69 protein-coding genes, 1 tRNA gene, 3 pseudogenes and 1 riboswitch are annotated in these 82,320 nt (G+C 71.5%); of the genes and pseudogenes, 42 read left to right on the forward strand and 31 right to left on the reverse strand.

The genetic code is table 11. The features are described 5' to 3' along the window. Positions 1-135: 135 nt before the first annotated feature. Positions 136-558 carry a DUF350 domain-containing protein gene (locus ABD374_RS04015; protein WP_344490701.1) on the reverse strand — a complete coding sequence of 141 codons (423 nt, stop codon included), beginning with the start codon at positions 556-558 and terminating at the stop codon, positions 136-138. A 135-nt stretch (positions 559-693) separates the two neighbouring features. On the opposite strand from ABD374_RS04015, the gene ABD374_RS04020 reads away from it, so the two are divergent. Genes ABD374_RS04020 through ABD374_RS04030 form a run of 3 tightly spaced genes read left to right on the forward strand, consistent with a single transcriptional unit; the run spans position 694 to position 1,396 of the window. Next, complete coding sequence (locus tag ABD374_RS04020) at positions 694-1,089, forward strand: hypothetical protein (protein ID WP_344490704.1); 396 nt, start codon at positions 694-696, stop codon at positions 1,087-1,089. After that, positions 1,086-1,247 (forward strand): hypothetical protein, encoded by a 162-nt coding sequence (locus tag ABD374_RS04025; protein WP_344490707.1) that lies wholly within the window; start codon positions 1,086-1,088, stop codon positions 1,245-1,247. The genes ABD374_RS04020 and ABD374_RS04025 overlap by 4 nt, the downstream gene beginning before the upstream one ends. Next, complete coding sequence (locus ABD374_RS04030; protein ID WP_344490710.1) at positions 1,244-1,396, forward strand: hypothetical protein; 153 nt, start codon at positions 1,244-1,246, stop codon at positions 1,394-1,396. The genes ABD374_RS04025 and ABD374_RS04030 overlap by 4 nt, the downstream gene beginning before the upstream one ends. A 68-nt stretch (positions 1,397-1,464) precedes the next feature. Here ABD374_RS04030 and ABD374_RS04035 read toward each other — a convergent pair whose 3' ends face one another. Then, positions 1,465-3,000 (reverse strand): RNA polymerase sigma factor, encoded by a 1,536-nt coding sequence (locus tag ABD374_RS04035; protein WP_344490713.1) that lies wholly within the window; start codon positions 2,998-3,000, stop codon positions 1,465-1,467. A 176-nt stretch (positions 3,001-3,176) separates the two neighbouring features. On the opposite strand from ABD374_RS04035, the gene ABD374_RS04040 reads away from it, so the two are divergent. Beyond that, a complete protein-coding gene (locus ABD374_RS04040; RefSeq protein WP_344490717.1) occupies positions 3,177-3,962 on the forward strand; it encodes a cobalt-precorrin-6A reductase in 786 nt (261 codons plus the stop codon). On the opposite strand, the gene cobF is transcribed toward ABD374_RS04040, so the two are convergent. Beyond that, positions 3,931-4,695 (reverse strand): precorrin-6A synthase (deacetylating), encoded by a 765-nt coding sequence (gene cobF, locus ABD374_RS04045; protein ID WP_344490720.1) that lies wholly within the window; start codon positions 4,693-4,695, stop codon positions 3,931-3,933. The two genes, ABD374_RS04040 and cobF, sit on opposite strands and share 32 nt — an antisense overlap. Next, positions 4,692-5,219: a DUF309 domain-containing protein gene (locus ABD374_RS04050; protein ID WP_344490723.1), complete on the reverse strand. Its 528-nt coding sequence runs from the start codon at positions 5,217-5,219 to the stop codon at positions 4,692-4,694. Before ABD374_RS04050 ends, cobF begins: the two co-directional genes overlap by 4 nt. A gap of 194 nt (positions 5,220-5,413) precedes the next feature. Here ABD374_RS04050 and ABD374_RS04055 point away from each other — a divergent pair. Then, positions 5,414-5,487, forward strand: a tRNA-Pro gene (locus tag ABD374_RS04055). 372 nt (positions 5,488-5,859) lie between these two features. Further along, positions 5,860-6,648, forward strand: coding sequence for a 4'-phosphopantetheinyl transferase family protein (locus ABD374_RS04060; RefSeq protein WP_344490726.1), 789 nt, complete (start codon positions 5,860-5,862; stop codon positions 6,646-6,648). A gap of 577 nt (positions 6,649-7,225) precedes the next feature. Here the strand turns inward: ABD374_RS04060 and ABD374_RS04065 are convergent. From ABD374_RS04065 to ABD374_RS04095, 7 genes are all read right to left on the reverse strand, one after another. After that, positions 7,226-9,730 carry a SpoIIE family protein phosphatase gene (locus ABD374_RS04065; RefSeq protein ID WP_344490729.1) on the reverse strand — a complete coding sequence of 835 codons (2,505 nt, stop codon included), beginning with the start codon at positions 9,728-9,730 and terminating at the stop codon, positions 7,226-7,228. Then, the gene (locus tag ABD374_RS04070) at positions 9,727-12,288 is read right to left on the reverse strand and encodes a SpoIIE family protein phosphatase (RefSeq protein WP_344490732.1); all 2,562 of its coding nucleotides are present in this window, start codon (positions 12,286-12,288) and stop codon (positions 9,727-9,729) included. Before ABD374_RS04070 ends, ABD374_RS04065 begins: the two co-directional genes overlap by 4 nt. Positions 12,289-12,319: 31 nt before the next feature. Beyond that, on the reverse strand, positions 12,320-15,283 hold the full coding sequence (locus ABD374_RS04075) for a helix-turn-helix transcriptional regulator (RefSeq protein ID WP_344490735.1): 2,964 nt from the start codon (positions 15,281-15,283) through the stop codon (positions 12,320-12,322). Positions 15,284-15,461: 178 nt separating this feature from the next. After that, positions 15,462-17,267, reverse strand: coding sequence for a S8 family peptidase (locus ABD374_RS04080; protein ID WP_344490738.1), 1,806 nt, complete (start codon positions 17,265-17,267; stop codon positions 15,462-15,464). Positions 17,268-17,635: 368 nt separating this feature from the next. After that, complete coding sequence (locus tag ABD374_RS04085) at positions 17,636-18,091, reverse strand: DUF1304 family protein (protein ID WP_344490741.1); 456 nt, start codon at positions 18,089-18,091, stop codon at positions 17,636-17,638. Between the two features lie 42 nt (positions 18,092-18,133). Then, the gene (locus ABD374_RS04090; RefSeq protein WP_344490744.1) at positions 18,134-18,793 is read right to left on the reverse strand and encodes a DUF5701 family protein; all 660 of its coding nucleotides are present in this window, start codon (positions 18,791-18,793) and stop codon (positions 18,134-18,136) included. A 59-nt stretch (positions 18,794-18,852) separates the two neighbouring features. Next, on the reverse strand, positions 18,853-19,263 hold the full coding sequence (locus tag ABD374_RS04095; protein ID WP_344490747.1) for an alpha/beta hydrolase fold domain-containing protein: 411 nt from the start codon (positions 19,261-19,263) through the stop codon (positions 18,853-18,855). Between the two features lie 157 nt (positions 19,264-19,420). On the opposite strand from ABD374_RS04095, the gene ABD374_RS04100 reads away from it, so the two are divergent. The 5 genes from ABD374_RS04100 to ABD374_RS04120 all read left to right on the forward strand — a co-directional run bounded on the left by ABD374_RS04100 (position 19,421) and on the right by ABD374_RS04120 (position 24,465). Then, positions 19,421-20,080 (forward strand): TetR/AcrR family transcriptional regulator, encoded by a 660-nt coding sequence (locus ABD374_RS04100; protein ID WP_344490749.1) that lies wholly within the window; start codon positions 19,421-19,423, stop codon positions 20,078-20,080. A 102-nt stretch (positions 20,081-20,182) separates the two neighbouring features. Continuing rightward, complete coding sequence (locus ABD374_RS04105; RefSeq protein WP_344490752.1) at positions 20,183-20,965, forward strand: sulfite exporter TauE/SafE family protein; 783 nt, start codon at positions 20,183-20,185, stop codon at positions 20,963-20,965. A gap of 122 nt (positions 20,966-21,087) precedes the next feature. After that, complete coding sequence (locus ABD374_RS04110; protein WP_344490755.1) at positions 21,088-21,615, forward strand: DoxX family membrane protein; 528 nt, start codon at positions 21,088-21,090, stop codon at positions 21,613-21,615. Positions 21,616-21,672: 57 nt separating this feature from the next. Then, positions 21,673-22,278 carry a sigma-70 family RNA polymerase sigma factor family protein gene (locus tag ABD374_RS04115; protein ID WP_344490758.1) on the forward strand — a complete coding sequence of 202 codons (606 nt, stop codon included), beginning with the start codon at positions 21,673-21,675 and terminating at the stop codon, positions 22,276-22,278. A gap of 231 nt (positions 22,279-22,509) precedes the next feature. Further along, positions 22,510-24,465 (forward strand): rhamnogalacturonan lyase, encoded by a 1,956-nt coding sequence (locus tag ABD374_RS04120; protein WP_344490761.1) that lies wholly within the window; start codon positions 22,510-22,512, stop codon positions 24,463-24,465. A 95-nt stretch (positions 24,466-24,560) separates the two neighbouring features. Here the strand turns inward: ABD374_RS04120 and ABD374_RS04125 are convergent, their stop codons facing one another. After that, positions 24,561-24,809, reverse strand: a complete 249-nt coding sequence (locus ABD374_RS04125; RefSeq protein ID WP_344490764.1) for a hypothetical protein — start codon at positions 24,807-24,809, stop codon at positions 24,561-24,563. Between the two features lie 42 nt (positions 24,810-24,851). Continuing rightward, positions 24,852-25,649: a pectate lyase gene (locus ABD374_RS04130; RefSeq protein WP_344490767.1), complete on the reverse strand. Its 798-nt coding sequence runs from the start codon at positions 25,647-25,649 to the stop codon at positions 24,852-24,854. Positions 25,650-26,038: 389 nt separating this feature from the next. Here ABD374_RS04130 and ABD374_RS04135 point away from each other — a divergent pair, with 389 nt between their 5' ends. Both ABD374_RS04135 and ABD374_RS04140 read left to right on the forward strand, forming a co-directional pair. Continuing rightward, positions 26,039-27,043, forward strand: coding sequence for an arabinan endo-1,5-alpha-L-arabinosidase (locus ABD374_RS04135; protein ID WP_344490770.1), 1,005 nt, complete (start codon positions 26,039-26,041; stop codon positions 27,041-27,043). Between the two features lie 110 nt (positions 27,044-27,153). Further along, positions 27,154-28,137 (forward strand): pectate lyase family protein, encoded by a 984-nt coding sequence (locus ABD374_RS04140; RefSeq protein ID WP_344490774.1) that lies wholly within the window; start codon positions 27,154-27,156, stop codon positions 28,135-28,137. An 86-nt stretch (positions 28,138-28,223) separates the two neighbouring features. On the opposite strand, the gene ABD374_RS04145 is transcribed toward ABD374_RS04140, so the two are convergent. The 3 genes from ABD374_RS04145 to ABD374_RS04155 all read right to left on the reverse strand — a co-directional run bounded on the left by ABD374_RS04145 (position 28,224) and on the right by ABD374_RS04155 (position 31,038). Continuing rightward, positions 28,224-28,622, reverse strand: coding sequence for a hypothetical protein (locus tag ABD374_RS04145; RefSeq protein WP_344490777.1), 399 nt, complete (start codon positions 28,620-28,622; stop codon positions 28,224-28,226). A 599-nt stretch (positions 28,623-29,221) separates the two neighbouring features. After that, entirely contained in the window at positions 29,222-29,974 is a 753-nt protein-coding gene (locus ABD374_RS04150) for a transglycosylase SLT domain-containing protein (protein WP_344490780.1), read from the reverse strand. A 2-nt stretch (positions 29,975-29,976) separates the two neighbouring features. Beyond that, a riboswitch (cyclic di-AMP (ydaO/yuaA leader) is annotated at positions 29,977-30,137 on the reverse strand. Positions 30,138-30,483: 346 nt separating this feature from the next. Further along, positions 30,484-31,038, reverse strand: a complete 555-nt coding sequence (locus ABD374_RS04155; RefSeq protein ID WP_344490782.1) for a hypothetical protein — start codon at positions 31,036-31,038, stop codon at positions 30,484-30,486. Positions 31,039-31,681: 643 nt separating this feature from the next. Here ABD374_RS04155 and ABD374_RS04160 point away from each other — a divergent pair. After that, a complete protein-coding gene (locus ABD374_RS04160; protein WP_344490785.1) occupies positions 31,682-32,347 on the forward strand; it encodes an aspartate/glutamate racemase family protein in 666 nt (221 codons plus the stop codon). A 336-nt stretch (positions 32,348-32,683) separates the two neighbouring features. Here ABD374_RS04160 and ABD374_RS04165 read toward each other — a convergent pair. Next, positions 32,684-33,022, reverse strand: a pseudogene (locus ABD374_RS04165) (hypothetical protein); the annotation flags it as partial. Between the two features lie 824 nt (positions 33,023-33,846). Between ABD374_RS04165 and ABD374_RS04170 the strand changes: the two are divergent. Both ABD374_RS04170 and ABD374_RS04175 read left to right on the forward strand, forming a co-directional pair. Next, complete coding sequence (locus ABD374_RS04170) at positions 33,847-34,560, forward strand: cyclodityrosine synthase (RefSeq protein WP_344490788.1); 714 nt, start codon at positions 33,847-33,849, stop codon at positions 34,558-34,560. After that, the gene (locus tag ABD374_RS04175) at positions 34,550-35,746 is read left to right on the forward strand and encodes a cytochrome P450 (RefSeq protein WP_344490791.1); all 1,197 of its coding nucleotides are present in this window, start codon (positions 34,550-34,552) and stop codon (positions 35,744-35,746) included. The genes ABD374_RS04170 and ABD374_RS04175 overlap by 11 nt, the downstream gene beginning before the upstream one ends. 311 nt (positions 35,747-36,057) lie before the next feature. On the opposite strand, the gene ABD374_RS04180 is transcribed toward ABD374_RS04175, so the two are convergent. After that, the gene (locus ABD374_RS04180) at positions 36,058-36,195 is read right to left on the reverse strand and encodes a hypothetical protein (RefSeq protein ID WP_344490794.1); all 138 of its coding nucleotides are present in this window, start codon (positions 36,193-36,195) and stop codon (positions 36,058-36,060) included. A 192-nt stretch (positions 36,196-36,387) separates the two neighbouring features. On the opposite strand from ABD374_RS04180, the gene ABD374_RS04185 reads away from it, so the two are divergent. From ABD374_RS04185 to ABD374_RS04225, 9 genes are all read left to right on the forward strand, one after another. Further along, complete coding sequence (locus tag ABD374_RS04185; protein ID WP_344490797.1) at positions 36,388-37,398, forward strand: LacI family DNA-binding transcriptional regulator; 1,011 nt, start codon at positions 36,388-36,390, stop codon at positions 37,396-37,398. 770 nt (positions 37,399-38,168) lie between these two features. After that, on the forward strand, positions 38,169-41,543 hold the full coding sequence (locus ABD374_RS04190) for a CARDB domain-containing protein (RefSeq protein ID WP_344490800.1): 3,375 nt from the start codon (positions 38,169-38,171) through the stop codon (positions 41,541-41,543). A gap of 148 nt (positions 41,544-41,691) precedes the next feature. Beyond that, positions 41,692-45,978, forward strand: coding sequence for a discoidin domain-containing protein (locus ABD374_RS04195; protein ID WP_344490803.1), 4,287 nt, complete (start codon positions 41,692-41,694; stop codon positions 45,976-45,978). An 851-nt stretch (positions 45,979-46,829) separates the two neighbouring features. Beyond that, positions 46,830-47,012 (forward strand): hypothetical protein, encoded by a 183-nt coding sequence (locus tag ABD374_RS04200; RefSeq protein ID WP_344490805.1) that lies wholly within the window; start codon positions 46,830-46,832, stop codon positions 47,010-47,012. Positions 47,013-47,357: 345 nt separating this feature from the next. Next, positions 47,358-48,593 (forward strand): extracellular solute-binding protein, encoded by a 1,236-nt coding sequence (locus ABD374_RS04205; RefSeq protein ID WP_344490808.1) that lies wholly within the window; start codon positions 47,358-47,360, stop codon positions 48,591-48,593. Between the two features lie 85 nt (positions 48,594-48,678). Continuing rightward, positions 48,679-49,614 (forward strand): carbohydrate ABC transporter permease, encoded by a 936-nt coding sequence (locus ABD374_RS04210; RefSeq protein ID WP_425577126.1) that lies wholly within the window; start codon positions 48,679-48,681, stop codon positions 49,612-49,614. A gap of 4 nt (positions 49,615-49,618) precedes the next feature. Then, complete coding sequence (locus ABD374_RS04215) at positions 49,619-50,617, forward strand: carbohydrate ABC transporter permease (RefSeq protein WP_344490811.1); 999 nt, start codon at positions 49,619-49,621, stop codon at positions 50,615-50,617. A gap of 94 nt (positions 50,618-50,711) precedes the next feature. Then, the gene (locus tag ABD374_RS04220) at positions 50,712-52,316 is read left to right on the forward strand and encodes a glycoside hydrolase family 13 protein (protein ID WP_344490814.1); all 1,605 of its coding nucleotides are present in this window, start codon (positions 50,712-50,714) and stop codon (positions 52,314-52,316) included. Positions 52,317-52,641: 325 nt separating this feature from the next. Next, complete coding sequence (locus tag ABD374_RS04225) at positions 52,642-53,832, forward strand: transglycosylase family protein (RefSeq protein WP_344490817.1); 1,191 nt, start codon at positions 52,642-52,644, stop codon at positions 53,830-53,832. Here the strand turns inward: ABD374_RS04225 and ABD374_RS04230 are convergent. Next, positions 53,802-54,779 (reverse strand): DMT family transporter, encoded by a 978-nt coding sequence (locus ABD374_RS04230; protein WP_344490820.1) that lies wholly within the window; start codon positions 54,777-54,779, stop codon positions 53,802-53,804. The genes ABD374_RS04225 and ABD374_RS04230 overlap by 31 nt on opposite strands. Positions 54,780-54,944: 165 nt before the next feature. On the opposite strand from ABD374_RS04230, the gene ABD374_RS04235 reads away from it, so the two are divergent. The 5 genes from ABD374_RS04235 (at position 54,945) to ABD374_RS04255 (ending at position 60,364) form a co-directional block, all read left to right on the forward strand. Then, positions 54,945-55,667 carry a (2Fe-2S)-binding protein gene (locus ABD374_RS04235; protein WP_344490823.1) on the forward strand — a complete coding sequence of 241 codons (723 nt, stop codon included), beginning with the start codon at positions 54,945-54,947 and terminating at the stop codon, positions 55,665-55,667. 33 nt (positions 55,668-55,700) lie between these two features. After that, positions 55,701-56,888 (forward strand): glycogen synthase, encoded by a 1,188-nt coding sequence (gene glgA / locus ABD374_RS04240; RefSeq protein WP_344490826.1) that lies wholly within the window; start codon positions 55,701-55,703, stop codon positions 56,886-56,888. Positions 56,889-56,908: 20 nt separating this feature from the next. After that, complete coding sequence (glgC, locus tag ABD374_RS04245) at positions 56,909-58,126, forward strand: glucose-1-phosphate adenylyltransferase (protein ID WP_344490829.1); 1,218 nt, start codon at positions 56,909-56,911, stop codon at positions 58,124-58,126. Positions 58,127-58,308: 182 nt separating this feature from the next. Then, complete coding sequence (locus ABD374_RS04250) at positions 58,309-59,805, forward strand: SDR family NAD(P)-dependent oxidoreductase (RefSeq protein WP_344490832.1); 1,497 nt, start codon at positions 58,309-58,311, stop codon at positions 59,803-59,805. 373 nt (positions 59,806-60,178) lie between these two features. After that, the gene (locus tag ABD374_RS04255; protein WP_344490835.1) at positions 60,179-60,364 is read left to right on the forward strand and encodes a hypothetical protein; all 186 of its coding nucleotides are present in this window, start codon (positions 60,179-60,181) and stop codon (positions 60,362-60,364) included. 68 nt (positions 60,365-60,432) lie between these two features. Here ABD374_RS04255 and ABD374_RS04260 read toward each other — a convergent pair whose 3' ends face one another. Genes ABD374_RS04260 through ABD374_RS04280 form a run of 5 tightly spaced genes read right to left on the reverse strand, consistent with a single transcriptional unit; the run spans position 60,433 to position 64,286 of the window. Continuing rightward, complete coding sequence (locus ABD374_RS04260) at positions 60,433-60,960, reverse strand: AAA family ATPase (protein ID WP_344490838.1); 528 nt, start codon at positions 60,958-60,960, stop codon at positions 60,433-60,435. Positions 60,961-60,979: 19 nt separating this feature from the next. Then, positions 60,980-61,456 (reverse strand): hypothetical protein, encoded by a 477-nt coding sequence (locus ABD374_RS04265; RefSeq protein ID WP_344490841.1) that lies wholly within the window; start codon positions 61,454-61,456, stop codon positions 60,980-60,982. 45 nt (positions 61,457-61,501) lie between these two features. Then, positions 61,502-62,923, reverse strand: a complete 1,422-nt coding sequence (locus ABD374_RS04270) for a lipase maturation factor family protein (RefSeq protein WP_344490844.1) — start codon at positions 62,921-62,923, stop codon at positions 61,502-61,504. Positions 62,924-62,931: 8 nt separating this feature from the next. Beyond that, positions 62,932-63,453, reverse strand: a complete 522-nt coding sequence (locus ABD374_RS04275) for a DUF1990 domain-containing protein (protein ID WP_344490847.1) — start codon at positions 63,451-63,453, stop codon at positions 62,932-62,934. Next, positions 63,450-64,286, reverse strand: a complete 837-nt coding sequence (locus tag ABD374_RS04280; RefSeq protein WP_344490899.1) for a YndJ family protein — start codon at positions 64,284-64,286, stop codon at positions 63,450-63,452. The genes ABD374_RS04275 and ABD374_RS04280 overlap by 4 nt, the downstream gene beginning before the upstream one ends. Positions 64,287-64,625: 339 nt before the next feature. On the opposite strand from ABD374_RS04280, the gene ABD374_RS04285 reads away from it, so the two are divergent. The 6 genes from ABD374_RS04285 to ABD374_RS04310 all read left to right on the forward strand — a co-directional run bounded on the left by ABD374_RS04285 (position 64,626) and on the right by ABD374_RS04310 (position 71,604). Then, entirely contained in the window at positions 64,626-66,575 is a 1,950-nt protein-coding gene (locus tag ABD374_RS04285; RefSeq protein WP_344490902.1) for a SpoIIE family protein phosphatase, read from the forward strand. A gap of 394 nt (positions 66,576-66,969) precedes the next feature. Then, the gene (locus ABD374_RS04290) at positions 66,970-67,746 is read left to right on the forward strand and encodes a LytR/AlgR family response regulator transcription factor (protein WP_344490850.1); all 777 of its coding nucleotides are present in this window, start codon (positions 66,970-66,972) and stop codon (positions 67,744-67,746) included. A 127-nt stretch (positions 67,747-67,873) separates the two neighbouring features. Continuing rightward, on the forward strand, positions 67,874-68,158 hold the full coding sequence (locus ABD374_RS04295) for a hypothetical protein (protein WP_344490852.1): 285 nt from the start codon (positions 67,874-67,876) through the stop codon (positions 68,156-68,158). Between the two features lie 126 nt (positions 68,159-68,284). Continuing rightward, entirely contained in the window at positions 68,285-68,626 is a 342-nt protein-coding gene (locus tag ABD374_RS04300) for a hypothetical protein (protein ID WP_344490854.1), read from the forward strand. Continuing rightward, a complete protein-coding gene (locus ABD374_RS04305; protein WP_344490857.1) occupies positions 68,627-70,366 on the forward strand; it encodes a sodium/solute symporter in 1,740 nt (579 codons plus the stop codon). After that, positions 70,363-71,604 (forward strand): sensor histidine kinase, encoded by a 1,242-nt coding sequence (locus tag ABD374_RS04310; RefSeq protein WP_344490860.1) that lies wholly within the window; start codon positions 70,363-70,365, stop codon positions 71,602-71,604. Before ABD374_RS04305 ends, ABD374_RS04310 begins: the two co-directional genes overlap by 4 nt. On the opposite strand, the gene ABD374_RS04315 is transcribed toward ABD374_RS04310, so the two are convergent. Together ABD374_RS04315 and ABD374_RS04320 are read right to left on the reverse strand one after the other, a co-directional pair. Continuing rightward, the gene (locus tag ABD374_RS04315) at positions 71,580-72,047 is read right to left on the reverse strand and encodes a hypothetical protein (RefSeq protein WP_344490904.1); all 468 of its coding nucleotides are present in this window, start codon (positions 72,045-72,047) and stop codon (positions 71,580-71,582) included. The two genes, ABD374_RS04310 and ABD374_RS04315, sit on opposite strands and share 25 nt — an antisense overlap. A gap of 238 nt (positions 72,048-72,285) precedes the next feature. Further along, positions 72,286-72,819: a sigma-70 family RNA polymerase sigma factor gene (locus ABD374_RS04320; protein ID WP_344490863.1), complete on the reverse strand. Its 534-nt coding sequence runs from the start codon at positions 72,817-72,819 to the stop codon at positions 72,286-72,288. Positions 72,820-73,091: 272 nt separating this feature from the next. On the opposite strand from ABD374_RS04320, the gene ABD374_RS04325 reads away from it, so the two are divergent. Further along, positions 73,092-74,270: a CapA family protein gene (locus ABD374_RS04325; RefSeq protein ID WP_344490866.1), complete on the forward strand. Its 1,179-nt coding sequence runs from the start codon at positions 73,092-73,094 to the stop codon at positions 74,268-74,270. Between the two features lie 48 nt (positions 74,271-74,318). Here the strand turns inward: ABD374_RS04325 and ABD374_RS04330 are convergent. Further along, positions 74,319-75,755, reverse strand: a pseudogene (locus ABD374_RS04330) (amino acid permease). A gap of 223 nt (positions 75,756-75,978) precedes the next feature. Between ABD374_RS04330 and ABD374_RS04335 the strand changes: the two are divergent. The 3 genes from ABD374_RS04335 to ABD374_RS04345 all read left to right on the forward strand — a co-directional run bounded on the left by ABD374_RS04335 (position 75,979) and on the right by ABD374_RS04345 (position 78,431). Beyond that, positions 75,979-76,926, forward strand: coding sequence for a hypothetical protein (locus ABD374_RS04335; protein WP_344490870.1), 948 nt, complete (start codon positions 75,979-75,981; stop codon positions 76,924-76,926). 64 nt (positions 76,927-76,990) lie between these two features. Continuing rightward, positions 76,991-77,377, forward strand: coding sequence for a peptidase inhibitor family I36 protein (locus tag ABD374_RS04340; RefSeq protein WP_344490873.1), 387 nt, complete (start codon positions 76,991-76,993; stop codon positions 77,375-77,377). Between the two features lie 202 nt (positions 77,378-77,579). Further along, positions 77,580-78,431, forward strand: a complete 852-nt coding sequence (locus tag ABD374_RS04345) for a polysaccharide deacetylase family protein (RefSeq protein WP_425577127.1) — start codon at positions 77,580-77,582, stop codon at positions 78,429-78,431. An 83-nt stretch (positions 78,432-78,514) separates the two neighbouring features. On the opposite strand, the gene ABD374_RS04350 is transcribed toward ABD374_RS04345, so the two are convergent. After that, on the reverse strand, positions 78,515-79,177 hold the full coding sequence (locus ABD374_RS04350; RefSeq protein WP_344490880.1) for a class F sortase: 663 nt from the start codon (positions 79,175-79,177) through the stop codon (positions 78,515-78,517). A gap of 320 nt (positions 79,178-79,497) precedes the next feature. On the opposite strand from ABD374_RS04350, the gene ABD374_RS04355 reads away from it, so the two are divergent. Further along, the gene (locus tag ABD374_RS04355; RefSeq protein WP_344490883.1) at positions 79,498-79,983 is read left to right on the forward strand and encodes a hypothetical protein; all 486 of its coding nucleotides are present in this window, start codon (positions 79,498-79,500) and stop codon (positions 79,981-79,983) included. 127 nt (positions 79,984-80,110) lie between these two features. Here ABD374_RS04355 and ABD374_RS04360 read toward each other — a convergent pair whose 3' ends face one another. After that, positions 80,111-80,677, reverse strand: a complete 567-nt coding sequence (locus ABD374_RS04360) for a hypothetical protein (RefSeq protein ID WP_344490887.1) — start codon at positions 80,675-80,677, stop codon at positions 80,111-80,113. A 178-nt stretch (positions 80,678-80,855) separates the two neighbouring features. Here ABD374_RS04360 and ABD374_RS04365 point away from each other — a divergent pair, with 178 nt between their 5' ends. Next, complete coding sequence (locus ABD374_RS04365) at positions 80,856-81,338, forward strand: hypothetical protein (protein WP_344490890.1); 483 nt, start codon at positions 80,856-80,858, stop codon at positions 81,336-81,338. Here ABD374_RS04365 and ABD374_RS04370 read toward each other — a convergent pair. Continuing rightward, entirely contained in the window at positions 81,300-82,064 is a 765-nt protein-coding gene (locus ABD374_RS04370; RefSeq protein WP_344490893.1) for a bestrophin-like domain, read from the reverse strand. The genes ABD374_RS04365 and ABD374_RS04370 overlap by 39 nt on opposite strands. 15 nt (positions 82,065-82,079) lie before the next feature. Further along, positions 82,080-82,320, reverse strand: a pseudogene (locus ABD374_RS04375) (hypothetical protein); the annotation flags it as partial.

Genomic DNA, 82,320 nt, shown 5'->3' on the forward strand with positions numbered 1-82,320 from the left:
CCCCGCGGTGGCGGGGGCGGCCTTCGGCACGTGGGTGGAAGTGGAAGAGAAGGAGGAGCAAGGAGGAGCGGGGAGGGGGAAGGGAGGGGAGAGGCGGGACGAGGTGGGCGGGGCGGGAAAGCCCCGCCCCGCGGGTCAGGCGATGGACGCCGAAATGATCGCCGCCACCGCGATGTTGCACGACGCCGTCACCCACACCGCCGGGTGCGGCTCGTCCTGGACCAGCGTTTCGCCCAGTTTGCCCGGCGTGACCAGGTCGACGACCAGGAACGCCACCGCCATCATCACGAGCCCCAGCACCCCGAACGCGGCCGTCGACACGAGCCCCTTGCCGAAGTCGTTGTACGTCGTCCAGATCGAGGTGAACACGACCCCGCCGATACCCAGCAGCGCCGAGCTGAGCAGAAGCGCCGCGTTGCGGTTGCGCTCCTCCCAGATCTGCCGGCCGAGCTTGCCCGGCGTCAGGGCGTCCACCAGGAATATGCCGAGGGTCAGCAGCACCACACCCAGGGCACCGTAGGCGGCGGAACGGCCAAGTCCGTTGACGATGTCTTCCATTGGTCTCAGTCTCCGCAGATGAGGTCGGTCGTGGTCGAGGAGAGGCAAAACCTATCGCACGGGACTGCCGGGGCGACCGGACAGGTTGCGGGGCGGCGCAGCGGCGTCCCGTACGAGCGATTACGATCCGAACTCATGAGCGCTGCTGACCAGGAACAGGCCCAGGAACAGGCCCAGGAACAGGCCCAGGAACAGGCCCAGGAACAGGCCCAGGAACAGGCCCAGGAACAGGCCCAGGAACAGGCCGTGGACGGCCCCTCGCCCCTACGGGCCGGCGGCCTCGCGCCACGTCAGGCCAGGCGGATGCGCGTCGCCGCGGCCTCGGTCCTGATGGTCGCGGTGGCGGCGGTGCTGGTGGCCCGGCTGGCGAGCCGGTCGTCGGTCCTGGTCGTCGGGGTGTACGGGCTGGCGCTGATCCTGTGCGGGGGCGTGATCGAACTCAGCCGACGCGGGCGTACGCGGCTGGGCACCTGGCTGCTGGTGGCGGGCCTGGCGGCGGCGGTCGCGGCGGACGCTTTTCTGATTCCGTGACCGACCAGCTCGGCGGGCCGGACTCCGACCCGATGAACCAGGCCGCCGTCGGCAAGCTCACCGTGTTCACCATGTCGGACTTCTCCTGGAGCGACCGCCGTTACGACCGGACGCGCCCGGGCCGGCCGTTCGCACGGTCACCCGCGCACCGGGCGTGATCCGCGACGGCGTACCCGACAACGTTTTCCCCGCGCCGCCCTCGCGTCGGCTGGACGCCACCGAGCTGTGGGGACGGGCGGGGGAGTACGGCCTCGACACCCTGGCGGCGGTCGAACGGCGAACGCGGCTCGGCGCCACGGGCGAGTGATCCGCCCGAGGCGCCGAAGCCGGTGTACCGGTGTCCGGTGTCCAGGCCCCCCCAGGGCCCGGGACCTCTCAGTCGAGGTAGTCGCGCAGGACCTGCGAGCGCGACGGGTGGCGCAGCTTCGACATCGTCTTCGACTCGATCTGGCGGATGCGCTCACGCGTCACGCCGTAGACCTTGCCGATCTCGTCCAGGGTCTTGGGCTGACCGTCGGCCAGACCGAAGCGCATGGACACGACGCCCGCCTCGCGCTCCGAGAGGGTGTCCAGGACCGAGTGCAGCTGCTCCTGCAGGAAGGTGAAGGAGACCGCGTCGGCCGGTACGACCGCCTCGGAGTCCTCGATGAGGTCACCGAACTCGCTGTCGCCCTCCTCACCCAGCGGGGTGTGCAGCGAGATGGGCTCGCGGCCGTACTTCTGGACCTCGATGACCTTCTCGGGGGTCATGTCGAGTTCCTTGGCCAGCTCCTCCGGGGTGGGCTCGCGGCCCAAGTCCTGGAGCATCTGGCGCTGCACGCGCGCGAGCTTGTTGATGACCTCGACCATGTGCACCGGGATACGGATGGTGCGGGCCTGGTCGGCCATCGCGCGGGTGATCGCCTGCCGGATCCACCAGGTGGCGTACGTCGAGAACTTGAAGCCCTTGGTGTAGTCGAACTTCTCCACCGCGCGGATCAGGCCGACGTTGCCCTCCTGGATGAGGTCCAGGAAGAGCATGCCGCGGCCGGTGTAGCGCTTGGCCAGCGAGACCACGAGGCGGAGGTTGGCCTCCAGCAGGTGGTTCTTGGCGCGGCGGCCGTCCTCGACGAGGATCTCCAGCTCACGGCGGAAGACCGGGTCCTGCTCGTCCTCCTCCTCCAGCTTGTGCTCGGAGAAGAGACCCGCCTCGATGCGCTTGGCGAGCTCCACCTCCTGCTCGGCGTTGAGCAGCGGCACCTTGCCGATCAGCTTCAGGTAGTCCTTGACCGGGTCGGCGGTGGCGCCGGCGACCATGACCTGCTGCGCGGGCGCGTCGTCCTCGTCCTCGTCGGACAGGACGTAACCGTCACCCTGCTGGGGCTGCTTCGTGGGCTTCTCGTCCGCGTCGTCGGCGACACCCGCGTCCTCGGCCCAGGCGTCGGCCTGCGGCTCGTCGGGGGAGGCCGCGGCCTTCTTCGCCGCGGTCTTCTTCGCGGTCATCTTCTTGGCGGCACGCTTCGCCGGGGCCGCGGAGGCCTCTTCGTCGGCGGAGCCCATTACCGATATTGACGCGGGAGCCGCCGGGGAGGCCGCCGAAGCGGTCTTCTTGACGGTCTTCTTGACGGCGGCCCTCTTGACCGGACGCTTCTCCTCGTCCCTCGCGACGGCCTTGCGCGCACGCTTGGCGGGCGCCTTGGCCGGAGCCTTGGGCGCCGTCACCATCAGCGTCACGCCCTCTTCGTCGAGGACCTGGTTGAGGCTGCGCAGCACCCGCTTCAGCTGGTCCGCGGGGATGCTGTCCGCCTCGAAGGCGTGGCGTACGTCGTCGCCGTTGATGTGACCCTGCTCCTTGCCGCGCTCGATGAGCGCGACCAGGGAAGGGGATTCCGCAATCTCCTGTGGGAACGGGCGGGACGGACTGACCGACACGAGGAGCCTCTCGTAGCAAAAATGATGACGAGGCGAGGTCGCATGACGTAATGGGCAGCGCGACGACACCTGTGGGTTCATCGCACGCTCGCGCCATTTCGTTACGCCTTGAATGGAGTGACCTGAACCACTTTCCTGAAACACCCCCGTCGGGACTGCTCCGGTAGCGTGATGCCATGATCACCGGCACCGGCCATGTACTGATACTCGGCGGTACGACGGAAGCCGGGCAGCTCGCGCGGACACTGGCTCCGTGCCCCCTCCTGCGGGTGACGACCTCGCTTGCAGGACGGGTGACACAACCAAGGATGCCTGATGGTGAGATTCGCGTCGGGGGCTTCGGCGGTCCGGGGCCGATGGCGGCCTGGCTGAGCGAGCACCGGGTCGCCGCAGTGATCGACGCCACGCACCCCTTCGCCGCCGCGATCAGCGCGAACGCGGCGGCTGCGGCGACCGCCGCAGGCGTCCCGCTGGTCGCGCTGCGCCGTCCGGGCTGGCAGCCGGGGCCCGGTGACCGGTGGCACCCGGCCGACAGCTTGGAGGACGCGGCGGCGCGGCTGCCGGCGCTCGGCCGCCGGGTGTTCCTCACCACCGGCAGGCTCGGCCTGGCCGCCTTCGCGGGCCTGGACGCGCTCCACTTCCTCGTACGCTCCGTGGAGCCTCCGGAGCCGCCGCTGCCGCGCCACACGCGGCTCCTGCTCGACCGCGGCCCGTACACCGTCGAGGGCGAGCGGGAGCTGCTCCGGACGTACGCCGCCGACGTCCTCGTCACCAAGGACAGCGGCGGGCCCGCCACCGCCGCCAAGCTCACCGCGGCCCGCGAGCTGGGCCTGCCGGTGGTCGTCGTGCGCCGCCCGCTCCCGCCGCCGGGGGTGCGCACCGTCCCCGACGTGGCCGGGGCGGTGGCGGAGCTGGAGCGGCTGGGGTGCCTCAGTCGCGGCGCAGCAGATAGGTGTCCATGATCCAGCCCTTGCGGGCGCGGGCCTCGGCGCGCAGCGCGAGGATTTGGTCCGAGACCTCCGAGAGCCGGCCGGAGACGAGGATCTCGTCCGCGGTCCCGACGTAGGCGCCCCAGTAGATGTACGGGTCGTCCTCGGCGTAGCGCTGGAACACCTGGTGCGCGTCGAGCATCACCACCACGTCGTCCGCGCCCTCGGGCCAGCCCTCCGCGAGCCGTCGGCCCGTCGTGATCTGGACCGGCTTCGCGACCCGGTTCAGCCCGGTGCGGTGGCGGGCGACCAGCGCTGACACGCTGCTGACGCCGGGCACGACCTCATGGTCGAAGGTCACCGTCCCGCGCTCCAGGATCTCCTCCAGGATGCCGAGCGTGCTGTCGTACAGCGCCGGATCGCCCCACACCAGGAACGCGCCGGTCTGCTCGTCCGCCAGTTCCTCGGTGATCATCCGCTCGAAGATGTCGGCCCGGCGGCCGCGCCAGTCGCCGACCGCGGGGGAGTAGTCGGCGCCGCCGGCCCTGCGGTCACGCTCCGGGTCGCGCCCCTCGACCAGCCGGTACTTCCGGCCCGCCGCGATGTGCGCGTCGAGGATGTCGTGCCGCAGCCGGATCAGGTCCGACTTCTCCTCGCCCTTGTCGAGGAGGAAGAAGACATCCACCGCGTTGAGCGCTTTGACGGCCTGGATCGTCAGATGGTCCGGGTCGCCCGCGCCGATTCCTATGACATAGATCTTTCTCACCGCACGGAGTCTGCCGCATCGGGTCCGTCCGGTCGCCCGCGCAGGCGCGGAGCGGTCTCGGCGGCCGGCACGGGTTCCGCTTCCCGCTCGACACGGCCCGCCAGCGCCTCGGCCCAGGCGGTGAGCTCTCGGATGCCGAGCCCGTGGGGGCGTCCGTCGCCGTACGCGGCGATCCCGGCGGCCCCGCGCCGCAGCAGCGTCGCTCCGCCGTTGCTGTTGCCCCGGGCGGCGTGGGTGAGACCGACGGCGAGCTGGGCGAGGCCGCGCCACAGCGCGCGCTCCGCTTCGGGACCCGACTTCCAGGCGTCCTCGAAGACCTCGTGGGCGTGGAACGGCATTCCGGCGTCGAGCAGCCGCTGCGCCTCGCGCACCGTCTCGTCCCCGGTGCGCACCACTCCCTCGGGTTGTCTGGCCACGCCCGGCGCCCCGTACGGCAGCGGCCGCCCGAGTCCGTCGCGCGGCCGCGCGTTGCGCGCCCGTCCCTCGGGGTCGCGGTCCCTCCTGCTCTGCTCCGTGTCGTCCATCCACCCATTGTCACCCGCTCCGGTTCCGGAGCACCGTGTGCGGACGGGCCCGGGGCCGCCGCGAACTCGAACGCGCTGGAGAGGCGTTGGAGACCCGGGCCGCCACGGCGGGCAGCGGATTCGGGACCGCTCACGGAGTGAGGTATTGTTCTGTTGCGCGCTCAGCCAGGGGAAACCCCAGGTCAGACGGGCAACGGGACGTGGCGCAGCTTGGTAGCGCACTTGACTGGGGGTCAAGGGGTCGCAGGTTCAAATCCTGTCGTCCCGACTCGAAAGAGTCGCAGGTCAGGGTCGGTTTCAGAGGAATCTGGAACCGGCCCTCGATCGTTTTCGGGAACCCGTTGGGGGCCAACTCGCTCGACCGCGTCAGTGGGCGACCACGACCGGGTTCGACAGGGAGCGCGGGGCGTCGTACGCGGAGCCTCGCTCGGCGCCGTACTGCTTGACATCCGGTGAGCGGCTTCGCGCAAGACGCCTGATTGCCGCCATCGGCCCGGGCACGGAACGGAGTGGCAGGGGTATACCAACGGCGCGGCCCCGGCCGCCCTCGCGATTCCGACGACCAGCCACGTGGAGGGGGCGAGACTCCGGAGCCGACCGGCAGGGTCGGCCGAACGAGCCACAGACATAGACTCGGTGAATGATCGAGCAGTCCACCACCGCGCAGCCGGCGGCAGAGTTGGTTCTCGGCGAGCGCCCTGAGGTGCGGCGAGCGCCGACACTCCTCGATGCGCACGGCCGCACGTATCACGGCATGTTGTCGCTGTGGATCGTGGACGCGCCGAGTCAGGGGGACAGCGCTGCCCGTCTCGCTCCCGACGTCCTCGACGGAGCGGAGCAGCACCGTGCAGCTGCCTTCCGCCGGAGTGCCGACCGGCGGTGTTACACCGTCGCGCACGTGGCACTGCGGGTGCTGCTCGGCGCTCACCTGGGGGCCGACGCCGGGGCGGTACGGCTGGTCCGGGAGCCCTGCCCCTCCTGCGGAGACTTGCACGGCCGTCCTGCGGTGCAGGGTGGAGGGGTGCACTTCTCGCTTTCGCACAGTGACGACGTCGTGTTGATCGGGATCGCCGAGGCCCCAGTGGGTGTGGATGTGCAGCGGATTCCGCCGGCAGGTGTCGTCGCGGAGACCTCGGCCTCCTTGCACCCGACGGAAACGGCGGAGCTGGCCGCCGAGCCGGACGGCACCAAGCCCCTGGCCTTCGCCCGGGCCTGGACGCGCAAGGAGGCGTACCTCAAGGGGATCGGTACCGGCCTCTCGCGGGATCCCGCTCTCGACTACGTGGGCACCGGGGAGGGGGCCGGCCCCGGCCCGCGGGGGTGGGTTCTCGGTGATGTGGCTGCGCCGGAGGGCTACGCCGGGGCGTTCGCTGTCCGGGCGGACGGGGGCGGCCGTCGCCCTTGTCCCCTGCCGCGCGCCTCCGGGTGACTGACGGCCGCGCCGGATGTCGAGGGCGTCATCCGCGGCCGAGGGCGAATCCGCTGGTGGACTCTGTCCAGGCGCAGGACGGTCCCGGACACGGTGCGGCGCGGCCGGCCCGGGACGCCTGGGACACCCGCCGCCTTGGCCGCCTGCGGGACCTCGCCGAACAGGCCGCGGCGGGCCGGGGGAGTTCCGTATCCCCGAGGGGCGGCAGCGGACCGGGCCCGGACCCCGTCACCGGCGCGCTGCGGCTCAAGAAGTGCGAGGACCGCGCCGCTCGTCCCAGCGTGTGGGCCGGCAGGAGCACCGCCTGCAGGGGCGACAGCGGGAAGATGCCCCCGGGCGAGGCTCCGACTGCCCGCCGGTACCTGCCACTTCCTCTGCAAGCGGGCCGACGGCGGGGACGGCACGTACGGCGGAAACCACACCTCCGGGCCCAGGCCAGGATCCACCCCGGCCGCACCTGCACGGACTGCACGTATGTCTTCTGTCGTGCGGGGGCCCGGCGGCCTGCCTCAACTGCCTGAACTCCCCAGGCTGTTCGACCTGCCCGAGCTGCGGCCCCGGGCGTGAGGCCCGTCCGTCACCCCTCGGTGGCTCCCTCGTCCCGTACGAGCGCCTGCTCGGCCCAGATCGTCTTGCCGGTGGACGTGTAGCGCGTTCCCCACTGCTGGGTCATCTGCGCGACGAGGAAGAGGCCCCGGCCCCCTTCGTCGTCGCTGCCGGAATGGCGCAGGTGGGGTGAGGTGTGCCCGGTGTCGGAGACCTCGCAGATCAGGTGCCGGTCGCGGATGAGCCGCAGCTGGATCGGGCCGGCGGCGGCGTGGCGGATGGCGTTGGTGACGAGTTCGCTCACCACCAGTTCGGTGGTGAAGACCAGCTCGTCCAGCCCCCATTCCCGGACCTGCCGGGCAGCCAGGGCGCGGGCGACGCCGACCGCCTCCGGATCGGCGGTCAGGTCCCACACGGCCACCTGGTGCCCGCCCAGCTTGTGCGTACGTACGAGGAGCAGCGCGGCGTCGTCGTCCACGGGGCCGGGCAGCAGCTTCGCGACCGTCCGGTCGCACAGCTCGTCCAGGGGGCGGTGGTGTTCGGTGAGGACGCTGCTGAGTCCGTCGAGCTGGTCGTCGAGGTCCCGGTCGCGGTCCCGGACGAGGCCGTCGGTGAACAGGGCGACGAGAGTGCCTTCCGGCAGTTCCAGCTCCGCGGTCTCGAAGGGCAGGCCCCCCAGGCCGAGCGGCGGGCCCGCCGGCAGTTCGGGGAAGGTGACGGAGCCGGTCGCGGGGTCGACCAGCGCGGGGGGCGGGTGACCGGCCCGCGCCATTCTGCACAGGCCGGTCACCGGGTCGTACACGGCGTACAGGCACGTCACGCCCAGCGCCTCGTCGTAGGGCGCCTCCTGGCCTTCGGCGGGGAGGGCCGCTCCCTCGTTGGCCGCCTGCGTGACCAGATCGTCCAGGCGGGCGAGGAGCTCGTCGGGCGCGAAGTCCAGCCGGGCGAGCGCGCGTACGCTCGTGCGCAGCCGGCCCATGGTGGCGGACGCGCGCAGACCGTGACCGACCACATCACCCACGACCAGACCCACCCGCGTGCCCGACAGGGCGATGACGTCGAACCAGTCGCCGCCGACACCGGCCTTGCTGTCCGCCGGCAGGTAGCGGTACGCCAGCTCGACGGCGGTCAGCCGGGGGAGGCCCCGGGGGAGCAGGCTGTGCTGGAGCATGAGGGCCGCGGTGTGCTCACGGGTGTAGCGGCGGGCGTTGTCGATGGACACGGCCGTCCGTGCGACCAGTTCGTCCGCCACCGCCAGCTCACCGGCGTCGAACGGGTCGCGGCGGTGGTCCCAGGCGAACGTGACCACGCCCAGCGTGGCGCCTTCGGCGCGCAGGGGCACCGCCAGCCGCGCGCGCGGCTGCCCGGCCGTGTCCTCCGCTCCCGTACGGTCCGGGTCCGGGTGTTCCTGCACCGAGCGGCCCGAGGCCAGGCTGCGTGCCTGGGGCGAATCCGGTGGGTAGTCGATCCGCAGGCGCCCCGCGGGCCGGTCCTCCGCCGGGGCCGCCGCCCCGCCTCCCGCCCCGCCCCCCGTCCCTCCCCACACCCGGACCACATGGCCGGCGGACGCGGTCCCGGGGGCGGGCTGCTCGCCTTCCAGTACGGCCTCCAGGAGGTCGACGGTGACCTGGTCGGCGAACCGCGGGACGGTGACCGCGCAGAGTTCCTGGGCGGTGCGGGCCATGTCCAGGGTCGTGCCCACGTGTCCGCCGGCCCGCACCAGCAGATCCAGCCGCTGCTGCGCCAGGTGGCGGTCGGTGACGTCGAACGTCTCCTCGCACACCCCCAGCGAGACTCCCGCGTCGTCGCGCAGCCAGTAGTAGGAACACGACCAGATGTGGTCGCGCTCCGGGTCCGAGGGCGGGCGGCCGCTGTACTGGAGCTCGATGACGGGCTCGCCGGTGGCGAGCACCTGCCGCATCGTCTCCTCCAGGGTCGGCGGATACCGCTCGGACAGGACCTTGCCGTCGGCCACCATCTCGTCCGGGCCCAGGCCGGCGTACTGCGTGGTTCCCATTTCCTGGAGGAGAGCGGCGTTCGTCCACACCACCCGCAGGTCCGTGTCGTAGATGGCCAGACCCACGGGGGACTGCGTGGCGAGTCCCCGGAGCATCGCCTGGAGGACCTCCCACTGCTCCGTCTCCTCGGCGTCGGCCACCGCCAGGAGCCGGGCGGGGCCCGTGCCCGCCGGGGACAGCGTGAGCATGGCCGTGACCACGCGGACGACACCGCCGTCGCGGTGACGCATGTGGAGGACCCGGCGGTGGAAGTGCTCCTTGTCCGCCAGGTGCGCGGCCGCCCGTGCTCCGTCCTTCCCGTCCTTCCCCTCCGTCCCGTCCGCGCCGCCTGCCCCGTCCACCACGAAGGTGGCGACCGGGCGCCCGAGCACCTCGTGCGGCGGATATCCCAGCAGCTTCTGCGCCGCGGGGCTCCAGCCGACGACCGTGCCGTCGGCGTCCAGCACGGCCGTGGCCGCTCTGGAGACGTCGAGGGGGCCGCGGAAGTCGGCGTCCCCGGCTGCGTTTACCGCGCTCATGGCACCTGCCTTGTCGGTTCCGCCCGGCGGGCGGCGAGCAGAAGCGCAATGTCGTCGGGCCGGTCGACGGTCTGTCTGGCCTCGCGGATCAGACGGTCCGCCGTCTCGGTGAGGGGAGACGAGCCGATCTCGGCCAGAGTGCCGCGCAGCCGCTCGATGCCCAGGTCGATGTCGATGCCCGGCTGCTCCACCAGCCCGTCGGTGAACAGGGCCAGGACGGCGCCCGGCGCGAGCCGCAGTTCGGTGACGGGGTACGTCGCCTCGTCGTCGACGCCGAGCACGACGCCGCCGTCCAGGTCCAGGACTTCCGTCGAACCGTCGGGGTGGCGCAGCAGCGGCTGCGGGTGCCCGGCCCGCACGGCCTGCGCGGAGCCGGTCGCCGGGTCCAGGACGATGTAGCAGCAGGTGGCGAACTGGCCGGGATCGATGTCGATGAGCAGCCGGTTGGTGTCGCGCATGACCTCCTGCGGGTCCTGCCCGGCGAGCGCGAAGGCGCGTACGGCGCTGCGCAGCTGGCCCATGGTGGCGGCCGCGGCGACGCCGTGGCCCTGTACGTCGCCCACCACCAGGGCCAGCCCCCGTCCGGTGTCGACGACGTCGTACCAGTCGCCTCCCACGTCCATGCCCTGGGTGCCGGGCAGGTACCGCGCGACGGTGTCGACGTTCTCGACCACGGGCAGCCGGTGCGGCAGCAGTGCGTTCTGCAGGCCGCGGGCGAGGGCCGCTTCGGTGTCGTAGCGCTGGGCCCTCTGGAGCGCCTGCGCGATGAGTCCGGCCAGGGCGGTGAGGACCGTGCGCTCCTCGGGGCTGAAGCCGCGCGGCTGGTCGAAGCCGAGGATGCAGGAGCCGACGGGCCGTCCGGAGGCGATGAGCGGCAGGAAGGCCCTGGCGCCGACATCGGCGTCGAGGGGGATGCCGGGGTAGGCGGCGGCCAGGTGCTCCATGGACTCGAAGAAGATGGGGCGGCCCGAGGACAGCGTGTCCACGCCGGGCAGCCGGGCGTTGAGGCCGACCCCGTCGAAGCGGTCGAGGAAGCCCTTCGGGAAGCCGGTCTCCCAGGCCAGATAGAGATGGCCTTCCGTCAGCAGGTAGATCGCCAGCTGACGGCCGCCGAAGGCGGGCAGCAGTTCGTCCGTGACCACGGCGGACACCTGGCGTGCCGTGACGGCCTCCGTCAGCGCGATGGCCAGGGCGACCGGGCGGTACAGCGCCGACGCGCGGTCGGCCGGAGAGCCGAGTCCGGCGCCCGGTCTGGCGACCGACCCCGGCGTGTACGCGGGCTGCTGTGCCGGGGCCAGTGTGGCGGTCAGGCCGTCGTGGCCCGGGTGGAGGGAGACCGACAGCCACTCGTCCGGTCCGGTCGTGCGCCGGGCCAGGAAGTGGACGGCGTCGTCGGACATCAGCGCGGCCCGGAAGTACTCTTCGTGCGCGGGGTGCCCGAGCCACGGCAGGACCTCCCACAGGACGTTGCCGACCAGCTCGGACCGGGTGTGACCGAGCAGGACCTCCGCGCTGTGGTTCAAATAGGTGAGCCGCCCGAGCCGGTCGAGCGACAGGACGGCGTCCGGGAGCCGGTCGGTGGTCTCCGCGGCGACCGGTCCGGTGCCGAAGTCCAGCAGGAAGCCGGTCAGGTGGCCCGCCGTGCCGTCTCCGGGCGGGTGGGCGCGGGCGGAGAGTTCGAGCAGGTGTCCCCGCCCGTCCGGCCCGCGCAGCCGCATCCTGCGCGCTGCCGGACCGCCCGGGGCCGCCGTCTGCCGGGCCACCGTCCACAGTCCGTACGCGTCCTCCGGCGCCAGCCCCGTGACCAGCGCGTCGATGGTGCCGGGGAAGTCCGCGGGGGTGGTGCCGAGGATGGCGCACAGCTCCGCGTCGGCGGTCACGGCGCCGTCGGCGAGATCCCAGTCGAAGTATCCGATCCGCACGGGCGGTGTGGTGACCGAGGGCAGCTGGACGCATACCGGCTCGCCGTCCCACTCGACGGGCTCCCCGTTCGCGCGCAGCCCGTCGAGTGCGGCGGCGAGCCGGTCCGCGGCGTGTTCCACCCGGTGGCGGTCGGTGTGGTCGACCGGGACCCCGGGCGTGGCCGCGCGCAGTACCACCAGCACCCCGAACTTCTCACGGTCGGTGGCGACGGGCACGTACATCGAGCCGAACGGGAACGGCAGGCCCGCCATGAGCTGCGGGAACAGCCGCATGGCCTCCTCGGCGTCGGCGAGGTGGACGGCCCGGCCCGAGCGGTGGGCCTCCGCCACCGGGAACGGGCGGTTCGCATGCATGTTCCACCAGGGGCGGAACAGCGGCCCCGGCAGCCCGGAGAGCACGGCCAGCCGCAGCAGCCCCGGCGTCCGGGAACGCAAATAGACGCCGCCGGCGTATCCGCCGGCAGACTCGATCGCGCTTACTGCGGCTTGGGCGAGCACCAGGGCCAGTTCGTCCGGAACTCGGCCGTTGCTGTTCGGTCTCCCGGTCGTCGCCCCGCTCTCACCCGGCGGGGCGTGCCCGGCCGCGCCGTACCAGGTCACACAGTCAGGATGCTCCCCGGCTGCGGTGGCGCGCATCTTCGCGGACCGCGCGCCGCGCGTGGCGCGGTCAGTCCGCGGCCGGGTTCTCCGTGCCGGCCGCCGTCGGCCGGTGGCCCGGCCGGGCGGTCAGGGCGGCCGCCAGCTGGGCGCGCGAGCGGACGTCCAGTTTCTGGTAAATGCGGGTCAGACGGGCCTCGACCGTCTTCACGCTCAGGTACAGCTTCGCCGCCGCCTCCTGGTTGCTGGCCCCCTGGCCGACCATCAGCGCGAGCCGCAGCTCCGCGTCCGTGAGGGACGACAGGGTGGTGTTTCCGCCGGCCGGTGCCGGTTCGGCCGTACGGGAAGACGTCTCCCTGGTCAGCCCGAGCCACGGCAGGGCCCCGGCCCGTTCGAAGACCGCGGCCGCGGCCTGCAGCGCGCCCTGGGCGGCCGACCGTCTGCGGCGGCGGCGCTCCACGCGGGCGAGCGCGATCAGCGCCCGGCCGTGCTCCAGCGGCAGACCCGCCGCGGCGAACCGCCCGGCGGTGTGCGACAGCAGCTCCGCGGCCTCGTCCGGTTTCCCGCTCGCCGCCAGGTACAGGGCGTACGCCCGGTCGCAGCCGAGCAGCACCGTCGTACGGCCGAGACGCTCCGCGACCGGGCGCACGCCGGCGAGCAGGGCCGCGGCCTCCTCGGGGGCGTCGTTCGCCAGCAGCGCCTCGGCCAGTTCCTCGTGCCAGCGCAGCATGGAGGGGTCGACGGTCGACTGGGCGCGTTCGCCGGCCCCGACCCGGCGCAGGGTTTCCAGGGCCGTCGCCACGTCCCCGTCGATCAGCTGGACCCGGCCCAGTGCGTACAGGCTGCGGGAGAGGAAGACGTGGTCGCCCTCCTCCTCGGAGGCCCGGACACTGCGCCGGGCGTAGCTCGTGGCCCGCGCGAAGCTGCCGCCGGCGGTCTCCGCGAGGGCCAGTGCGTACCAGGCCGGGCCGGGGGAGAGACCGGCCTCCAGCGTGAGGGCGAGCGAGCGGCCGGCGTGCGCGAGCGCCGCCGCGCACTGCCCCTGCCGGGCCTCGGTCTCCGCGAGCGTGCGCAGCAGCTCGATGGCGTCCTCCACCGGGCCGCGGCGCTCGACCAGTGGCAGCAGGGCGCCGAGCTGGTCACGGGCGTCGGCGAGCCGGTCGTCGAACATCGCGTGGCGGATCGTCAGTATCTGTGCGGCGTTGCGGACACCGAGCGGACGCTCGAAGACTTCCAGGGCCCGCGCCTCGGCCAGCACCCGCTCCGCGTCCGGCGAGCCGAGGACGCGGTCCATGCGGGCCTGCACGGTCAGCGCTTTCGCGGCGGTCCTGCGGTCGCCCACCGAGCCGGCGAGCGCGGCGGACTCGACGGCGGCGGCTCGCGAACGTACGGGGTCGCCGTCGGCCAGGACGTACTTCACCGCCAGCCGGAGCTGGACGGCCGCCCGCAGCGCCGTGTCGCCCTCGGAGTCCTCCATGGCGTGGACGTAGATCTCGTCGAGGTCGCTCAGACCCTGGCCCGCCGTGTCCAGCACCGCGAGCCGCGCGCGGACGCGGTCGGCCGGTGCGGCGTCCCGGGCCAGCAGATCGGTGGCCGCGCGCATGGCCAGGTCGGCGCGGGCGGCGCGGGCCCCCTCCTCGGCGGCGTCCACCAGCCGGGCGATCCGCTGCGAGGCGTGCCGCACGGGCGTGGACTCGGCGGCGAGCAGGGCCAGCTCGGCGGCCAGGGCGCTGTTCCCCCGGCGCCGCGCGACGTCGGCGGACGCCGCGACCTCCGCGGCCAGCTCCGCGTCGGGGACGTCCGTGGCCAGCGCCCGGTGGCGTACCGCCTCGACGGGATCGTCCACGACCCGCGCGAGCGCCGTGTGACCGGCGCTGCGCTCGGTCCAGCAGGCGTCGTGCACGAGCGTCGACGGCAGCACGCCGGCCGTGAAGCCGACCGTCCCGTCCTCGTCGAGGGAGACCAGATGCGCCCGCTCGGCGGCGGCGAGGTCGGCCTCGGCGGTGGGGCGGCCCGCTCGGCGGATCAGCGACGCCGTCGGACGCAGCGCCAGCGCGGCCAGCAGGAGTGTGGAGCGTACGGAGGGCGGGGCGGCGCCCAGGAGCTGGCGGGCGAGATCGCGGGCGCGCCCGGACAGGGACAGCGCCTCGGCGTGGTGCACGGGGGTCCGCGCGTCGGCGAGGGACCGGCCGACGGCGAGCGCGAGACGCGGGTTGCCGCCGCTGGCCCGGTGGATGCGGCCGGCCATCCGGGACGGCAGCCGGTGGTGGATGAGGAGTTCGGCGATCTGGTCGGCCTGCAACGGCGGTACGGCCAGGACGTCGGCCTCGGACGGTACCCACAGGGGCTCCGGGCCGGCCCCGCCCGGCCCCGGCGGGCCGCCGCGGAGGGTGTCCGGGGCGTACGCCGTGGGGGCCTCCACGCTGATCACCCGCAGCGCGGGCGGGGCCAGGTGGAGGGCGAAACGCAGGAGGTCGGCGCTGGTGTCGTCGATGCGCTGGACGCCGTCGACGACCAGCAGGACGGGGCCGCGCGCGGCGGTGAGGGTCCGCAGGACCTGGGCGAGGGCGAGCCGCAGGGCGATGGGGTCCCAGCCGTCGGCCGGGATGGGGGCCTCGCGGCACAGCATGGCGACGGCGGTCCGCTGCGGGCCGGGCAGCCCGTCGAGGACGTCGTACGTCCCGGGCCCGCCGGGCCGGCCGGCCCGGTCCAGGTCGTGGGGCCTGTCGGTCCCGCCCGGACCGCTGTGGGCGGCCCCGGGACCGGGCCAGGACGCGCACGCCGACACGGACGCCACGAGGGCGGCGGCGGCCGCGCCCGGTATGTTCCGGTCGGCGGGGAGCGTGGCGAGCCAGAGCACGGTCTCGCCCCGGGACTCGGCGCGCGCGGCGACGGCCAGGGCGAGCTCCGTCTTGCCGACCCCGGCAGGGCCGGTGAGCAGGGCGCGTCCGCGGGTGTGCAGGACCCGTTCGAGCCGCGCGAGGAGTTCGGTCCGCCCGACCGGCGCGGGCCGGTGCACCGCCGACGTCGTCACGTACCCACCACCGCCTTCCGGTGCGCGCGGGCCCTCTGCCCGTGCGAGCAGAGAATACGGAGTCGGCCGCCACCGTCCAGGGCCGGTGTCCGGCATGCGGACGAAGCTGACGAGGGGCGTGCCCGCGATGCACTGCGGACACGCCCCTGAACAGCATTGATGCTGTACACCTACCGTCTCAGAAGGTGAGACTCCAGCTGTCGATGTAGCCGGTGTCACCCGACGCCACGTCGCGGACCTGGAGCTTCCAGGTCCCGTTGGCGACCTCGCTCGACGCGTCGACCGTGTACGTCGCGAGGACGTTGTCGGCGCTGTCGGAGGACGACGAGGTCTTCAGGTTGCGCACGGTGCCGTCCGGAGCGACCAGGTCGACGACCAGGTCGCCGCGCCAGGTGTGCTTGATGTCCACGTCGACCTTGAGGGCGGCGGGAGCGTTGCCGGTGCGGCCGGTCACGGCGATCGGGGAGGTGACCGTCGCGTTGTCGTTGACGGTGACGTTCGCCGCGTTGGTGAAGACCGCTGCGCCGGGCGCGGTGCCGGTGACGGCGTTCACGGTCTTCGCCGCGTCGGCGATGCCGGTGCCGCAGCCGCCGGTGCAGGTGCCGGGCAGCGGACGGGCGTTGCTCTTGATCGCGGACTCGATGTCGGCCGGGGTGAGCGTGCTCTTGGCGGACTTCAGCAGCGCGGCGAGCCCGGCGATGTGCGGGGCGGCCATCGAGGTGCCCTGGTAGGGCTTGTAGTTCTCGGTGGACTGGGTGGTGGTGCCGGAGTTCAGCGTGGAGAGGATGCCGTTCTCGGGGGTGGTGACGGTGCCGGGCGTGTCGGTGGCGCGACGGGTCTCGCCGCCGGGCGCCGAGACGTCGATGACGGTGCCGTAGTTCGAGTAGTACGAGCGGTTGCCCTCACGGCTGGTCGACGCCACGTTGATGACGCCGGAGCAGTTGGCGGGGGTGAAGCCGGAGGCGTTGGCGTTGCTGTTGCCGGCCGCGACGACCACGGTGGTGCCGCGCGACACGGCGCCGTTGATGGCGGTCTGGTAGACGCTGGGGCAGGTGGAACTGGCGCCGCCGAGGCTCAGGTTGACGACCTTGGCCGGGGTCGGGTTGGCCGGGGCGCCCGGGACCGTACCGCCGGACGCCCAGGTGATGGCGTCGGCGATGTCGGAGGAGGAGCCGCCGCACTTGCCGAGCACGCGCACGGGCTGGATCTTCGCGCCGTACGCGATGCCCGCGACGCCCTTGGTGTTGTGGGTGGTGGCGCCGATGGTGCCGGCCACGTGCGTGCCGTGCCAGGAGGAGCTGCTCGCCCTGGAACCGGTGCCGCACTCGCCGTCGGTGGCGTTCCAGTCGCCCTCGTCCCTGGCGTCGCCGTCGCGGCCGTTGCCGTCGCGGGCGTCCGTGGACGAGGAGATGAAGTCGTAGCCGGAGACGACGTTGCCGGCCAGGTCCGAGTGGGCGGCGTAACCGGTGTCGATGACGGCGACGGTGACGCCGCTGCCGGTGGTCTTGTCCCAGGCGCCGGGTACGTTCATGCCGCCGGTGGCCTCGAACAGGTCCCACTGCTTGGCGTAGTCGGTGTCGTTCGGGGCGGCCGCCATCGCGTAGGCGCGGATGTCGGGCTCCACGGACGCGACGGAGGGATCGGCGCGGAAGGCGTCCATGACCTCGGTGAGGTCCTTCTTGGAGGTCTCGCCACCCAGGTCGACCAGGGCGGCCCCGCCGGCGAGGCGGCGTTCGAACGACAGGCTCTCGCCGGTCTCCTTGCCCTTCGCGGCCGCGTCGCTCTTGGCCGCGGCGTTGGAACCGGCCTCGGCGGCCTTGGACTTGTACGTGACGACGACCTTCTCGACCGGCGCGGTCGGCAGCGTGGTCATGGGCTGCGAAGCCGGAGCCGGGGCGGGCTTCGGTGAGGGGGCCGCCGGGGCGGCGGCGAGCGCCACGGAGGAGGTGGCAACGACACCGGCGATCGTGGCACTCGCGGCCACGACGGATATGAGTCTCCGCCTGGAACCGTTCAAGGTCTTCCCTCTTTCAACTGACGACGTGCATACGGAGCGCGGGCGGGCGGCGCGAGAACCGTGGTGCGGCGTGGGGGCCGCGGTCCGCAGTTCCTGGGCCGGGTCAGCCCGTGCGCCGCCGCCGGCGCTACGGCCCCTGGGTCAAAGGCCGTGACCGGCGCAGCCCACCCTTTACATGCACCTGACATCCAGGAGTCGGAAGTCGGGGGCGGGATTCGCCGGTGCGGCAGACAGTAGGGAACGGCGAGATGAACCCGATACGGGGAAAACCCTTGTCACCCCCGTGAGGGGGCCGGGGGTCCTGACCGGGCGGCACGCCGCTGGTGCGCCGGGCGTCAGAGAAGGCCGGCCGCCGGGGCGACGGCGGGAGGCGGGGCCTGCCCGAGCGAACCGCGCCACAGCTCGGGACCGGAGGCGAAGAGCATGATCCCGCCGACGATCAGGAAAGCGCGGATGCGGATGGCCGACGAGCGGCCGGCGGTCTCGTGTCCCAGGTGCAGGGCGACGATTCCGGCGATGGGGCCGAGCGCGAGAAACGGGTTGTGGAAGCCGACGCCGAACCGCCACGCACGGACCCCGGGCGCGTCAGCGGTGCTTCCGGTGCAAAGGGCCCGGACCCGCGGGCGCCCGTGGAGGAAGCTCTCCGTCGGCCACCCGGCGATGTGGACCGCCGCGGCGAGCAGGGCGAAGACCCGGCTGGCGCCATCCGTGCCGGCCGTGCCCCACCGCGGGCCTCCGGCCCGGGAACCGGCACTCTGCCGTTCACCCTTCGGCCGGGGTCCGGCCGGCACCCGGGTCCGCCTGCGGGGTCCGGGCCGGGCGCCCGGGTCCGTCTACGCGGTGCGGCGGGCGCCCGCGGAGGCCATGCCGAGCCAGGTGTGCGGGTTGCCTTCCCAGCACCAGCCGAGTTTCGGGGCCTTCTGGCTGATCCAGAGGGCCGGGACCCGGCGGTCGCCGGCGCGTGAGCCGCCGAGGGAGAAGCACTTGTTCTTGACCAGTACCTGCGGGAAGTGGGTGATGAGCGCGATCCCTTCCTCGATGGTGAGAAGGGTGCGCCCCCTCCCGGCGATCGCCTCCATGGCGTCGTGGGGCACGGCGCCGCAGAACTCCTCCCCGCGTTCGACGTCGAGCAGCAGGTAGGCGTCCTGACCGGCGAGTCCGGTCTCCTCGGTGGCGACGAAGCGTTCGAGGGCGCCGGGTTCGTAGGTACGGTCGACGAAACCGGGGAGGCGTCCGCCGTGCAGGGTGGTGCGCGGCATCGTCTCCCCGATCGGTGCCAGGTTCCGGGTGACGACCAGTACGAACGGCACCCGGCCGGTCCCGGGCTCGCACCGGGTGTTCCCGGACGCCACGGCGACGGCCCGCAGCGGCTCGACCGCGGCGCCGAACCGCTCCGGGGCGAGGCCGGCCGTCGCCGGGTATCCCAGCTCGGTCAAGGTGCGGACCTGCCGGTCGAATTCGGCGCCCGCTTCGAAGGCCGTCGGCTGAGCCATGGGTGCTCCTCTTGTGGTCTCCGGTTCCGGGCGTGCTTCGGTCGCCTCGGGGGCGTGTGTCATGACAGCTCCTTGACGAGGGCGGCCTTCGGAGTGGGGATTCCCCGCTCCAGCACGCTGCGCCGGGCGGCCAGGGCGTCGTCGGGCACCGCCGGGCAGGGGTGGGCGGGCGCCGGCCGGCAGTCCACCCGCAGCGCCGGCCGCCCGGTCGCTTTCGACAGCCGCCCGGTCGCTTTCGACAGTCGGCGGGCCGTCGCGCGTTCGGCCCCGGGCCCGGTGGGGGCGAACCCGCCGCCGTACACGTGGACGACCGCGCCGTCCCCGGCGCCCGGTGCGCGGACCCGGTCCACGGACACTTCCGCACCGGACACCTCGGCGTCGGCCGGGAGCGGGGCGGCCGCCGTCGCGCCGGTGCGGTCGCGGACCGCCCGGGCCTGACCGGGCGCCGCGGGAACAGCGGTGATGTGCAAGAACACTCCTCCGTCGGACGTGGTTTTCGGGGGCGGACGGTGGGGCCGGCCTCGCGTGATGGATATTCCCTTCGGGGGAAAGTTGCTACGAGGGTAAATTTAGCCTGAGAGTGTTCAGGGTGTCAACAGAAAAATACAGTCGGTGTAAGATTTTTCCATGAGTGCCAGGGTGACCACGACGAAGCCGACCGGTCCGACGGGGCTGCGGGAGACCAAGAAACGTGAGACGCGACAGCTCATCTCGGACCGGGCGACCGGGCTCTTCATCGAGCAGGGCTTCGAGCGCACCACCATCGCCGAGATCGCCGACGCCGCCCGCGTGGCCAAGAAGACGGTGACCAACTACTTCCCGCACAAGGAGGATCTGGCGCTGGACCACCAGGACGAGTTCGTCGCCGGCCTGGCCCACGCCGTCGCCGCCCGGGAATCCGGCGAATCCGCCCTCGCCGCCCTGCGCCGCGCCTTCCTGTCCGCTGTCGCCGCGCAGGATCCCGTCGCCGGCTTCGCCGGCCCGGAGTTCACCCGCATGGTCACCGAGAGCCCCACCCTCTCGACGTGCCTGCGCGGTCTGCACGACCAGCGCGAGGACGCCCTGGCCGAGGCCCTCGCCGGGGCCACCGGCGCCACCGGCGACGACATCACCCCGCGCACGGCCGCGGCCCTGCTCGGCGGAGTGCACCGCGTCCTCTTCCGCCGCATCCAGGACCTCACCCTCGCCGGCCGTACCAACCCCGAGATCGCCGCGGTCCTCGCGGAGGAGGCCACCCGCGCGTTCGGCCTGCTCGAACCGGCCCTCGCCGACTACGCCCGCGCGTAGCCGGAGTCCGCCGTAGGCGCACGCCGACCGGGTTCCCCAGGAGGAGGTGCCCGGGGCCGGGAGGGGGCCCGCACCCGCCTGGTTGTAGCGTCAGGTCCTGGCATGGACACCATCACGCTCTGGCAATTCGCGGTACTGGCCGCCGCTTCGGCCCTGGTGGGCTTCTCGAAGACCGCCGTCAGCGGCGCCAACACGATCAGCCTCGCGGTCTTCGCCGCCGTGCTGCCGGCCCGTGAGTCGACCGGGGTACTGCTGCCCATCCTGATCGCCGGGGACCTGATCGCGGTCCTCGTCTACCGGCGGCACGCCCACTGGCCGACCCTGCTGCGGTTGTTCCCGGCGGTCGCGGCCGGCGTGGTGGCCGGTGCGGTGTTCATGCTGTGGGCCGACGACGACGCCGTACGCACGTCGATCGGCGCGATCCTGCTGCTGATGGCGGGGGTGACGCTGTGGCGCCGCCGCATGCCCTCGGAGCCGGAACCGGAGCCGGAGCCGGAAGCAGAGCCGGACCCGGGCCCGGCATCGGGCGGTGGCCGGATCAAGGCCCGCTCGTACGGCGTGCTCGGCGGGTTCACCACGATGGTCGCCAACGCGGGCGGCCCCGTCATGTCGCTCTACCTGCTCTCCGCCGGCTTCCGGAAGCTCGGCTTCCTGGGGACGTCGGCGTGGTTCTTCCTGATCGTCAACACCTCGAAGGTGCCGTTCAGCGTCGGCCTCGGCCTGATCGATCCGCGGTCCCTGCTGCTGGACGCGGCCCTGGTGCTCTTCGTCCTCCCGGGCGCCCACCTCGGCCGCAGGTGCGTGGACCGGATCAACCAGCGGCTCTTCGAACAGCTGGTGATCGGAGCGACCGTACTGGGCGGCCTCCAGCTGCTGCTGCGCTGACAGGCCGACGGCCGACGATCGACCGCTGTCGGCCCCCGACGGCGGTTCCGAGGTGCGTACGGAGTGTTTCCTGACGAAGGTGGACCAGTAGACGCGTCCCCTGGCGAACGGGAGTGACCCCCATGGCATCCATCAACCGGCGCGACCTGGGCCTGCTCGTACTGCGTACGGGCACCGGCGCGGTACTGGCGGCGCACGGCACGCAGAAGCTGCTGGGCTGGTTCGGCGGCGGAGGGCTGGAGGCGACCGCGACGGCCATGGAGCACATGGGCTTCAAACCCGGCAGGCAGAGCGCCGTCGCGGCCGGGCTCGGGGAGGCGGGCGGCGGGCTGCTGCTGGCCCTCGGGCTCGCCACACCCGCGGCGGGCGCGGCGGCCGCCGGAGCCATGGCCGGTGCCGTCGCCGTACACGCGCCCGCCGGGTTCTTCGCCCAGGGGGGCGGTTATGAATACCCCGCGTTCCTCGGCTTCACCGCGGCCGCCGTCGGTATCGCCGGAGCGGGCCGTTACTCGGTGGACCACGCCACGGGGCACCGGTTCGACCAGCCGTGGACCGTGGCGCTGGCCTTCGCCGGCAGCGCGCTCGCGGCGGCCGTCGTCCTCGGCAGGCGCGTCAAGGAGCAGGCGGAGGCCGACCGGACCGAGGGGTAGACGCGCAACCGGCCCGCCCTTGGCCGTGAGGGCGGGAGCGGCCCCGAGCAGGAAGCGATGCCGGCGGAGTCGGCCGGGCCGGCTCCGCCGGTGGTGCTGGACGCGCCGACGCCGGCCGAGCGCGTCGCCTTCGTGCCGCCCGGCACGTTCGCCGTGCCCTTCGACGGGACCGGCCCGATGATCGAGCGTCCACCCGCCGCGGCCGGACAGCTCGCGGGCCGCGCCCGCCGCCGGGTCAAGGCAAGTGCTGGGGCGCCCGGCGCCGAACCGGCCTTCCCTCGGCCCCGGTCGGAGGAGGGCCCCGTGCGCCGGGTCACCGTCGCCTTCCCGGCCGCCACCCGCGGCGGGGGCTTCGACGCGCTGGTCGCACTGCTCCACCCCGGTGTGGTGCTCCGAGCCGACAAGGCGGCCGGTCCCACCCCCGCGCCCCTCGTCGGCCACGGCGCCCCCACCGTGGCCAAGGACGCGACGGCCGCCACGGAACGGGCCCGGTCCGCCGGACCGGCGCTGGCCGGCGGAGCGGTCGGACGCGTGACGGCCTTCCGCGGACGGTTGTTCCCGGTGCCCGGCTTCACGATCACGGGCGACAGGACCACCGGGACCGACGTGATCGCGGTCCCGGACCGTCTCCGCCGGCTCGACCTCGCCGCCCCCGACGACTGACCCGACTTCCGCGTCGGGCTCGCGGCCCGGCCGGCTCGGGGCGGTAAGGAGTACACGTACACGGAGTACGGAAAGTTCTGCGCCGGGTCTTGACGGGCAGTCACGGAGCGGAGACTTTGGGAGCGCTCCCACACGGATATCGGCGCGCGTCCCGCACGGCCTGTTCTTGAATCGTTTTAAAGCCGGTCGGCGTCACCACCGGGGCCGCTCCGAGGAAGAAGGGACCCCCCAATGGCACCGTACGTCTCACGAAGAATCCCCAGGGCCCGGAGGCTGTTGTGCGCCGGTGCGGCGCTGGCGCTCCTGTCCGGCGCCGGCGCGGCGACCCACGCGTCCGCGCACCCCGCGCACCCCGCGCACCCCTCGAACACCGCGACCTCCCGGGCAGTCGGCGCGCAGGCACTCCCCGAGCCCGCCGCACCACGAGCGGCGCAGCCCACGGCGGCCGCCGTCGCACGGCAGGTGGAGGACCTGGACCGTGGCCTGGTCGGCGTCCGCTCGGGCACAGGGAACTTCGTCAGCTGGCGCTGGCTCGCCACCGACCCCGACACCGTGGCGTTCAACCTCTACCGGGGCTCGGTCAGGGTCAACGCCTCTCCGATCACCGGCTCGACGAACCACTACGACTCCGGAGCCGCCGCGGGCAGCACGTACACGGTGCGCGCCGTCGTCGGGGGAGTGGAGCAGACGCCGTCCGCCCCGGCGCTGGCCTTCGGCAGCGGTTACCGCGATGTGCCGCTCCAGGTCCCGCCGGCCGGTGACGGCTTCACGTACAGCGCCAACGACGTCAGTGTCGGCGACCTCGACGGCGACGGGCGCTACGAGTTCGTGGTGAAGTGGGATCCGTCCAACGCCAAGGACAACTCCCAGTCCGGGTACACCGGGAACGTCCTGATGGACGCCTACCGGCTCGACGGCACCCGGCTCTGGCGCATCGACCTGGGACGCAACATCAGGGCGGGCGCCCACTACACCCAGTTCCAGGTGTACGACTACGACGGGGACGGGTCCGCCGAGATCGCCATGAAGACGGCCGACGGCACCCGCGACGGCCGGGGCACGGTCATCGGCAACGCCGGTGCCGACCACCGCAACTCCGGGGGCTACGTCCTCACCGGCCCCGAGTTCCTCACGGTGTTCAGCGGCCGGACGGGCGTGGCGCTCTCCACCGTCGGCTACGACCCGCCGCGCGGGACCGTCTCCTCGTGGGGCGACTCGTACGGCAACCGTGTGGACCGTTTCCTCGCCGCCACCGCCTACCTCGACGGACAGCGGCCGAGCATCGTCATGGCGCGCGGCTACTACACGCGCAGTGTCATCGCGGCCTGGGACTTCCGCGACGGCAGGCTGACCAGGCGCTGGACCTTCGACTCCAACGCGTCCGGCAACAGCGCGTACGCCGGTCAGGGGAACCACAACCTCTCCGTCGCGGACGTGGACGCCGACGGCCGGGACGAGATCGTCTACGGCTCCATGGCCGTCGACGACACGGGCCGCGGACTGTGGAACACCCGCAACGGCCACGGGGACGCCCTGCACGTCGGCGACCTCAACCCCTCCCGGAGCGGCCTGGAGGTGTTCAAGATCGACGAGGACAGCACCAAACCGAGCTCCTGGATGGCCGACGCGCGCACCGGCCAGATCCTGTGGTCGACCCCGGCGGGCGGGGACAACGGCCGGGGAGTGTCCGCCGACATCTGGGCGGGCAGCGCGGGCGCCGAGTCCTGGTCCTCGACCGGAGGCGACGGCGTACGCGACCCGGCCGGGCGGATCGTGGGCCGCAAGCCGTCCTCGACGAACTTCCTGGCCTGGTGGGACGCCGATCCCGTACGGGAACTGCTCGACGGCACCCGCGTCGACAAGTACGGCACCGGCGGGGAGACGCGTCTGCTGACCGGCAGCGGGGTGGCCTCCAACAACGGCACCAAGGCGACCCCCGCCCTCAGCGGTGACCTCTTCGGGGACTGGCGCGAGGAGGTCGTCTGGCGCACCACCGACAGCAGCGCGCTGCGCGTGTACACCACGACCGCTCTCACCACCACGCGCATCACCACGCTGATGCACGACGTCCAGTACCGCGAGGCCGTCGCCTGGCAGAACACGGCGTACAACCAGCCGCCCCACCCGAGTTTCTTCATCGGTGACGGGATGCCGACTCCGCCGAGGCCGGCGGTGTACGCCCGCTGACCGGCCGCACACAGCCACGCACCGAGGCCGGCACCGCCCGTGGGGGCGGAGCCGGCCCGGTGTCCGTGCTGTCTTGGCTGTCTTGGGCGGATGCGCTATCCGACGGTGTCGCCGCTCCGGTGGCTGTCCCGGGGGCGCCGTCGGCCGCTGCCGGAGCCCTGGCCCCGGAGGCTGTCGCCGGCGCGGTGTTCGCCCGGGGGCGTGACGGCACCGCTGCCGCAGCTGCCGGTGGCGCTCGCCGGGGCGGCGGCCAGGACGGCCGCGGTGAGCGGCGCGGTCACGGTGGCCGCGGCGACGGCGCCGTGGCGCTTAGGTTCTCTCTCGCGGAGAGGGGGTTCTGCCATGGGGGGTTCCTCTGCTCGGAGAGTTCGAGGCGGGAGCGCCGGTCACTTGTAGGTGATGTCGGAGGCGCTGTACAGGCAGTGCGTGGAGTCCGGGCCGCTGCCGAGCTTGGTGGGCTCTCCGCTGGTGACACCCTTGTAGCGTTCGCAGGGGACGATGCTGCGGCTGCTGTCGCCGACGATGGTGACGGCCGAGAGCCGGGCGGTGTCACCGTAGTTGGAGTTGATGCCGGCGAGGGACTTGCCGGGAGCGGTGACGGTGACGTTCTGGATCACCACGTGGCGCTTGTGCTGCGTGCTGCAGTTGCCGCACGAACGGTAGAGCTTCCCGAAGTCGTTGACCTGGAAGTTCTTGATGACCATCGTGCCGGGGCCGTTGTGCTGGAAGACCTTGTCGGACGCCTTGCGGGCGCCGCCGCCGTCGATGGTCATGGTCTGGGACGCGGAGGTGCCCTTGAAGGTGGCGGCGTCCTCGCCGACGTCCTCCCACCAGACGTTCTGGAGCGTGCAGGTGCCCCTGCAGTGGATGCCGTCGGCGGCCGGAGCACCGAGGACGACGTTCTTGAGCGTGGCGCCGTCGGCCAGCTCGAAGAGCGGTCCCTGGTCCTCGTCCTGACCGCCGGAACCGAGGTCTCCGCTGCCGTAGTGACGGACCATCTTGCCGTCCACCACCCCACTCACCTTGATCGTGGTGGAGACGGCCTTCTGCCCGGTCGGCGTGGGCCAGGCGGCCGCTGCGGCGGGACCGCTGCCGATCAGCACGGCCGGCAGGGCGAGAGCCAGGGCCGACAGGAGAACGCGGGATGTCGGCATGGCTCGCCGGGTTCCGTCGCGTGGTGCCATGGTGCTCCTCCTTGATGAGTCACGTGATGAGACCGGCCCACCTGTTCATGTTCATGAACTCGGTCGGTTGCCGAGAAACTAGAGATTGGATGGGTGCATGTCAATCGATTGGGCGCGCTGTTTCCGGTGAGGGGACGTCACTTCATCCCCTTGGCCCTTCGGTTCTGTCGAGCCGGTGGGCTGGGCGAGTGTGGTGGGAGAAGGGTGGAAACGCACCCGACTGGGGGTGAGGTCGCGGGAGACCTTGTTCTTACTCATGAATATTGACTGAACTCGTGAACAGGGAGAGGGGTGCAAAGGTATTGCCCCGGAGGTGGCGGGCGTGCCACTCTCGGCCCGGAATCGCGTCCGAAGTCGCGATCATTGTTCGATATTTCGAACAGTGTGTCATGTGTGTCACCGAGCCGAAGGAGAAGCGCGTGAGCCGCACTCTGCGCAGAACCTCGTTCCTCGCCCTGCCCGCCGCCGTCATGCTGGCCCTGACGCCGTCGAGCGCCTCCGCCTACCCCGGTCCCGGAAGGGTCACGGGGGACGTGGTGGTCCACGACCCGACCATGCTCCGCACGTCGGACGGCCGGTACCTGCTCTACTCCACGCACGGCTATCTGGAGTCCCGCACCTCCACCGACCGCACCGCCTTCAGCCGCAACGGCAACGCCCTTTCCTCGCCGCCGAGTTGGTGGTCACGCTACTCGTCCGCGAACGACCCGTGGGCGCCCGACATCTCGTACCACGGCGGCCGCTACCTGATGTACTACTCCGTTTCGAGCTTCGGCTCCAACACCTCCGCCATCGGCCTCGCCACCTCCTCGACCGGTCTGCCGGGCAGCTGGAGCGATCGGGGCATCGTCCACTCCTCCACCTCCGGCAGCGACTACAACGCCATCGACCCGGACCTGTTCGTCGACGGCGACGGCAAGTGGTGGCTGGCCTTCGGCTCCCACTGGAGCGGGATCAAGATGATCCGCCTCGATCCCGGGACCGGCAAGCAGTACGCGGGGGACACCACCCGGCACTCGCTCGCCTCGCGGCCCAGCGGGGCGAGGGCGGTGGAAGGTCCGACCGTGGTCAAGCGGAACGGTTACTACTACCTCTTCGCCTCGTACGACACCTGCTGCAGCGGCACCGCCTCCACGTACAAGATCAAGGTCGGCCGGGCCACCAGTCCCACCGGGCCGTACTACGACCGCAACGGCGTCGCGATGAACAACGACGGCGGCACCGTGGTCATGGCGTCCCAGGGCTCGGTGATCGGCCCCGGTGGGCAGGACATCATGCCCGACACCGACGGCGACCTGCTCGTCTACCACTACTACGACGGCAATGACGCCGGCACGCCCAAGCTCGGCCTCAACCTGCTGAGCTGGAACGGCGGCTGGCCCACCGCGTACTGACGGCAGAACGACGGCACCACCACGCACGGACACCGGGATCGGGCCGCGTGGTCCTCCGCGAGCCCGGCTCACCTCACCCGCTCATCCCCCACCCAGGGAAGGCCCCCCTCATGAGCGATTTCCGTACCCCCGCCACCCCGCGGCGTCTCGCCGCACTCGCCGCCGGCTGCGCGGCGGCCGTCGCCCTCACCACCCTGGCCCCCGGCTCGGCGGGCGCCGCCGAAGCCGCGCCCATCGGCTTCGGCGCCGGCACCACGGGCGGCGGCAACGCCCCCGCCACCACCGTCTCCACACTCGCCGCCTTCAAGGCCGCCGTCGCGAGCGACTCGGCCAAGGTCGTGAAGGTGTCCGGCCTGATCCCGCTGTCCGGACAGGTCGACATCGGCTCCCACACCACCGTCCTGGGCGTCGGTTCGTCCTCCGGCTTCACCGGCGGCGGGCTGCGGATCAAGGAGAAGACGAACGTCGTCGTCCGCAACCTGAACATCAGCAAGCCCGTCGCCCCCGCCGACGGCATCACCGTCCAGAAGTCCACGAAGGTGTGGATCGACCACAACGCCTTCTCCGCCGACCGCAACCAGGGCGACAAGGACTACTACGACGGGCTTCTGGACATCACGCACGCGTCCGACGCGGTGACCGTGTCCTGGAACACGTTCAAGGACCACTTCAAAGGCAGCCTCGTCGGCCACAGCGACAACAACGCGGCCGAGGACACCGGGCGCCTGCGCGTGACGTACCACCACAACCACTTCAGCAACGTCTTCTCACGCATCCCCAGCCTGCGCTTCGGCACCGGCCACTTCTACGACAACTACGTACAGGGCGCCGACACCGCCGTGCACTCCCGGATGGGCGCGCAGATGCTCGTCGAGAACAACGTCTTCCGTACGACCAAGCTCGCCGTGACCACCAGCCGCAGCAGTGACGTCGACGGGTACGCGGTGCTGCGCGGCAACGATCTCGGAGGCGCCGCGACCGAGATATCCCGTACGGGCTCCTTCACGAACCCGCCGTACAGCTACACGGCGGAGCCGGCCTCCTCCGTCGTCTCCTCGGTGACGGCGGGCGCGGGCACCGGCCGGATCGGCTGACCGGCGCACAGTGGCCGCCACCCGCAGGCAGCGGGTGGCGGCCCGTCAGCGGTGGGGAAGGGGGGCCGGAGTACGCGCGTGGTCCTTCAGCGGTCCGCGAGCAGGCCGATGGGCACGGTGCGGTGCAGGACCTCGGCATGCTGCCGCGCCACCACCTCCGCCGCGACCGCGTCCCGGCGGCGCAGGGTGTCGAGGAGCGCGCGGTGCTCGTGGCGGGAGGAGCGCAGGGTGTCCAGGGGGTACGGCGGGTAGGAGTGCTGGAGCTCGCGGGCACCGGGCCGCAGGCGACGGCGATCGACGGGGCTCCGGCCGCCTCGGTCGGCCGCGCGGCCGGTGATGCCGCACTCCAGGACGAGCCGGTGGTCGATCAGCCGGGGCACCGCCTCCGGGTCCGGGTGGTGGGCGTCGGTGGCGAGAACGGTGCCCGGAGACCGGGGCGCTGCCGCCCCGCCCGCGTCGGCGTCGGTGCCGGCGTTCCAGGACACCGCCGGCACACGGCGGGACCAGGGGGTGACGGACGGTGATCTCGGCCACGCCGAGGACGGCGGCGATGTGCGCCGTGCCGGGCAGGCGCTCACCCGACACCAGCAGGCCCAGGTCCACGGCCAGAGCTGTCCGGCTGCGTACCGGGTCGAGGGCGGGCAGCCGGCGGGCGCCGCTCGGCTCGGGCACCGGGTCGCACGAGCCGTTGCGGGAGGCTGTCGAGACGCTGGACGGCTCCCGCGTGCGGCAGCCCGCCGAGCTCGCCGGGGCATCCGAGTGTCTGGCTGCTTGCCGGGCACGGTGTGCGACCGCGGACCCCGGTGCAGCCGTTCGACACCGCCCTCGGCTTCTCCCCCGCCCGACGGCGAGGCACTCGCCCTGGGGCTCGTCCGGCTGGGGCGCGGCGTGGTGCCCCTCGCCCACCTCACCCGTATGTTCCGCGTCCCGCCGCCGCAGTGCGCCTGTCGCTTGCCGCCGGGCCGCTGCGGTTGCCCGCCCCGGCCCGGCGGGAACCTGACCGGCCGCGACCCGGACGGAGGACGCCGTCGGCCCCGCCCCGTCGCCTGAACGGCGGGGGAGCGGGGCCGACGACGCGGGCCTCCTAGTAGGGGCCGTTCACATTGTCGATCGAGCCGTACCTGTCGGCGGCGTAGTTGCACGCGGCGGTGATATTGGCGACAGGGTCGTAACTGTCCAGCGACGTACCGGGCACGTGATAGGCCTGGAACGTCGGCTGGATCACCTGGAGAAGACCCTTGGAGGGTGTTCCGGCGGCGGCGTTGGAGTCCCAGTTGTTGATGGCCATCGGGTTGCCCGAGGACTCGCGCATGATGTTCCGGTGAATTCCGTCATACGTACCGGGAATACCGTGCTTGGCCATGATGGCCAGCGATTCCTTGATCCAGCCGTCGAGGTCGTTGGAATAGGACGCGGATTCCACGGCGGGGGCGTCGCTTTCGGCGGCCGGCGCGGTCTTCCGCTCGGAACGGTCGGCCCGGTCGGAGGAGGACGCCGGCCTCTCGGCCTCGGCCTCGGTCCCCCTGGCGATGGTCAGCTCCAGGCCCGGACGGATCAGCGAGGGGTTGTCGCCGACGGCCTCCCGGTTGTCCTGGTACAGCTTCTCCCAGCCACCGGCCACGGAGTGGTCACCGGCGATCTTGGAGAGCGAGTCGCCGGACATCACGGCATAGATGACGGAGTCGGCCTTCTCGACGGCGACGGCCTGCGGCGCCGCGCCGGCAGAAGTCGCGCCGAGGAGCGGGAGGACGAGTGCGGCGCCTCCCGTACCCGCGGCGATGAAGCCCCGAGTGAGTGAGGCGTACTTGGAACGGCGGTGCTTACCCTTTGCGGGCATGGTGAATTCCTCTCCGTCGCCTGCGAGGTGAGCTGTCGGGTTCGGGCTGGAGATGCCCGGCCGCATGTGAATGCGACTTCACCCCGAGCCGTTCCGGAATTCCGGAACGGCGGCTTACCTGGGTCCCCCGCTCCTGCCGTACGTGAGTGGGTGTGGTTTCCGGACGGCGGCAGGATTCGGCGGTCCACCCGGATTGACGGTGACCGTAAGCGAGAGTGGCCGGGCGGAACAAGCCCTGAAATTGCTCCGCATGATCCATATCGCGGTTCCGGACGGAGAAAAATCCGTCACTCGCCTTGAGCGAGGACTCAACTTTCTTTCTGGGGGCCGGAACTGTGCCCAGTACCGCTTCAGCCATGCCGTTGCGGGCCGTGACTCATATCACTTGGGGTGCTCCGCCGGGCAGGGGCGGGCGCCCAACCGCCTCGACCGGCAGGCTATATGCCATGCGATAAGGCGATTTAGACCTATATGACATTGGGTGGATTCGCGGCTCTCTCCGGCCGCCTTCACCCGTTACGGCCCTCCCACGCATCCGCGAAATGCAGGGGCAGCGGACCGGAGGGCACCGCCACCGGGTGTGTCGTCGACCGGTGTTCCCTGGCCGGTGGCAGCAGGACGGGCTTCGACGCGTCTGCGGGGAGGCGCGTCGGTTTGCGCCCCTGCCGGGTGCCCGGCAGGAAGAGGGAGCGGCCCGCCCCCGCCCGGTCCGCGCGCAACACCAGCCCCGACCCGCCCAGTTCGGCCGCCGCAGCTTTGAAGCGGACCGGCTTCCAATGGAGCGCCGCGGCGTCCTCGTCCAGTCCGCAGACCGCGGCGCACTCCTCCACCGGATGCGGCACCGAGCGCGCGGGGCGCTGCTCCCAGCCCGGGGCCCGGTCACCGTCGGCGGCCAGATGCTCCCCGAGTGCGGCGAAGCCGTCGCTCAGCAGCAGCCGCAGACCCGCCACGGCGGGCAGCCCGGAAGGGCTGGGCAGCCACTGGGAGGGGAGCGCGGAGTCGGGGCAGCCGTCCAGGGACTCCGGCAACGGATCGTCAGGCCCCTTGGGCGCGGCGGGATCCACGCGCAGATGACGGCACGGCGTACGTCGTGCCGCTCACCTCTGTGACCGCCGGGTGGGCGGTGAGCGCCCCGGTGGAAGGGGCTTCCCCCCCATAAGGGAGTTGCTCTGCGGCGAGAAGAGCGTGAGCGGGCCGGGCCCCGCTGTCGGTTCCTCACACAGCCGGGATATCGCCGCGCCGATCGCGCGGCGCGGCGGCTCGCCCACCGGGGTGCGGCAGGCGAGCCGGGCGGCGATCCCCGGCAGGGCCGGCAGCGCGGCTCACCCACCCGGGCCGAGGGGCCGGGGTCCAGGCAGTTCGCCCCGGCGGCGACGCGGCCGACGAGGGCGGGCAGCCGCAGGGCCGGCCACCCGCCCCGGTCGACGTCCTGATCCTGCTGCGGGGAGCGGGCCGCCTCTCCACTGGGCGGCAGCGTCTCCTGCACGGCGAGGGGGAGAAGGCGAAGAGGTACGGGAAGGGGGGCGCCCAACGCGCACAGCCACCACTCGCAGACCGCGGCAGACAATCTCCAGATGATCCGTCAGTTCCATGTTGCGCTGATCGGCAGGACAAACCCCGGGCGCCCGTCACTGACACCGCCGCCGGACCGTTCCGGGCCGCTCCGCCCCGGGGGCACGTCCCGGTCGCGCCCCTAGGATCGCGAGCATGCTCACACTGCTGCACACCTCGCCCGCCCACGTCCCCGTCTTCGAGGTGTTGCGCGACCGCGAGCACCCCGGCCTCGAAATGCGCCACGTGGTCCATGAGGAACTGCTGGCCAGGGCCCGCTCGGGTGGGCCCGGCGCCGCGGGCTCCGAGGTCGCCGCGGTGCTCGCCGCGGCCGTCGGCGAGGGCGGGGCCACGGTGGTGCTCTGCACGTGCTCCACCATCGGCGCGGTGGCGGAGGCGTACGGCGCGCGGCTCGGTGTCCCCGTGCTGCGCCTGGACCGTCCGATGGCGGCCGCGGCTGTCGCCGCCGCGCCGGAGCGCGACACGGTCCGCATAGCGGTGGTCGCCACGGTGGACAGCACCTTCGGGCCCACGTGCGACCTGATCAGGGAGGAGGCGGACGCGGCGGAGCGGCGGGCCGACATTCGCACCGTGCCGGCCGAAGGCGCGTGGAAGCACTTCGAGGACGGTGACCGGGACGGTTACCTGGACCGCGTCGCCCGGACCGTCGACGCGATCACCGGAGTGGACGTGGTGGTGCTGGCCCAGGCGTCCATGGCGGACGCGACCGCCCGCACCCGCGACGACCGCACCGCCGTGCCCGTGCTCTCCAGCCCGGGACCCGGTCTGCGCGCGGCAGCGGCGGCCGTCCGGCAGCGGTGACGGCGGGCGCCGGTACCGGTCGTTCCGGTTCACCCGTACGCGGATGTGTGACCCCGGCGGGCGGGGGCAGCCGCAGAGGGAGAAAGTGGGTCTTGACCCCGTCGCACGACAGGCAGGAGGCCAGCCATGACCCATCCGTACCCGGATCCCGTACCGCCGTCGCCGACCCCTCCCCCCGGCCCGCCCCTGCCCGGCCCCGACCCGGGCCCCCTGCCGGGCCCGGGGCCCGGACCGGTGCCGGTTCCGCCCGAGCCGGGGCCCGATCCGATCCCGAAGCCCCCGGGACCCGAGCCCGTACCCGATCCCGAGCCGGCTCCGGGACCCACGGAGGTCTGATCAGCCGGCGGGCGCTGCCGACCGGTCACCGCCCCAGAGGATGTGGAACGAATCCTCGCGGTCGGTGCGCCGGCAGGTGCGCGCCCCGAAGAAGCCGCGCTGCCCCCGGGTGAGGGCCGCGGACAGCCGCTCCGCGCGCGGCGCGTCGTAGTACGCCGACGCCGCCGAGAACCCCGGCGTCGGCACCGTAAGCGGCCCTGACCCGGTCGAGGAACACCGCCCGGATGACGCAGCCCGCGTGAGACCGGTGGGGCCGGACAGGGACCGGGCGAGGACGGCCTCCGCGATGCCCGGGGCGGGTACGCCCAGGTCCAGCGTGATCTGCGCGGGTCGGCGCCCCCCCGCCGTCCAGGTCCACTGTCGGGGCGCCGGCCTCGATTCGCTGCGAGCTCATCGATACGGAGGGCTCTCCGGATCGGGCTTCGTCTCCGGCAAGCAGAGGCAGAACACCACCAGGACCACCAGGAGCCGGCAACGGACAGGGCCGTACCCGGCGAAACACCCCACCCGATCCGGACCGGGCACCGAACGCGTCCTCGTCCGCGCGGCGGTCTGTTGAACCACCACCAGCCACCTCCGGGCCACTACGCCCCAAGACCCCTCGCGGGTCGGCTCCTCAGCGTTGTTTTTCGGCGAGAACTGGCGAGAACTGGCGAGAACCACGGGGGCCTGTCCCGACGGGCCCGAGGAGGATGACGAGAGAAAGCCGGATCGACCCTCTCAAGGGTGTTCCGCCTGGCCGTAAGCCGGTTCTTTGAGGCGTGAACATTTTTGCCTGCGCCTGGACCGTCAACGGTAGATGAATAACAGGCATACGGCAGATGGCGGAACGATGTCGCATGTCGTCCGGAAGATGTCATGGAAGCTGTCATTCCGCGCCACACGCGACACCTGCACCTCACCAGTCCAAGACGCCACAACCGCCTCCACGCAGGGATTCGGCCAAGTGGCGAGGGCGGCCAGGTTCAGCCATCGGTACGCCTCCGGCGTACGGGGCCGCCGATGGAAGGGGGTGTCCAGCGGCAACTCGCGCCTCATGAGACGGCGTTGACACGCTCCGTGTTCGATCGCTAACTTCACGGCGTCGTCGCCACACCAGGAGCACGAGGCTCCATCGGGACTAGCGACGCGGAGGACACTCTCCGTTGACGACGTTGACTGCTGTGACAGCGACAACCACCACCACCGGACTCTTCAGGGTTCAGCCCTACACTCCGCACTGCCAGGTGATTCACGCCGAGGCGGATCATGCCCTCATCGGGATCTCACCCGGTAACAGTTATTTCTCCGCCCGGCGGGTCCTGGATCTCGGCCGCTGGGGGGTCGACCACTTCCGCGAGGTCGACATCCTCTACACCGACCTGCATGTGGCCGAGATGTACGAGGCCTTCGGGTACGACCCCGTCGACGCCCAGCGCAAGGCGGTCAAGAACCTGCGCGGCGTCCGGGCCAAGGTGAACAACGCGGCGTCCGCCCTCGACCCGGGCGACGGCCGGGTCCGGGCCCGCGCCCTGTCCGAGTTCACCGACAATCCGGCCTACCGGGAGATCCACACCCGGATACTGGAACTCCTCGACATCGACGACGAGTTCCGCGGGATCTGCGAGGAGCTCGCGGACTACTTCCTGTCCACCAAGTCGGACAGGAAGTCCAGTACGGCACGGCAGCGCGAGGTCTGCCTGAAGTACATATGTGCCGAGGCGCCGCTCTTCCTGGACACCCCCGCGATTTTCGGGGTCCCGTCCTCGCTGAACTGCTACCACCAGCTCCTGCCGATGGCCGAGCTGCTGTACTCCCGAGGCGCGGGGCTGCGCGCCTCCCGCAACCAGGGTCACGCCATCATCACGCCCGCCGAAGGAGCCCCCGATGTCCGTTGAGACGCTGCCCGAGACGCTGATCGACTTCCCGTTCGACTGGCGCGGTGACCGGCTCCCCGCGGAGATCGAGGCCCTTCGCGCCGAGCCGGTCAAGAAGGTCCGTACGATCGCGGGCGACGAGGCCTGGCTGGTGTCCTCCTATTCCCTGTGCAAGCAGGTGCTGGAGGACACGAGATTCAGCCTGAAGGACACCTCGGCCCCCGGAGTGCCCCGGCAGTACGCGCTGACGATCCCACCCGAGGTCGTCAACAACATGGGGAACATCACCGGCGCCGGCCTGCGCAAGGCCGTACTCAAAGCGATCAATCCGAAGTCCGAGGGCCTCGTGGACTGGATGCGCGCGCACGCCGCCGAGCTGATCGACGGCATCATCGCCACCGGCGCACCGGCCGATCTGCGCGCGGCGTTCACCAACCCCTATGCGGAGGCGCTGCACTGCCGGATCCTCGGCATCCCGTTCGAGGACGCGCCGAAACTGGCGGCCAGCCTGGACATCGCGTTCATGAACTCGGCCTGCCCCGTCACCGGCGCCAAGCTCAACTGGGACCGGGACATGGCCTACATGGTGGAGCGGCTGGACGACCCGGCCACCACCGGGCTGATGGCCGAGCTCGCCGCGTTGCGTGACGACCCGGACTACGCGCACCTGACCGACGAGATGCTCGCGACGGTCGGCGTGACCTTCTTCGGCGCCGGCGTGATCTCCACCATGGGCTTCCTGAGCATGGCGGTCTTCGCGCTGATGCAGCACCCGGAGCTCCAGGCAGAGCTGCTGGCGGACCGGTCGAAGATCCCGGCGGCGGTCGACGAACTGCTGCGGATCAACCTGTCCATCGCCGACGGTCTGCCGCGGCTGGCCACGGAGGACATCCAGCTGGGCGACGCGCTGGTGAGGAAGGGCGAGCTGGTACTGGTCCTGGTCGAGGGCGCCAACTTCGATCCGGACGCCTTCGACGACCCGCACAAGGTGGACCTGGAGCGGCCGAACAACTCGACGCACCTGTCCTTCGGTGGCGGCCAGCACTACTGCCCGGCCACCGCACTCGGCAAGAAGCACGCCGAGATCGCACTGGAGACGCTGCTCGACAAGATGCCCGAGCTGCGGCTCGCGGTTCCGGTGGACCAACTGGTGTGGCGGACCCGCTTCATGAAGCGGATTCCGGAGCGCCTGCCGGTGATGTGGTAATCGGCCCCAGCGATCGGACGGCTGCCTCTCGGGCCGGCAGGGCATAGAGGGGGAGGGGCCGCGGCGGGCACCGAGGAGTCGGCCGCGGCCCCTTGCCGTCACAAGCGACCCGATGACCTGTGGGAGCCATGACCCCGTCGCTGCCGGCGCGGCCGCCCAGGCGCTGTCGGCAGCGACGGGCGTATCAGAAGGGGGCTCGCACCGGGCCTTCGCCGGCCGACCGGGCCCGACCGGGCAGCAGGCACCACCTCGTCGTCCCCGGTCTGCTCCGGCTTGCTTGCGGCACCATCTGTTCGAGAGGACTCCGCACCTCATTCCGGAGCGGTCAGCCGGCGGACGCCGCGGGTTTCCCGGCCGGGTGGGGGTTTCGGCAGGCCGGTGAGAGCGTCGATGCCGAGGTGTTCCTGGAGGAGGGCTTTGAGGCCGCGGCCGTGGACGAGTGACCACACGTCTTCCCCTTCGGCAGTGGCGATGATGGCGTCCGCTGGTCAGTTCCCTGCGGCGAAGCATCACGAGAGCACTGATGATCCGGTGGGCTCTCCTGGCCTCGTGACCTGTTGACTCCCAGCTGAACCCGGTCCGTGCAGCTCGCAGGGAAAGTGATGCAATTTCCTTGCGTGTTTTGCGTTAGCCTTGCGTGTATGACGCGACGACTTGCTCAGGTGGCTAAGAAGGTGGGAGTCAGCGAGGCCACGGTCAGCCGGGTACTCAACGGCAAGCCCGGGGTCTCGGATGCGACCCGGCAGTCCGTACTGACGGCGCTGGACGTACTGGGATACGAGCGGCCCACACAGCTGCGGGGCGAGCGTGCGCGCCTTGTGGGACTCGTCCTGCCTGAGCTCCAGAACCCCATCTTTCCCGCGTTCGCGGAAGTGATCGGGGGCGCGCTGGCACAGCAGGGGCTGACGCCTGTGCTGTGCACACAGACCAAGGGCGGGGTCTCGGAGGCCGACTACGTGGAGCTGCTGCTCCAGCAGCAGGTCTCCGGAGTCGTCTTCGCGGGCGGCTTGTTCGCGCAGGCCGACGCCCCGCACGCCCACTACCGACAGCTGGCCGAACGCAACATCCCGGTAGTCCTCATCAACGCGCCCATCGCGGGACTGGACTTCCCCTGTGTCTCCTGCGACGACGCGGTCGCCGTCGAGCAGGCGTGGCGCCATCTCGCCTCGCTCGGACACGAAAGAATCGGTTTGATTCTCGGCCCCGCTGATCACATTCCGTCGCGTCGGAAGATGGAGGCCGCCGGGGTGGCGGCGAAGGCGGCCGGCGGGGAGCTGGCAGAGGAGTTCGTCGAGCGGTCGATGTTTTCGCTCGAGGGGGGCCAGGCGGCCGCATCCCGTCTGCTGGAACGCGGGGTGACGGGAATCGTCTGCGCGAGTGATCCTTTGGCGTTGGGGGCCATCAGGGCTGCCCGTCGGCGGGGCCTCACGGTTCCCTCGGACGTCTCGGTCGTCGGGTTCGACGACTCTGCTTTCATGAACTGCACCGAGCCGCCCCTGTCGACGGTGCGGCAGCCCATCGAGGCGATGGGGCGAGCCGCAGTCGAGCTGCTCTGCGCCCAGATCCAGGGTTCACAGACCCACCCCGGCGAGCTTCTCTTCGAACCGGAGCTGGTCGTCCGCGGCTCGACGGCCCAGCCGCCCGCCGCATAGCGCCTGGACTTCCGGGCTTCCGGCACTCGGGCCCCGGCGCCGCTCAGGCGCCGGGGCCCGAGTGCTTTCTGTGCTCCGTCGACCACAACCGGCTGTCGATATGTTTCGTTTGCTACGGCGGATATTGCGTCCACCTCGTCATGACGGTTGAGTGGCGGCGTTGCCGCCGGGTCGGATTCACGCGGGCGGGCGCGTCGCCGGCCTCCGCCCGGACTCCCGCGGCTGCGCCTGGACCACCAGCGCGTGCCGCTTTTTCCGCAGGTGTGTCCCCGTCATGTCGTCCTGCTTCAGGACCGCCGGATCCGCACCGGCCCAGCCGGGTTCTCTGCCCTCCCCGGTAGTCCCGAGGGCGCTTCGCGGCCGGACTGCCGGGCTTTTGCCGCACCCCCCGACGACATGTGGGTCCCGCCGGGCGGCCGTAACCGGAAGGGCGGCCCCTGCCTACGGTCGCCGCCAGGCCCGCGTCGCTGACCTGCGGGAACGGTCGTCTCAACTCGCTGAGCTGTCACGGCCGTTGACAAAGTGGTGACCTGGTAGAAACCTGTCACCTTGGCAACGCAAAAGATTGACCGAATAACTCAAAACCAGTAGGTATGCGCTGCCGTTTCCTCGCAGGTCCCGTGTCAGGTACCTGATGAGGGTTCCTGTCATCGTCCACTCGGCGCACCGGCACACGCGCCTCGTCGCCTCACCTCCGTCGACTGCGTGTCGGTGAAAGGGCGGGTGCCGAGCCGTGGCCGTCTGCCCGGATCATGGAACAAGAGGCCATCATGAGAGGCAAACACCAGGGCTGGCGGCTGATCGCCGGCGCGGTGACAGCCGGTTTGATCGCGGTCGGGCTGTTGCCCGTCACCGCCCATGCCGCGGCGGAGGAAGTCAACCTGGCTCTCGGCAAGTCCGCGAAGGCCGGTGGAGCGCACAGTGCCTACCCGGCCGGGAACGTCACCGACGGAAGCCAGCAGTCGTACTGGGAAGGGCCCGCGGGCGCCTTTCCGCAGTGGGTCCAGGTGGACCTCGGAGGCAATGTCCGGGCCGACCGGGTGGCGCTGAAGCTTCCCACCGGGTGGGAGGCGCGTAACCAGACCCTCAATGTGCAGGGAAGCACCGACGGCAGTGCCTTCAGCACTCTCGCCGCGTCGAGTGCCCGTGCCTTCGATCCGGCCAGGGCGAACACCGTGAGTATCGGTTTCACGGCTGCCACGGTCCGGTTCGTACGGGTGCAGGTGAACTCCAACTCCGGTTGGAACGCGGCGCAGCTCTCCGAGCTGGAGGTCTACGGAGAGGGCGGCGAGGGGCCGGGGGAGCCACCGACGACCGGTTCGAACCTGGCGCGCAACAAGCCCATCGAGGCCACTTCGACGACGCAGACCTACGTCGCGGCGAACGCCAATGACGACAGCCTCACCAGCTACTGGGAGTCCTCCGGATTCCCGTCCAGTCTGACGGTGAAGCTCGGCGCGAACGCCGACGTCGAGGCCGTGGTCGTCAAGTTGAACCCCGATCAGGCGTGGGGACCGAGGACCCAGGCGATCCAGGTCCTCGGCCGTGAGCAGTCGGCCACCGGTTTCACCTCGCTCAAGGCGCGGGCCGACTACACGTTCAGTCCGGCCGGGAAGAACACCGTCACGATCCCGGTGACCGGCCGGTACGCGGACATGCGGCTCACCTTCTTCTCCAACAGCGGTGGCACCGGTGCGCAGGTCGCGGAGTTCCAGGTCGTGGGCGCGGCGGCACCGAACCCCGACCTCACCGTCACCGACCTGACCTGGTCCCCGTCCTCCCCGTCCGAGACCGACACGGTGAAGGTCAACGCCACGGTGCGCAACGCGGGGACCGCCCCGGCGGCCGCCACCACGGTGAACGTCAGCCTGGAGGGCACGGTGGCCGGTTCCGCTCCGGTGGCCGCGCTCGCGGCCGGAGCCTCGGCGACCGTTCCGGTCACGGTGGGCAAGCGTCCGGTGGGTTCGTACACCGTCTCGGCGGTCGTCGACCCCACCGACACCGTCGCGGAGCAGGACAACAGCAACAACAGCCGGACGGCGTCGACGAAGCTGGTCGTCGGCCAGAGCCCGGGGCCGGACCTGCGGGTCACGGGCATCACCTCCACCCCGGCCGCCCCGGCGGTCGGCGCGTCGGTCGGCTTCAGCGTGGCGGTACAGAACCGGGGCACCACGGGTGTCGCGGCCGGGACGGTGACCCGACTGGTCGCCGGCACCACCACACTCAACGGCACCGCGGGCGCGATCGCCGCGGGCGACACCGTCACCGTCCCGATCAGCGGCCGCTGGACGGCCACGAGCGGCGGCGTCACACTGACCGCGACGGCCGACGCCACGGGCACGGTCACCGAGACCGACGAGAACAACAACGTCTTCGCGCGCTCCGTCGTCGTCGGACGCGGCGCGGCGGTGCCGTACACCGAGTACGAGGCCGAGGACGCCCGCTACCAGGGCACGCTCCTCACCTCCGACCAGAAGCGGACCTTCGGCCACACCAACTTCGCCACCGAGTCCTCCGGCCGGCAGTCGGTGCGGCTCAACTCGACCGGCCAGTTCGTGGAGTTCACCTCCGCCAACGCCGCGAACTCGATCGTCGTGCGCAACTCGATCCCCGACGCCCCGGCCGGCGGCGGCGCCGAAGCGACGATCAGCCTCTACGTCAACGACACCTTCAGCCGGAAGCTGACACTCTCCTCCAAGCACAGCTGGCTGTACGGGAAGACCGACGACCCCGAGGGCCTGACCAACACCCCGCAGGCGGACGCGCGACGGCTCTTCGACGAGTCCCACGCGCTCCTGACGCAGACCTACCCGGCGGGGACGAAGTTCCGGCTCCAGCGTGACGCCGGGGACACGGCCTCCTTCTACATCCTCGACCTGATCGACCTGGAGCAGGTCGCACCGCCGGCGGCGCAGCCCGCGGGCTGCACCTCGATCACGCACTACGGCGCCGTGCCGAACGACGGCATCGACGACACCGACGCCATCCAGCGCGCGGTGACAGCAGACCAGAAGGGTGAGATCGGCTGCGTCTGGATCCCGGCCGGCCAGTGGCGGCAGGAGCAGAAGATCCTGACCGACGACCCGCAGAACCGCGGTCAGTTCAACGTGGTGGGCATCCGCGATGTGACGATCCGCGGCGCGGGCATGTGGCACTCCCAGTTCTACACCCTCACCCCGCCGCACCAGGCGGGCGGCATCAACCACCCGCACGAGGGAAACTTCGGCTTCGACATCGACCACAACACCCAGATATCCGACATCGCCATCTTCGGCTCCGGCACCATCCGCGGCGGTGACGGCAACCAGGAGGGCGGAGTCGGCCTCAACGGGCGGTTCGGCAAGGGCACGAAGATCAGCAACGTGTGGATCGAGCACGCGAACGTCGGCGTGTGGGCCGGACGCGACTACTCCAACGTGCCGGAGCTGTGGGGGCCGGGCGACGGCGTGGAGTTCAGCGGGATGCGGATTCGCAACACGTACGCCGACGGCATCAACTTCGCCAACGGTACGCGCAACTCGACCGTCTACAACTCCTCCTTCCGCAACAACGGCGACGACGCGCTCGCGGTCTGGGCCAGCAAGTACGTGAAGGACACGTCGGTGGACGTCGGTCACGACAACCACTTCCGCAACAACACGATCCAGCTGCCGTGGCGCGCCAACGGCATCGCGATCTACGGCGGTTACGGCAACACCATCGAGAACAACATCATCTCCGACACCATGAACTACCCGGGGATCATGCTGGCGACCGACCACGACCCGCTGCCCTTCTCCGGGCAGACCCTCATCGCCAACAACGCCCTCCACCGCACCGGTGGCGCTTTCTGGAACGAGGACCAGGAGTTCGGCGCCATCACCCTCTTCGCGCAGGGCCAGGACATCCCGGGTGTCACCATCCGCGACACGGACATCATCGACTCCACCTACGACGGTATCCAGTTCAAGACGGGTGGCGGCGCGATGCCGGGCGTGAAGGTCACGAACGTCCGCATCGACAAGTCGAACAACGGCTCCGGCATCCTCGCGATGAGCGGCGCCCGGGGCAGTGCCACCCTCACGGACGTCACCATCACCAACTCGGCCGACGGCGACGTCCTGGTCGAGCCCGGCTCGCAGTTCGTCGTCAACAGGGCGGGTTAGCCGGCCGTTTCCGCGCGGCGAAGCGCTCTCGCCCCGGCCGCCACCGCGGCCGGGGCGAGGACCGCGCGCGACCGCGCGCTCCCTTGCGTACTTATCCGACTGAGCCGTGTCTCGACGCCGATGGGCGCGAGGCCGGGATCGGGGACAGATGAGAATCAGAAACTGGAGATCACGGAGCATGAGCGCCGTGATCGTGACAAGCCTCCTGGCACTGGGGGGTCCGCTGACGACCGCCCGAGCCGCCGGGGGACCCAACATCGCGCTGGGCGACGCGGCGGCGGCGAGCAGCGCGCACAGCGAGTACGGCGCGCGCAACATCACCGACGGAAACCAGGGCACCTACTGGCAGAGCTCCGGTACCACCCTGCCGCAATGGGTGCAGGCCGACCTCGGTGCCACGACGCGCGTGGACGAGGTCGTGCTGAAGGTGCCGGCGGGCTGGGAGAGCCGCAGTCAGACGCTCTCCGTCCAGGGCAGTGCCGACGGGACCAGCTTCGCCACCCTCAAGAACTCCGCCTCGTACACCTTCAGTCCGGGCGCAGGCAACACCGTCACCGTGTCCTTCCCGGCCACCCAGGCGCGGTTCGTCCGGATCGACATCACCGCCAACAGCGGCTGGGAGGCGGCCCAGCTCTCGGAACTCGAAGTGCACGCGGCCGACGGGTCGTCGGCCGACCTGGCCGCCGGCCGGACCCTGACGGCGAGCAGCCACACCGAGGTCTACAGCGCACCCCAGGCGAACGACGGCAACCGTGCCACCTACTGGGAGAGCAGGAACAACGCCCTTCCGCAGTGGCTCCGGGCCGACCTCGGCTCCTCCGTCCGCGTCGACCGCGTCGTCCTGCGCCTGCCGGACACGTGGGAGGCCCGCAGCCAGACCCTGAAGATCCAGGGCAGCGCCAACGGCACGGACTTCACCGACCTGACCGCCTCCCGGGCGTACACCTTCGACGCGGCGAGCGGCCGCTCGGCGACGATCACCTTCGATGCCACCACGACCCGCTACGTCCGGGTCCTGGTGACCGCCAACAGCGTGCAGCCCGCGGCGCAGATATCCGAGTTCGAGGTCTACGGGCCGACGACCGGCGACACCCAGGCGCCGACCGTCCCGTCCGGCCTCGCGTACACCGAGCCCGTCACCGGCCAGGTCAGGCTGGTCTGGAACGCCTCCTCGGACAACACGGCCGTCACCGGCTACGACATCTACGCCAACGGCACCCTGCTCACGAGCGTCGCCGGGAACGTCACCACCTACACCGACAACCGGCCCGCGAACCAGACGGTCACCTACTACGTCCGCGCCAAGGACGCGGCCGGAAACCAGTCCGGCAACAGCAGCACCGTCACCCGGCGTGCCGACACCGGCGACACGCAGGCACCCACCGCGCCGGCGAACCTGGCCCTCACCGAGCCCGCGAGCGGTCAGATCAGGCTGGTCTGGAACGCCTCCTCGGACAACACGGCCGTCACCGGCTACGACATCTACGCCAACCACACGCTCCGAGGCAGTGTCGCGGGCAACGTCACCACCTACACCGACACCCAGCCGGCCACCGCGACGGTCACCTACCACGTCCGCGCCAAGGACGCGGCCGGAAACCAGTCCGGCAACAGCAACACCGTGACGCGCAACGGCAGCGGCGGTACGGGTTCCAACCTCGCGGTCGGCAAGCAGATCAGCGCCTCGTCCTCGGTCCACACCTTCGTCGCGGAGAACGCCAACGACAACAACACGGCCACCTACTGGGAGGGCGCGGCGGGCAGCTACCCCACCACCCTCACCACCAAGCTGGGCTCGAACGCGGAACTCGACCGCCTGGTGCTCAAGCTGAACCCCGACAGCTCCTGGTCGGCCCGGACCCAGACGATCGAGGTCCTCGGCCGCGAACAGAGCGCCTCGGACTTCACCGGCCTGGTCGCCGCGAAGAGCTACACGTTCGATCCCGCGAGCGGCAACAGCGTCACCGTCCCCGTCTCCGGCCGCGTCGCGGACGTCCAGCTCAAGTTCACCGCCAACTCCCGCTCCTCCGCCGGGCAGCTCGCCGAGTTCCAGGTCATCGGTGTTCCGGCGCCCAACCCGGACCTCGAGGTCACCGACCTGACCACGACGCCCGCGGCCCCCGTCGAGTCGGACGCGATCACCGTGAAGGCCACCGTCCGCAACAGCGGGACCGCCGCCGCGCCGGCCAGCGCCGTCGCCCTGCGGCTCGGCGGCACCAAGGTCGCCACCGCCCAGGCCGGGGCGCTCGCGGCAGGAGCGCAGACCACGGTCAGCGCCTCCATCGGGGCCCGCGACGCCGGTTCGTACCAGCTGAGCGCGGTCGCCGACGAGACGAAGGCGGTCATCGAGCAGAACGAGTCCAACAACACCTTCACCAGCCCCACCGCGCTGGTCGTCAAGCCCGTCTCCAGTTCGGACCTGGTCGCCGCCTCGGTGACGACCTCACCGTCCAGCCCGGCGGCCGGGGACACCGTCTCCTTCAAGGTGGCGCTGAAGAACCAGGGAAGCGTGGCGAGCGCCGGGGGGAGCCACGGCGTGACGCTGACGCTCGTCGACTCCAAGGGCGACACGGTCAAGACCCTGACCGGCGCGCACACCGGCGCCATCGCCGCCGGTGCGTCGGCCGACGTCGGCCTCGGCCCGTGGACGGCGGCCAACGGCTCGTACACCGTCAAGGTCGTTGTGGCCGACGACGCCAATGAGCTGCCGGTCAAGCGCGGGAACAACACCTCCACGCAGCCCCTGTTCGTCGGGCGCGGCGCCAACATGCCGTACGACATGTACGAGGCGGAGGACGGCACGGCCGGTGGCGGCGCCCGGGTCCTGGGGCCCAACCGGACGGTCGGCGACATCGCGGGCGAGGCGTCCGGACGCAAGGCGGTCGAGCTCGACGCCACGGGTGAGTACGTCGAGTTCACCACCCGCGCCTCCACCAACACCCTGGTGACCCGCTTCTCGATCCCGGACGCCCCGGGCGGCGGCGGCATCGACTCCACGATCAACGTCTACGTCAACGGGGTGATGAAGAAGGCGCTCCCGCTGACGTCGAAGTACGCCTGGCTGTACGGCGCCGAGACCGCGCCCGGCAATTCACCGGGATCGGGCGCGCCGCGGCACATCTACGACGAGGCGCACCTCATGCTCGGCGAGACGGTTCCCGCCGGAGCGAAGATCCGGTTGCAGAAGGACGCCGCGAACACCTCCACGTACGCGATCGACTTCGTGAACCTCGAACAGGTCGCGCCGGTCGCCAACCCGGACCCGGCCGCCTACACGGTGCCGGCCGGCTTCACCCACCAGAACGTCCAGGACGCGCTGGACAGGGTACGGATGGACACCACCGGCAAGCTCGTCGGTGTCTACCTGCCGCCGGGCGACTACCGGACGGCGAGCAAGTTCCAGGTGTACGGCAAGGCCGTGAAGGTGACCGGCGCCGGCCCGTGGTACACGAAGTTCCACGCGCCCTCGTCGCAGGACAACACCGACGTGGGCTTCCGGGCGGAGGCGTCGGCGAAGGGGTCGTCGTTCTCCGGCTTCGCCTACTTCGGGAACTACACCTCGCGGATCGACGGTCCGGGCAAGGTGTTCGACTTCGCGAACGTCTCGGACATCGTGATCGACGACATCTGGACCGAGCACATGGTGTGCCTCTACTGGGGCGCCAACACCGACCGGATGACGATCAGGAACTCCCGGATCCGCAACATGTTCGCCGACGGCATCAACATGACCAACGGGTCCACGGACAACCTCGTGTCCAACAACGACGCCAGGGCCACGGGCGACGACAGCTTCGCACTGTTCTCGGCGATCGACGCCGGCGGCGCCGACATGAAGAACAACGTCTACGAGAACCTGACCTCCACGCTGACCTGGCGGGCCGCGGGTGTGGCCGTCTACGGCGGCTACGCCAACACCTTCCGCAACATCCACATCGCGGACACGCTCGTCTACTCCGGGATCACGATCTCCTCACTGGACTTCGGCTACCCGATGAACGGCTTCGGGACCGATCCGACGCACCTGGAGAACATCTCGATCGTGCGGGCCGGTGGGCACTTCTGGGGCTCGCAGACCTTCCCGGGCATCTGGGTGTTCTCGGCCTCCAAGGTCTTCCAGGGCATCAGGGTCAGCCACGTGGACATCGTCGACCCGACGTACAGCGGGGTCATGTTCCAGACGAACTACGTGGGCGGCCAGCCCCAGTTCCCGATCAAGGACACGGTCTTCAGCGACATCTCGATCACGGGTGCCCGCAAGAGCGGCGACGCCTACGACGCCAAGTCGGGCTTCGGTCTGTGGGCGAACGAGATGCCCGAATCCGGACAGGGCCCCGCCGTGGGCGAGGTGACGTTCAACGGCCTCGAACTGAACAACAACGCAGTGGACATCCGCAACACCACGTCCACCTTCAAGATCAACATCAATCCGTGACCCATCCCGCACCGGGGAGGGGCAAGGCATGACGAGGTCGGCGCAAACCGCTTGCGAGGCTTGCGCCGACCTCGTCACGCGTTCGGAAGGCCCGACTGCGCGGCCCCGGCCCTCCGGGCGTCCCTGCCGCTCGCACGTCACCCGACCCGGCCCCGGACGCCCGTCGATCGCCACGGGGTGCCCACGGGCCGGCCCCATGCCCTCGGGGGCCTTCGTGGGCCCCTTGGCCGCGCCGTACGCGGGTGCCGCCCCGTCAGCTCCGCCGGTAACCCGCCCTCTCGGACGGCCCGCCCGCGAGCGCGCCGTGGCACGCAGCCTCGGGCCGTGCTGCGCCGATCCGCTGGTGAATGCGAGATGGAAGGGGCCCCGCCCCGGGAGCCGACGACCCGCAGTGCCCGACGTCCAGCGATTTCCGTTCCCCGGGGCGCCTCCGGGCTCGATCGCCCGGCCTGCGCCCTTTCCGCGTCGTGATCCACGGCGATCATCGCCTAGCTGTCAAACAATTACTATACGAGCGCGATATATTGCGTTCACTTGTTGGTGGTGATTGAGTGTGCCGCGTCCCGCATCGCACCGGTGGTGGGGCGTCCTCCATGTTCATGCCCGAAGGGGACCACCCATGAGAAGTGCCCGGGTGCGGCATCAGGTCGAGGGGCGGGGACTCGTCCAGGCGGAGGGCGGCTCGAGGTTCGCCGCCGTCGGGTACGACCTCGCCGTCGGCGATCGCGCAAAGGTGCCCGACGCGAGCCTCCTCGGCCGTGCAGTCCGGATCGTGGGAGGTCTTCCGGGTCTTCGGGCGTCGAAAAGGGGCGCCTTCCCCCCGGAGCGGGATGTGCGGGCCCTCGTGGCTGATGCCGTCGACCATCCCCTCGGCGGTCTTCGCCGCCGGTATGTCCCGCGCGGACGGCACTGCCGTCTGGGCCCGCCGCCAGGTCACCGCCGACCCGGCGTCCCTGCGGGCGATCCGCAGCCGCCGCCCCTCGTCGTCGCCGATCCCACGGACGCGCACGCATACCGTCATCCGCGCGGGATGACGGCAACGCGCCGCCCGGCGCGGCACTCGAACCGTGCGTCGCACCCCGCGCCCCGCCGCAGTCGGCCTGTCCGGGCGTCTCCGTCGGTCGGCGTTTCCACGTCTCAGTGCGACGAGCCATCATCGCAGGGTGTCGTAATGCAGTCGTAATCTTGCAACTATGGATCAAAATATTGCGCACATCTGTAAGCCGTCTTATCGTTACGCAGCAATCAGGGCAGTGCTTGGGCGTCACCTCCAAGGAGCCGTAATGAAGTCCCGTATCCTCCCGATCCTTCTGACCACAGGCCTCGTGCTCAGCCTCGCGGCCTGCGGCAGTGACTCATCGGACTCCACCGCAGGAGACGTGACGATCACCGTTGCGTGCCAGCCGGCGAAGACCGCGGCGAAGCAGCGCAAGGCATGGAACGACGACGTCGCCGCGTTCGAGAAGGCGCACCCGGGCGTGAAGGTCAACAGCACTGACCAGCAACCGTGCTTCGACCCGAAGACCTTCGCCGCGAAGCTGGCCGGCGGGCAGATGGAGACGGTCTTCATGGTGCCCGTCACCAACTACGCCGACGTGATAGCCAAGAAGCAGGCGAAGGACATCACCGGCCTGACCAACCTGGTGAAGAACTACGGCGACATCAAGCAGGACGTCAGGGACATGGTCACCAAGGACGGCAAGGTCTACGGCGTTCCCAACGTGAGCTACAGCGTCGGCCTGGTCTACAACCGCAAGCTGTTCACCGAAGCCGGCCTCAACCCCGACAACCCGCCCAAGACCTGGGACGAGGTCCGTACCGCGGCGAAGAAGATCGCTGACCTGGGCGACGGCTATGTCGGCTATGGCGAGTACGGCGGCGGCAACGTCGGCGGCTGGCACTTCGCGCAGTCCATCTTCAGCCGCGGCGGCGAGATGGTCGTCGAGGACAAGGCCGCCTTCAACAGCCCCGAGGGCAAGGCCGTGCTGCGGAACCTGCACGACATGCGCTGGGAGGACGACAGCGTCGGCAGCAGGGTGCTGATCGGCTGGGAGGCGTTGATGCAGCAGATGGCGGCAGGCAGGACGGGCATGATGCTCGGGGCGCCGGACGTCGTCACCGACCTGGTCCAGAAGTTCCGGGGGGATGTCGACGCCTATGGCATCGCGGGCGTGCCGGAGGGCAAGGCGTCGCTGACCGGCGGTGAGGCCTACATGATCAACCCCAAGGCGAACGCCGCGCAGACCAAGGCCGCGATGCAGTGGATCGACTTCCAGTTCAATACGCCCGGCAAGGGCCGCCACGACTACGCCCGGGGCAAGGCCAACGGCGAGGCTGTGGGCGTCCCCAACAACGACTACATGGGTGATTCCCCGACCGGCAAGGCCATCGCCGAGGACCGCGACGCGAACGCCGTCCTGCCGACCGAGAACTACAGGTTCTATGCCGACGCCGCGGCCGGAGTCGCTCCCAAGCTGGAGCCGGCGAAGGCCCAGGAGCTGTACGCAGTGCTCGACGTGGCCATGTCCGCGGTGCTGACGCGGGAGAACGCCGACATCGACAAACTGCTCGCGGACGCCGAGGCCAAGGCGAACACGATTCTGGCCCAGGGCTGACAGCGACGGTCCCGGGGTGCCGTCCAGAGGGCGGCACCCCGCATCGGTTCCGCGTCGGAACCATAGCCGGGAACTGGAGATCACGATGGAAACACTCACCATGGAGCCGAAGCGGCAGCTCGCGCCGCGCCGCAGACCACCGTCGCAACGCCGTCGGGCGGTGCGGAACAATCTGACCGCCTATGGATTTCTGTGCGCGGCGCTGTTCTGCTTCGCGATGTTCGCGTGGTGGCCGATCATCAGGGAAGTCGTCCTCAGCTTCCAGCAGACCAACCTCGTCGACGAGCCGACCTGGGTGGGCCTGGACAACTTCCGTACGGTTGTGGAGGATCCCGCGTTCGGCCAGGCCTGGCGGAACACCTTGGCCTTCACCTCGCTGGCTCTGCTGTGCGGCTACATCGTGCCCTTCGCCGTCGCGATCGTGCTCAACGAACTGCGGCACGCTCGGGCGTATCTCCGGTTCGTGGTGTACCTGCCCGTGATGCTGCCGCCGATCGTGTCGGTCCTGTTGTTCCGCTGGTTCTACGATCCCGGTCCGGGGCTGTTCAATCAGGTGCTCGACTTCGTCGGACTGCCGGCGTTGGCCTGGCTGGACTCCACCGACACCGCGCTGATCTCCCTGGTGATCGTCTCCACCTGGATGAACCTCGGGTCCGGGGTGCTGATCTACCTGGCGGCTCTGCAGAACATCCCCGGCGACCTGTACGAGGCGGCGGAACTCGACGGGGCCGGCATCCTCAAGCGGATCTGGCACGTCACGGTCCCGCAGACGCGGCTGATCCTGCTGCTGATGTTGATGCTGCAGATCGTCGCCACGATGCAGGTGTTCATCGAGCCGTACATGCTCACGGGCGGCGGACCGGAGAACGCGACGGTCACCGTCGCCTACCTGATGTACCAGTACGCCTTCGTCTACGGCGGCAACTACGGGGCCGGCAGCGCGCTCGGCCTGATGCTCATGATCGTCCTCCTGGCAGTCGCCGCAATTCAGCTCCGGCTGACCCGCGACGAGAAGAGGTAGGCCCATGCTGAACACAACTGCCCTCCCCAGGACGGCGGATGAGGACACGACGGTGGCGCCGGCTCCGCAGCGCAGGAGCAGAAGCGGGAACGGAAGCAAGACGAAACGTCGCGGCGCGTGGGCCGAGGGCCATGCCAGGACCATCGTTTCCCCGCTGGAGCTGAAGTCCCGCTGGGGTCGGAGAATATACTGGGCATTGCTCGCCGTCGTCCTGGCCGTGTTCACCCTGGTGTTCGTGTTCCCGCTCTACTGGATGGTCACCGGGGCGATGAAGACGGGCGAGGAGATCGCCCAGATGCCGCCCTCCCTGTTCCCGAAGGCGCCGGACTTCTCCGTGTTCGCCGATGCCTGGGAACTCTTCGACATGGGGCTGCTGCTCAAGAACACGCTGTTCTACGCCGTCGGCGCATGGCTCTTCGCGCTCGCGGTGGACGTCACCGCCGCCTACGCGCTGTCCAAGCTCCGGCCGATGTTCGGGAACGTGATCCTGGGGGCCATGCTGGCCACGCTCATGATCCCGCCGATCGTCGTGATGATCCCGGCGTACATCACGGTGACCGAAGTGCCCATTTTCGGCTGGCACCTGCTCAACTCACCCTGGGCCATCTGGTTTCCCGCGGCCGCCAACGGCTTCAACATCTTCCTGCTGAAGCGATTCTTCGACTCGATTCCGAACGAGCTGCTCGAAGCGGCCGAGATCGACGGCGTACCTCCGTGGCGCGTCCTCGTATCGATCATCCTGCCCATCTCCCGGCCCATCCTCGGCGTGGTGTCCATCTTCACCGTCGTCATGGTCTTCAAGGACTTCGTCTGGCCGCTGCTCGTCCTTCCCGACAGCAGCAGGATGACGATCAGCGTGGGCCTGTCCCAGACCGCGGGAGCGGTGACGCAGAACCAGACCATGGCCGGCCTGGTGATCGCGAGCGTCCCGATGATCATCGTGTTCCTCTTCTTCCAGCGCAGCATCATGGCGGGCCTCACCGCCGGCAGCCTCAAGGGCTGACTGCCCCTCCGCAAAGCACTCCGCCGCCGGACTGCCTGTCCATGTCCCCGCTCAGGCCGGCGGCGGAGCCCCACCTGCCCGAAAGGACCGTCCCGTGGCAGCTGTTCACTCACCCCCCGCCGGAGACTGGTGGCGCGACGCCGTCATTTACCAGGTCTACCCCCGAAGTTTCGCGGACGGCGACGGCGACGGCACCGGGGACCTCGCGGGCGTCCGGGCGCGACTGCCGTATCTCGCCGAACTCGGCGTCGACGCGGTGTGGTTCACGCCCTGGTACGTCTCACCGCTCGTCGACGGCGGCTACGACGTCGCCGACTACCGCATCGTCGACCCCGCCTTCGGCACCCTCGCAGAGGCCGAGAAACTGATCGCCGAGGCACGCGAGTTCGGCATCCGGACCATCGTCGACATCGTCCCGAACCACGTCTCGGACCAGCACGCGTGGTTCCGGGCAGCCCTGGAGGCGGGACCCGGCAGCCCCGAGCGCGAGCTGTTCCACTTCCGGCCCGGCCGGGGCGAGCGCGGCGAACTGCCCCCCAACAACTGGCCCTCCCAGTTCTCGGGCCGTACCTGGACCCGGGTTCCGGACGGGGAGTGGTACCTGCATCTGTTCACCCCCGAGCAGCCCGACCTCAACTGGGCCCACCCGGCGGTCCGCCAGGAGCACGAGGACGTGCTGCGCTTCTGGTTCGAGCGCGGTGTCGCCGGCGTACGCATCGACTCCGCCGCCCTGCTCGCCAAGGACCCCGCCCTCGCCGACTTCGAGGAGGGCGTCGACCCCCACCCGTACATCGACCAGGACGAGCTCCACGACATCTACCGCTCCTGGCGCGCCATCGCCGACGAGTACGGCGCCGTCTTCGTCGGCGAGGTGTGGCTGCCCGACGCCGAACGCTTCGCCCGGTACCTGCGCCCCGACGAACTGCACACCGCCTTCAACTTCAACTTCCTCACCTGCCCCTGGCATCCCGGCCGGCTGCGGCAGACCATCGACGACACGCTGGCCGAACACGCGCCGGTCGGCGCCCCGGCGACCTGGGTGCTGTGCAATCACGACGTGACGCGGACCGTCACCCGCTACGGCCGCGCGGACACCGGATTCGACTTCGCCACGAAGACCTTCGGCACGCCCACCGACCTGGCCCTCGGCACCCGCCGCGCCCGCGCCGCCGCCCTGCTCACCCTCGCGCTGCCAGGGTCGGTCTACCTCTACCAGGGGGAGGAGCTGGGACTGCCCGAGGCGGACATCCCGCTCGACCGGATCCAGGACCCCATGCACGTACGCTCCGGAGGCACCGACCCGGGGCGGGACGGCTGCCGGGTCCCGTTGCCCTGGACCGCGGACGCCCCGCACGCCGGTTTCGGGGCGCTCACCGAGCCCTGGCTGCCCCAGCCCGGGGACTGGCCCTCCTACGCCGTCGACCGGCAGAGCACCGACCCGGGGTCGATGCTCGCGCTCTACCGGCGGGCGCTGGGGCTGCGACGGTCCTCGGACGGCTTCGGTGACGGCCCGATGACCTGGCTGCCCGCGACGGACGGCGTCCTCGCCTTCGCACGGACGCACGGTCTGATCTGCGTGGTCAACCTGTCGGACCGTCCCGCCGCCGTCCCGGCGCACCAGGAGCTGCTCCTGGCGAGCGGCCCGCTCGACGACGAGGGCCGGCTGCCGCGGGACACCGCGGTCTGGCTGCGCGCCTGACGGCCCGCTCCCGTGCGCCCCGGCCGCCGTCCGGCCGTGCGCCGCGGCCGTGGAGCCGTGGCGTGCGAAGCCGGGGTGTCCGCGTCCGCCGGGGTACGCACCGATGGGCCCGGCTGTTCCCGGACCCTCGGGTCGCATGGCGGTTTCCGGATTCCGGCCCGGTCCGGCCCGATGGGATGGGAAGCTGACGGCAGACCGGCAGCGGGACGGCCAATATGCCACCGGCAGGGGAGAGTTCGGCGTACCGACCCTTGTCACGGCACGCGCGGGGGCCGTACTTTTGCCGATTGCCACGTGTCAGATGTGTGAGTGGGGGAGCTGAGTCATGGCCGCATCCGGTCGACACCGCCGGTACCAGCCGAGCCGTATCAACCGTGCGTCGCTGACGGTCACGGCCGGCGGAGCCGGGATGGCCCTGCCACTGATCGCACCGGGGGCGGCGGACGCGGCCTCGGTGGACGTCTGGGAGAAGGTCGCGGCCTGCGAGTCGACCGACAACTGGAAGATCAACACGGGCAACGGCTACTACGGCGGGCTCCAGTTCAAGCAGTCCACCTGGCAGGCGTACGGCGGTACGGCCTACGCCCCGCGCGCCGACCTCGCGACCAAGGACCAGCAGATCGCCGTCGCGGAGAAGGTGCTCAAGGGGCAGGGCCCGACGGCTTGGCCGCTGTGCTCGGTACGGGCGGGCCTGATCCGCGGCGGCGGCGCGCCGGACATCAGCACGGAGCCGAAGGCGGGAAGACCCGAGCGGCCCGGGACGGAGACCAGGAAGGCATCGGCCCCCAACGCGCCCGAACCGAAGGGTTCGGCGAAGGGCAGGACGTACACCGTCGACGGCGGTGACACCCTCTCGACCATCGCGGACGCCGAGAACGTCAAGGGCGGCTGGGAAGGGCTGTACGCCGCGAACCGCAAGGTCGTCGGCGACGACCCCGACCTCATCCACCCCGGGCAGCGGCTGGTCCTGCGCGGCGCGCAGAAAGCCGGACCGAACAAGGGAACGGGAACCGGCAGGAGAGCCGGGGCCGAGCGCGCCCCGGCCGCCGCGTCGCCCCAGCGGGACAGCAAGGCCGACAAGGAGAGCAAGGTCAGCAGGGCCGGCCGGACGTCGGGGCTCTCCGCCCCGGTGGACACCGGCCCCAGCACGCCCTACCGCGCGGCCGGTTCCTCCTGGTCCAGGGGCTACCACACCGGGGTCGACTTCCCGGTGCCCACCGGCACCGCCGTGAAGTCCGTCGCCTCCGGCCGGGTCGTCTCGGCCGGCTGGGGCGGGGCGTACGGCTACCAGGTCGTCGTCCAGCACACCGACGGCAAGTACAGCCAGTACGGCCACCTCTCGGCGCTCACCGTGCGCGAGGGCCAGAAGGTGGGCGTCGGCCAGCGCATCGGCCGCTCCGGCTCCACCGGCAACAGCACGGGCCCGCACCTCCACTTCGAGGTGCGTACAGGGCCGGGCTACGGCTCGGACATCGACCCGCTGGCCTACCTCAGGGCGGGCGGCGTCGCCGTCTGAGGCACCGTCCCCGTCACCGCTTCCGTCACGTTCGCAGTCCGAGGCCGCTGCCCCGGAACACGGACCTGCGACCCCGCGGCCGGCAGGCGCCCGTGCGACGTGCCGGTGTGCCCGCCGAGCCGCTCCGTCGTCAGCAGGATCAGCCCGCCCGCCGCGACGACCCCGCAGCCCAGCGCCAGGGCGGTGCCGGTCGCGCCGTACCGGAAGTGCTCGCCGAAGAGCGTGATGCCCACCGCGGCCGAGACCACCGGGTTGACCACGGTGACCGTGGCGAGCGGGGCGGCCAGCCCGGCGCCCCGGTAGGCGGCCTGGGAGAGCAGCATGCCCGCGGTCGCGAGCCCCGCGACGGCCAGCAGACTCGGCAGCGACCCGCCCGGACCGGCGAGGCCGCCCGACGCCGTCCAGTCGACGGCCACCGACTTGGTGAACACCGAGGAGATGCCGAACGCGGCGCCCGCCGCCGCAGCCAGCAGGATGCTGCGCACGACCGCACGGTGCACCCGCTGCGCGACGAGGAACACCACCGCCACCCCGCCGAACGTCGCCACCGCCACCACCGGCCGCTCGCCGCCGCCCAGCGACTGCGCGCCGGCCGTGCCGGTCAGCGACAGCAGCCCCGCGAGACCGGCCGACGCCATGATCGCGCCGCGCCAGGCGACGGCGCCCGCCCCGCGCCCCACGAACAGGGCCGCCATCGGCAACGCGAAGACGATGGTCAGCGCGCCCAGCGGCTGGACCAGGCTCAGCGGCCCGTACGCCAGCGCCCCGACATGCAGCAGCGCGCCGAGCCCGTTGAGCGCCACGGCGGCCCACCACCCGCCGTGGCGCAGCGGGGCGTACGGACGGGCCGGAGCCGTGGACGCGACGCGTTCCTGGACAATGGCCCCTGCCGCATAGGCGACAGCGGAGACCAGTGCCAGGAGCACGGACAGCGCGAGAGCACTCATGGACTCCACGATGGCTTCCCGGAGCGTTCGTGTCGTCGTCCTTGAGCAGGCGTTCGTACGTACTGCTCACGTAGTACGGGCGTACGCCCGAGGTCCTCCTCCCGGGGGTGTCCGGCCATACCGCGGGCGGAAGCCGCCCGTCCGTACGAACACAGGAGCGGGGACATGGATCTGACGGAAATGGCGTCGGTGGGCGGGTTCTTCGCGCTGCGCACCCGGGCGCCGGACGGCGGCGGCCACCTCCCGCTCGCCCGGGTCTACGCGGGCGACACGGCCCCGCTGACGTTCCGCGTCGACAAGGTCGCCGCACGGCTGCGCGCTCCCGAGCGCAGGGTCGCCGCCTCGATCGCGCATCTCGGCCTCGCCGCCCGGCTGTGGTCGCTCGCCCTGGGGCCGGCCGCGCTGTACGGCGAGTTCCCCGACCTCCCGCCGGACGCGCTGCGGTGGGACGCCGACCTGACGTCGCCGGACGACCTGTGGCTGGCGACGCCGCCGCGCATGCTGCCCGCGACCGCCGACCGCATCCGCGAGGTGGTCCAGTACGGCCATCTCGTACCGCTCGCGGACGCGCTGCGCCGGGACGGCCGCGTCTCGTCCCCGCTGCTGCGGGGCAACGCGGGTTCGGCGCTGGCCGGCGCCGCCCGCGAACTCCACGCCTGGGCAGGGAGGAACGGGCGCCCGGAGGTGGGGGAGCGGGCCCTGGCACTGGCCGCCGAGCTCTTCCGCCACCCCGGTCTGCGGACCACCGGTGTCCTGTCCCCGGACGGCGCGTCCTTCCGCCGCCGCAGCTGCTGCCTCTACTACCGCTGCCCGTCCGGCGGCCTGTGCGGCGACTGCGTGTTCGAGAGTCCTCCGAGGCGGTCTTCCGCACAGCGCGTATCTGAGTGACCATCGGGGGAGGACGACGAGGGGAGGACCGCGGTGAAGGTGGGGCTGCTCACCCGTGAGTACCCGCCGGACGTCTACGGCGGCGCCGGGGTCCATGTGGAGTTCCTGGCCCGCGGATTACGGTCCCTCGTCGACGTGGAAGTGCACTGCTGGGGCACGAACACCGGCACCGGCACCGGTACCGCGCAGGACGACGGCGTACTGCGTCACCGCCCCGACCCCGCCCTGGACCGTGCGAACGACGCCCTGCGCGCCTTCTCCGTCGACCTGTCGATGGCGGCGGCCCTCGAAGGGTGCGACCTGGCCCACTCCCACACCTGGTACGCCCACCTCGCGGGCCACTTCGGGAAGCTGCTGTACGGCATCCCGCACATCATGACCGCGCACTCGCTGGAGCCCCTGCGCCCCTGGAAGGCCGAGCAACTGGGCGGCGGCTACGCCCTGTCCGGCTGGGCCGAGCGCACCGCGATCGAGTCGGCCGACGCCGTCGTCGCCGTCTCGCACGGCATGCGCGCCGACATCCTCCGCAGCTATCCGGCGCTCGACCCGGCCCGGGTACGGGTCGTGCACAACGGCATCGACACCTCGCTCTACCGGCCCGACCCCGCGACGGACGTACTGCGGCGCACCGGGATCGACCGGCAGCGCCCGTACGCCCTCTTCGTCGGCCGCATCACCCGCCAGAAGGGCGTCCCGCACCTGCTGCGCGCGGCCCGGCACCTGGATCCGGCGACCCAGCTCGTCCTGTGCGCGGGAGCCCCCGACACCCCGGAGATCGAGCGGGAGTTCCGCGAGCTCGTCGACGAGCTGCGCCGCACCCGCGACGGCGTGCACTGGATCCCCGAGATGCTGCCGCGCCCGGACGTGGTCCAACTCCTCACCCACGCCGCCGTGTTCGTCTGCCCCTCGGTGTACGAGCCGCTGGGCATCGTCAACCTGGAGGCGATGGCGTGCGGCACACCCGTCGTCGCCTCGGCGGTCGGCGGCATCCCCGAGGTCGTCGAGGACGGCGGTACGGGGCTGCTCGTCCCGTACGACGAGACCGGCCCCGGGGCCTTCGAGGCGGGCCTGGCCGACGGCATCAACCGGCTGACCGGCGACCGGCGCACCGCGACGCGGATGGGCGGGGCGGGCCGCGAGCGGGCCGTGCGGGAGTTCGGCTGGGACGCCGTCGCCCGCCGCACGGCCGAGGTGTACGAGGAGATTCTCAAGTCCGGATAGCGGCGAGCAGGAGGCGGCAGATGCGTGGTGGACCTTCGGTGCTCGGGATCGTACTGGCGGGCGGGGAGGGCAAGCGGCTGATGCCGCTGACCGCCGACCGGGCCAAACCGGCGGTGACGTTCGGCGGTACGTACCGGCTCGTCGACTTCGTCCTGTCGAACCTGGTGAACGGGGACATCCTGCGCAACTGCGTCCTGACGCAGTACAAATCGCACTCGCTGGACCGCCATGTGACCACCACCTGGCGGATGTCCAGCCTCCTCGGCAACTACGTCACCCCGGTCCCCGCCCAGCAGCGGCTCGGCCCGCGCTGGTACCTGGGAAGCGCCGACGCGATCCTCCAGTCGCTCAACCTCGTGCACGACGAGCAGCCCGACTACATCGCGGTGTTCGGAGCCGACCACGTCTACCGCATGGACCCCCGGCAGATGCTGCAGCGCCACATCGAGAGCGGCGCGGGCGTCACCGTCGCCGGCATCCGCGTACCGCGCGGCCAGGCGTCGTCCTTCGGCGTCATCACGCCCGCGTCCGACGGGGCCAGGATCGAGCGGTTCCTGGAGAAGCCCGCCGACCCGCCCGGCCTGCCGGGCGACCCGGGCCGGGTCTTCGCCTCCATGGGCAACTACGTGTTCACCGCCAAGGTGCTCGTCGACGCCCTGCACCGGGACGCCGAGGACGAGGGTTCGGTGCACGACATGGGCGGTTCCATCGTGCCCATGCTCACCGAGAGCGGCGTGGCCCAGGTGTACGACTTCGACGACAACCACGTTCCCGGGGAGACGCCCCACGAGCACGGCTACTGGCGCGACGTCGGCACCCTCGACACGTACTACGACGCGCACATGGACCTGATATCGGAGCAGCCGCAGTTCAGCCTGCACAACCGCCGCTGGCCCGTCTACACCCACCCCGGCCAGCTGCCGCCCGCCCGCTTCGTGGCCGGCGGCATCGCGGGCGAGTCGATCGTCAGTGCGGGGTGCCTCATCCGCGGCCAGGTCACCCGCTCCGTGCTGTCGCCTGGCGTGGTGGTGGAGGAGGGCGCCGTGGTGCAGGGCTCCGTGCTGCACGACAACGTCCGCGTCGGCCGGGGAGCGGTCGTCAGGGGCGCGATACTCGACAAGAACGTCGACGTGCCGCCCGGGGCGACGATCGGTGTCAACCCCGGGCGTGACCAGCAGCTCTACACCGTCTCCAAGAACGGCGTCATCGCGCTCGGCAAGGGGCAGGTGGTGTCGTAGCCGGACCGGGCTGCTGCCTCCCCGGCCCTCCCCGCCCCTTCTCCGCCCCGTCCCCCCCGGTGTGTGAGATGCGTCGCTGCGCGCCCTCTGCGGGGGTGAGGGGTTTGGCACCGGGCGCCCCGCTTACGTAAAGTTCGGATTTTGTACTTCCCAGCACGAGCGACACGAGGACAGCAGCGGCGATGACGGTGACAGAGGACAGTCCGGCGGCGTTCGGCGGCACCCCGGACGGCGACCAGGACAGCCCGGTGTTCGGCCCCGGCATCGACCCGGACCGTATGGCCGTCTGCCTGAGCGTGCTCGACGAACTCGACAAGCTGGACGTCGACCACCCCGACGCCATCGCGGTACGCCGCGCCACCGCCGGCATCTACCGGACCGTGAAGCAGCGCCGCCGCCAGGAGCGCCGCGCCGCCAAGACCGCCCACGACCGGGCCGTCACCCACGCCACCGCCACCGGCTCCGCCGAGCGCATCGACGACGAGACACAGGGCCTCCTGCCGTCCTCCTCGGCCACCGCCGAGATCGCGGGCGTACTCCAGCGCCCCCGGTCCTGCTACATCTGCAAGACCCGGTACGTCGAGGTCGACGCCTTCTACCACCAGCTGTGCCAGAAGTGCGCCGCCGAGAACCGCGCCCGCCGCGACGCCCGCACCGACCTGACCGGCCGGCGCGCCCTGCTCACCGGCGGCCGCGCCAAGATCGGCATGTACATCGCGCTGCGGCTGCTGCGCGACGGCGCGCACACCACGATCACCACGCGCTTCCCCAACGACGCGATCCGCCGCTTCAAGGCGATGCCGGACAGCGACGAGTGGATCCACCGCCTCAAGATTGTCGGTATCGACCTGCGCGACCCGGCCCAGGTCGTGGCGCTCGCCGACTCGGTCGCGGCCGAGGGCCCGCTCGACATCCTGATCAACAACGCCGCGCAGACGGTACGCCGCTCCCCCCGCGCGTACAGCGAGCTGATCGGCGCCGAGTCCGCCCCGCTGCCCGCCGGTGAGCTGCCCGCCGCCGAGGTCATCGGCGCCTTCGGCTCCGGCGCCCAGCTCTCCCTGCCCACGGCTCGCCCCGAGGGACTCACGGCCCAGCAGGTCACCGACCTGGCCCTGGTCACGGGCTCGACGTCCCTCGCCCGGATCGAAGCGGGCACGGCGATCGACGCGGGCGGGCTCGTACCCGACCTGGACGACACCAACAGCTGGATTCAGACAGTTTCCGAGGTCGATCCGGTCGAGCTGCTCGAAGTGCAGCTGTGCAACTCGACGGCGCCGTTCATCCTGATCAGCCGGCTGCGTCCGGCGATGGCCGCGGCCGCCGCCCGGCGCAAGTACGTCGTGAACGTCTCCGCGATGGAGGGCGTCTTCAGCCGCGGCTACAAGGGCGCCGGCCACCCGCACACCAACATGGCCAAGGCCGCGCTGAACATGCTCACCCGCACCAGCGCCCAGGAGATGCTGGAGACCGACGGCATCCTGATGACCGCCGTCGACACCGGCTGGATCACCGACGAGCGCCCGCACCCCGACAAGATGCGGCTCGCCGAGGAGGGCTTCCACGCCCCGCTCGACCTGATCGACGGCGCGGCGCGCGTCTACGACCCGATCGTGCGCGGCGAGGACGGCGAAGACCTCTTCGGCGTCTTCCTCAAGGACTACGCCCCCGCCAACTGGTAGGAAGCGGGCAGCGGCCCGGTGCTCGGAGGTCCGGTGGGCGAAGGCGCGTCATATGCGCCTTCGCCCACCGGACTTCTGCGTCGGGGCCCCTCCCCGGGACCGGCCGCCGGTCCTCGGCCGGCCCCGGCCCGTCCGTGCGGCGGGAGCGACAGGCCGAAAGGTGGCGGAATCCATCGAGCAGAAGCGTGCTCATATGGGTACTCTGTTGGTCACGGACAGCCCACCAAGGCCACTCCAGTGTGAGTAACCGGCGCCACCGCGACCGAACTGCCCCAACTTTCCTGACCCGTCGGGCATCCGGTCGTCACCGGTGGCCACCGGCGGAGGCCGTGGCACCACGTCCGACGGGTTACGCGACACAGAGGAGTGCGCGGTGACACCAGAGATGACAAAACACGACAATCGGCTGCGTGAATGTGGCGAAGGGGCCGGTCAGGCCCGACGCCGACGGCCCGATGAGCTCGGCAGCCTCGAAGTGTGGTCCCGGTCGGCCCCGATCAGGCTGGCGGGGTACGAAGAGGACCTGGCGGAGCCGCACATCCTCCCGGGAATCGACTGAGCGGGGCGCCGTCCTCCGCCGTCGTTCCGCTGCCGGACCGACTCGGTCCGGCAGCGGAACGACGGCGGTCAGCGCGCGGCGCCCGTACCGGCGACATACGCCAGCACCTCGTCCGCCAGCTTCCGTGAGGGCAGTTCGCCGTCGAGGAGGACGGTGTCGGGCGGCAGGGTGCCGAGGGCGGCCACGCACTCGGGGATCCGGGCCCTGCACCACAACCGGGCGTTCTCGGAGCATTCGGGATCGTCCGGCGCGACACCGCGGGCGTCGATGCGGTGGGCCAGCTCCTGGGGCGAGACCTCGAGGAAGAAGTGGTGGACGCTCGCACCGGCGTCCTGGAGACCGGCGAAGATCTCGGCCGCGTACCGCGGATCGACCAGCGTCATCGGCACGAGCACGGGGCGCCCGTACGCTTCGAGCAGGTCCACGGCCGGACCGGCCACCTGGCGGCGCCACAGCGGCAGGTCCTGGAAGTCGCCGGTCGGCACCTCGACGATGTCGCGGAGCAGACAGCCGACCCGTTCGGGGTCGAAGACCAGAGCGTCCGGCAGGCGCCGGCGCAACTCCTCGACGAGCGTCGTCTTCCCGGCTCCCCGCACCGGCCGTCGGCCGGGTCGTTCAGCGCGGGCGGCCGGCGGCCGGGGGCTCGACCTCCAAAAAGCGCCGCCGCCGCGGCCCCCGGTACAGCAGGGCCGTCCAGCCGAGACGGCCGAGTTCGGCGGCGCACCCGGTCAGCGCCTCCTGCTCCTCCTGGGCGGCGCCGCTGCCCGGCGGGCCGAGCCACTCCACCCGGACCGTCCCGGGACGCTCGCCGGGGCCGACGCGGTAGCCGGTCGCGGCGCGCGCACCGGCCTCGTCGACGGCGGAGGGGGCGATGCCCGCCGCCTCCAGGGCCAGGGCCACCGACCGCACGGCCTGGTTGACCTCCCAGGCGGCGGGGACGGCCTCGGGATCGTCGGTCTCCGTGTTCGTCAGGCGCCTGATCTGCATCAGCCCCTCGAACGCGACCCGCACCTCGGCGGCCCGCCGCCCGTCCGGCGCGGCGGGCGCGGGCCCGTCACCGGTGGCCGCGTCGAACGCTCCCGCCGCCGTCATCGTCCCCGCCCCCTCGCTGTCCAGCGTTCCGGACGGCCGATTCTGTCAGGACGGCGCCCTGCGGGCGAGAGCCGTCGGCGGCCGGAAGTCGCGTACGAGCGTACGGCCCCACCAGGCGCGCGTGGCCCGCAGTTCGCGCCAGGTGGTGAAGCGGTAGCGGTAGACACGGGCCCGGACGTAGGTGGGCGGGGCGTCGGGGAAGGGGTTGACGCGCAGCAGCCGCAGCGTCGCGGGGTCGCCCGTGAGCAGCCGCTCGACGAACGGATCGAACCAGACGCGCGCGTAGGCGGGGGAGAGCGCCGCGAACCACATCATCCAGTCGAGGCGCAGGTGGTACGGCGCGAACTGGCGCGGCAGCCTGCGCGGGTCGCCGGGCTTCCCCTTGAACTCGTACGCGCGCCACACCGTGCCCCGGTGCACCACGGGTTCGTCCGTACCCTCGACGACGATCTCCTGGCGGACGCGGCTGATGCTCCCGAACGCGCCGTACGCGTTGACCAGGTGGAGCGGGTCGTACGAGCGGTTCATCGCCTGGCGCCGCGAGAACAGGTTGCGCGCGGGCCGGTGGCTGAGGGCCAGCAGCAGCGCGGTGACGGCGACGACCAGCACCGCGTACCAGAGCGGGGGAGCGGGCAGGGCGGGCGCGGTGGTCCAGGGCGAGAAGTCGGTCACCGACAGCGCGAGGACGATCGTCAGCCAGTTCAGCCAGGCGAAATTGCCGGAGAGCACCAGCCACAGCTGGGTCAGGACCATCACGCCGGCCGCCGCGCCCGCGACCGGCTGCGGGGTGAAGAGCAGCACCGGGACGAGGAGCTGGGTCACGTGGTTGGCCGCCACCTCGACGCGGTGCAGCGGCTTCGGGAGGTGGTGGAAGAACCAGCTCAGCGGGCCCGGCATCGGCTGCGTCTCGTGGTGGAAGTCCAGGCAGGCAAGCTTCCGCCAGCACAGGTCGCCGCGGAGTTTGATCAGCCCGGCCCCGAACTCCACCCGGAACAGCACCCAGCGCAGCAGCCACAGCACCAGCACGGGCGGGGCGGTGCGCTCGTTGCCGAGGAAGACCGCCAGGAAACCGGCCTCCAGGAGCAGGGACTCCCAGCCGAAGCCGTACCAGATCTGCCCGACATTGACGATCGACAGGTACAGCGCCCACAGCGCCGCCCACATCAGCATCGCGGTCCACAGCGGCAGCCGGTCCGCCGCGCCCGCGACGAGCGCCGCCGCGAGCAGCACGCCCGCCCACGCGCACCCCGCGAAGAAGCGGTCCGAGTAGTGGAGCCGGAAGAGGGTGGGCGAGTGGCGCCACGACACGCGCCGCAGGTACTCGGGCACCGGCAGCATGCCCCGGGAGCCGATCAGCGCACGGAACTGCAGCGCCGCCGTGAGAAAGGCCACCAGGTACACGGCGGCCAGGCCCCGCTGGAAGACCAGCCGGCTCAGCCAGTAGTCGGGCTCGGTGAACCACTCCATCCCGTCCATTATCGGCGTACGGGGGCTCCCGTGGCGATCCGCCGGAGGGTCCTGCCGAGGCGGCGGGCGTACCAGAGCTGGCAGACGGGCACGACGGGTCCGGCGAGCCGGGTGTACCAGCGGGCCGGGCGGCTGAAGGCGGTGACGGTGAACCACACCGTCCCGTCGTCCGCCAGCTCCACGACGAACGACTCCTCGCCGCACTCCGGGTGCCCGCCGGTCGTGCCGTACGCGAACCCGGTCCGGTCCTTCTCGTACGCCGTCCAGACCACCACGCACGGGGCGGCCAGCCGCAGCGGCCCGACGCCGATCGCGCATGCGACGACCGCACCGGGCTCGGCCCGCGCGGCGCCGGCCCGTACCTTCACGCCCGACGCGCGGTGCAGCCGCCAGGTGGTCACCGCCCTGCCCGCCGTCTCGAAGGCGGCGCGTCCCGTGCCCACGGGCACGCGGTGGCGCAGGTGGTGGTAGCCGGCGGGCAGGGTCTCCTGCCGGGTGGCGCCGGTCTCGGGGTAGGTGAAGGTGCTCATGCGGTGTTCTCCTCGTCGAGTGGCCGGTCGAGCCGCCGCCAGGCCAGCACCGCGCACAGTGCGAAGCCCAGCGCGTTGCCCAGGCCGTGGGTGGCGGCCATCCAGGCCAGGCCGGGGTGCGGAAGGCCGGTCGCCTCGCCGAGCGCCCAGCTGAGGGCGAGCAGCATCGTCGCGACCAGGACGGCGGCCGAGACGGCGAGCAGCGTGCGGGTCGTCCGGTCCTGCCCGTCGTCGCGTACGTCCTGCCAGGTCAGCAGCGCCACCGCCCACATGCCGGCGGTGAGTACGACGGCTCCGGCGAGCTCGGCCCAGTCGTCGACGAAGTACCCGGCGAGGACCAGCAGGGTGCCGAGCGGCACGCTCAGCGCCGCGAACCGGCCGGCGGGCCGCTGTGCGGCCGCCCGGCAGACGAGCCCCGCCACCAGTGCGGCGGCGAAGCCGGCGAAGTGGAAGTGCGGGACGGTGAGCGCCAGGATGTCGAGGTCGAAGCCGAAGAGCTCGTGTCCGCCGCGCTCGGCGACCAGGGCGAGTCCGGCGACCGAGGGCGCCGCGAGCGCGGTGAGCACGGCGATCTCGGCCGGGGCGAGGGAGCGCGTGCGCAGGAGCCGGGCCGGGGCGTGCAGCGCGAGAGCGAGCGTGCCGAGGGCGTACACCGCGGCGAGGGCGGCCGCGGTCCCGCCGCGCGGCAGCCACAGGGCGGCGGCCCCGGGCGCCGCGAGCAGCGGCCACAGCCGCCGGATGCGGTGGAGCGCGGGCGAGCCGACGAGGCGCAGCCCCAGGGGGAGGACGACCAGCATGCCGAGCATCACGATCAGACCGACCAGCACGGACATCGTGGAACCCCCAGAGTTGAACATGTTCAATTCGCTTCCCCGGGTGACCGTACGGCACTTCTTGAACGCGTTCAAGTCGCTGGGGGCGCGGGGACCGGGGCAGCCGGAGCGGGCCCGGCGGGCGCTCCCCGGCCGCTCCGCGGACCGCCGTCCCGCATGCGCGCCTCCCGGGCTGCGCCTAGCGTGGGGCGCATGGACGCGGGCGCAGGGGGTGGTGAGGAGGCGGCGGGAAGATGCTGCTGCGAGGAGCGGGAATCCGGCGTGACGTGCTGCTTCGTCGAGGCGTACGGGCCCGCGCTCGGCCTGGGCGGATTCGACTGGGACCTCGACAGCGGACTCATGCGGATGGGCGGTTCCGCCCTCGGCGTGTTCGACCTGCGGCGTGACGAGTACACCGGCCGCCCGGAGGAGCTCGCGGTGCGTGTGCACCCCGCCGAGGCCGTCCGGCTGGACACCCTGGTCTCCGAGGCGCTCAAGAACGGCAGCTCCACGTACGGCGCCTACTTCCGCATCCGCCGCCGCGACGGAGTCCTGCGCTGGACCCACACCCAGGGCTGCATACACCGCGACGTCACCGGCCGGCCGCGCCGCATCACCGGCATCGTCCGCGACGCCACCCAGGAGCTCGCCGAAGCCGCCGACCGGCTCGTACAGGACGCGCATCGGCGCCGCAGGACCAGCATCGTCGAGGGCACCACGGCCGCCCTCGCCCACGCGCGCACCGTGAAGGACGTCATCGACGCGCTCAACGACTCCCAGAGCCTGGAGAGCCTGGGGGCGGCCAGCCTGGTGATGGGGCTGGTCGAGGCCGGCCGCATCCATCTCGTCGCCGACGGCCCCGAAGGCTCCTTCGTGCCCGGCACCCGCTACACCCGCATCGACGAGCAGTACCCGATGAGCGAGGTGGTCCGTACCCTCGTGCCCCGCTTCATCGAGTCGCCGGAGGAATTCGCCGCCTCCTACCCGGTCCTGTGGCCGCACATCAGCAGGCTCGGCATCACCTCGGCCGCCTACATGCCGCTGATCGCCCAGGCCCGCCCGGTCGGCGCGCTCGGCCTGCTCTACAGCGACCGGGACGGATTCACCCCCGACGAGCGCAACGTCCTGATCGCGCTGGGCAGCAGCATCGCGCAGAGCCTCCAGCGGGCCATGCTCTTCGAGCAGGACAAGGACCTGGCCGAAGGTCTCCAGCAGGCCATGCTGCCGCGCCGCATCCCCTCCGTCCCCGGCGCCCAGATCGCGGTCCGCTACCGCTCGGCCCGCCTCGGCCGCGACATCGGCGGCGACTGGTACGACGTGATCCCGCTGCCGAACGGACGCGTCGGCGCGGTCATCGGCGACGTACAGGGCCACGACACCCACGCCGCCGCCGTCATGGGGCAGCTGCGCATCGTGCTGCGCGCGTACGCCGCGGAGGGGCACACCCCCGCGACGGTGATGGCCCGCGCCTCCGTCTTCCTCGACGAGCTGGACACCGACCGCTTCGCCACCTGTACGTACGCCGAGGCCGACCTGACCACCGGAGTGATGCAGGTCGTCCGGGCCGGGCACCTCGACCCGCTGCTGCGCCACGCCGACGGCGCGTGCCGCAGGCTGCCCGTCGCCGGCGGCATGCCGCTCGGCCTCTCCGCGGAGTTCGGGCAGCTCGAATACCCGGTCACCACCGTCGAACTCGACCCGGGACAGACCCTGGTGCTGTGCACCGACGGTCTCGTGGAACTGCCGGGCACGGACCTCGACGACGGCATGCGGATGCTGTCCGCCCTGATCCGCACCGGCCCCCAGGACCTCCAGCAGCTGGCCGACACGCTGTGCGAAGTGGTCGACGAGCGGGGCGGCGAGGACGACGTGGCGCTGCTGCTCCTGCGCCGCGGGGGAGTGGACGTACCGCAGACGGGCGGACGCCTCCAGCAGCACGTCGCGCAGAACGACCCCGAGGCCCTCAGCTCGGCGCGGCACATGGTCCGCGCGGCGGTACGGGCCTGGGGCGCCCGGGAGCGCGCGGACGAGATCGAGCTGGCCGCCGACGAGCTGATGACCAACGCGCTGCTGCACACCGACGGCGGGGCCGTCGTCACCGCCCGGGTGCTGGCCGGGGCGCAGCGCAGGCTGCGGATCGAGGTGGAGGACCGCTCCAGCGCGCTGCCGCGCCGCCGGGAGGCGGGCGAGGCGGGCGTGTCGGGGCGGGGGCTGATGCTGGTCGACCGGCTGGCGGACGTGTGGGGCGTGGAGTCGCGGGGGAGCGGCAAGTGCGTCTGGTGCGAGTTCGTCGTGCCCGACCGGCTTTGAACACTCCTGACCGCACTGTTCGGCAACGGAAGCGCCACGGACGCCGGGACCCCGGTGGCCGCGTACCGCTGAACCACGCCGCCACCGCCCTTGCCGTCACGGATCCGGCGACGACCGGCGCCGTGGCGGGCAGCCGGTCCAGCAGACCGGGCGGTGGCCGCTCGGGCACGACGCGTACGCCGGTGCTCCCGCCGGGGCGGGCCTACGCGGCCGGCGCCGGCTCGCTCCCGGCGAACTCGCCGAGCCGCACGGCGCACGTCGGGCAACCGGCCGCCCGGCCTCGGAGACGGAATCCACGGGGGTTCCGCCCGCACCGGGAGGCGGGCCGGCCGGACGCGAAAGAAGGCCGGGCCCGTATGTCCAGGTCACCCCGGCTGCTCCTACACTCCGGACCATGTTGCGTGCACTGGCTGTCGACGACGAACGACCGGCGCTGGAGGAACTCCTCTACCTGCTGCGTGCCGACCCCCGCGTCCGCAGCGCCGAAGGGGCCACTGACGCCACCGAGACCCTCCGCCGGATCAACCGCGCACTCGACGCGGGACCCGACGGCGACGACGCCATCGACGTCGTCTTCCTCGACATCCACATGGCCGGACTCACCGGCCTCGACGTCGCCCGGCTCCTCGCCGGGTTCGCCCGCCCGCCGCTCATCGTCTTCGTCACCGCCCACGAGGGCTTCGCCGTCCAGGCCTTCGACCTCAAGGCCGTCGACTACGTGCTCAAGCCGGTCCGCAGGGAGCGCCTCGCCGAGGCGGTGCGCCGCGTCTGCGACCAGGTCGAAGCGGGCCGCGCGCCCATGGCGGCGCCCCCGCCCGCCGCCTTGCCGCAGACCGCCGCCGACCAGATCCCCGTCGAACTGGGCGGCGTCACCCGCTTCATCCCGATCGGCGACATCGCGTACGTCGAGGCCCAGGGCGACTACGCCCGCCTCCACACGCACGCCGGCAGCCACCTCGTCCGCATCCCGCTCTCCACCCTGGAGGAGCGCTGGGCCGCCCGCGGCTTCGTCCGGATCCACCGGCGCCACCTCGTCGCCCTGGGTCGCATCGACGAACTGCGGCTGGACGCCGGGGCGACGACCGTACGCGTCGGCGACGCCGAACTCGCGGTGAGCCGCCGCCACGCGCGCGAGCTCCGCGACCTGCTGATGCGCCGCGCGCGCGGCTGACCGCCGGCCCTGTCCGGGCCGCCGTTCACCGCCGTACGGCTGCCGCCCGCCGACCCGGACCCGCCGACGGTCCGCGTCGCCCCGCGCCTCGCCTACGCTCGGTCGGGCCACCGTCCCGAGGAGCCCGATGTCCGAACTCGACGCACTGCTGGAGGAGCTCCGCGGCCTGCCGCCGGCCCGGCCGTCCGACGCACGCGACCTCGAAGCGCTGCTGGCCGGGGTCAGGAGCGCGGCGGGCCGCTGGGCCGATGTGCTGTACGAGGTGCAGGAGTCCGCGCGGAGCATCGCCGGGCCGCGCACCGCCGCCGCCCTGGAGATCGCCTTCCGCAGGGCCGAGGAGTCGTACGTCGAGCTGGAATTCGCGCTGCGCGACTGCGCTCGCACGACCGGCCGCCCCCGGCTCGGCCGCTGACCCTACCCACCGTGATCACCGCTGCGTAGACTCGCGCCGATGTCCCCAGACCAGCCGCCGCCAGACCAACCGCCCGCGGCCCCGCCGCCAGCCCGGCCGCGGCCTCGCCGCGAAACCGTCACCGGAGTGCCCCGCGGCGCCCGCCGGCCGCCCGGACACGCCCCGGCGCGCTCCGAGATCACCGAGCAGACCTCCCTGGGAGCGACGTACGTACGCTCCCTGATGCGCAGCCAGCTGCGGACGGCACTGATCTCGCTGGGCGCGCTCACGCTCCTCGTCGGCTCGCTGCCCCTGCTCTTCGCGCTGCCGGAGGTCTTCACCGCCTCCGACCTGCCCTCGCCCGCCCCCTTCGTCTGGGCGGCGCTCGGCGTGGCGGTCTACCCGGTCATGTGGCTGATCGCCCGCTGGTACGTCCGGCGCGCGGAGCGCAACGAGCGGGCGTTCAGCAGGCTCGTCGAAGGGCGCTGAGTGAACCAGGCGTACGCGGTGGCCGCCGTCACCGCCGTCGTGCTCGCCACCGTGCTCATCGGCGCGCTCGGCCTGCGCATATCCCGCACCACCTCGGACTTCTACGTCGCGTCCCGCAGCGTCAAGCCCGGCCTGAACGCCGCCGCCATCAGCGGCGAGTACCTCTCCGCCGCCTCCTTCCTCGGCATCGCGGGCCTGGTCCTCCTCCAGGGCCCAGAAATGCTCTGGTACCCGGTCGGTTACACCGCCGGGTACCTCGTCCTCCTCGTCCTCGTCGCGGCCCCGCTGCGCCGCTCCGGGGCGTACACCCTCTCCGACTTCGCCGAGGCCCGCCTCGAATCCCCGCAGGTCCGCAAGCTCGCCAGTCTCTTCGTCGTCGGCATCGGGTGGCTCTACCTGCTGCCCCAGCTCCAGGGCGCCGGCCTGACCCTGGAGATCCTCACCGGAGCGCCCGACTGGGTCGGCGGCCTCGTCGTGGCGCTCGTGGTGACCGGGGCGGTGGCGGCGGGCGGGATGCGCAGCATCACCTTCGTGCAGGCCTTCCAGTACTGGCTCAAGCTCACCGCACTGCTGGTGCCCGCGCTCTTCCTCACCGCCGCGTGGCTGGGGGACGACGCCCCGCGCGCCCGGTTCGCGGAGCCCGCGACCTTCCGCGCGTACACGGAGGTGCGGATCGACGACACCGTACGCATCGACCTCGCCCGGCCGCTGCGCGTCACCGCCACCGGCACCGTCGACGGCCGGCGCCACGACGGCGCGTCCCTCGCCCTCGACGCGGGTGTCCACCGCATCGGCGCGGGCACGCGGCTGGGCTTTCCCGCGCACGCCCAGGTCCCGCAGAAGGCGGGCACCGAGCGGACGGGCGCGTCCAGCTGGTCCCAGCCGCCGGCCGGCAGCCGCGAGGAGCACCCGCTGTACGCGACGTACGGACTGATCCTCGCCACCTTCCTCGGCACCATGGGGCTGCCGCACGTCGCCGTGCGCTTCTACACCAGCCCCAACGGCACCGCCGCGCGCCGCACCACCCTCGTCGTCCTCGGCCTGGTCGGGGTCTTCTACCTGCTGCCCCCGGTGTACGGCGCGCTCGGCCGGATCTACGCCCCCGAACTGTCCCTCACGGGGGAGGCGGACGCCGCCGTCCTCGTCCTGCCCGACCGCATGATCGGCGGCGTCGGCGGCGACCTGCTCGGGGCGCTGCTCGCGGGCGGGGCGTTCGCGGCGTTCCTGTCCACCGCGTCGGGGTTGACCATGTCGGTCGCGGGCGTCCTGACCCAGGACGTCCTCCCGCCCCGCGGCGTACGGCACTTCCGCCTCGCCACCGTCATCGCCATGGCGGTGCCGCTCGGCCTGGGCGTCATGACGGTCGACGTGCCGGTCGCCGACGCCGTGGGCCTGGCCTTCGCCGTGTCCGCGTCCTCCTTCTGCCCGCTCCTCGTCCTCGGCATCTGGTGGCGGGGGCTCACTCCGCCGGGCGCCGTGGCCGGTCTGGTCGTCGGCGGCGGGGCCGCGCTGACCGCCGTCATGGCGACCAGGGCGGGGCTCCCGGCGGACGGCTGGCCGCACTCGCTGCTGGCCTGGCCCGCCGTCTGGTCGGTGCCGCTCGGTTTCCTGACGATGGTCCTGGTGTCGCTGGCGACCCGTGACCGCGTACCTGCTTCGACCGCCGCCACCCTGGCCAGACTTCACCTGCCGGAGGACCTGATGACGAAGGCCGACACGGGAGCGGGCGGGCGCCGATGACCGGAATCGACATCGCGTCGCTGGCCGCCGCCGGCGCCGTACTCCTCGCCGTGGGCGTCGTGCTCGGCCGGGTCACCGCCGGCCGCGGGCGCGGCGAGGACCTCGACCTCGGGACGCCCGTCGAGCGCGCCACCTTCCACACCCTGCACACCGCCTCGCTCGCCGCGCCCCCGCTGCGCGCCGGCCTCACCGAGGACACCGCCCGCAAGGCCGCCCGCCGGCTGCGTTCTTTGCTCGGCACCGAGGCGCTGTGCCTCACCGACCGCGAGTCCGTGCTCGCGTGGGACGGGCCGGGCGGCGATCACCACAGGGAGCTGGTGATGCGGCGGGTACGGGAGATGCTCGACTCCGGGCGGAGCCAGAGCCTGCGCAGCGACTGCGTCGACCTCCAGTGCCCGCTGCGGTGGGTGGTGATCGCGCCGCTGACCGGTGAGGAAGGGGTGCTGGGCGCGCTCGTCGCGTACGGGTCACGGGAGTCGGCCGTCCTGGCGAGAGCCGCCACCGAGGTGGCCCGCTGGGTGTCCGTACAGCTGGAACTGGCCGAGCTCGACCGCTCACGCACCCGGATCGTCGAGGCGGAGATCCGCGCCCTGCGCGCCCAGATATCGCCGCACTTCATCTTCAACTCGCTCGCCGCCATCGCCTCGTTCGTCCGCACCGACCCCGAGCGCGCCCGCGAACTGCTCCTGGAATTCGCGGACTTCACCCGCTACTCTTTCCGCCGGCACGGCGACTTCACCCACCTCGCCGACGAGTTGCGCTCCATCGAGCAGTACCTGGCTCTGGCCGGGGCCCGCTTCGGCGACCGCCTCAAGGTGACGCTCCAGGTGGCCCCCGAGGTGCTGCCGGTCGCGCTGCCCTTCCTCTGCCTCCAGCCGCTCGTCGAGAACGCCGTCAAGCACGGTCTGGAGGATTCCAGGGACGAGTTCAAGGTCACCATCGCCGCCCGGGACGCGGGCGCCGAGGCCGTGGTCGTCATCGAGGACAACGGCGTCGGCATGGACCCGGAGCGGCTGCGGCGGATCCTCGCGGGCGAGCAGACCACCTCGTCCGGCATCGGCCTGTCCAACGTCGACGAGAGGCTGCGCCAGGTGTACGGGGACGACCACGGCCTCGTGATCGAGACGGGTGTGGGCGCGGGCATGAAGATCACGCTGCGGTTCCCCAAGTACCGCGCGGGGGTGCATCCGGCCGGGCCCGGTCATGAGCGTGATCAGAAGAGGTGGATGGCGAGATGACCGAGCGGCAGCCCCAGCTGCCAGGCCGGGGTCCACACCTGCTCGCTCTCGTCCACGCCGGGATCCGCCGCCCAGTGCGGGGGGAGCGCGCCGCCGAGGTCGGCGGCGAGGAGCTCCGTCCCGCTGAGCCAGCGCCATGACGCCAGGGCCAGCTCCAGATCGGGGCTGACCACCGTCACCTCCCCGCGGCGGGCCCCGGCGGTGCGGTCGGCGAACCGCTCCCGCACCCATGACTCCCAGGGATGGCCGTACGCGGTGAGCGAGAGCCACTCGTCGAGGCCGGAGACGACGCGGATGCCCGACAGCTCGTCCGAGCTGTCGGAGAGGTAGACGGTGAGCGCCAGGGTCTCCCGGCCGGCCCTGAACTCCAGCGTGCCGGACGGGACCAGATGGCCCGCCCGCAGCAGCTCGTCGGCGATGTACTCGGCGTACAGCCAGGCCATCGGTACCGCGATCTTCTCTCCGCTGGTGCCATTCGTACTCTCGGGCAGCACAGCACTCCACCTTCTCCCGCACTGATCTGTTCTGTGTTTCCTGGGGGCACCGCCGAGCTTTCACTCTCGAAGACGCACAGCGGGCCGTCTTTACTCAACTTGGCGCTGTCGTTTCGAAATCGCCCTGCTCTGCACGGGTGCGGGAGGGGAAGGACGCGTCCAGCGGTACGGGCGGGACGAGGGTGCCTCAGGCGGCGTCGCGACCGTATCCGGGAAGCACCTTACGCAGGGCGCGCAGAGCGTAGTACGTACGGGACTTGACCGTGCCCGCCGGTATGCCGAGAGCTTCGGACGCCTCCGCCACGGACCGGCCGCGGAAGTAGACCTGCGTCAGCACCTCGCGGTGCTCGCACCGCAGCGCCTTGACGGCCTCGCGCACATCGAGAGCCGTCACCGAGCGCTCCACGTGGTCGTCGGGGAGCGCGGACTGTTCGAGTACGTCGCACCCGACCTCGTGCGGCCTCGCCCGCCTCGCCCGCCCGGCGTCGATCGCGAGCCTGCGGCCCACCGTGAAGAGCCAGGGGCGCATCGAGCCGTGGCCGCTCGACAGCGCCTCCGGATGCTGCCAGGCCCGTACCAGGGTTTCCTGGAGGAGGTCCTCGGCGCGCTGGCGGTCCCCGTACGTGAGGCCCAGCAGAAAGCCGAACAGCGCCCTTCCGTGTTCGCGCTGGAGGTCGGCGATGGCTCGTTCGTGGAGGTGCTGTTCGAGGGAGGAAGGCACCGTTGACGTCCCTTCGGGAGACCGGGTGGCCGTTGGCCGGACGGCGGCGAAGATATCCGCCGCCCGGCGGATGCGCGGCGGTGCGGGGAGCGGCGGCCGAACGGGCGGCAGGGGCCGTGCGGTGAGCGGTCGAACGGTGCGACGAATGGCACGACGAACGGTCGCAATCGTGCGTCTGTTCCGGTGACGGCGACGGCCGTGTCGCTTGACATGCCGGGGAACGGTCTAGGGATCCACTTGTCACATAGTCGTACAAAATGGAAGTCGGTCCGATGGCGAAGCGAAAGCTGCGGGGGGCGGCGGCCACGGCCGCGCTGCTGATCCTGGGCGTCACCGCGTACACCGGATGCACCGGCCCGCCGACGGCGCGCGTGTCCGCCCCGGAGCGGGAGGCGGCGGGCGGAGCGGGCCGTGGGCAGCGCGGCTTCACCCTCGTCGCGTCGGGCGACGTCCTCCCGCACGCGTCGATCATCCGGCAGGCCCGGGCCGACGCGGGCGGCGACGGCTACGACTTCGCGCCGATGTTCACCGGCGTGAAGTCGGTCGTCTCCGAGGCCGACCTGGCGATCTGCCACATGGAGACGGTGTACGGACCCGAGGGCGGCCCGTACACCGGCTACCCGAACTTCCAGTCGCCGCCCGAGGTGGCCGAGGGGCTGCGCGCCACCGGTTACGACTCCTGCTCCACCGCCTCCAACCACACCCTGGACGCCGGCGCCGAGGGCGTCGACAGGACCCTCGGCGCGCTCGACAGGGCCGGCATCAAGCACACGGGCTCGGCGCGGACGGCGGCCGAGGCCCGGAAGCCCGCCTGGCTGAAGGGCGGCACCGCCAAGGTCGCCCAGCTCGCCTACACCTACGGCACGAACGGCTATCCGCTGCCCGAGGGGCGGCCGTGGGCGGTGAACCTGATCGACCGGGAGAAGATCGTCGCCGACGCGCGGGCGGCCAGGGAGGCGGGCGCCGATGTGGTCGTCGTCTCGCTGCACTGGGGCACGGAGTGGCAGGACGACCCCGACGAGCAGCAGCTGGAGCTCGGCAGGGCGCTCACCGCGTCGAAGACCGGCGAGCGCCCCGACATCGACCTGGTCCTCGGCACGCACGCGCACGTCCCGCAGGCGTACGAGAAGGTCAACGGCACCTGGATCGTCTACGGCATGGGCGACCAGATCGCCGGGGCGATGGTCGACCACTCGGGCGCGTACGACCCGCGCGGCAACCAGGGCACCATCGGCCGCTTCACCTTCGCCCCGCCCGCGCGGCCGGGACAGCGCTGGGAAGTGCGCAGGGCGGAGTTCGTTCCGCAGTGGTTCGACACGCAGGAGGGGCGGGCGGTGAACCTCAACGCGGCGATCGCGGGCGGCGCGGACCACACGGACGTACGCGACCGGATCCGCCGGATCGTCCTCGGCCGGGACGCGGCCCAGGACGGCCTGACCATGGGGGAGTGACCGGAGCCGCTGCCCCCGGGCGCCACGGTCCGCCGCCGCTCCCCGCCGTTACCTCTCGTCGCGCGTCCCTACCGCGGGCGGCGTCTTCGCCAGCGCCGACTTCCGGTACGAGTAGGCGAAGTAGACGACCAGGCCGAGCGCGAACCACGCGGCGAAGCGGAGCCAGGTCTGCCACGCCAGGAACGTGATCAGCCAGATCGAGAACACCACCCCGACCGCCGGCACGAACGGCATCCCGGGGGTGCGGAAGCTGCGCGGCAGGTCCGGCTGCCGGTAGCGCAGCACGATCACCGCGGTGCACACCACGGCGAACGCCAGCAGGATGCCGATGTTGGTCAGTTCGGCCGCCTCGCCGATCGGCAGGAACCCGGCGATCAGGGCCGAGGCGACCCCCACGATCCAGGTCGCCCGGACCGGCACGTGCCGCTTCGGGTGCGTCTTGGCGAACCAGTGGGGCAGCAGCCCGTCGCGGCTCATCGAGAACTACACCCGCGTCACACCCAGCATGAAGGTGAACATCACCGTGAGGATGCCGATGATGGCGCCCACCGCGATCACGTCCGCGAGCGCGCCGAGCCCCACCGACTGGAACGCCGTCGAGAAGCCGCTCTCCGGGTCGACCTCCGTGTAGTTCTGCATGCCGGTGAGCACCAGGGTGGCCAGTACGTACAGCACCATCGAGATCGCGAGCGAGTACAGGATCGCCTTCGGCATGTGGCGCTGCGCGTCCTTGGACTCCTCGGCCGCCGTCGACATGGCGTCGTACCCGAAGACCGCGAAGAACACCGTCGCCGCACCGGTGAAGGCCCCGCCGACCCCGAACGGGAAGAAGGGGCTGTAGTTGCCGGTGTTGACGTGGAAGAAACCGACGACGATCACGAGCAGCACGACCAGGACCTTCAGCACCACCACGACCGTCTCGAAGCGCGCGGCGCTCTTGATGCCCAGCGTCAGCAGGTACGCGATGAACAGGCACAGCACCGCCGCGAACAGGTCGACCTTGTGGCCTTCGCCGGTGCCGGGCGCGCCCAGCATCCAGACGGGCAGCTCGGCGCCCATGTCCTCGACCAGGAAGTTGAAGTAGCCGGAGATGCCGATCGCGACCACCGCCACGATCGCGGTGTACTCCAGCAACAGGTCCCAGCCGATGAACCAGCCCGCGAGCTCACCGAGGACCGCGTAGCCGTAGGTGTACGCCGAGCCGGCCTTCGGGATCATTCCCGCGAACTCGGCGTAGGAGAAGGCCGCAGCCGCGCTCGCCACGCCCGCGATCAGGAAGGAGACCAGCACCGCCGGGCCGGCCGTGCCGTTCGCGACCGTACCGGCGAGGGTGAAGATGCCCGCGCCGATGATGCCGCCGACGCCGATCGCGGTGAGCTGCCAGAGGCCCAGGGTCCGGGTGAGCTGCTCGCTCGCGTCGCCCTCTTCGATCTGTTCGATGGGCTTGCGGCGCAGCACGCCTCTTCCCATCCGGAGTTCTGCCATGACTGATACCTCTGCGGACGGCTGTCAGCTGATGGCGGCTCATGATGGCCCAAGTGCGACTGGGACGAAAGGCGACGTACGCCAATTGGCCGCCGGAAGTGGGGCGGCCCGTGCCGTCCGCCGTTCCGCAGGGTGGTGAAAACGTAGTTGATCATGGGCTGGATTCGTGCTTAGATAGCGGAAACGAAGGCGGGGGCGCCGGTGTACGCGGGGGGCTGGACTTTTGGGTGCGAAGAAATATTTCATAGGTAAGCCGCGCTACGTGGGTCCGGCCGCGCTTGCCTGTTTCATTACCTTGTCGACGGTCGGCTGCTCATCGGCCGGACCAGGTTCCGGAACGCAGCGCGAAGACCGTGCTCCCGCCCTGGTGAAGAGCGAAGATCTGCATCTCCCCGTAGAGGATTACCTGTTCTCGAACGCGGAGCAGGTCCGGCTGGACGAAGCCCGGTTCAAGCTCATGGGAAAGTGCCTGCGACGGTTGGGGCTGAACCACGGCATCGAATCGCCTGGATCTCCGCCCGGTCCTCGCAGTCTCATGGAGCGCCGTTACGGGATAACGAACGAGAAAGACGCGAAGGCCGTCGGATACCGGCTCGCCGAAACTCCGCGCCCGCGCTCTCTCGATTCCCAGACGAAGTCACTGACCGCCCCGCAGAAGAAAGAGCTCATGAAGGCTCTGCAAGGGGAAATCGGGTCCGAGGCCGGTGGCGGGAACGGAATTCGGGTGAACGGCCTGCCGGTTCCGGAAGGCGGTTGCGCCGGGGAAGCGGCGGAAAAGATATCCGGGGGGTCCGGGCGACTCGGCCCGGGCAAGGCGGCCCGGAGCGCCAATCTCGAAAGCTGGGCAGCCTCCAAGGCCGACCAGCGTGTCGCGCGGGCGCTCGGAGCCTGGTCCACGTGCATGAAGGAAAAGGGATACTCGTATCCCGATCCGCTGATCGCGATGAGCGACCCCGGATTCCAAGAGGGGCCGCCCACCTCGAAAGAGCGCAGGACGGCACTGGCTGATATTGAGTGCAAGCGGAAAACGAATCTCGTCGGCGTGTGGTTCGACGTGGAATCTGCTCTGCAGAAAGACATGATCGCACGGGAGAAGTCGGATTTCTCGGCGGCGCTCAAGTTGAAAAACAGCCAACTCAAGAGGGCGGCCTCCGTTCTCGAAATCCGTTGACGCACAGTCCGGACTGAATTAACTTTTTCCACGTCATAGTTCCGAAGACAATGGAGTAATTTCAATGAAGCGTATTGTTTCCGCAGCCGCCGCAGCACTCGGAGCCGCACTGCTCGTCCCGCTGATGGCCACCTCGGCCCAGGCGGCCAGCTGCGCGAGTGGCACGTTCTGCCTCTACTACAATTCCAACCTGGGCGGGTCGCACGTCGCACTGAACCGTAATGTCCCTGACCTCGCCGGATACAAGTTCACGACTTCCGGGGCAGGGCAGGGGCAGTACGTGAAGAACAATGCCGCCTCGGCGCAGAACATGTCGCAGTGCAAGGCGACGGTGTTCTTCTATTCCAATTACGGTGGCCCCTCGGACGGGTTCAACTACCGCGATTCCGGAAATCTGGTCAACACGTACAACGAGAACGCCTCCGTCTATTTCGCCACCTCGTGCGGCTGAGGCCGGGCGCCTGACCTTCGCACGTCGCTCGCGCGGGGTTGAACGGCGTTGACTTCCGTACCTCTCGCAGGCTTCGGGCCCGCCACCCATCCGGGTGGCGGGCCCGAACCGCTTCGGCTCCCGCTCGTCCCATCGGGTGCTTCGGCTCCCGCCCTCGGTGTGGGGCGGGCTCCGGCGGTTGCGGCCATGCGAGCTGTTAGTCATGAAAAAGGATGAGATGAAATTCGGGCGGAGGGCGATGCTGCGCCTGACCGCCTGTCTCGGGGTCGCCACCGCCGTGCGGTTCCTCGGCCCGGACCCGGTCCAGGCCCCGGGGCGCTACCCGTCGGGGTCGCCGCCGACGGCAGCGGGGCCGCGGGCCACCGCGCCGGTCAGGGCCTCGGCGTACCGGCTGCGGCCCATGACGGCGTACGCACCGCCCAGCTCCGCGCTCGCGCGCCCGCCGGTGCGCCGGCGGCCCTTCCTGCGGATGGCGGGGACCGGCCGCGGCATGGTGCTGACCTTCGACGACGGGCCGGACCCGCGCTACACCCCGGCCATCCTGCGCACGCTGCGGCGCTACGACGTACGCGCGATGTTCTTCGTGTGCGGGGAGATGGCCGTCGAGAACCGGGACCTGCTGCGGGAGATGGCCGACGACGGGCACGTCGTCGGCAACCACTCCTGGTCCCACCCGCTGATCCCACGGCTGTCACCGGGCGGCATCCGCTCCGAGCTGGGGCGTACGAGCGAGATCGTCGAGCGGACCGTCGGGGACGCGCCCGACTGGTACCGCGCGCCGTACGGAGCCTGGAACCGCCGCTCCTTCGAGATCGGCGCGGAACTGGGCATGGAGCCGCTGGGCTGGACCGTCGACACCCTGGACTGGCGCGAGCCGGGCACCAGGGCCATCGTCCGCCGGGTGCGCGAGGGCGCGGGCCCCGGCGTGGTGGTGCTCTCGCACGACGCGGGGGGCAACCGGCAGCAGAGCGTGGCGGCGCTGCGGACGTACCTGCCGCAACTGCTCGACGAGGGCTACCGCATCACGGTGCCCGGCACCGCGCCCCGGGCGTGAACGCCTTCCGGGCGCCCTCCTGACCGCTGTCCCCGGTTCTCCGGTTCTCCGGTTCTCCGGATGCCCGCCCCGGTCGCCGCCCGTCAGCGGGTGGCGACCAGGTGGGCGAAGGCGACGACGTTGCCGGTGTAGCCGTCCGTCTTCGAGTAGCCGCCGCCGCAGGTGATCACGCGCAGCTCCGGCCGGCCCGTGTCGCCGTACACCCGGGGGCCGGGGAAGTTCTCCTTGGAGAAGACCTCCACGCCGTAGACCTTGAAGATCGCGACGCGGCCGTCGTAGCGGGTCACCTCGATGCGGTGGCCCTTCTTGAGCGAGCCCAGGTTGAAGAAGACGGCGGGCCCGGCGGCGTTGTCGACATGCCCGACGATCACCGAGGTGCCCCGCTGACCGGGGGAGACACCGTTCTGGTACCAGCCCGCCAGGTTGGCGTCCTCCGGCGGCGGCGCGTCGATCCAGCCCTCCGGGTCGAGCCCCACGTCCACGATGGGCGCGTCGACGCGGATGTCGGGGAGGCGGATCCGGGAGGCCGGGGCGTACGGCAGGGGCTGGACGGAGGGAGTGAGGGCCGGGGCTTCGGGAGTGTCGGGGCGGGGGGAGTCCAGGGCGGCGGCCGAGGCGGGCTGCGGGGGGCCGAGCGAGACGTCGACGCCGTTTCGCATCAGCGCGAGACCGGTGAGCATGACGAGGGCCAGGACCCCCCACGGTGAGCGTTTCCTCGGCTCCGAGCCGTTGTACTCCTGGCCCATGGTGCTCCCTTCGACGCGTCTGTACGGACGCTAAGTGCGGGGGGTGGGGGCGGCGAGACGTGAGGGGCGAACGGGTGGCGCGGCAGCCCCGGGTGGTCCATCCGTGGCCCATTCGGGTAACTCGTCGTACAAGATATCTGACGGTGTGTGACCTGCAGCTCCGTCAGTTCCGGACGCGTCGTACCGGCGTGTCGCCTCACCGGGGTGGACCAGTCCCGAAATGCGGGATCGGTGGACCGAGGTGAGTGTTCGTCATGGGAGGCGTTCTCGTCGACCTTCCCGGGGCACCGCTCCGGGGCGCCGCCCATGGAGGTTCTACGATGCGTGTTCCACGCGCCTGCCTGGTGACCGTCACGGCCTGCGCGGCGGTCGGACTCGTCGCCCCCACCGCTGCCGCCACCAACGGCCCGCGCAACGTCAACGTCAATCCGTACTCGGTCCACCAGGGCGCCGTGATGACGATCAGCGCCTCAGGGTGCGGTCACGGCGGCACCGTCACGTCCAACGCCTTCAAGAAGCCCGCTCGCCTCTCGGCCAGCGACACCACGTCGTACGCCACCGCCAAGATCAAGCACAACGCCACTCCGGGCCACTACAACCTGGCCGTCAAGTGCAACGACAACCCGATGGTGGCGACCCACCAGTTCACCGTCCTCGCGGGCCGCGGCGCGCACGGCGGTATCGGCGGATCTCTCGGTCCCTCCGACACGGAGATGAAGGTCGGGGCCGGTCTTGTCGCCACGGCTGCCGTCGGCGGCGGCCTCTTCATCGTGCGCAGGCGTCGCCTCAACCACGCCGGGGTCTGAGCGCCGCCCGGCTGCCGGTGGGCCCGTAAGTCCGTAAGTCCGTATCCGTGTGAACGGCCGTCGCCCCGCGTCCTCGTCAGGACGCGGGGCGACGGGCGCGTGGGGCGGCCGGCTGCCGCACGGCCGGTCAGTGCTGTCGGTTACCGGTGCTGCTGCGGCGGCGGCGCAGCACGAAGACCGCACCTCCCACGGCCGCGACGACCAGCGTCGCGCCCGCGGCGATCTCCCCCGCGTTCATTCCGCCGATGCTGCCGCCCACGCCGCCCCTGGCCGGGCCGGCCGGCGTGGTGGTCATACCGGTGGGCATGGTGGTGGCCGTGGCGGTGGGCATGCTGGTGGGGCTGGCCGTCGGGCTGGAGCCGCCGGTGATGGTGAGGTCCGACGTGTCCGTCTCACCGTTGCAGGCGTACGTCACGAGGTAGACGGCACCGCGTCTGGCGTCCCAGTCGACCGTGGCTGTCGCCGTTCCTCCCATGGGGATCCTGGTGGGGTCGAACACCGCGGAAGACGCGATCGCGTCACCGTTGCAGCCCGTGACGGCCAGAGTGATCTGACCGCCCGGGGCGATGGTGGAAGGTGTGGCGGTGCCGGACACCACAGGCGCCTTGCCGTCCACGGCCGTGGCGGCCGGGGTGGTGAACGAGAGAGCGGCGAGGCCGAGCGCGGCGGCCGATGTGAGACGTATCGCGCGCATGGACAATCCTCCGGGTCCTCGAGGGGCAGCGGCGGAATCTTTATCCACACATGGCAGGAAATGCTCCTCGATACCCCACACGCTAGGAGCGACGGTGGCGGCGCGCGATCACAGTCGCGCAAATGGGGCATCGGGGCGGGCCGGCCGGCGTAGCGCCGGGATCCGTGACACTGGGGCGGTGCCCCGTTCCGGCGAAGATCCGGCCCTGCGGCCGCCGCCCCGGCAGCCCCTGACGTTCAAGGGCCACCTGGCCACGGCCGCCCTCCGCCAGGACCGTGCCGAGATCCGGCGCAGCCGCCTGGGCAAGCTCGGCGGGAACAGGGACGCCACGGTGGCGCTCGCCGACGTGGTGGGGATCCTCAGCAGGGAACCGACGCCCCTCGTGAACGGCCACGTCTTCCTCGCGACGGACGCCGGCCCGGCCCGGCTGAGGGGCTTCGCCGCCCGGCCGGCCGGACAGGTCGCGGGAAACCCGCCCACGGTCATGTTCGGCTGGGGTCAGGGAAAGTCCTTCGCCGCTTCCCTGGAATCCGCCGACGCGACGTGGCGGGCGAACCGAGGAGACCGAGGACACCGAGGGCATCGAGGGCATCGAGGACACGGACGCCGTCCGGTGGCGGGATCACCCGGACGCGTCCGGGAACAGGTCGAGGAGCGGTGAGGCGGTGGCCGAGAGGCCGCGGCCGAAGGGGGCGTCGAAGTCCCAGATGAGGAAGAGCAGGAAGGCGATCAGGGCGCTGTAGAGGCCGGCCAGGAGGAGTTCGCGCGGGGTGCGGCGGATCTGGAGGGTGAAGATCAGACCGACCGCCACCAGGGCTCCGATGATCAGGCCGAACCAGACCACGCCGGGCATGGTGGCCTCCGCGCCCTGCCCCCGGGCGCTCCTGGCGTCGTCGACCGCGGCCACCTGGTCGACCAGGGGCTGGTAGGCCTGACCCTCGTGGTCGGTCTTCGGTACGTAGTCGGTGACGTCACGGCGCACGTGGTCGAGGAGTTCGGTGCCGCGCTCCGTGAGGCTGCCGTGGTCGGCCATGTGGCGCCATTCGGTGTTGACGACGTGCGTGACGTACGCCTCGACGTCGTCGCGGATGCGGTCGCGGACCTCGGCGGGGTAGACCTCCGAGCGGGCGCTGATCTCGTGCAGGGCCTGGGCCTCCTGGCGTACCGACTCCTGGGCGGCGCCGCGGCCCTCCCAGACGCCGGCGATGGCGAGGCCCAGGACGATCGCGTAGACCACGCCGATCATCATCGTCATGTATTCGATGACGTCGGGCGTCTCGGACGGGTCGTCGTCATCGCCGACGCGGCGGTGGTTGATGACCGTGATGGTGAGGACGACCGCGCAGGCGGCCGCCATCGCGATGCTCAGAACGAGCCATTCCGACATGGGGTTCTCCGTCGGCTAGCGGGATCGGGGACGCAGCACGGCGGCGGCGAATACCGCGGGGGCCGTGACCAGGAGGGTGAGGGAGACCAGGGACGGGCCGGACGCGGGCTCCTTGCGGGTGGTTTTCCGGTACACGGGAACAGCGACCGGGGTGGTGGCGGCCGGTTTCGGCCGGGCGGACGGAGTGGGCGTCGGGGTGGGGGCGGGGGTGGGCGCGAGGGCGGGTGCGGCGGAGGGCTTGGGGACGGGCGGTGGT

It is taken from the genome of Streptomyces enissocaesilis, from assembly GCF_039533765.1.
Lineage (GTDB): Bacteria > Actinomycetota > Actinomycetes > Streptomycetales > Streptomycetaceae > Streptomyces > Streptomyces enissocaesilis.

What these genes read in the sequence shown, in the direction of transcription:
- ABD374_RS04230 (WP_344490820.1), bottom strand. Translation starts at nt 54,779, where the DNA reads ATGAGTGCTCTCGCGCTGTCCGTGCTCCTGGCACTGGTCTCCGCTGTC.
- ABD374_RS04250 (WP_344490832.1), top strand. Translation starts at nt 58,309, where the DNA reads ATGACGGTGACAGAGGACAGTCCGGCGGCGTTCGGCGGCACCCCGGAC.
- ABD374_RS04050 (WP_344490723.1), bottom strand. Translation starts at nt 5,219, where the DNA reads ATGGACGACACGGAGCAGAGCAGGAGGGACCGCGACCCCGAGGGACGG.
- ABD374_RS04190 (WP_344490800.1), top strand. Translation starts at nt 38,169, where the DNA reads ATGAGAGGCAAACACCAGGGCTGGCGGCTGATCGCCGGCGCGGTGACA.
- glgC (WP_344490829.1), top strand. Translation starts at nt 56,909, where the DNA reads ATGCGTGGTGGACCTTCGGTGCTCGGGATCGTACTGGCGGGCGGGGAG.
- ABD374_RS04070 (WP_344490732.1), bottom strand. Translation starts at nt 12,288, where the DNA reads ATGCGCGCCACCGCAGCCGGGGAGCATCCTGACTGTGTGACCTGGTAC.
- ABD374_RS04195 (WP_344490803.1), top strand. Translation starts at nt 41,692, where the DNA reads ATGAGAATCAGAAACTGGAGATCACGGAGCATGAGCGCCGTGATCGTG.
- ABD374_RS04225 (WP_344490817.1), top strand. Translation starts at nt 52,642, where the DNA reads ATGGCCGCATCCGGTCGACACCGCCGGTACCAGCCGAGCCGTATCAAC.
- ABD374_RS04090 (WP_344490744.1), bottom strand. Translation starts at nt 18,793, where the DNA reads ATGGCTCAGCCGACGGCCTTCGAAGCGGGCGCCGAATTCGACCGGCAG.
- ABD374_RS04340 (WP_344490873.1), top strand. Translation starts at nt 76,991, where the DNA reads ATGAAGCGTATTGTTTCCGCAGCCGCCGCAGCACTCGGAGCCGCACTG.
- ABD374_RS04105 (WP_344490752.1), top strand. Translation starts at nt 20,183, where the DNA reads ATGGACACCATCACGCTCTGGCAATTCGCGGTACTGGCCGCCGCTTCG.
- ABD374_RS04215 (WP_344490811.1), top strand. Translation starts at nt 49,619, where the DNA reads ATGCTGAACACAACTGCCCTCCCCAGGACGGCGGATGAGGACACGACG.
- ABD374_RS04325 (WP_344490866.1), top strand. Translation starts at nt 73,092, where the DNA reads ATGGCGAAGCGAAAGCTGCGGGGGGCGGCGGCCACGGCCGCGCTGCTG.
- ABD374_RS04345 (WP_425577127.1), top strand. Translation starts at nt 77,580, where the DNA reads ATGAAAAAGGATGAGATGAAATTCGGGCGGAGGGCGATGCTGCGCCTG.
- ABD374_RS04060 (WP_344490726.1), top strand. Translation starts at nt 5,860, where the DNA reads ATGATCGAGCAGTCCACCACCGCGCAGCCGGCGGCAGAGTTGGTTCTC.
- ABD374_RS04370 (WP_344490893.1), bottom strand. Translation starts at nt 82,064, where the DNA reads ATGTCGGAATGGCTCGTTCTGAGCATCGCGATGGCGGCCGCCTGCGCG.
- ABD374_RS04065 (WP_344490729.1), bottom strand. Translation starts at nt 9,730, where the DNA reads ATGAGCGCGGTAAACGCAGCCGGGGACGCCGACTTCCGCGGCCCCCTC.
- ABD374_RS04285 (WP_344490902.1), top strand. Translation starts at nt 64,626, where the DNA reads ATGCGGATGGGCGGTTCCGCCCTCGGCGTGTTCGACCTGCGGCGTGAC.
- ABD374_RS04290 (WP_344490850.1), top strand. Translation starts at nt 66,970, where the DNA reads ATGTTGCGTGCACTGGCTGTCGACGACGAACGACCGGCGCTGGAGGAA.
- ABD374_RS04140 (WP_344490774.1), top strand. Translation starts at nt 27,154, where the DNA reads ATGAGCGATTTCCGTACCCCCGCCACCCCGCGGCGTCTCGCCGCACTC.
- ABD374_RS04130 (WP_344490767.1), bottom strand. Translation starts at nt 25,649, where the DNA reads ATGGCACCACGCGACGGAACCCGGCGAGCCATGCCGACATCCCGCGTT.
- ABD374_RS04160 (WP_344490785.1), top strand. Translation starts at nt 31,682, where the DNA reads ATGCTCACACTGCTGCACACCTCGCCCGCCCACGTCCCCGTCTTCGAG.
- ABD374_RS04135 (WP_344490770.1), top strand. Translation starts at nt 26,039, where the DNA reads ATGTGTGTCACCGAGCCGAAGGAGAAGCGCGTGAGCCGCACTCTGCGC.
- ABD374_RS04360 (WP_344490887.1), bottom strand. Translation starts at nt 80,677, where the DNA reads ATGCGCGCGATACGTCTCACATCGGCCGCCGCGCTCGGCCTCGCCGCT.
- ABD374_RS04115 (WP_344490758.1), top strand. Translation starts at nt 21,673, where the DNA reads ATGCCGGCGGAGTCGGCCGGGCCGGCTCCGCCGGTGGTGCTGGACGCG.
- ABD374_RS04265 (WP_344490841.1), bottom strand. Translation starts at nt 61,456, where the DNA reads ATGACGGCGGCGGGAGCGTTCGACGCGGCCACCGGTGACGGGCCCGCG.
- ABD374_RS04125 (WP_344490764.1), bottom strand. Translation starts at nt 24,809, where the DNA reads ATGGCAGAACCCCCTCTCCGCGAGAGAGAACCTAAGCGCCACGGCGCC.
- ABD374_RS04185 (WP_344490797.1), top strand. Translation starts at nt 36,388, where the DNA reads ATGACGCGACGACTTGCTCAGGTGGCTAAGAAGGTGGGAGTCAGCGAG.
- ABD374_RS04350 (WP_344490880.1), bottom strand. Translation starts at nt 79,177, where the DNA reads ATGGGCCAGGAGTACAACGGCTCGGAGCCGAGGAAACGCTCACCGTGG.
- ABD374_RS04315 (WP_344490904.1), bottom strand. Translation starts at nt 72,047, where the DNA reads ATGGCCTGGCTGTACGCCGAGTACATCGCCGACGAGCTGCTGCGGGCG.
- ABD374_RS04100 (WP_344490749.1), top strand. Translation starts at nt 19,421, where the DNA reads ATGAGTGCCAGGGTGACCACGACGAAGCCGACCGGTCCGACGGGGCTG.
- ABD374_RS04020 (WP_344490704.1), top strand. Translation starts at nt 694, where the DNA reads ATGAGCGCTGCTGACCAGGAACAGGCCCAGGAACAGGCCCAGGAACAG.
- ABD374_RS04210 (WP_425577126.1), top strand. Translation starts at nt 48,679, where the DNA reads ATGGAAACACTCACCATGGAGCCGAAGCGGCAGCTCGCGCCGCGCCGC.
- ABD374_RS04235 (WP_344490823.1), top strand. Translation starts at nt 54,945, where the DNA reads ATGGATCTGACGGAAATGGCGTCGGTGGGCGGGTTCTTCGCGCTGCGC.
- ABD374_RS04355 (WP_344490883.1), top strand. Translation starts at nt 79,498, where the DNA reads ATGCGTGTTCCACGCGCCTGCCTGGTGACCGTCACGGCCTGCGCGGCG.
- ABD374_RS04110 (WP_344490755.1), top strand. Translation starts at nt 21,088, where the DNA reads ATGGCATCCATCAACCGGCGCGACCTGGGCCTGCTCGTACTGCGTACG.
- ABD374_RS04015 (WP_344490701.1), bottom strand. Translation starts at nt 558, where the DNA reads ATGGAAGACATCGTCAACGGACTTGGCCGTTCCGCCGCCTACGGTGCC.
- ABD374_RS04120 (WP_344490761.1), top strand. Translation starts at nt 22,510, where the DNA reads ATGGCACCGTACGTCTCACGAAGAATCCCCAGGGCCCGGAGGCTGTTG.
- ABD374_RS04175 (WP_344490791.1), top strand. Translation starts at nt 34,550, where the DNA reads ATGTCCGTTGAGACGCTGCCCGAGACGCTGATCGACTTCCCGTTCGAC.
- ABD374_RS04200 (WP_344490805.1), top strand. Translation starts at nt 46,830, where the DNA reads ATGCCGTCGACCATCCCCTCGGCGGTCTTCGCCGCCGGTATGTCCCGC.
- ABD374_RS04270 (WP_344490844.1), bottom strand. Translation starts at nt 62,923, where the DNA reads ATGGAGTGGTTCACCGAGCCCGACTACTGGCTGAGCCGGCTGGTCTTC.
- ABD374_RS04280 (WP_344490899.1), bottom strand. Translation starts at nt 64,286, where the DNA reads ATGTCCGTGCTGGTCGGTCTGATCGTGATGCTCGGCATGCTGGTCGTC.
- ABD374_RS04040 (WP_344490717.1), top strand. Translation starts at nt 3,177, where the DNA reads ATGATCACCGGCACCGGCCATGTACTGATACTCGGCGGTACGACGGAA.
- ABD374_RS04150 (WP_344490780.1), bottom strand. Translation starts at nt 29,974, where the DNA reads ATGCCCGCAAAGGGTAAGCACCGCCGTTCCAAGTACGCCTCACTCACT.
- ABD374_RS04310 (WP_344490860.1), top strand. Translation starts at nt 70,363, where the DNA reads ATGACCGGAATCGACATCGCGTCGCTGGCCGCCGCCGGCGCCGTACTC.
- ABD374_RS04295 (WP_344490852.1), top strand. Translation starts at nt 67,874, where the DNA reads ATGTCCGAACTCGACGCACTGCTGGAGGAGCTCCGCGGCCTGCCGCCG.
- ABD374_RS04275 (WP_344490847.1), bottom strand. Translation starts at nt 63,453, where the DNA reads ATGAGCACCTTCACCTACCCCGAGACCGGCGCCACCCGGCAGGAGACC.